The sequence below is a fragment of the Sphingobium xenophagum NBRC 107872 genome (assembly GCF_000367345.1).
GTDB lineage: Bacteria > Pseudomonadota > Alphaproteobacteria > Sphingomonadales > Sphingomonadaceae > Sphingobium > Sphingobium xenophagum.
This window is the reverse complement of sequence record NZ_BARE01000012.1, coordinates 1-113,337: the sequence shown is the minus strand read 5'-3', so window position 1 is coordinate 113,337 and position 113,337 is coordinate 1. Positions and strand designations below refer to the sequence as shown.

At 62.5% G+C, this 113,337-nt stretch carries 111 protein-coding genes and 2 pseudogenes (1 of these 113 only partly in view); 56 read left to right on the top strand and 57 right to left on the bottom strand.

Annotated elements, in window-relative coordinates; all coding sequences use genetic code 11:
- The 7 genes from SX1_RS07325 to SX1_RS07295 form a co-directional block, all read right to left on the bottom strand.
- Positions 1 to 878: the 5' portion of a quinone oxidoreductase family protein gene (locus SX1_RS07325; protein WP_019052450.1), read on the bottom strand. It extends 43 nt beyond the left edge of the window; 878 of the gene's 921 nt are visible here — the first part of the coding sequence; it begins with the start codon at positions 876 to 878; the stop codon falls past the left edge of the window.
- An 88-nt stretch (positions 879 to 966) separates the two neighbouring features.
- Complete coding sequence (locus tag SX1_RS07320) at positions 967 to 2,193, bottom strand: acyl-CoA dehydrogenase family protein (RefSeq protein ID WP_017183018.1); 1,227 nt, start codon at positions 2,191 to 2,193, stop codon at positions 967 to 969.
- 4 nt (positions 2,194 to 2,197) lie between these two features.
- Positions 2,198 to 2,830, bottom strand: coding sequence for a TetR/AcrR family transcriptional regulator (locus SX1_RS07315; RefSeq protein WP_019052448.1), 633 nt, complete (start codon positions 2,828 to 2,830; stop codon positions 2,198 to 2,200).
- Positions 2,827 to 3,639, bottom strand: coding sequence for an SDR family NAD(P)-dependent oxidoreductase (locus SX1_RS07310; protein ID WP_017183016.1), 813 nt, complete (start codon positions 3,637 to 3,639; stop codon positions 2,827 to 2,829). The genes SX1_RS07315 and SX1_RS07310 overlap by 4 nt, the downstream gene beginning before the upstream one ends.
- Positions 3,636 to 4,805 carry an NAD(P)/FAD-dependent oxidoreductase gene (locus tag SX1_RS07305; RefSeq protein WP_019052447.1) on the bottom strand — a complete coding sequence of 390 codons (1,170 nt, stop codon included), beginning with the start codon at positions 4,803 to 4,805 and terminating at the stop codon, positions 3,636 to 3,638. The genes SX1_RS07310 and SX1_RS07305 overlap by 4 nt, the downstream gene beginning before the upstream one ends.
- A gap of 14 nt (positions 4,806 to 4,819) precedes the next feature.
- Complete coding sequence (locus SX1_RS07300; protein ID WP_017180899.1) at positions 4,820 to 5,395, bottom strand: aromatic-ring-hydroxylating dioxygenase subunit beta; 576 nt, start codon at positions 5,393 to 5,395, stop codon at positions 4,820 to 4,822.
- Between the two features lie 28 nt (positions 5,396 to 5,423).
- Positions 5,424 to 6,809, bottom strand: a complete 1,386-nt coding sequence (locus SX1_RS07295; protein ID WP_017180900.1) for an aromatic ring-hydroxylating dioxygenase subunit alpha — start codon at positions 6,807 to 6,809, stop codon at positions 5,424 to 5,426.
- A gap of 96 nt (positions 6,810 to 6,905) precedes the next feature.
- On the opposite strand from SX1_RS07295, the gene SX1_RS07290 reads away from it, so the two are divergent.
- Together SX1_RS07290 and SX1_RS07285 are read left to right on the top strand one after the other, a co-directional pair.
- Positions 6,906 to 7,112, top strand: a complete 207-nt coding sequence (locus SX1_RS07290; RefSeq protein ID WP_019052446.1) for a ferredoxin — start codon at positions 6,906 to 6,908, stop codon at positions 7,110 to 7,112.
- Between the two features lie 113 nt (positions 7,113 to 7,225).
- Positions 7,226 to 8,374, top strand: a complete 1,149-nt coding sequence (locus SX1_RS07285; RefSeq protein WP_081609932.1) for an NADH:flavin oxidoreductase — start codon at positions 7,226 to 7,228, stop codon at positions 8,372 to 8,374.
- Between the two features lie 30 nt (positions 8,375 to 8,404).
- Here the strand turns inward: SX1_RS07285 and SX1_RS07280 are convergent, their stop codons facing one another.
- The 5 genes from SX1_RS07280 to SX1_RS07260 form a co-directional block, all read right to left on the bottom strand.
- The gene (locus SX1_RS07280) at positions 8,405 to 9,130 is read right to left on the bottom strand and encodes an SDR family oxidoreductase (protein WP_017180903.1); all 726 of its coding nucleotides are present in this window, start codon (positions 9,128 to 9,130) and stop codon (positions 8,405 to 8,407) included.
- Positions 9,131 to 9,152: 22 nt separating this feature from the next.
- Complete coding sequence (locus tag SX1_RS07275; protein ID WP_017180904.1) at positions 9,153 to 10,154, bottom strand: NADP-dependent oxidoreductase; 1,002 nt, start codon at positions 10,152 to 10,154, stop codon at positions 9,153 to 9,155.
- On the bottom strand, positions 10,147 to 10,590 hold the full coding sequence (locus tag SX1_RS07270) for a nuclear transport factor 2 family protein (RefSeq protein ID WP_174302225.1): 444 nt from the start codon (positions 10,588 to 10,590) through the stop codon (positions 10,147 to 10,149). Before SX1_RS07270 ends, SX1_RS07275 begins: the two co-directional genes overlap by 8 nt.
- A gap of 141 nt (positions 10,591 to 10,731) precedes the next feature.
- Entirely contained in the window at positions 10,732 to 13,068 is a 2,337-nt protein-coding gene (locus tag SX1_RS07265; RefSeq protein WP_017180906.1) for a membrane-bound PQQ-dependent dehydrogenase, glucose/quinate/shikimate family, read from the bottom strand.
- A gap of 39 nt (positions 13,069 to 13,107) precedes the next feature.
- Positions 13,108 to 13,563, bottom strand: a complete 456-nt coding sequence (locus SX1_RS07260; RefSeq protein WP_017180907.1) for a nuclear transport factor 2 family protein — start codon at positions 13,561 to 13,563, stop codon at positions 13,108 to 13,110.
- A gap of 162 nt (positions 13,564 to 13,725) precedes the next feature.
- Here SX1_RS07260 and SX1_RS07255 point away from each other — a divergent pair, with 162 nt between their 5' ends.
- Complete coding sequence (locus SX1_RS07255; protein ID WP_017180908.1) at positions 13,726 to 14,250, top strand: ester cyclase; 525 nt, start codon at positions 13,726 to 13,728, stop codon at positions 14,248 to 14,250.
- Positions 14,251 to 14,335: 85 nt separating this feature from the next.
- On the top strand, positions 14,336 to 15,394 hold the full coding sequence (locus SX1_RS07250) for an alpha/beta fold hydrolase (RefSeq protein WP_241763551.1): 1,059 nt from the start codon (positions 14,336 to 14,338) through the stop codon (positions 15,392 to 15,394).
- A gap of 15 nt (positions 15,395 to 15,409) precedes the next feature.
- Here the strand turns inward: SX1_RS07250 and SX1_RS07245 are convergent, their stop codons facing one another.
- The 11 genes from SX1_RS07245 to SX1_RS07195 form a co-directional block, all read right to left on the bottom strand.
- Positions 15,410 to 16,165, bottom strand: coding sequence for an SDR family NAD(P)-dependent oxidoreductase (locus SX1_RS07245; RefSeq protein WP_019052444.1), 756 nt, complete (start codon positions 16,163 to 16,165; stop codon positions 15,410 to 15,412).
- Positions 16,162 to 17,016 (bottom strand): alpha/beta fold hydrolase, encoded by an 855-nt coding sequence (locus SX1_RS07240; RefSeq protein ID WP_019052443.1) that lies wholly within the window; start codon positions 17,014 to 17,016, stop codon positions 16,162 to 16,164. Before SX1_RS07240 ends, SX1_RS07245 begins: the two co-directional genes overlap by 4 nt.
- The gene (locus SX1_RS07235; RefSeq protein ID WP_255209715.1) at positions 17,017 to 17,571 is read right to left on the bottom strand and encodes a VOC family protein; all 555 of its coding nucleotides are present in this window, start codon (positions 17,569 to 17,571) and stop codon (positions 17,017 to 17,019) included. It abuts the gene before it with no gap.
- Positions 17,572 to 17,591: 20 nt separating this feature from the next.
- Positions 17,592 to 17,981, bottom strand: coding sequence for a MaoC family dehydratase (locus tag SX1_RS07230; protein ID WP_019052441.1), 390 nt, complete (start codon positions 17,979 to 17,981; stop codon positions 17,592 to 17,594).
- Positions 17,978 to 18,436, bottom strand: a complete 459-nt coding sequence (locus SX1_RS07225) for a hypothetical protein (RefSeq protein WP_019052440.1) — start codon at positions 18,434 to 18,436, stop codon at positions 17,978 to 17,980. The genes SX1_RS07230 and SX1_RS07225 overlap by 4 nt, the downstream gene beginning before the upstream one ends.
- Positions 18,437 to 18,445: 9 nt before the next feature.
- Positions 18,446 to 19,609 carry an acyl-CoA dehydrogenase family protein gene (locus SX1_RS07220; RefSeq protein WP_019052439.1) on the bottom strand — a complete coding sequence of 388 codons (1,164 nt, stop codon included), beginning with the start codon at positions 19,607 to 19,609 and terminating at the stop codon, positions 18,446 to 18,448.
- Positions 19,610 to 19,671: 62 nt separating this feature from the next.
- A complete protein-coding gene (locus tag SX1_RS07215) occupies positions 19,672 to 20,226 on the bottom strand; it encodes an NADPH-dependent FMN reductase (protein WP_019052438.1) in 555 nt (184 codons plus the stop codon).
- 1 nt (position 20,227) lies between these two features.
- Entirely contained in the window at positions 20,228 to 21,004 is a 777-nt protein-coding gene (locus SX1_RS07210) for an SDR family oxidoreductase (RefSeq protein WP_017180917.1), read from the bottom strand.
- On the bottom strand, positions 21,001 to 21,741 hold the full coding sequence (locus tag SX1_RS07205) for an alpha/beta fold hydrolase (protein ID WP_026002031.1): 741 nt from the start codon (positions 21,739 to 21,741) through the stop codon (positions 21,001 to 21,003). The genes SX1_RS07210 and SX1_RS07205 overlap by 4 nt, the downstream gene beginning before the upstream one ends.
- Positions 21,742 to 21,746: 5 nt before the next feature.
- On the bottom strand, positions 21,747 to 22,703 hold the full coding sequence (locus SX1_RS07200) for a VOC family protein (protein ID WP_017180919.1): 957 nt from the start codon (positions 22,701 to 22,703) through the stop codon (positions 21,747 to 21,749).
- Between the two features lie 51 nt (positions 22,704 to 22,754).
- Entirely contained in the window at positions 22,755 to 23,606 is an 852-nt protein-coding gene (locus SX1_RS07195) for a fumarylacetoacetate hydrolase family protein (RefSeq protein ID WP_017180920.1), read from the bottom strand.
- A 128-nt stretch (positions 23,607 to 23,734) separates the two neighbouring features.
- Between SX1_RS07195 and SX1_RS07190 the strand changes: the two genes are divergently transcribed.
- Positions 23,735 to 24,445: a GntR family transcriptional regulator gene (locus tag SX1_RS07190; protein ID WP_241763553.1), complete on the top strand. Its 711-nt coding sequence runs from the start codon at positions 23,735 to 23,737 to the stop codon at positions 24,443 to 24,445.
- 7 nt (positions 24,446 to 24,452) lie between these two features.
- Here SX1_RS07190 and SX1_RS07185 read toward each other — a convergent pair whose 3' ends face one another.
- Positions 24,453 to 25,235, bottom strand: coding sequence for an SDR family NAD(P)-dependent oxidoreductase (locus tag SX1_RS07185; protein WP_019052437.1), 783 nt, complete (start codon positions 25,233 to 25,235; stop codon positions 24,453 to 24,455).
- 41 nt (positions 25,236 to 25,276) lie between these two features.
- On the bottom strand, positions 25,277 to 26,947 hold the full coding sequence (locus SX1_RS07180) for a class I adenylate-forming enzyme family protein (RefSeq protein ID WP_019052436.1): 1,671 nt from the start codon (positions 26,945 to 26,947) through the stop codon (positions 25,277 to 25,279).
- A gap of 152 nt (positions 26,948 to 27,099) precedes the next feature.
- Here SX1_RS07180 and SX1_RS07175 point away from each other — a divergent pair, with 152 nt between their 5' ends.
- Genes SX1_RS07175 through SX1_RS07155 form a run of 5 tightly spaced genes read left to right on the top strand, consistent with a single transcriptional unit; the run spans position 27,100 to position 33,382 of the window.
- On the top strand, positions 27,100 to 28,302 hold the full coding sequence (locus tag SX1_RS07175; RefSeq protein ID WP_017180924.1) for an acetyl-CoA C-acetyltransferase: 1,203 nt from the start codon (positions 27,100 to 27,102) through the stop codon (positions 28,300 to 28,302).
- Positions 28,303 to 28,333: 31 nt separating this feature from the next.
- Entirely contained in the window at positions 28,334 to 30,502 is a 2,169-nt protein-coding gene (locus SX1_RS07170) for a 3-hydroxyacyl-CoA dehydrogenase NAD-binding domain-containing protein (RefSeq protein ID WP_026149564.1), read from the top strand.
- Positions 30,499 to 31,656 carry an acyl-CoA dehydrogenase family protein gene (locus SX1_RS07165; RefSeq protein ID WP_009823744.1) on the top strand — a complete coding sequence of 386 codons (1,158 nt, stop codon included), beginning with the start codon at positions 30,499 to 30,501 and terminating at the stop codon, positions 31,654 to 31,656. Before SX1_RS07170 ends, SX1_RS07165 begins: the two co-directional genes overlap by 4 nt.
- 23 nt (positions 31,657 to 31,679) lie before the next feature.
- Positions 31,680 to 32,558 carry a MaoC/PaaZ C-terminal domain-containing protein gene (locus SX1_RS07160; RefSeq protein ID WP_017180926.1) on the top strand — a complete coding sequence of 293 codons (879 nt, stop codon included), beginning with the start codon at positions 31,680 to 31,682 and terminating at the stop codon, positions 32,556 to 32,558.
- Positions 32,555 to 33,382, top strand: coding sequence for an SDR family NAD(P)-dependent oxidoreductase (locus SX1_RS07155; RefSeq protein WP_019052434.1), 828 nt, complete (start codon positions 32,555 to 32,557; stop codon positions 33,380 to 33,382). Before SX1_RS07160 ends, SX1_RS07155 begins: the two co-directional genes overlap by 4 nt.
- Positions 33,383 to 33,417: 35 nt before the next feature.
- Here SX1_RS07155 and SX1_RS07150 read toward each other — a convergent pair whose 3' ends face one another.
- The 3 genes from SX1_RS07150 to SX1_RS07140 are packed head-to-tail and all read right to left on the bottom strand — an operon-like array spanning position 33,418 to position 35,743.
- A complete protein-coding gene (locus SX1_RS07150) occupies positions 33,418 to 33,924 on the bottom strand; it encodes a nuclear transport factor 2 family protein (RefSeq protein WP_019052433.1) in 507 nt (168 codons plus the stop codon).
- Between the two features lie 44 nt (positions 33,925 to 33,968).
- The gene (locus SX1_RS07145) at positions 33,969 to 34,745 is read right to left on the bottom strand and encodes an SDR family oxidoreductase (protein WP_017180929.1); all 777 of its coding nucleotides are present in this window, start codon (positions 34,743 to 34,745) and stop codon (positions 33,969 to 33,971) included.
- A complete protein-coding gene (locus SX1_RS07140) occupies positions 34,742 to 35,743 on the bottom strand; it encodes a quinone oxidoreductase family protein (protein ID WP_017180930.1) in 1,002 nt (333 codons plus the stop codon). Before SX1_RS07140 ends, SX1_RS07145 begins: the two co-directional genes overlap by 4 nt.
- 216 nt (positions 35,744 to 35,959) lie before the next feature.
- Here SX1_RS07140 and SX1_RS07135 point away from each other — a divergent pair, with 216 nt between their 5' ends.
- The 13 genes from SX1_RS07135 to SX1_RS07075 all read left to right on the top strand — a co-directional run bounded on the left by SX1_RS07135 (position 35,960) and on the right by SX1_RS07075 (position 52,543).
- Positions 35,960 to 38,641, top strand: a complete 2,682-nt coding sequence (locus tag SX1_RS07135) for a winged helix-turn-helix domain-containing protein (RefSeq protein WP_026002033.1) — start codon at positions 35,960 to 35,962, stop codon at positions 38,639 to 38,641.
- A gap of 83 nt (positions 38,642 to 38,724) precedes the next feature.
- Entirely contained in the window at positions 38,725 to 39,654 is a 930-nt protein-coding gene (gene kce, locus SX1_RS07130; RefSeq protein WP_019052432.1) for a 3,5-dioxohexanoate:acetyl-CoA acetone transferase, read from the top strand.
- Entirely contained in the window at positions 39,654 to 40,748 is a 1,095-nt protein-coding gene (locus SX1_RS07125) for a CaiB/BaiF CoA transferase family protein (protein ID WP_017180933.1), read from the top strand. Before kce ends, SX1_RS07125 begins: the two co-directional genes overlap by 1 nt.
- Positions 40,749 to 40,797: 49 nt before the next feature.
- Positions 40,798 to 40,923 carry a hypothetical protein gene (locus tag SX1_RS24785; protein ID WP_017180934.1) on the top strand — a complete coding sequence of 42 codons (126 nt, stop codon included), beginning with the start codon at positions 40,798 to 40,800 and terminating at the stop codon, positions 40,921 to 40,923.
- 113 nt (positions 40,924 to 41,036) lie between these two features.
- Entirely contained in the window at positions 41,037 to 43,418 is a 2,382-nt protein-coding gene (locus SX1_RS07115; protein WP_019052431.1) for a TonB-dependent receptor, read from the top strand.
- A gap of 101 nt (positions 43,419 to 43,519) precedes the next feature.
- Entirely contained in the window at positions 43,520 to 44,527 is a 1,008-nt protein-coding gene (locus SX1_RS07110; protein WP_019052430.1) for an LLM class flavin-dependent oxidoreductase, read from the top strand.
- On the top strand, positions 44,524 to 46,863 hold the full coding sequence (gene cofH, locus SX1_RS07105) for a 5-amino-6-(D-ribitylamino)uracil--L-tyrosine 4-hydroxyphenyl transferase CofH (RefSeq protein ID WP_019052429.1): 2,340 nt from the start codon (positions 44,524 to 44,526) through the stop codon (positions 46,861 to 46,863). Before SX1_RS07110 ends, cofH begins: the two co-directional genes overlap by 4 nt.
- Positions 46,864 to 46,906: 43 nt before the next feature.
- The gene (gene npdG / locus SX1_RS07100; protein ID WP_019052428.1) at positions 46,907 to 47,563 is read left to right on the top strand and encodes an NADPH-dependent F420 reductase; all 657 of its coding nucleotides are present in this window, start codon (positions 46,907 to 46,909) and stop codon (positions 47,561 to 47,563) included.
- Between the two features lie 10 nt (positions 47,564 to 47,573).
- A complete protein-coding gene (gene cofE / locus SX1_RS07095) occupies positions 47,574 to 48,311 on the top strand; it encodes a coenzyme F420-0:L-glutamate ligase (RefSeq protein WP_017180939.1) in 738 nt (245 codons plus the stop codon).
- Positions 48,308 to 49,234, top strand: coding sequence for a 2-phospho-L-lactate transferase (cofD, locus tag SX1_RS07090; protein ID WP_019052427.1), 927 nt, complete (start codon positions 48,308 to 48,310; stop codon positions 49,232 to 49,234). Before cofE ends, cofD begins: the two co-directional genes overlap by 4 nt.
- Positions 49,231 to 49,806: a 2-phospho-L-lactate guanylyltransferase gene (gene cofC / locus SX1_RS07085; protein ID WP_017180941.1), complete on the top strand. Its 576-nt coding sequence runs from the start codon at positions 49,231 to 49,233 to the stop codon at positions 49,804 to 49,806. The genes cofD and cofC overlap by 4 nt, the downstream gene beginning before the upstream one ends.
- Positions 49,807 to 49,893: 87 nt before the next feature.
- Positions 49,894 to 50,814, top strand: coding sequence for a TIGR03619 family F420-dependent LLM class oxidoreductase (locus SX1_RS07080; protein ID WP_026002035.1), 921 nt, complete (start codon positions 49,894 to 49,896; stop codon positions 50,812 to 50,814).
- Positions 50,815 to 50,887: 73 nt separating this feature from the next.
- Positions 50,888 to 52,543, top strand: coding sequence for an FAD-dependent oxidoreductase (locus tag SX1_RS07075; protein WP_019052425.1), 1,656 nt, complete (start codon positions 50,888 to 50,890; stop codon positions 52,541 to 52,543).
- 94 nt (positions 52,544 to 52,637) lie between these two features.
- Here SX1_RS07075 and SX1_RS07070 read toward each other — a convergent pair whose 3' ends face one another.
- From SX1_RS07070 to SX1_RS07060, 3 genes are read right to left on the bottom strand one after another with little or no spacing between them, the layout of a single operon-like run.
- Positions 52,638 to 53,714: an LLM class flavin-dependent oxidoreductase gene (locus SX1_RS07070; protein ID WP_019052424.1), complete on the bottom strand. Its 1,077-nt coding sequence runs from the start codon at positions 53,712 to 53,714 to the stop codon at positions 52,638 to 52,640.
- Positions 53,715 to 53,773: 59 nt separating this feature from the next.
- Entirely contained in the window at positions 53,774 to 54,847 is a 1,074-nt protein-coding gene (locus SX1_RS07065) for an aromatic ring-hydroxylating dioxygenase subunit alpha (protein WP_017180945.1), read from the bottom strand.
- A 14-nt stretch (positions 54,848 to 54,861) separates the two neighbouring features.
- Positions 54,862 to 55,800 carry a Rieske 2Fe-2S domain-containing protein gene (locus SX1_RS07060; protein ID WP_017180946.1) on the bottom strand — a complete coding sequence of 313 codons (939 nt, stop codon included), beginning with the start codon at positions 55,798 to 55,800 and terminating at the stop codon, positions 54,862 to 54,864.
- Between the two features lie 78 nt (positions 55,801 to 55,878).
- On the opposite strand from SX1_RS07060, the gene SX1_RS07055 reads away from it, so the two are divergent.
- Positions 55,879 to 56,532, top strand: coding sequence for a TetR/AcrR family transcriptional regulator (locus SX1_RS07055; RefSeq protein WP_241763555.1), 654 nt, complete (start codon positions 55,879 to 55,881; stop codon positions 56,530 to 56,532).
- A gap of 32 nt (positions 56,533 to 56,564) precedes the next feature.
- Here SX1_RS07055 and SX1_RS07050 read toward each other — a convergent pair whose 3' ends face one another.
- From SX1_RS07050 to SX1_RS07040, 3 genes are all read right to left on the bottom strand, one after another.
- Positions 56,565 to 57,068 (bottom strand): ester cyclase, encoded by a 504-nt coding sequence (locus tag SX1_RS07050; protein WP_017180948.1) that lies wholly within the window; start codon positions 57,066 to 57,068, stop codon positions 56,565 to 56,567.
- Between the two features lie 38 nt (positions 57,069 to 57,106).
- A complete protein-coding gene (locus tag SX1_RS07045; protein WP_017180949.1) occupies positions 57,107 to 57,424 on the bottom strand; it encodes a 2Fe-2S iron-sulfur cluster-binding protein in 318 nt (105 codons plus the stop codon).
- A 90-nt stretch (positions 57,425 to 57,514) separates the two neighbouring features.
- Positions 57,515 to 58,804 (bottom strand): sulfotransferase family protein, encoded by a 1,290-nt coding sequence (locus SX1_RS07040; RefSeq protein WP_019052423.1) that lies wholly within the window; start codon positions 58,802 to 58,804, stop codon positions 57,515 to 57,517.
- A gap of 151 nt (positions 58,805 to 58,955) precedes the next feature.
- Here SX1_RS07040 and SX1_RS07035 point away from each other — a divergent pair, with 151 nt between their 5' ends.
- From SX1_RS07035 to SX1_RS06980, 12 genes are all read left to right on the top strand, one after another.
- On the top strand, positions 58,956 to 59,834 hold the full coding sequence (locus tag SX1_RS07035) for a helix-turn-helix domain-containing protein (RefSeq protein ID WP_019052422.1): 879 nt from the start codon (positions 58,956 to 58,958) through the stop codon (positions 59,832 to 59,834).
- Positions 59,835 to 59,955: 121 nt separating this feature from the next.
- Complete coding sequence (locus tag SX1_RS07030; RefSeq protein WP_019052421.1) at positions 59,956 to 60,747, top strand: SDR family NAD(P)-dependent oxidoreductase; 792 nt, start codon at positions 59,956 to 59,958, stop codon at positions 60,745 to 60,747.
- A gap of 62 nt (positions 60,748 to 60,809) precedes the next feature.
- Positions 60,810 to 61,322, top strand: a complete 513-nt coding sequence (locus SX1_RS07025) for a VOC family protein (RefSeq protein WP_017180953.1) — start codon at positions 60,810 to 60,812, stop codon at positions 61,320 to 61,322.
- A gap of 4 nt (positions 61,323 to 61,326) precedes the next feature.
- Complete coding sequence (locus SX1_RS07020; RefSeq protein ID WP_017180954.1) at positions 61,327 to 62,091, top strand: tyrosine-protein phosphatase; 765 nt, start codon at positions 61,327 to 61,329, stop codon at positions 62,089 to 62,091.
- A 106-nt stretch (positions 62,092 to 62,197) separates the two neighbouring features.
- Positions 62,198 to 63,391 (top strand): DUF1214 domain-containing protein, encoded by a 1,194-nt coding sequence (locus SX1_RS07015; protein WP_026149562.1) that lies wholly within the window; start codon positions 62,198 to 62,200, stop codon positions 63,389 to 63,391.
- Positions 63,392 to 63,402: 11 nt separating this feature from the next.
- Complete coding sequence (locus SX1_RS07010) at positions 63,403 to 63,858, top strand: nuclear transport factor 2 family protein (protein WP_019052419.1); 456 nt, start codon at positions 63,403 to 63,405, stop codon at positions 63,856 to 63,858.
- 60 nt (positions 63,859 to 63,918) lie between these two features.
- A complete protein-coding gene (locus tag SX1_RS07005) occupies positions 63,919 to 65,001 on the top strand; it encodes a TIGR03857 family LLM class F420-dependent oxidoreductase (RefSeq protein ID WP_019052418.1) in 1,083 nt (360 codons plus the stop codon).
- A 2-nt stretch (positions 65,002 to 65,003) separates the two neighbouring features.
- Positions 65,004 to 66,134 carry a phosphotransferase family protein gene (locus SX1_RS07000; RefSeq protein ID WP_019052417.1) on the top strand — a complete coding sequence of 377 codons (1,131 nt, stop codon included), beginning with the start codon at positions 65,004 to 65,006 and terminating at the stop codon, positions 66,132 to 66,134.
- Positions 66,135 to 66,258: 124 nt separating this feature from the next.
- Positions 66,259 to 67,446 carry a sulfotransferase family protein gene (locus SX1_RS06995; protein ID WP_019052416.1) on the top strand — a complete coding sequence of 396 codons (1,188 nt, stop codon included), beginning with the start codon at positions 66,259 to 66,261 and terminating at the stop codon, positions 67,444 to 67,446.
- Between the two features lie 25 nt (positions 67,447 to 67,471).
- Positions 67,472 to 68,248, top strand: coding sequence for an SDR family NAD(P)-dependent oxidoreductase (locus tag SX1_RS06990; protein WP_019052415.1), 777 nt, complete (start codon positions 67,472 to 67,474; stop codon positions 68,246 to 68,248).
- Positions 68,245 to 69,513: a hypothetical protein gene (locus SX1_RS06985; protein WP_017180960.1), complete on the top strand. Its 1,269-nt coding sequence runs from the start codon at positions 68,245 to 68,247 to the stop codon at positions 69,511 to 69,513. Before SX1_RS06990 ends, SX1_RS06985 begins: the two co-directional genes overlap by 4 nt.
- A complete protein-coding gene (locus tag SX1_RS06980; RefSeq protein WP_017180961.1) occupies positions 69,510 to 70,043 on the top strand; it encodes a VOC family protein in 534 nt (177 codons plus the stop codon). The genes SX1_RS06985 and SX1_RS06980 overlap by 4 nt, the downstream gene beginning before the upstream one ends.
- Before the next feature lie 27 nt (positions 70,044 to 70,070).
- On the opposite strand, the gene SX1_RS06975 is transcribed toward SX1_RS06980, so the two are convergent.
- Together SX1_RS06975 and SX1_RS06970 are read right to left on the bottom strand one after the other, a co-directional pair.
- Entirely contained in the window at positions 70,071 to 70,700 is a 630-nt protein-coding gene (locus SX1_RS06975; RefSeq protein WP_019052414.1) for a TetR/AcrR family transcriptional regulator, read from the bottom strand.
- 69 nt (positions 70,701 to 70,769) lie between these two features.
- Positions 70,770 to 71,042: a PRC-barrel domain-containing protein gene (locus tag SX1_RS06970; RefSeq protein ID WP_017180963.1), complete on the bottom strand. Its 273-nt coding sequence runs from the start codon at positions 71,040 to 71,042 to the stop codon at positions 70,770 to 70,772.
- A 143-nt stretch (positions 71,043 to 71,185) separates the two neighbouring features.
- On the opposite strand from SX1_RS06970, the gene SX1_RS06965 reads away from it, so the two are divergent.
- The 3 genes from SX1_RS06965 to SX1_RS06955 all read left to right on the top strand — a co-directional run bounded on the left by SX1_RS06965 (position 71,186) and on the right by SX1_RS06955 (position 73,880).
- Positions 71,186 to 72,514, top strand: coding sequence for a spinster family MFS transporter (locus tag SX1_RS06965; RefSeq protein ID WP_017180964.1), 1,329 nt, complete (start codon positions 71,186 to 71,188; stop codon positions 72,512 to 72,514).
- Positions 72,515 to 72,636: 122 nt separating this feature from the next.
- Positions 72,637 to 73,491 carry an NAD(P)-dependent oxidoreductase gene (locus SX1_RS06960; RefSeq protein WP_241763557.1) on the top strand — a complete coding sequence of 285 codons (855 nt, stop codon included), beginning with the start codon at positions 72,637 to 72,639 and terminating at the stop codon, positions 73,489 to 73,491.
- The gene (locus SX1_RS06955; RefSeq protein WP_026149561.1) at positions 73,488 to 73,880 is read left to right on the top strand and encodes a carboxymuconolactone decarboxylase family protein; all 393 of its coding nucleotides are present in this window, start codon (positions 73,488 to 73,490) and stop codon (positions 73,878 to 73,880) included. The genes SX1_RS06960 and SX1_RS06955 overlap by 4 nt, the downstream gene beginning before the upstream one ends.
- A 53-nt stretch (positions 73,881 to 73,933) precedes the next feature.
- On the opposite strand, the gene SX1_RS06950 is transcribed toward SX1_RS06955, so the two are convergent.
- Entirely contained in the window at positions 73,934 to 75,223 is a 1,290-nt protein-coding gene (locus tag SX1_RS06950) for a spinster family MFS transporter (RefSeq protein ID WP_255209714.1), read from the bottom strand.
- A 231-nt stretch (positions 75,224 to 75,454) separates the two neighbouring features.
- On the opposite strand from SX1_RS06950, the gene SX1_RS06945 reads away from it, so the two are divergent.
- The 3 genes from SX1_RS06945 to SX1_RS06935 all read left to right on the top strand — a co-directional run bounded on the left by SX1_RS06945 (position 75,455) and on the right by SX1_RS06935 (position 79,755).
- On the top strand, positions 75,455 to 76,333 hold the full coding sequence (locus SX1_RS06945; protein WP_019052412.1) for a helix-turn-helix domain-containing protein: 879 nt from the start codon (positions 75,455 to 75,457) through the stop codon (positions 76,331 to 76,333).
- Between the two features lie 146 nt (positions 76,334 to 76,479).
- Complete coding sequence (locus SX1_RS06940; protein ID WP_026149560.1) at positions 76,480 to 78,876, top strand: TonB-dependent receptor; 2,397 nt, start codon at positions 76,480 to 76,482, stop codon at positions 78,874 to 78,876.
- Positions 78,877 to 78,951: 75 nt separating this feature from the next.
- A complete protein-coding gene (locus SX1_RS06935; RefSeq protein WP_081609931.1) occupies positions 78,952 to 79,755 on the top strand; it encodes an SDR family NAD(P)-dependent oxidoreductase in 804 nt (267 codons plus the stop codon).
- A 36-nt stretch (positions 79,756 to 79,791) separates the two neighbouring features.
- On the opposite strand, the gene SX1_RS06930 is transcribed toward SX1_RS06935, so the two are convergent.
- Positions 79,792 to 80,157, bottom strand: a complete 366-nt coding sequence (locus SX1_RS06930) for a nuclear transport factor 2 family protein (RefSeq protein ID WP_017180969.1) — start codon at positions 80,155 to 80,157, stop codon at positions 79,792 to 79,794.
- 116 nt (positions 80,158 to 80,273) lie between these two features.
- Between SX1_RS06930 and SX1_RS06925 the strand changes: the two genes are divergently transcribed.
- The 3 genes and pseudogenes from SX1_RS06925 (at position 80,274) to SX1_RS23735 (ending at position 84,837) form a co-directional block, all read left to right on the top strand.
- Positions 80,274 to 81,497: a cytochrome P450 gene (locus SX1_RS06925; RefSeq protein WP_017180970.1), complete on the top strand. Its 1,224-nt coding sequence runs from the start codon at positions 80,274 to 80,276 to the stop codon at positions 81,495 to 81,497.
- A gap of 250 nt (positions 81,498 to 81,747) precedes the next feature.
- Positions 81,748 to 82,590, top strand: coding sequence for an NAD(P)-dependent oxidoreductase (locus tag SX1_RS06920; protein WP_017180971.1), 843 nt, complete (start codon positions 81,748 to 81,750; stop codon positions 82,588 to 82,590).
- A gap of 1,194 nt (positions 82,591 to 83,784) precedes the next feature.
- Positions 83,785 to 84,837 (top strand): annotated as a pseudogene (locus tag SX1_RS23735) (IS3 family transposase).
- On the opposite strand, the gene SX1_RS06905 reads toward SX1_RS23735, so the two are convergent.
- The 3 genes from SX1_RS06905 to SX1_RS06895 form a co-directional block, all read right to left on the bottom strand.
- A complete protein-coding gene (locus SX1_RS06905; protein ID WP_017180974.1) occupies positions 84,826 to 85,158 on the bottom strand; it encodes an alpha/beta fold hydrolase in 333 nt (110 codons plus the stop codon). The pseudogene SX1_RS23735 and the gene SX1_RS06905 sit on opposite strands and share 12 nt — an antisense overlap.
- 211 nt (positions 85,159 to 85,369) lie before the next feature.
- Positions 85,370 to 86,146: a nuclear transport factor 2 family protein gene (locus SX1_RS24645; RefSeq protein WP_198430252.1), complete on the bottom strand. Its 777-nt coding sequence runs from the start codon at positions 86,144 to 86,146 to the stop codon at positions 85,370 to 85,372.
- A gap of 131 nt (positions 86,147 to 86,277) precedes the next feature.
- A complete protein-coding gene (locus SX1_RS06895; RefSeq protein ID WP_253204306.1) occupies positions 86,278 to 88,422 on the bottom strand; it encodes a DUF3857 domain-containing protein in 2,145 nt (714 codons plus the stop codon).
- A 182-nt stretch (positions 88,423 to 88,604) separates the two neighbouring features.
- Here SX1_RS06895 and SX1_RS06890 point away from each other — a divergent pair, with 182 nt between their 5' ends.
- From SX1_RS06890 to speD, 8 genes are read left to right on the top strand one after another with little or no spacing between them, the layout of a single operon-like run.
- Complete coding sequence (locus SX1_RS06890) at positions 88,605 to 89,594, top strand: SPFH domain-containing protein (protein WP_017180977.1); 990 nt, start codon at positions 88,605 to 88,607, stop codon at positions 89,592 to 89,594.
- A gap of 6 nt (positions 89,595 to 89,600) precedes the next feature.
- On the top strand, positions 89,601 to 90,269 hold the full coding sequence (locus SX1_RS06885) for a DUF4178 domain-containing protein (protein WP_017180978.1): 669 nt from the start codon (positions 89,601 to 89,603) through the stop codon (positions 90,267 to 90,269).
- The gene (locus SX1_RS06880; protein ID WP_017180979.1) at positions 90,262 to 91,602 is read left to right on the top strand and encodes a DUF4178 domain-containing protein; all 1,341 of its coding nucleotides are present in this window, start codon (positions 90,262 to 90,264) and stop codon (positions 91,600 to 91,602) included. The genes SX1_RS06885 and SX1_RS06880 overlap by 8 nt, the downstream gene beginning before the upstream one ends.
- Positions 91,599 to 91,745: a hypothetical protein gene (locus SX1_RS24475; protein WP_017180980.1), complete on the top strand. Its 147-nt coding sequence runs from the start codon at positions 91,599 to 91,601 to the stop codon at positions 91,743 to 91,745. The genes SX1_RS06880 and SX1_RS24475 overlap by 4 nt, the downstream gene beginning before the upstream one ends.
- 9 nt (positions 91,746 to 91,754) lie before the next feature.
- Positions 91,755 to 91,967, top strand: a complete 213-nt coding sequence (locus SX1_RS06870; protein WP_017180981.1) for a DUF350 domain-containing protein — start codon at positions 91,755 to 91,757, stop codon at positions 91,965 to 91,967.
- Positions 91,960 to 93,495 (top strand): polyamine aminopropyltransferase, encoded by a 1,536-nt coding sequence (locus tag SX1_RS06865; protein WP_017180982.1) that lies wholly within the window; start codon positions 91,960 to 91,962, stop codon positions 93,493 to 93,495. The genes SX1_RS06870 and SX1_RS06865 overlap by 8 nt, the downstream gene beginning before the upstream one ends.
- Positions 93,485 to 95,095, top strand: a complete 1,611-nt coding sequence (locus SX1_RS06860) for an NAD(P)-binding protein (RefSeq protein ID WP_017180983.1) — start codon at positions 93,485 to 93,487, stop codon at positions 95,093 to 95,095. Before SX1_RS06865 ends, SX1_RS06860 begins: the two co-directional genes overlap by 11 nt.
- Positions 95,092 to 95,490 (top strand): adenosylmethionine decarboxylase, encoded by a 399-nt coding sequence (gene speD, locus SX1_RS06855; RefSeq protein WP_019052409.1) that lies wholly within the window; start codon positions 95,092 to 95,094, stop codon positions 95,488 to 95,490. The genes SX1_RS06860 and speD overlap by 4 nt, the downstream gene beginning before the upstream one ends.
- Before the next feature lie 186 nt (positions 95,491 to 95,676).
- On the opposite strand, the gene SX1_RS06850 is transcribed toward speD, so the two are convergent.
- Both SX1_RS06850 and SX1_RS24175 read right to left on the bottom strand, forming a co-directional pair.
- The gene (locus SX1_RS06850; protein WP_017183446.1) at positions 95,677 to 96,909 is read right to left on the bottom strand and encodes an FAD-dependent oxidoreductase; all 1,233 of its coding nucleotides are present in this window, start codon (positions 96,907 to 96,909) and stop codon (positions 95,677 to 95,679) included.
- 159 nt (positions 96,910 to 97,068) lie between these two features.
- A complete protein-coding gene (locus SX1_RS24175; RefSeq protein ID WP_017183445.1) occupies positions 97,069 to 97,242 on the bottom strand; it encodes a hypothetical protein in 174 nt (57 codons plus the stop codon).
- Between the two features lie 112 nt (positions 97,243 to 97,354).
- Between SX1_RS24175 and SX1_RS06840 the strand changes: the two genes are divergently transcribed.
- Positions 97,355 to 98,194, top strand: coding sequence for a phosphotransferase family protein (locus SX1_RS06840; RefSeq protein WP_100215222.1), 840 nt, complete (start codon positions 97,355 to 97,357; stop codon positions 98,192 to 98,194).
- A gap of 241 nt (positions 98,195 to 98,435) precedes the next feature.
- Here the strand turns inward: SX1_RS06840 and SX1_RS06835 are convergent, their stop codons facing one another.
- The 10 genes from SX1_RS06835 to katE all read right to left on the bottom strand — a co-directional run bounded on the left by SX1_RS06835 (position 98,436) and on the right by katE (position 108,634).
- Entirely contained in the window at positions 98,436 to 99,332 is an 897-nt protein-coding gene (locus tag SX1_RS06835; RefSeq protein WP_017183443.1) for an HpcH/HpaI aldolase/citrate lyase family protein, read from the bottom strand.
- Positions 99,329 to 99,784 (bottom strand): MaoC family dehydratase, encoded by a 456-nt coding sequence (locus SX1_RS06830; protein WP_017183442.1) that lies wholly within the window; start codon positions 99,782 to 99,784, stop codon positions 99,329 to 99,331. Before SX1_RS06830 ends, SX1_RS06835 begins: the two co-directional genes overlap by 4 nt.
- Before the next feature lie 338 nt (positions 99,785 to 100,122).
- Positions 100,123 to 100,989: a glycosyltransferase family 2 protein gene (locus SX1_RS06825; protein ID WP_017183441.1), complete on the bottom strand. Its 867-nt coding sequence runs from the start codon at positions 100,987 to 100,989 to the stop codon at positions 100,123 to 100,125.
- Complete coding sequence (locus SX1_RS06820; protein ID WP_017183440.1) at positions 100,971 to 101,561, bottom strand: SAM-dependent methyltransferase; 591 nt, start codon at positions 101,559 to 101,561, stop codon at positions 100,971 to 100,973. The genes SX1_RS06825 and SX1_RS06820 overlap by 19 nt, the downstream gene beginning before the upstream one ends.
- Positions 101,558 to 102,238 carry a PIG-L deacetylase family protein gene (locus SX1_RS22430; RefSeq protein ID WP_026002438.1) on the bottom strand — a complete coding sequence of 227 codons (681 nt, stop codon included), beginning with the start codon at positions 102,236 to 102,238 and terminating at the stop codon, positions 101,558 to 101,560. Before SX1_RS22430 ends, SX1_RS06820 begins: the two co-directional genes overlap by 4 nt.
- A complete protein-coding gene (locus SX1_RS06810; RefSeq protein ID WP_017183438.1) occupies positions 102,232 to 103,347 on the bottom strand; it encodes an acyl-CoA dehydrogenase family protein in 1,116 nt (371 codons plus the stop codon). Before SX1_RS06810 ends, SX1_RS22430 begins: the two co-directional genes overlap by 7 nt.
- Positions 103,344 to 104,141, bottom strand: coding sequence for a glycosyltransferase (locus SX1_RS06805; RefSeq protein ID WP_241763652.1), 798 nt, complete (start codon positions 104,139 to 104,141; stop codon positions 103,344 to 103,346). Before SX1_RS06805 ends, SX1_RS06810 begins: the two co-directional genes overlap by 4 nt.
- A 242-nt stretch (positions 104,142 to 104,383) precedes the next feature.
- Positions 104,384 to 105,319: a glycosyltransferase family 2 protein gene (locus SX1_RS06800; RefSeq protein ID WP_017183436.1), complete on the bottom strand. Its 936-nt coding sequence runs from the start codon at positions 105,317 to 105,319 to the stop codon at positions 104,384 to 104,386.
- The gene (locus SX1_RS06795; RefSeq protein ID WP_017183435.1) at positions 105,312 to 106,466 is read right to left on the bottom strand and encodes a glycosyltransferase family 4 protein; all 1,155 of its coding nucleotides are present in this window, start codon (positions 106,464 to 106,466) and stop codon (positions 105,312 to 105,314) included. The genes SX1_RS06800 and SX1_RS06795 overlap by 8 nt, the downstream gene beginning before the upstream one ends.
- 77 nt (positions 106,467 to 106,543) lie before the next feature.
- On the bottom strand, positions 106,544 to 108,634 hold the full coding sequence (katE, locus tag SX1_RS06790; RefSeq protein ID WP_017183434.1) for a catalase: 2,091 nt from the start codon (positions 108,632 to 108,634) through the stop codon (positions 106,544 to 106,546).
- 346 nt (positions 108,635 to 108,980) lie between these two features.
- On the opposite strand from katE, the gene SX1_RS06785 reads away from it, so the two are divergent.
- Positions 108,981 to 109,727: a Crp/Fnr family transcriptional regulator gene (locus SX1_RS06785; protein ID WP_019052406.1), complete on the top strand. Its 747-nt coding sequence runs from the start codon at positions 108,981 to 108,983 to the stop codon at positions 109,725 to 109,727.
- Positions 109,724 to 109,912 (top strand): hypothetical protein, encoded by a 189-nt coding sequence (locus SX1_RS23730; protein ID WP_081609930.1) that lies wholly within the window; start codon positions 109,724 to 109,726, stop codon positions 109,910 to 109,912. Before SX1_RS06785 ends, SX1_RS23730 begins: the two co-directional genes overlap by 4 nt.
- A gap of 41 nt (positions 109,913 to 109,953) precedes the next feature.
- Here SX1_RS23730 and SX1_RS25115 read toward each other — a convergent pair whose 3' ends face one another.
- The 4 genes and pseudogenes from SX1_RS25115 to istA form a co-directional block, all read right to left on the bottom strand.
- Complete coding sequence (locus tag SX1_RS25115; protein WP_019052405.1) at positions 109,954 to 110,082, bottom strand: hypothetical protein; 129 nt, start codon at positions 110,080 to 110,082, stop codon at positions 109,954 to 109,956.
- Positions 110,083 to 110,541: 459 nt separating this feature from the next.
- A pseudogene (locus SX1_RS23725) lies at positions 110,542 to 110,697 on the bottom strand (ATP-binding protein); the annotation flags it as partial.
- A gap of 101 nt (positions 110,698 to 110,798) precedes the next feature.
- The gene (gene istB, locus SX1_RS06770; RefSeq protein ID WP_019052403.1) at positions 110,799 to 111,635 is read right to left on the bottom strand and encodes an IS21-like element helper ATPase IstB; all 837 of its coding nucleotides are present in this window, start codon (positions 111,633 to 111,635) and stop codon (positions 110,799 to 110,801) included.
- The gene (gene istA / locus SX1_RS06765) at positions 111,632 to 113,146 is read right to left on the bottom strand and encodes an IS21 family transposase (protein WP_026149559.1); all 1,515 of its coding nucleotides are present in this window, start codon (positions 113,144 to 113,146) and stop codon (positions 111,632 to 111,634) included. The genes istB and istA overlap by 4 nt, the downstream gene beginning before the upstream one ends.
- Positions 113,147 to 113,337: the final 191 nt, after the last annotated feature.

Here is a 113,337-nt window from a genome sequence, read left to right as displayed (position 1 = left end):
GCCGCCCAGGCCTCGGCGGCATCGGCAAAGGCGTAGCGGGTTGTGTCGACGGTCAGGCTCCGCGTCATCGCCATGGCGATCAGCCGGTCATAGGCGGCGCGGCGCTCGCTGGCGGGGCGTTGCCCGGTGCCGACGCCGATATGGCTGCGGAAGACGAGATCGCGTAGGGACAGCGTGACCGTCGGTCCGGCCTGCACGCCAATGCTCATCATGCGCGCGCCGGGCCGCGTGGCGCGCATCGCCGCTTCAGCCGGCGGACCATAGATGATGTCGAGCACGACGTCATAGCCACCTTCCGAGACCGCTTTCAGCGCCGCCTCGTCATCGCCCTCGCCCAACAGGGCGATCGCATCGGCATGACCGGCGGCCTGCATGGCCTCCAGCCGTTCGCGGCCGCGCGCCGCCGCCACGACGCGGCCCGCGCCCAGCAGCCGGGCGACCTGCGCGCCGATCTGCCCGACAGGGCCGGTCGCGCCGAGAATGAGGACGGACTCGCCCTTCGCGATCCGCGCCTCTTCCAGAGGGATCAGCGCGCCGGTGCCGGAGATGGCGAGGGCGATCAGCTGGTCGTCGGAAAGGCCGTCTGGAGCAGGCCAGATTTCCTCCTCGGCCACAAGCGTGCGTTCCGCGATCGCGCCGAAGGGCGGCCTGCTATGGCCGAAGTAGACGCGGCTTCCATCATCCAGATGCCCGACACCCTCGCCGCCGGGCACATAGGGCGCATCGACGGGACCGAAAAAGCCCTTCGCGCGCATGAGGTCCGTGGGCCCGATTCCGGCGGCCGCAACGTCGATGACGCGATGGCCGGGCTGCGCGGTCGGTTCGGGATGATCGGCCAGCGCGAAGCCGCCATCGCTGTCGATCAGGGCGGCCCGCATGGCATTCCCCTATGGTAGTGATGGATGCGGCCTGGCCGCGGAGAAGAGAAGGTCGCCCGTTGGGAAAGGGGCGACCCTTCTTTCGACCTCAATAGGCGCCCGGGGGAGAGATCGGATCGGCGCCGGTCAGGTTCCGGCCATAGATTTCATAGCCGATGGTCGGGATATTCTGGATGTGCCGCAGCGCCATCGAAATGTCCCGCCAGTAGCGGTTGATCGGCTTGTCCAGCGCAAAGCCGGAGGAGCCGGCCTGGAACATCAGCGACTCGCTGGCGCCATGAACCAGTTCGATCATCTGCGCGCCGCCTGCGCGCTGTTTCGCCTTTTCCGCCAGAGTGAATTCTTCGCCCAGACCGACGCGATCCAGCTTGGCAGTCAGGTCGAACAGGATCAGCTTTGCGGTGTCGATCATCGCCGCCGCTTCGCCCAGATCGCGCATATAGGCACCTGACTTGGTGCGCGGGCCGATAATCGTCGTCAGCACCGGCTTTTTGGGAGCCTCGGCGGTGACGATCTCCAACATGGCCTCGACCGCGCCGATCAACTGAGCGATGCCCGTGGTGCGGACGACCGGGACGGCGGGCAGCAGATCGGAGGGCGCGCCGAAATGGCGCTTGGTCCGGTCGATCTGGCCGGCGCGTTCATCCATCAGCACCATCTGGGCTTCGGGAATGAATACATCCTTGGCGACCGCCGTGTCGGAGCCGGTCCCCTGCATGCCCGAAACGAACCATGTGTCCTGGATGGTCATGCTGTCCATCGGCAGATAGCACATGCTGATGCCCGGAACGACCGGGCCGTCATACCCCTCCAGCACGACGCCCTGCTGCGCCCATTTCGACTGCCGCGACCCGGACATATAGGGCCATGAGCCGTTGATGATCCAGCCGCCGTCAACCTTGCGGGCCTTGCCCGGCGGGTTGTAGGCGCCACAGACCGGCTGGGGACCGTCGCCGAACACAGCGTCCTGCACGCCGTCGGGCGCAAGGCTGGTGATCCAGCTTGTGCCGTTGATGATCTGGATCACCCAGCTGATCGCCGGATCGCCCTTGGCGATTTCCATCTGCACCCGGCAGAAATCTGTCGGGGAAAGGCCCATGCCGCCCAGCCGTTGCGGCAGCAGCATGCGCAGGAATCCCTCTTCCTTGAGCATCTTGTCGACGGCGGGCGTGGGGCTGCGCCGCTTTTCGCCCTCGGGCGCTTCGCCCTGCAGGAAAGCGCGCAAGCTGCGCGCCTTTTCCACCATCGCGTCAGCGACAGCCTTTTCGGCAAAACCGCACTGGATCTCATTATCCACCTTGGGGGCAGTAGCCATCAGTTCATCCTTTCTCATGTTCGCTATGGTGTCCGGCGATCTGCAATGCCCAGTCGCACAATCGATCGGGGGCGCTGTTCCAGATGGCCAGCCAATCCGGGGTGGCGGGAATGATGAGCGTGCTCAGTTGCAGGCGGACCATGGTGTCGCAGAAGGCGTCCCGGTTGACCCGCTGGCCGATCAGGCTGTCGAAATGGTCGAAGACGGGCGCTAGCGCACGCTGGACGGCGGCCTTGTGGCGGCCGAAATGACTGCGCAGGAAATTGAGATGGAAGGCAGGTTCGACCTCGAAAATGCCTTCGGGCGAACGCTCGATCGTAAAGCGGCCGTAAAAGCGCATCACCGCGCGAAAGCGCTCGATCGGTTCGGCGATGCCTTCCCCCGATTCCACAATGCCTTTTTCAAAGCTGCTGCAAACATATTCGCTAAAGGCCGCCAGCACTTCTTCCTTGGATGCGAAATAACGGTAGAGCGTGCCGCGCGAAACGCCGCTGCTTTCGCTGATGTCGCTCATCGACAGGCGCCGCGCGCCGATGGAGTTGATCGCGCGCAACGTGCCGTCCATGATCTTCTGGACGCTGCCGGACTGATCCGTCGCGACGATTTCACTCCAGTCGTTGTGCGGCATCAATTTCATGTTTGTGCTTCCATCTCGGCGAGGTTGTGCGGAACGCTGACATAGCCCGGCAGATGCTGGCCGCCATCCACATTGATCAGCTCGCCATTGACGAAGCGCGACATCTCGGACGCCAGGAACAGGACGACGGGGCCGATGTCCTTTTCGGGATCGCCCGCGCGTTTGAGCGGGTTGCTGGCGGTCGCCATCTCAAGGAAGCCGGGGACGTTTTGCGCCAGGTCTGCGAACACCTGCCCCATGCCGGTCGGCGCGATGGCGTTGGTGCGGATGTTGAAGCGGCCCCATTCGACCGCGGCGGTCCGGGTAAGCCCCAGGATCGCACCCTTGTTCATATTATAGTCGGCGTGGAGCCAGGCGCCGGTCTGGGCGTCGATCGAATAGAAGTTGATGATTGAACCGCCGCCGCGCGCTTTCATATGCGGGAAGGCGGCGCGCATGGCCCACCAACTGCCCCAGGTGCCGATCTCCAGCGTCCGCTGGAGCATCTCGTCCGTCTTCTGTTCGAGGAGGACGTTCGGCGAAAGCTGCGACGCATTGTTGACCAATATGTCCAGCCCGCCAAATTCGCCGACGGCGCGCTCGATCATCGCTTCTACTTCGGTCTTGACGCCCATGTCGGCGGACATGCCGACGGCGCGGACGCCGAAGCTTTGCGTGATGTCCGCGGCGACCGTTTCAGCGGCGGCGCCATCCCGGCCGGTGATCAGGAGATGCGCGCCCGCCTGTGCAAGGCAGCGGGAAATCCCGTAGCCCAGCCCCTTCGCGCCGCCCGTGACGATTGCGACCTTGTCCTTCACCAATCCCGTCACGCTGCCGCTCCTGTCATCTGCTCGCTCAGGGCACGGTCCATGTCCATGCGGTCCTGGCAATAATCTTTCGTGAAAACATAGCCGCGGATCGCTCCCTCCGCGTCGATATAATGATATTTCAGCCCGCGCTCGTCATTGGCGACTTCCTGCCATTGCCCGTCCACGCCGACAGGCGCGGGCAGCAGGACGACAGGATAGGCGGTGGTCTTGACCTGGACCGACAGCGGCGGAAAGCGGATCTCCGTCGGCGTGCCCAACGCACTGGGTGCGATGGCGCGGGCCGCCGCCATGATCGGGGTGACATAGGCCGCCAGTCCCTGCGGATATTCGGCGCAATCGCCGATGGCATAGATGGCAGGATCGCTGGTGCGGCCGGTCTGATCGACCTTGATGCCGCGCGCGACCTCCAGCCCGGCCTCCTGCGCAAGCGCGATATGTGGGCGCAACCCGACGGCGGACAGGACCGCCGCCGCCTCGATCACCAGGCCGTCGTCCAGTTCAGCCCTGATCCCCTTTTCGCCCTTGTGGATGGCCAGAACCTTGCGGCCCAGATGCCATTCCACGCCCTTTTCGGACAGGGCGTCGCGGATCATCTGACCAACCCCCGGCGGCACGAGTTGGGCGAGAGGATGGCCGAGCATGTCGACGACCACCGGCTGATAGCCGCTCGCGGAAAGGTCGTTGGCAAATTCGGTGCCGACGAGGCCACCGCCCATCACCAGCACGCGCGCGCCGTCCGGCAATCTTTCGCGAAATTCGCGATAATTGTCGAGATTGTTGACCGCAAGCGCGCGGTGCGCGGCGTCCCCGTCGATCGGCGGGCGAACCGGATCGGCGCCCAGCGCCAGCACCAGCCGATCGTAGAAGATCGGCCCGCCGGTCGTCAGGACGGCCTTGTCCTGCCGGTCGATCGCTTCAACGATACGGCCGGCCCGAAGGTCGAGCTTCAACTGCGCGACCATCTTTTCCGCCGGCGTGGTGATCAGCGTATCGGCGACCTTGCACTTGGCGAATGCGGTCGACAAAGCGGGCTTGGAGTAGAAATGCCCGTCATCCTGCGTGACCAGCGTCAGCCGGGCGTCCGGCGCGAGCTTACGAAGCTCACGCAGAACGCCATAACCGGCAAGGCCGCTGCCGACGACCACGATATGCGGGGTTCCCGTCACCTAAGCCGCTCCGGTCAAAGGAAGATGGCGAAGTTGGACATGCCCAGCGTCGACTGGTCGACGATGATTTCACGGCTGGCCAGCTTGTAAGCACCGTCGACCAGCCGCCAGATGTCGCGGCGTTCGGCGCTGATCGTCTCGTTATCCGGATTGTCCAGGCGGCTGCGCTCGACATAGAGGTAGCTCACCACCTCGTACTCGCCAGCCGTTTCGCTCTCGGCGACGCGGACATTGGTGACGAAGCGGCGCGTGCGCGATGGTGGATCTTCGGCCCAGGCGCTCTTCGCCAGGCGACCGGTCCGCATCAGGATGGAGCCGTAATTCTCGTCGAAATGCTTCATCGTGCGCACCACGTCGCGGTCCTTGTTCGGGCCGTTGCGGGTGAGGCGAAGGGGCGCGGTATAGCTCAGATCCTGCTCGAGATACGCCACCCAGTCGTCGAACCGGCGTTCGTCGAGCGCGGCGGCTTCGTCATAGAGGGTTTCGAGCAGGCGGTTATAGACTTCCGACCCGAGCGGCACCCGCTTGGTGGAGACAAGACCGCGCAGCACGCTGGTCTTGTCGATGGCGGCGGTCGCGTAGTTCACCATGATATCTGTCCTCTCTCGTCGCGACGGCTCACGCTTCGGCCATCAGATTATAATAGGCCATCCACCAAGCCCACTGCGTGTCGTCCTTGGTGAAGCCGGGATAGAGATCGCCGCCGCCGACCCAGCCTTCGGGACGCTCATGGCCGTGCAACGCCTGATATTTGAGCGTGACGGTCTTGCTCATATGACCACGCGAGTTGCGCATGATCTGCGGCCAGGTGTCGGCATCGTCCTGCTCGATCGTGCCCGATGTGCCGGTCGACCAGATGGCGTTCTGGAGCATGTCGCGCTTCACGTCTTCCGGTGCGTCCTTTTCCGCGAAGATGAAATTCACGAACTCCACCTTGTCCGGCCCCTTGGGCACATAGGTGTGCAGCGACAGGGCGCCCGACGCGCCGCCATCCGTGCGGGGGGCGAAGATGAAGGCGATCAGAATGTTCGGGAACATGCCGCCCACCTGGGGTGGGATGTTGGCCAACTGCTTGACCTGATCCTCCGACAGATTCTTGAACAGCTGCGGGATCAATTCCTTGGTGATGCCCGGCGGCGGCAGCAGGTGGAGCCGCTCCTCGGTCGACTTGCCTTCGAAGCTGACGTCGGCGAACATCTTGAAGGTCTGGGCCGCCTCCAGGCAACGCAGCGTATGGCCCTGCGGCACCGAAAGGTCGACGCCATACATGCCCGGCGCGGTGTCATAGATCGACTCGGCCGTGCCGCCCATGATGCCGCCTTCCATCAGCGAACGATGCAGGGTCAGGGTATGGAAGCCGTCCGATCCGGACTGTTCGCCGGGAATCTTCCAGTTGCACGGCAGCACGAAACGCTGCGGCGGGCCAAGCATCTCAAGGCCGTTGTCCGTACGGCAGAAAAGCTGATCAAGGTAGAATTTGGCGTCGCCCAGATAATCCTCGAACGACAGATCCTTGTTCCAGGTGGCGAAGATCAGGCCGCCATAGAGATGGACGCGGGCCTTCTTCAGTCCCAGTTCGTCCTTGGACCGCTTGTTGCCGTGCATCTGCTCCTTTTCGATCGGCGCGCCGATGAAGCTGCCGTCCGCGCGGAAGGCCCAGCCATGGTAAATGCAGCGATGGGCGTGGGCATTGCCCGCTTCGGCCGTGCAGACCTTCATGCCGCGATGGGGGCAGACGTTCAGCATGACGTGGATTTCGCCACTGCGGTCGCGCGAGACGATCACATTGTCTTCGGCCATGTCGCGCATGACATAGTCGCCGGCCTTGGGAATTTCCGACTCATGGCCAAGGAGCAGCCAGGTGCGGGCGAAAACCCGCTCCATCTCCAGCTCGTACAGCTCCTTGTCATTCATCACCCTTAGCGACACCTCGTTCATGTCGCGGTTGATGAGATCGTCAAGCGTTGTTCCGTCGCTCAGCGTCAGCCCGGCATTGTGCAGCATGTTGCTCTCCTGGAGGATTTCCTTGATTGAGTCGTGTTATACATATTGAACTAAATCTGTTCAAGGTGTAATGTTCGGCCAAGAAGGAGAGGCAGGATGAGCCAGAAACTGAAAGTGGTAATCGATAAGGCGGCATGCTGCGGTTATGGCGTGTGCGCCGAAATTTGCCCCCAAGTGTACAAGCTTGACGCCAATGGCATCGTGTATGTCGACGACGAAATCGTTCCTGAAGGACTAGAGGAGCAGGCCCGGGAAGGCGCCGAGGCCTGTCCGCAGTCCGCCCTTGCCGTCAAAGCCGCCTGAGTCGACCCGAGCATGCTCGGGTATTGGGCGCGGATGTCCTGTCAGAGGATAGGTTTTCGGGGCCCATCCGCGGATGCACGGTCTTTTGACAGGCAGAGGAGAGGATCGCTTTGATGGGGCAGGCCGAGATTTTATACACACCGTTCACGATGGGCTCGCTGCACCTGCGCAACCGGTTCGTGATGGCGCCGATGACGCGCAATTTCTCGCCGGGCGGCATCCCCTCGGACGGCGTGGCGGGCTATTATCGACGACGGGCCGAAGCCGATGTAGGCCTGATCATTACCGAAGGGGTGGGCGTGGATCATCCCGCCGCCGTGGGACGTGAAACCATGGGGGGTGGCGCTTCGCCCGTCCTGCATGGCGACGAAGCGCTCGCGCGCTGGCGCACCATCGTGGACGGCGTGCATGCGGCGGGCGGCCTCATCATCCCTCAGTTGTGGCATCAGGGCGTCATACGCGTGCCGGGCACAGGCTATCATCCCGACGCGCCCTCGGCGCGCCCCTCGGGTATTTGGGGGCCGACCGACAAGGCGATGGTCTCTCCCGACTATCTGGAACAGGTGCGCGTGCCCACCGCCCCGCTGACCGACAGCGAGATCGGCGACCTGATCGCCGCCTTCGCCCGCAGTGCGGCCAACGCGAAGGCGGTGGGTTTCGACGGCGCGGCCCTGCATGGCGCGCATGGCTATCTGATCGACAGTTTCCTGTGGCGCCATACCAATGTGCGGGAAGACCGCTGGGGCGGCGGGATCGCTGAGCGCGCGCGCTTTGCGGTCGAACTGGTGCGGGCGATCCGGGCCGTGACCGCCCCGGACTTTCCGGTCATCTTCCGCTTTTCCCAGTGGAAGCTCCAGGATTATGACGCCCGAAATGCTGAGACGCCTGCGGAACTGGAAGCGATGCTCGCCCCGCTCGTCGAGGCGGGGGTGGATATTTTCGACGCCAGCACCCGCATTTTAACGGCGCCGGCCTTCGAGGGTTCCGACATGGGGCTGGCGGGTTGGATCAGGAAGCTGACTGGCAAGCCGACTATCGCGGTCGGCGGCGTGGGCCTCAGCAAGGATCTTCAATCCTCCTTCGCGCAGCCGACCGTCATGACCGACAATCTGGCGCTGGTGGCCGACAGGATGGCGCGCGGCGAATTCGACCTGATTGCGGTCGGCCGCGCCCTCCTGATGGACGCGCAATGGGTGGCGAAAATGCGCGATGGCGGCGCGGTCAATCCGTTCCGGCTGGACGCCTACGCCACGCTTGACTGATGGCAGGACGCTCCGGCACGGGCCGGGGCGTCAATGGCTGTCCGCTGCGGCATAGACCTGAATGCGCGCGATGTTGGTGCGTTCGGACTGTTGCGCAATGACGGCGACGGCTTCGGCAATGTCGCGGGGTTGCATCGGCGGGATGAAGCTGTCCCAGGACGGCTGCCCCCTGGCCTTCATATCCTCGAAAATCTCGGTGCTGGTCGTGCCCGGCGCGACGATCCCTACCTTGACGCCCGATCCGGCAAGCTCGACGCGAAGACAGTCGGTAAAGGCCTCCAGCGCGCGCTTGAGGCCGCCATAGACGCCCACGCCGGGTGCGGTGATGTTCGCCCCGATGCTGGATATGTTGATGATCTGGCCTTTGCCGGCCGCCTTCATTGTCCGCGCGAAAAGGGTGCTGGCGCGCACCACTGCCTCATAGTTGATCGCGATCATGGGGCGGAGCTGGTCGAGGTCGAATGCGTCGATCGGCGCGGCATGCAGCATACCGGCATTGTTGACCAATATGTCGGCCCGGCTGAATCGACCCAAGACGAAATCGTGCAGCCTTTGCGGCGCGTCCGGATCCGCCATATCGGCTGCGTACGCCGTGCTGCCACGGCCCAGTTCATCGGCCAGTGCGGTGAGGCGATCGGCGCGGCGTGCGACCAGCACCAGGGTTGCGCCCGCTTCAGCAAGCGCACGGGCGCTGGCCGCGCCGATGCCCGACGATGCGCCGGTGACGATGGCGATTTGCCCTTCCAGATTCTCCATGACGTGGTGTCCTCTTCCCAGATCAGACGAGACGGACGAGCCGCTTGCCGTCGTTTTCGCCGCGATAAAGACCGGCCAGCGCGGCCGGGCAGGCCTCGATCCCCTCCAATATGTCCTCGCGCCATGTGAGGCGGCCCTGCGAGATCCATGTCCGCAATTGGGCCGTCGCTTCGGCATAACGATCGAGATGGTCGAAGATGACGAAGCCCTCCATGCGGGCGCGCTTGACCAGCAGATGCCGTTCGACGCGCGGCCCCATCGGCCATGGATCCCAGCGGTCGATCGATGCCGTTCCGCACACTATGACGCGCGCGCGTTGGGCCAGATGCGGCAGAACCGAATCGCTGATCGCCCCTGCGACATTGTCGAAATAGATGTCGATGCCCTCCGGCGCGTGCTCGGCGATCGCTGCCTCCACATTCCCGGCATGATAATCGACGGCGTGGTCATAGCCATATTCCTCCACGCAGCGCCGCACCTTGGTCGGCCCGCCCGCGATTCCGATCGTGCGGCAACCCAGGATGCGGGCGATCTGGCCGACGGCCGAACCGACGGCGCCGGCCGCCGTCGATACCGCGATGGTCTCGCCCGCGCGGGGCTGGCCGACGAGTGTGAGCGCGAGATAGGCCGTCATGCCGTTGATGCCCAGAATGCCGAGCGATGCCCGCATCTCGGCCGCGGTGGTGCGCTGCACGACCTGATCGGCTGCGACGCAGGCATAGTCCTGCCAGCCGAACCAGCCGGATACATGCTCACCGACAGTATAGTCGGGATGTGCGGAGGCCACGACCTCGCCCGAGGCGAGGCTGCGCATGACCGACCCGATGGCGACGGGCGCGGCGTAATTGCCTGCATCGGCGATCCAGCCGCGCATGGCGGGTTCGATCGAGAGATAATGATTGCGCACCAGGATCTGGCCCGGCGCGGGCTGTTGGATCGGCGCATGCCCGATCGCGAAATTTTCGGCCTGCGCGATTCCCGCCGGACGCGACGTCAGCAGAACCTGACGGTTGAGTTCAGTCATCCAGCCCTGCCTTGACCATGGTGAATTTCCGACGGGAAATCTTCCAGCCGTCCGATGTGCGGACCAGGCAATCGTCATAATAGCCGGCCGCGCGATGGGTGACGCCGCCTTGGGCCGCCTCCGGCAGGATTGCGTCGACATAGCTGCGCGCGTGCACCTGGTCGTCGCGCTTCTCTATCACGATATTGGTGATGCGGTGCAGCGTCGGCCCCATGTGGCGGTGCGCTTCGGCCATATATTCGGCGATTTCGCGCGGCCCGCGCCAATGTCCGAAGCTGCCGTAATCGGTCTCGCAATCCTGGGCGAAGCAGGTCCGGAAAAGCGGCCAGTCCCGCGTGTCGATGCCGGTGGCGTAACGCAGCAGCACATGTTTGATCGCGCGTTCATCGTCGGCGCCGACGGGCAAGCGTCTCACCAGACTGCCATGTGCAGACATGTTTTTCTCCCCTTGTTTCTCGAAGAAACATAAATCCCCCTTGGCCAATCTTGCCCGCCAAAGGATAGGATTGGGCGGCATCTACCCGCGACTCGTCGCGTTTGCTTGGCTGGTGCCGGGGCGCCCGTTTCTCGCTCCCCGCTATGGCTTAGGCAGGGCATAGGCGATCAACGCGTCGCTCGCACCTGACAGCATGGCGCCGTGTCCGCCCGCTGCGATGACCACGAACTGTCGCCCGCTGGCATTTGACCAGTAGGTGGTGGGGGAGGCGTTGCCACCCGCCGGCAAGCGCGCCTTCCACAGCAGCCGCCCGGTGGTGGTTTCATAGGCGCGGAACATATGCTCCTGGGTCGCGCCGATGAAGGTGAGGCCGCTCGCGGTCGCGACCGATCCGCCGATATTGGGCACGCCCATGGGGATGGGCACGAAGGTCGGCAGGGCCAGCGGGCCACTGTCGCGCGAGGTGCCGAACAGTCGGCTCCACACCAGCTTCCCTGTTTTCAGGTCGACCGCGTTGATGCGGCCATAGGGGGGCTGCTGGCACGGAATGGCGAGCGGCGAGAGGAACGGCGCGATATGGGCGGCATAGGCGACGCCCATCTGGGCGACGGGGCCGCCGACATCGCTCATATGGGCGGCGGTCATCGGCCTGATGCCCTGCCGGTCCGCAACGGCGCGAGGGATCAGGCGGTTATAATTGCCGACCTGATTGTTGTTGACGATCATCAGGCCGCGCCCGGGATCGACCGATACGCCTCCCCAGTCGATGCCGCCCAGATAGCCGGGCCAGGTGAGGGTTGGATGTTCGGTCGACAGCGGGGTCATGTCCCCGTCGAAACGGGCCTGGCGGAAGCGGATGCGGCACATCGCCTGGTCGATCGGCGTCAGGCCCCACATTCCCTTTTCCGTAGGGCGCGGACCGCCGAAACTGGGCATGCCAACCGAATAGGGCTGGGTTTTGGAAAGGCGTTCGCCCGGAACGGCGCCCTGCGGGACGGGGCGTTCCTCCACCGGCAGAATGGGCTTGCCAGTCGCCCGGTCGAGGAAGAAAATTTCTCCACGCTTGGTCGGCTGGAGCAGGCCGCGCACGCCGCCGGGCAGGTCGACCAGCGTGGGCTGGGCGGGCACGTCATAGTCCCACAGGTCATGATGGGTCGTCTGGAAGGACCAGCGCACCGACCCGTTCTCCGCATCGAGCGCCAGCACGGCGCTGGAATAGCGATCGTCGTTCGCGGTCCGATGTCCGCCGAAATAATCCGGCGTAGCGTTTCCTGTCGGCACATAGACGAGGCCCAGCCTGTCGTCCGAACTCATCGGCGCCCAGCTATTGGGGGTGCCCGGCGTAAAGACGCCGCCGGGCGGCGGCAGGCCGTGATCGTCGGGCCGACCGATGTCGAAGGCCCAGGAAAATTTACCCGTGACGGCATCGAACGCCCGGATCACGCCGGAAGGCTCCCTGATTTTCTGACCGTCCATCACCCAGCCGCCCAGAACCAGGCGGCCGCGAACGAGGGTGGGGGGCGAGGTCACGAAATAATAGCCCTTGTCGACCGTGCCCAGTCCCGCTTTCAGATCGACCTGGCCGCTCTTACCGAAGCTGGGGCATAGCCCGCCGGAGGCGGCGTCGAGCGCGATCAGCCGCGCGTCGAGCGTCGCGGTGTAGATGCGTTCAGCGCAATAGCCATGGGCTTGCGGGACGCGGTAATAGGTGACGCCGCGGCAGACGAGACCATAGACGCCGGCGAGATCGGTCTTGGGTTGGTGCCGCCATAATTGCCGGCCCGTTTCGGGATCGAGCGCGATCACATCATTATTGCCCGCGCACAGGAAAAGGCGGTTGCCCACCTTCAGGGGGTTGACCTGAAAGGCAGTGCCCTGCTTGCCGTCTGTCAGCTTGCCGGTGTGGTAGGTCCATGCCCTTTCGAGATTGCCGACATTCGCGGGCGTGATCTGGGCCAATGGCGAGTAGCGCGACCCGCCCCGGTCGTTGCCATAGGCGACCCAGTCGCCGTCGGCCGGGCTTGCCGGTCCCGCTCCCCAGCGCGCGCTGGCAGCTGGGGACGAACGATCCGCCCAGAAAGCGCTGCCGATCCCACCCATGAAGAGCAGGAGAAGAGCCGGCCACAGGACGCGGCCGCCGGGCAGGGGGCGGCCAAGACCGACATGCTGCCGATAAAAGGGCGTGAGCATGTACAGGCCCATGGCGACGGGCATGGCCAAGCGAGGCGCCAGCGCCCAGCCGTCCAGTCCGACTTCCCAGAGCGACCAACCCAGATTGGCGACGAGAAAGGCCCAATAGAGGGTGATCGAGAGCGGCGAACGGCGCCAGCCGAGAAACGCGGTGACCGTCATGACGAGGCCGGACACGCAATACCAGATCGACCCGCCGAGCAGCGCGAGCTGGCCGCCCAGCCAGAGCAGCGACAGACCTGCGAGTAGCAGAAGCAGAACGAACAGCATGTTCAGAAAGCGGCGCATCGAGCTCCCCCTCGAAATCCGGAAAGGCGTGGCAGGAATTCAGGCGGGCAATTGGGCCGCCAGCCAGTCCGGCACATTCATCCGATAGCATTTCTGTTCGTAGAGGCGGCTGATCTTCCAGCCCTGCGCGGTGCGGACGAAGTCGTGATGATACCAAAGGCCGAAGACTAAAGTATCGGTCGTTTCGCCATTGCTGACCGTCATCGGATTGTAGCAGGCGGTTTTGGTCTGCGCCCGGTCGCCCGCGATTTGATATTGGGTGGTGGACACAGCATGTTGAAAGGCGAGAATTGGCGTCAGACTTGCCGAGAGAAATGCCTTGATGTCCGCAAGGCTTCCGACGACGCCCACCATTTCGGAATAGTCGATCACCGCGTCATCGGTAAAATAGCGGTCCAGCGTGTCCCAGTCGCGCGTATCCACCGCATAGCAATAGCCTACGATCAGGTCCTGAATTTCGAACCGGTCCGACATCTCCTGCAGGGTCAGTGTCATGGCCTCTCCTCCGTCTCACGTCATTCTATAGAATCGCTGCTTGCACAGGGGAGGAGGTTCGCCGCCTTCCATTAGGTAGGTGCCGAGTGCGGTGGCTAAGGGGAAGAAACCACAGCCCTCGGGATCGATCCCGCGGACCGTTTTTTGATCAAGGAGACTATTATGGGCCTCGCCCCCTTCACGGAAGCCGATTTCGTCCTGTCCAAGGAGAAGCGGGCAGACATCACAGCCGGGCTGACCGAGCGGCAGGCGTTCATGGTCAATCACTGGATGGACCTGCATGAGGTCATCAATCGCGGCGATTGGGATGGAATGGACGCATTTTTCAATACCGACACGATGACCTACGACAACCCGAACCGACCCGACCTTGGCACCTATCATGTGTGGAAGACCTCGCCGCAGGGTCTCTACAAGACCTTCCCGCCCAGCATCTATCGCACGCTGAAGGCGTGGGGACGCGGCGAGGACGAGATCTGCGTGCTGTGCCATCATCATGGCAAGCATACCGGCGGCCCCTATATGGGCGTCCAGCCCACCGGGAACGACCTCAACGTCCTGTGGTTCTCGTGGCTGCGTTTCCGGGGCGACAAGATCGATCACATCTATTCGATCTCCGACGTGCTGACGATGCTGAAGGATCTGGAAGTCATCGACGTTCCCCAGCCCGTCGACCCCTATAAGTGATCGACAGGCCGAACCGGCGCGGCGAGGGCGCGCCGGTTCGGCAAAGGAGGACGTCGGTGTTTGGCATGCAAGGATGAGCAAGGGCATGAAGCGCTCGGTCGAACTGAAGATCGATGTCAGCGAGGCGGCAGCCCTGGGCATGACCGCCCATGTGGCGATCACGGTTCATCTTCCGGATATGACGGCACTGGCCAATCCCACGACCGTCTGCTTCGCTTTCCCCGGCGGTGGCTATTGCCGGCGCTATTACAGCTTCGACATGCCGGATGGATCGGGCGGCGGGGAGGCGGGTTTCCATTGCGATCGCGGGTGGATTTTCATCGCCTGCGATCATCTGGGATTTGGCGAGTCCACTATCCCGGAAGGCAATGCCCTCAATCTCGATAATGTGGCGGCGGCCAATGACGCGATGGTGCGCCAGGTCATGGCCCGGCTGGAAGCGGGCACGCTCGTCGATGGACTGGACCCGATCGTCGACGCCACATGCCTTGGCATCGGCCAGTCGATGGGCGGATGCTTCACGGTTGTCGCGCAGGGCAATCACCAGACATTCCACGGCATCGGCGTGCTGGGCTATAGCGGCGTCCATACTGTCGTGCCGACCCGGCCGGGCCAGCCGCCGGCCTCGTGGCCGTGGATTTCGCGCCGTTCATCGCTCGATGCGCCGCATGTCCTGAACGCGGCCGCGCTGGCGCAAGCGCCGGGCGTGAAGCTGGGCGACGCCGAAGCGCTCCAGGCGGCGGCAAGGGCAGGCGAGCATCCCTTCCAATGGTCCTTCCATCATAATGATGAGCCTGCGGACATCGTCACGCTCGACATGATGGCGTCCGCCGGGCTGGTCGATCCGTTGCCCGAATGGCGTTCGGCGACCACGCCGCCTTGTGGCGTCTACATGGTCGCGCCGGGCGCGGTGGCGCTCGAAGCAGCGGTCGTACGCGTCCCCGTGCTGATCGCGATGGGCGAGCGCGACGTTGTCCCCGATCCCTTGGGCGAACCCCGGGCCTATAAGAGCGCGGAAGACATCCAGCTCTTCATATGCCCCCAAATGGCGCACATGCATAATTTCGCACCGACCCGCGTCCGCTTCTGGGAGCGCATTCACAATTGGGGCGATGGCGTCGCGGCGCAGCGGCGGCTGGGTTGAGCGCGGCCGCCGATATCAGAGGCTGAAGCCGCCATCGACGATCAGGGTCTGGCCAGTGATATATTGCGCCTTGGCCGAAGCCAGGAAGGCTACGGCCTCGGCAATATCCTCGCCGCTGCCGAAGCGTTGCAGGGCAATGCGTTTGCGCTGCGTTTCCCAGATTTCCGGCGAATAGAGCGACGTGAGGAACTCTGCGCCAAGCCCGGCGTCGATGATTCCCGGAGCGACCATGTTCGCCCTGATGCCGTAGCGGCCTTCCTCCTTGGCGATGGCGCGGCCCAGCGCTTCCATTCCGGCCTTGGGCACGGAGGACAGGGCGTCGCCGGGGGGAAAGCAGTAGTTTGCGACCGACACGACGGTGACGAAATTGCCGAAGCCCTGGGCGCGGAAATAGGGCAGGGTGGCGGACACGATACGGGTGAAGCCGACCAGTTCGATCTCGATGACTTCACGCCATTGCTCCTCGCTGATCTGGCTGACGAAGGGCTGGGCTATGTCGACCCCGCTGGCGAAGACCATCGTGCCGATGGCGCCGAATTGCTCGACCGTTTCGCGGATGCCGGTCTCTATCGAGGCGCGATCGGAAAGATCGCAGGCGACAGGCAGCGTCTCGCATGAACTGTTGGGCAGGGAAGCCGCAACCGCCGAGGCCTTTTCATGGCTGGACCGATAGCCGATGGCGAGCTGATTCCATTCGGTCGACAGGCGTCGGCAGATCGCGCTGCCAAGGCCGCCGGTTCCGCCGACGACGAATGCCGCGCCTTTCGTCATAACGGCAGATGACGTGCGAGGTGGTGGAGCAGGCGATCGGCAAAGGTGTCATTGCGGTCGCCGGTGAACATATGGCCAACGCCGTGGGCGATCTCAACCTCCAGTTGCGGGGCGAGCGCCCGAAATTGCCGGACGCTTTCATCCGACACGATCTCGCTCAGCTCTGCTTTCACAAGCACGAGAGGCGATTGCGCGCGGCGCGCTGCGGCGATGAGCGCTTCCCCTTCCGACGGGGGATGCAGAAATTCCGGCGCGGTCGTGCGGGGATCCCAGTGCCAGAACAGCCTCCCATCCGTTTTGCGCATCGATTTGGCCAGGCCCGACACGTCAAGCAGGCGGGGCTGCCCGAGATGGGCGTGGAGGGCGTCGGCAGCTTCCTCCAGCGACGCGAAACCGGAGTCGCTGGCGCGGAAAAAGCCACGAATGTCATCAACGCCGTTATCCACCATATAGGGCGCGACGTCGGCGAGCATGATAAGGCGCACCAGATCGGAACGGCGCGACCCGCCGACCAGCGCGGATTGACCGCCGCGCGAGGCTCCCACCAGCGCGATCGGCCTGTCGAATGCCTGGATGATGGACTCGACATCGCGACCATAGGCTTCCAGCAGATAGTCGCCGTCGGCGGCCCATCCGCTGTCGCCATGGCCGCGCAGATCGAAAGTCAGCCCGTAATAGCCCGCCTGCGCCACCCGCCTGGCAGACCCGGCCCAGGATCGGCGGCTCTGGCCGCCGCCATGGAAGAAGCAGACGGGCGGGGAGGCTGGATCGCCATAGGCGTCCGCAACCATCTCCAGCCCGTCACCCGGCACGCTAATCCGCATGGGCGCAGTGATGCCGGAAGCCTGCATTTATTCGGCGGCGACCGGCGGGACCATTTCCGCGAAGGACGGGTGCTCGCCCGGCCCCTTATAGGCGAATTTGCCGGGCGCATGATGCCACTTGCCATCGTTACGGCTCTCATAGGGCGAGGCGACTTCGATCAGCGCGCCGTGCGTGCTCTTGTGGCCGACCCAGCTCCATTTCTGCCAGGTCATGTCCGGATCGTTGAAGGTCTGACCGCCACCGGGCAGGTGCAGCCCTTCGGCCCGCAGCTTTTCCATCGCGCCCGGCACATCGTCGGTCGCGTAGCAGAGGTGATGGACATGCTCTCCCACCTTCTCAAGGCGATCGCCCATGGGGGTGCCAGGGGCTGGTTGAATGAACTGGATTTCCGTGCCGCCATTGTTGACGAAGGTTGCCCACTTCATGCCGGCGTCGTCGCCGCTGGAAAATTCGTCATATTTGACGATACGCTCTTCCAGCGATGCAGGATCAAGGACACGCAGAATCCGAGTCCAATCCTCGATAGCCTTGTCCAGATCGCGTACGACCATGCACACATGGGCAAAAGGTCCGCTCGGCATTGATATTCTCCTCTGATCTTTTAGATTTCAACCGTCGCCGTGCCGGAATTGACCGTGCCGCGGCCATCGACATCCAGCGAGAATTCGCAGGTCACGATATTGCCTTCGATCATGGTGATCCTGCCCGTCACCACCGCACGGTCCCCGCCATAGACATTGTCCAGAAAGCGTGAATCCATCGTCTTGATCCGTCCGCCGGGAAAGGCGCGCATGAGCATGTTCATCATATATGCAACGTTGACTGGGCCCTGGTTGATGACCCGGTCGCCCAGCCCTTTCGCCTTCACCACCTCGACATCGAGATGGATGGGATTGGGGTCAGCCAGGAAAACCGCCCACTGCTTCATAGCTTCCGGGCTGACGCTCTCGATCGTGAAAGGCGGCAGCGCGTCTCCGATGGCATGGCTCATGCGGCGAACTCCTTGCGGGGCAATACCCACACATTGTCTGTTTCCAGCACCTGCATTCCGTCGAGCAGGTGCAGGCGCAGACGGTAGGTCAGCACGTCCATGACGCCCAGCTTACGACTGCGTTTGCGGACCAGGCTGAGTATCTCGCCCGTTACCTTGTAGCTTTCGCCGACTCTCAGCGGTGCGTCCAACCGTACGCCGCTGCTGCCCATCATCGGGCCATCCTCGACATCGAATTCACATGCTTCGCAGACGCCCGCCACCGTCTTGCCCATCGCGACCTGGGTGGCGATATAATAATAGATGGGATGAGCGCTGCCGTCGGCGGCTGGTTCGACGCCGGTCGACCGGCACAGGGCGGCATTCTCTTCCGCCGTGATGGTGAAGACCTTGTCGCCATCGAGCGATGTGCCGGCGGCGTCGGGGGCAGGGGGGAGATCGTCAAGATCGCTCATGGTCTGTCCTTAGAAAGAACGCGGCAGGCCGAGGCTCTCGGCAATTGTGTTGCGCACCATTTCGTTGCTGATCGGCGTCATCCGCAGGATGCGATGGTCGCGCCAGTAACGCTGCATGTCGGTTTCCGCCGAATAGCCCATGCCCCCCAATATCTGGATGCCAAGGTCTGCGGCTTTCACGGCATTTTCCGTGGCGACCATCTTGAGCATATTGGCCTCGGTTCCGCACTTCATGCCGTTGCTCTGCATCCAAGCGACATTGTAAAGCAACAGCTCGGTCAGCTTCTGCGAGGTCGCAATGTCCGCGACATAATGCTGCAAAATCTGGAAGCGGCCGATAATGCCGCCGAACGCCTTGCGTTGCAGCATATATTCCAGCGCGTCTTCCAGCACCCCGTCGATCGCGCCCAGACATTGGGCGCCCACCATGATCCGCTCATTATTGAGCGTGGGCAACATCGCATACCAGGCCTGTCCAGGCTCACCCAGTACGTCCTCGTCGGGAACGAAGACATCCTCATAGTGAACCTCGCACGATCCCATGGCGCGCATGCCCAGCTTGGGCAGGAGCGAGGCGGTGATCCCGGGCGATTTGGCATCGACGAAGAACATTGTGAGGCCATGATGCTTCTTTTCGGCGTTTTTATCGGTGCGGGCGAGGACGAGCAGCCTGTCGGCCGCCTTTGCCCCCGTGGTCCACATCTTGGCGCCGTTCAGCTTCCAACCGCCGTCGACCTTTTCGGCATGGGTCTTCATCGCGCCCAGAACGTCGGTGCCGCCGTCGGGTTCGGTCATCGACAGCGAGACGCGCAGCTTGCCCTGCGCCATGGGGCGCAGCCAGCGATTCTTCTGCTCCTCCGTGCCGACCGCGCCGATCGTCTTCGCCCCGCCGAAGGAGGTCAGGCCCCAGACCCATAGCAGGCCGCCGGCCGTCCGCGCGAATTCGCGGGCGAAGATCATTTGCATCATGACGTCGCCGCCCAGGCCGTCATATTCCTCGGGAATCCCGATGCCGAAAAATCCCTGCTCGGCGATCTTGTCCCACAGCGCATAGGGATAATTTTCTTCGTCGGCTTCCAGCGCGCGCATCCAGTCCTTGGGCGCTTCCGCATCGACCCAGCGGCGGACAATGTCCCTGAACGCCTGCTGTTCCTCGGTGAGTGAAAAATCCATCGTCGTTCCCGTTAGTGGTACTGCGATTAAGCGCCCGACAGGTTCATTGCGAACCTATCCAACTATAGGGCAGGCCGTCGGCAGAAACTGAACAATTGGTCCACCATCATCCCCAACTGGTCGGGGATGGGCGCGTTTTCGATCGGGTCGCCTTCGCCGCCGATGGTGTTGATGGCGATGCCCAGCGGCGTCGGCCATCCCCGCAGCGCGTGGGTGATCACCCGCAGTTGCTGGAGCGTGGCGACCGCGGCCTGCCAGCCGGCCGCGGTCGCCACGCAGCCGACGGGAAGACCATCGAAATAGCAACGCTCGTCGCGGCTCATATCCTCGACATAATCGAGCGCATTCTTCACGAAGCCAGAGATCGCACCATGATAGCCTGGTGAGCCGATGATCACGGCATCCGCCGACCGCAGGATGTCGACATAGTGTCGTGCCGCATCCGGACGATCCGGATTTTCGGGCGCGTAAGACGGGAAGTCGATGTCCGCTCCTGCAAGCAGCGTCGTGCGTGCGCCGCGTTCCTCCGCGATGGCGAGCGCCTTGCGAAGCGCCCGCTCGGTGGAGGAATAGGCGCGCATTGTGCCGCCAACGGCGACGAAATGAAGTTGGGTCATATCAGATCGACAATCCTCCCTCGACAGGGATGACCGATCCGGTGACATAGGCGCCCGCCCGCGAGGCGAGATAGATGGCTGCGCCCGCCAGATCCTCTGGCGTACCGACGCGGCCGCGGGGCACCATCGATTCCACCATCGTGCGCATCTCGCTGGAGGTAATGACGGTCATCTCCGATTCGAAGAATCCGGGTGCGATGACGTTGACGGTGATGTTGTCGCGGCCCAGCCGCTTGGCGAGGCCTTTCGCCATCCAGTGGATGGCGCTCTTCGAAGCCTGATAGGCGTAATTTTCCTTGGGGCCGACCTTGAGCGCGCCGACCGACCCGATGTTGATGATCGATGCAGGGCGCTCCGCCGTGCCGCCTGCGCGAAGCAGGGGCAGGAATTTTCGAAGCGTGAAGAAAGGAGCCTTCAGGTTCAGGTCGATCACCGGATCCCATTCATCCTCGCCATAATCGTCGATGGGCGCGTCGGCCATGGTCCCGGCGTTGTTCACCAGGACATGCACGGCCTGTTCTTGGGTGGACACCGCCGCGACCAGAGCCTCGATCCCAGCAAGTGTCGAAAGATCTGCGACCAGGCCGGTACAGCGGCCGCCAGTCGTAGCGGAAATTTCCGCCGCGGCCGCCGTCACCTTGGCCTGCGTCCGGGCACAGATATAGACTGTGGCGCCCGCCGCAGCCAGGCCGGTCGCGATATGGCGGCCGATGCCGGTCGACCCGCCGGTAACGACGGCGACGCGGTCCTGTACCGAGAACAGCTCGGCGGCATTCATGCCGGAGCTCCCGCGCCGGAAATCTTCAGAATGAGGTCGGTCGTTCCCTCCGGATCGCCCACCAGCAGGGCGTGATCGCCCGGATGGTCATGGATGGTCCAGCCCAGTTCGCGCGCCCGGTCGTGCATCGCCGTCATCACCGTGACGGCCGCCGCGATATAGTCGACGGGCCGGTCGATCGCCTCGGCGCCAACGGGAATGACGCAGGCGGTCGCCTTCATCGGCTGGTCCGACAAATTGTCGAGCAGCCATTTCTCCCGCGCCGGGTCCATGAGATGGGGATGCTCCTTGGCCGCCGCCCGCTGCATTTCATGCACGCCCGATCCTACCGGGCCTTCGCCTGCTTCGAGCATCGCATCCAGCGCGGCGAGCTGGTCTTCCGGGACATAGCCCATGAGGGATCCGATCCGTTCCCCCGACCGGGGCACGATGGCGTCAAGATAGATTATGGATGCGATGCGGTCGCCCACCTCCGCGATCACGCCGGGCGCGACCGTGCCCGCATAGCTGTGCGCGACCAGCACGACGTCGCGCAGATCCTCATATTTGAAGACATTCACGATATCGCGCACATGAGTCGCATTGCCCACATCGCGGCCGATCAGATGCTCGCGCTCGCCAAAGCCGGTGAAGGTCGGCGTGTAGACCTTGTGGCCCCCGGCCTCCAGAATTTCACGGACATATTTCCATGTCCAGCCGCCCATGCCGCCGCCGTGAAGAAGTACGAATGTGGTCATGACGATCAGGCCTCCGCCGGTTCAGTGTTCTGGATGAATTCGGGGAATGGATCGGGTCCCCACAGGAACATGCTGTCCTCTGGCGCATGGTTGGCGGCCGGCCAGTCGACGTCATGCGGGATGAAGTCAATATCGGCCGAATATTCGCTGAAACTGCCCCAAGGATCGCGCACATAATAGAAATAATTGGCGCCCAATACGTGCTGGCCCACGCCCCAGTTGGGGCCATAGCCGGCCCGGGCCATGGTCGCGCCGCCCAGGCCCACTTCCATCACCGACCCGACGTCCCAGCTATTGTGATGCATGCCCCGCCGATCGGACAGGACGAGGGCCAGCAGGTGATGATCGCTGCCATGGGGGCCGTGCAGGAAGGCGACGGCCGGCTCGCTCTTGTCGGACAGGCGCAGGCCGAGCGTCTTCTCATAGAAGTCGATCGCGGCATTCACGTCGGTCGCGAAGATGGCGAAATGCGAAAGGCGGCGGGGGTGAACCTTGGGCGCTTTGCTGTTAGGGATCGCGCCGGATTGGCCCGGCGCCGCGCTGACGAAAGTGAAATGGCTCTTTTCCGATGGCGTCGCCTTGTCTGCGACGCGGACGTTGATCGGCAGGCCATCGAAGCCTGCGAACCAGATGCCGTCGGCTTCCGCGCCTTCGGGCGGATCGATCCGTGTGACGCCGCAGCCGTCGAGATGAGCGGCAAAGGCGTCCGCTTCGTCCGGATAGATGCCGAAGCTCAGATAGCGCAGCCGCTTGGCGTCGCCGCCCTGGCTCAGCACGGCCCAGCGATGCGGATTGCCGAACGCATATAATTCCAGCGTGTCATCCCGCTCGCGGACGTCAAGTCCGAAGAGCGTGTAGAATGTCCGCGCGGCTTCCAGATCGGGCACTTCGACCGCGAAATGATCGATGGAATGGACGCCCAAACTATTGGCGCGGCGTCCCGACGGGCTGTTCTGGTTCATCCTTCGCTCCTTGGCTGGCCGGGCGCCGACAGGACGGCGCCGGCCTTTCGATCATGCTGCCTTGATGGGGTTCACCAACAGGCCGATCTTTTCGATTTCCACTTCGCACACATCGCCATCCTTCATGAACAGCGGAGGCTTGCGGGCAAGGCCGATGCCCGACGGGGTTCCCATGACCAGAACGTCGCCCGCTTCCAGCGTGAAGCAGGTGGACAGGAGGGCGACCGTGTCGACGACATCGAACACCATGTCGGATGTGTTCGCGCTCTGCACTACCTGGCCGTTGAGGCGGGTTTCGATCTTGAGCCCGGCGCCGCCCGCAGGCAGCTCGTCGGCCGTTACCAGCCAGGGACCGAAGGCGCCGGTATCGTCGAAATTCTTGCCGACCGTCCACTGCGGCGTCTTGAGCTGATAGTCGCGGATCGAACCGTCGTTGAACACCGAATAGGCGACGATATGCGACAGCGCGTCGTCCTTGCTGATATCCTTGCCGCCCTTGCCGACGACCGCGACCATTTCCGCCTCATAATCGAGTTGATCGGAACAGGGCGGTTTGATGATCGGTGCGCCATGGCCGATCAGGCTCGAATTGAAACGGCCGAATACCGTCGGGAATTCGGGCACGGTGAATCCGCCTTCGGCCGCGTGATCCTTGTAGTTGAGACCCAGGCAAAGGATCTTGGGCGCCTTGACGAGGGGCGGCAGGAAAGTGAGGTCTTCAACCTGAACTTCCTCGCCCTCTGCGCTGACTTTCGCGCCGGCATCCGTCAGGGCGCTGCCGCCGCTGGCGATCAGCGCATCCAGATCATAGAGTGCAGCGTCGCCGAACAGCGCCTTGACGCCCGCGCCCGTGTCCACTGCCAGACCGACCGCGCCGTTCTGTGTCACCTTGGCCAACCGCATATGCAAACCTCCTGAGAATCTGTCCAACCCACCGAACCGCAGGCATGGAATTGAATGAAATATATTTCAAGCTATAAAATACATCCTGTCGAATTGCCATGGGTGACGAAGCTGATATAGCTCTTGCGATGACCAAAAAGCTGAGCCTGACCGAACGCGCCTACCGGCAATTGCGCGACGATCTCCTGACCTGTCGGCTGGTGCCCGGCGCCAAAATCAACATCAAGGATATCACCGAAACGCAGGGCTTCAGTCTCGGGGCGGTGCGCGAAGCCCTGTCGCGGCTCACGTCCGAGGGCTTTGTGACGCAGGACGATGCGCGGGGATTTCGGGTGACGCCGATATCGATCGGCGATCTGACGGATCTGGTCAGGGTCCGCAGCGATATTGAGGGGCAATGCCTCCGGCGCGCCATCGAGAAGGGAAGCCTGGACTGGGAAGCCTCGATCGTCAGCGCAGCCCATAGGTTGAGCAAGACCCCGACCCGCGACCCGCGAGAGGCGGCCCGTCTGAACGAGGATTATGCCGACGCCCATGCGGCCTTCCACCACGCCCTGGTCGCCGCGTGCGACAGTCCATGGTTGCTCAAGATGCGCGACTGGCTCTATGCCCAGTCGGAACGCTATCGCTATCTCACCGTGCCTTTGGCCCATGGCGACCGGGATTTGGTTCATGAACATGCGCAGATCGTCGACGCGGCGCTCGCGCGGGACGCCGACCGCGCCGAGGCGCTGCTGACGGACCATTTGATGGCGACGGCGCGGCTGCTGATCGACCCGCAGAATGCGCGGGGCGGGACCGATATCGAATGGGCGGCTGGCGCGGATCGGGCCCTCTGATCCCATATCAGCTCTGCCGGCTCTGACCGGTGCCACCGCCGCTGGCGGGCATCAGCATGTTGCTCATACCGCCATCAACCAGCAGGTCGACACCGCTGATGTGGCTTGCATGAGGGCCGATCAGAAACAGGATCGCCTGCGCGACATCCTCGGCCACGCCGAGTTTGCGCAGGGGAATATTGGCTTCCCGCTGGTCGCGCCGCGACAGATCTTCATATCCCGCAGCGGTCATCGGCGTGTAGGTGGGGCCGGGCGACACCGTATTGCATCGGATACCGTCCGGACCCCATTCGATGCTGAGCTGGCGTATCATCATCAGCAAGGCGGCCTTGCTGGAGGAATAAAAGCCAAGCGCGGGCGTAGGCTGGGTGGCCGACATGGACGCGGTCGCGACGAAGGCGCCCTTGCTCTCTTTCAGGTGAGGATGGGCCGCCTTGCCCAACAGCCAGGACGAGCGGGTGTTGATGGCGAAGATGCGATCGAAATCGCTGATCGGCAGTTCAACCAGCGCGCCGCCCATGATGATGCCGGCATTGCTGATGACGGCGTCGATCCCATCCATATGCGCGAGCGCCGCCGCGACAATCCGGTCGCCGCAATCCGGTTCGGCCAGATCAACCACGCAGGTCGCGGCGGCGGGGCCGACCGCATCGGCCACCACCTGCAGATTGGCGGCATCGCGATCCGCGAGCAGCATCCGGTGTTCACCCGGAATCATCGACCCGGCCGCCAGCAGTTCGGCGCATGCTCTGCCGATGCCGCTTGCAGCACCCGTGATGATCACCCGCATGTCACTCTCCCTACACTTTCATGGCGTCGATGCGCCGTGTTTCAGTCCTTCAGGCCCAGTTCGTCCATCAACGCGCCGCGCAGCTTGAACTTCTGGATTTTCGATGCCGACATCGGCCATTCGTCGATGAAGCGGATATGCCGCGGAACCTTGAAGGAAGCGAGGCGCTGCCGGGTATAGGCGATGATTTCCTCCGCCTTGACCTCCACATCGCCTTCGCGTTCGATGTAGGCCGCGGGGATTTCCGCCAGCCGCTCGTCAGGCAGCCCGACGACCTGCGCGAGACGAACCGCCGGATGGGTGGCCAGCACCGCTTCGACCTCGGCCGCCGCGACATTTTCCCCGCCCACTTTCAGCATATCCTTGAACCGGCCGTGGAACATGACGTGGCCATGTTCGTCGATCGAGCCGATATCGGCGCTATGATACCAGCCATCGGCATCGAGCGCCTCTGCGGTCTTCTGCGGGTCCTTGTAATAGCCGTCGAACAGATTGTAGCCGCGAATGAGGATTTCGCCGCGTTCGTCCACGCCCTTTTCCTCGCCGGTTTCGGGATCGACGATCTTCATCTCTATGCCCGCAAGGGGGAAACCGAGTTTCTTGAAGCCCATTTCCGGGTCCATCGCATAGCCGCCCGTGGTGACGATGCCGGTCGCCTCGGTCATGCCCATGGTGCCCACTTGGAGCATGTTTGGGGCTTTCTCCCGATAGGCCTGGCCTACGCGATCAGGCATGAAGGCGAAGCAGCTATTTTGCAGGCGCACCGACGACATGTCGGTCTTGGCCCAGTCGGGATGGGTGATCATGGCCTGATGGAAAGTGACGAAGGGCAGGAACATCATCGTCACCCGTTCATCCTCGATCTGCCGCAGACTCTCCCCGGCATCGAAATGCGGCTGGCCGATGAAGGTGCCGCCCACGTCGATCGCGCCCAGCATGCAGAGCATCGCAGCGATATGGAATAAAGGCAGCGGCGACCAGGCGCGCTCGTCGGGCTGGAAGGACCAGCGATAGCGAGCGAGATTCGATGCCTCCCGAGTGACGGCCTCATGGCTGAGCAGGCACCCCTTCGGGTTGGCCGACGTCCCTGACGTATACAGGATCATCGCGGTGTCGCGGACTCTGACGGTCAGACGGGATGCATGTACCTCTGCTTCCTCCACTTCCTGCACCGCCGAATCGAAGGTTGCCTGATCGACGAAACCGGGGACCGAACGGCCACCCAGCATCACGATCCGCTTGAGCAGCGGCGCGCCCGCAAGCGTGAGTGAGGAGGAGTCGGCGGCATCGGGCAGGTCGGGGAAAGCCTCAACCAGCCGCCGACCGAAATCGATATGCTCGCTGATCATATCATTGGTGATGATCGCCGCCAGATCGGCATTGTGCGCGACATAGGCCATCTCGGGCGCCTTGTACCGTGCGTTCATCAGCACTGACACGGCGCCGCACATCGCGTTGGCGAACAGGGTTTCGACAAATTCGATGCTGGACGGCAACAGGATGCCGACATGGTCGCCGCGCCGGATGCCCAGCGCCTTCAGGCCGCGTGCGCGCTTCAGGACGCTCTGCACGACATCATCATATGTCTTGCGTTCTCCCGGAAATACCAATGCTTCCTTGTCGGATGCCTTGTCCCACCCTTTGAGAAGCAGATCGCCCAGAGTGGTTGCAGAAATACGGAATGGGGCGCAATCTTCGCCTTGTGTGACCACGGATGTCCGCTCCTAAAATGCCGGTCAGCTATCGATGATGATCAGATTGCAGCCATCGCCTCTGCCTGCGCCTTTCGTTGGATAGGTGCAGCTTTGCCTTCCGGGTCCAAGAGCAAGGGCAGAGATTTTGTATCACTGTGCGGGAATTCACGATGGAAGCCTATGTCTACGATCATGTCCGGACGCCGCGCGGGAAGGGCCGCCCCGATGGCGCGCTGCACGAGATCACCTCTGTCGAAATGGCGACGCAGCTGTTGAAGGCGCTCCAGAGCCGCAATGATCTCGACACTGGACTGCTCGACGATGTGATCATCGGCATGGCCCAGCCCGTCGGTGAACAGGGCGGCGTGCTGGCGCGCGCGGCGGTGTTGCAGGCCGGCTATGCCCAGACGGTCGCGGGCCAGCAAATCCATCGCTTCTGCGCCACCGGCCTGGACGCCGTCAGCCTGATCGCGGCGCAGGTTCATTCGGGCATGATCCAGGCCGGCATCGGCGGTGGCGTCGAGTCGATGAGCCGCACGGTCATGGGGTATGACTCGGGCGCGTGGACGTCGGATCCGTCGGTCGCCTTCAGCAATTATTACGCCCCGCAGGGCATCGGCGCCGACCTGATCGCTACCCTGGACGGCTACACGCGCGAGGATGTCGACAATTTCGCCGTCGAGAGCCAGCGCAAGGCTGCCCATGCCTGGGAAAACGGCTATTTCAAAAACTCGATCGTGCCGATCAAGGATGTCCTGGGCGACGTGGTGCTCGATCATGATGAGCATATGCGGCCCGGCACCACGCTGGAAAGCCTCGCCAAGCTCAAGCCCGCTTTCGAAGGGTTCGGCAAGGCCGGGTTCGAGGCAGTGGTGAAGGCTAAATATCCCGAAATTGAAGAGCTGAACTATGTCCATCATGGCGGCAACAGCTCCGGTATCGTCGACGGCGCCGGACTGGTTCTTGTCGGGTCGAAGGAATTTGGGGAAAAGGCAGGCCTCAAGCCGCGCGGTCGCATCCGGTCCTACGCCAATATCGGGTCTGAGCCGACGATCATGTTGACGGCGCCGGCGGCGGTCTCTCGCAAGGCGCTCAAGGCGGCCGGCATGACCGAGAAGGATATTGATCTCTGGGAACTGAACGAAGCCTTCGCCAGCGTGGTGATGCGCTTCCAGCGGGAGCTGAATGTCCCCGACGACAAGATCAACGTCAATGGCGGGGCGATCGCGATGGGTCATCCGCTGGGCGCGACCGGCGCGATGATCCTGGGCACCGTGCTGGACGAGCTGGAGCGGCGCGACGCGGAGACCGGCCTTATCACCCTGTGCGCGGCCAACGGCCTGGGCACGGCTGCCATCATCGAGCGCGTTTGAGCGCGCACAGAACTTTAGAGCGGGACATCCCATGAAGACTATGCGACTGGAAAAGGCCGAGGACGGCTTTGCGATCCTGACCCTCGACGCCGAAGGCTCGATGAACGTCGTCAACGACGCTTTCATCGCCGACATGGAAGCGGCGACGAAGCAGATTGTCGCGGACGAAAGCATCAAGGGCGTCATCCTGACGTCGGCCAAGAAGACGTTCATGGCCGGTGCGGACCTCAAGCAGCTGGTGAACGGGTTCGGCACGCTGACGCCGCAGGAAGCCTATGCCTTTTCGAAGCGCGCCACCGACATGCATCGTGCCATCGAACAATCGGGCAAGCCCTGGGTGGCGGCGATCAACGGCCTGGCGCTGGGCGGGGGTTTCGAGCTGGCGCTGGCGTGCCACCGGCGCATCCTGGCGGATGATGCCAAGGCGCAGGTCGGTTTGCCCGAAGTCAATGTCGGTCTGCTGCCCGGATCGGGCGGCACCGTGCGGTTGGGCATTATCGCAGGCATGAAGATCGCGCTGGACCTGCTGCTGTCGGGCCGCTCGGTGGGGCCGCAGGAAGCGCTCAAGCTCAAGATCGTGGACGAGGTCGTCCCGGCGGACAAGCTGATCGACGCGGCCAAGGCGTGGCTTGCGACCGGGCCGGATCCGGTCAAGCCCTGGGATGTCAAGGGTTGGACGCCGCCGCAGAAGAAGGGCATGACCGTCCCTGAGGATTCGGCCGCCTACATGATGTATACAGGTGGCCTGGCCAAGGGGGGTTACAATCAACCTGCGCCCGCCGCGATCCTGAACTCGGTGTTCCACGGCTTGCAGTTGCCCTTTGACAAGGCGCTGGCGGTGGAGGGGAAATATTTCGCCAAGCTGCTGACCGATCCGGTCGCGCGCAACATCATCCGCACCACCTTCATTTCGAAGCAGGCGGCCGAAAAGGGCGCGCGTCGTCCCGAAGGCTTCCCGAAGTTTGAAGCGAAGAAAGTGGGCGTGCTGGGCGCGGGCATGATGGGCGCGGGCATTGCGTTCGTGTCCGCCAATGCGGGTATCGACGTCGTTCTGATCGACCGCGACACCGCGACCGCGCAGAAGGGCAAGGACTATTCGGCCAAGGTGCTGGGCAAGCTGGTCGAAAAGGGCAAGCTGACGCAGGACAAGGCGGACGCCGTGCTCGCCCGCATCACCCCGACCGACGACTTTGCGCTGCTCGATGGCTGCGACATGGTGGTCGAAGCGGTGTTCGAGGATACGGCGATCAAGGCCGAAACCACGAAGAAGGCCGAAGCGGTGCTGCCGGCACAGGCCATTTTCGCGTCCAACACCTCGACCCTGCCGATCTCGCAGCTCGCCCAGGCGTCGCGGAGCCCGGACCAGTTCATCGGCCTGCACTTCTTTTCGCCGGTCGACCGCATGGGGCTGGTCGAGGTCATCATGGGCAAGCAGACCAGCAAGGAGACGCTGGCCAAGGGCCTCGACTTCATCGCGCAGTTGCGCAAGACGCCGATCGTCGTCAACGACAGCCGTGGCTTCTACACCAGCCGCGTGTTCCAGATGCTGATCCACGAAGGCGCGGCGATGCTGGCGGAGGGCGTTCCCCCCGCGGTGATCGAAAACGCGGCCAAGGCCGTCGGCATGCCGGTCGGGCCGCTGGCGCTGCTGGACGAACTGACGCTCGACCTGCCGCTCAAGATCGTCGACCAGGCGATCGCCGAGGAAGGCGATAAATATACGCCACCCGCAGGCACTGCCGTCATGCGGCGGATGAAGGACGAGATCGGCCGGTCCGGCCGGAAGACCGGCGGGGCGTTCTATGATTATCCCGAAGGCGGCAAGAAGCATCTGTGGAAGGGCCTGGCCGATCATTTCCCGGTCAAGCAGGACTGGGATGTCGAGGAACTGAAGAAGCGCTATCTCTATGCGCAGGCGATGGAAACCGCCCGCTGCCTGGAGGAAAATGTGCTGGAAACTCCGCAGGACGCCGATCTGGGTGCGATCTACGGCTGGGGTTTCCCGGCCTGGACCGGCGGGACGATCAGCTACATTGACACGATCGGCATTAAGAAGTTCGTTGAGGAATCCGATAGGCTCGCCCAGCTTTATGGCCCGCGCTTCCTGCCGTCCGCATGGCTGCGCGACAAGGCGGCAAAGGGTGAGGATTTCTACACGCCCGCGAGCGAAACCAGGGTCAAGGAGCCAATGCCGGCATGAAGCGCCTGATTTTCGAGCAGGAGCATGAGCAGTTCCGCGACTCCGTCGTCAAGTTCATGACGACGGAGGTGGGCGCTCACGCCGAACGTTTTCGCGAGCAGGGCATGGTCGACCGTGAGCTGTTCCTGAAGGCGGGCGAGCAGGGCTTGCTGTGCACCTGGGCGGACGAGAAATATGGCGGGGCGGGGATTGACGATTTCCGCTTCGAGCAGATCATCATCGAGGAGAATATGCGCCACGGCGACATAGGCTTCTACATCAACCTGCATAATGATCTGGTCGCGCCCTATATCGCCAAGCTCGGCACCGACGAACAGAAGGACCGCTGGATGCCAGGCATCGTCAGCGGCGAGAAGATTCTGGCCGTCGCGATGACGGAACCGTCCACCGGCAGCGACCTGGCGGGTATGCGCACCAGCGCGGTGGACAAGGGCGACCATTGGCTGTTGAACGGCGCCAAGACCTATATTTCCAATGGCATTTTGGCCGATCTGGTCGTCGTGGCCGCGCGGACCGACCCCAATAGCCGCCACGGTCTGGGCCTTATGGTCGTCGAACGCGGCATGGAAGGGTTTGAACGCGGGCGCAAGCTGGCGAAGATGGGGCTCAAGGCGCAGGACACGGCCGAGCTCTTCTTCAACGATGTCAGGGTGCCGAAGGGGAATGTGCTGGGCGATCCGGCCCAAGGCTTCAAATATCTCGCCCGCTTCCTGGCGCAGGAGCGGCTGGTCGCGGCCATCGGCTTCATGGCGACGGCGCAGACCGCATTCGACATCACGCTCGACTATGTGAAGGAACGCCGGGCCTTCGGAAAGCCGATTGGCGCGTTCCAGAATACGCGGTTCAAGATGGCTTCGATGCGGGCCGAACTGGACGCGCTTCAGACCTATGTCGACCAGTGCGTGATGCTGCTCAACGCGGGCGAGTTGACCGCAGAAGACGCGTCGGCGGCCAAACTGCTGACCAGCGAACTGGAAGGCCGGGTGATGGACGAATGCGTCCAGCTTCATGGCGGGGCGGGCTATATGGAAGAATATCGCATCAGCCGCATGTATACTGACGCCCGCATCAGCCGCATCTTCGCCGGAACCTCGGAAATCATGCGCGAAATCATCGGTCGCGGACTGGGCCTGGACGAGCGTAAGCTGTCCTGACCGCAAAACCGGGGGTGGGTCGAATGCTTGATGTCGAACGATTGCGCGGCTTCCGGGTGCCGGAAGCACAGGATGTTTGCGATCCGCGATCCGCTATTCTCTACGCGCTGGGTGTCGGCGCTGGGCTGGGCGCGATCGATGAACGGCATCTGGTCTTCGAACGCGATCAGGCCGTGTTGCCGACCATGGCGCTGGTTCTGGGAACACCTGGCTTCTGGCCGATGGCGCCGGAACTGGGCTGGGACTGGCCGCGCATCCTGCATGGCGAACAGACGCTGAAACTGTTCCGGCCGCTCGAACTGGGTCAACTGGTGAACGGCCGGATCGAGATTGTCGGTCTCGCCGATAAGGGGGTAGGCAAGCCCGCCCTTGTGCGGGCAAAACGCGTGATCACCACGCCGACGGACCGGCTGATCGCCGAGATGGAGGAAGTGTGGGTCTTGCGAGGAGCGGGTGGTTTTGGCGGGCCGCGTGATCTGGACGGACCGGCGCCGGTCGTCATGCCGGATGCGCCCGCGGACGCCTGTCTTGACCTTCCGACGGCTTCCAATCAGGCGATGCTCTATCGCCTGACCGGCGACCGCAACCCCCTGCATATCGATCAAGGCACGGCGCAGGCGGCGGGTTTCGATCGGCCGATACTGCATGGCCTTGCCACCATGGGTCTGGTTGGGCGCGCGTTGATCCATCTGTGCTGCGGCGGCGATCCGGGTTTGTTGACCGACATGCGGGTGCGTTTCACCGCGCCGGTCTGGCCGGGTGAAACGGTTCGGACGGAAATCTGGCGCCGGGGCGACGCCGTATCGTTTCGGGCTAGCGTGCCTGACAGGAATAGCATCGTCATCGATGGCGGCGAGGCCCGCATCGGTGGTTTCAAGGAAGAACGGGACGTATTGAAGTGAATATATTGGATGGCAAGATCGCACTGGTGTCCGGCTCCGGACGGGGCATTGGGAAGGCTATCGCGCTGAAACTGGCAAGCGCCGGCGCCCATGTCGTGGTGAACGACCTGGACGAGGATGTGGCAAAGGCGACGGCGAGTGAAATCGAAAGCCTTGGCGTCCGCGCCGTGGTGTGCGTGGGCGACGTGACGGATGCCGATTTCGGCGACAAATTTGTAGGAGCGGCGGTCGCGCATTTCGGCACGATCGACATCATCGTGAACAATGCGGGCTATGCCTGGGACTCGGTTCTTCAAAAGACGAGCGACGAGCAGTGGATGGCCATGCTCGACGTTCATCTCAATGCCCCTTTCCGTATATTGCGCGCCGCGCAACCGGTAATCGCCGCCACGGCGAAGAAGGAGGCCGCCGAACATGGTCGTCCCACACGCCGCACGGTCATCAATATATCGTCCGTGGCGGGTCTTGGCGGCAATGCCGGTCAGTCGGGCTATGCGGCGGGCAAGGCGGGGATCGTCGGTCTCACCAAGACGGTGATGAAGGAATGGGGGCGACATAATGTCACCGTCAACGCGGTGGCTTTCGGCGCCATCATGACGCGCATGACCGCGGGCGAGGCGGGCAGCACGACCATCAGCGTCAAGGGTCGGGACATCAAGGCCGGCGTCAGCGACGAAATATTGGAAGCCATGGAAAAGGGCATTCCGCTGGGCCGTGCCGGCACGCCGGAAGAAGCCGCCGGCGCCGTCTACCTGCTCTGCCTGCCCGAAGCCGATTATATCACCGGCGAGGTGATCGTCGCGGGCGGGGGCTGGAAACTCTGACGATATGATGGGCGGGCCTTGGCGCCCGCCCTCGGTCAGGCGGGCCAGCCAGGCGTGCGGCCCTGCATCGCCTGAAAGATGGCACGCATGGGATCGGGTACGGATCCGGCGCCGATGCCAGTGCCGAAATTGATCCCCCGCCGCTCATATATCCGCCATCCCTGGGCCGTGCGCCGCAGCCTGTCCTCATAGCCGCCCACGGCCAGAAGGTCCGTCGGGCGCAGCGGATCGGCACCGGGGATATCGAACCACTGCCAGGCCATGACTCGGCTGGCTGCGCGCGCTTCGTCGCCATTCACCTCTATCACCACATTGGTGATGTTGTGCGAACAGCCCATTAGAGCGCCCTGATAACCCATGCACTGGGCATGGATGGCTTCCCGTCCCACGGAACGCGCGCTGCCAAAGTCGATCGATCCATCCTCCGTGAATACTTCCTCAGCAATACGGTGAAACTGCATCGAATCTACCAGATGGGCGTAACGATAGAGGCATTCCTCGATCGCGAGGCGGTCCGCCAGCATGGCGAGGTCGATCATCATGGCGAATAGCTTTCTTTACCTGACGTGAGCGTGGGGGGCTTATTTCAGCCGCAGCCAACGACCCCGCCGTCGACCGGAATCTGGGCGCCGGTGACATATGCGCCCGCGCGCGAGCACAGGAAAATGACGATGCCGGCGATATCGTCCGGTGAACCCAGGCGTTGGAGCGGAATATGCGCCAGCAGGGCAGGATCGACCTGATCCTCATCCCGCATATGCGCCGTCATTTTGGTTGGGAAGAAGCCGGGAATGACCGCATTGACGGTGATGTTGCGCGCCGCCAAATCGCCGGCCAGATCGCGCGTCATCATATGGACCGCAGCCTTGCTCGCAGCATAGCTGTACGCGCTGAGCCGCTCTGTCTTCATCCCCGCGACCGAACCGATGTTGATCACCCGCGCCGGATCGCCAGCCTTTCCGGACGCGCCGAGTTCGGGCAGGAGTTCCCGGACCATGGTGAACGGCGTCTGGACGTTGACGGCCATCACGCCCGGCCAAGCCTTGTCGGGGAAGCTGTCGATCGGCCCGCCCCAGGTCTTGCCCGCATTGTTGACCAATATATGGCATTCGCCGACCGCTTCGCGATAACGGGCGACGAGGTCGACCGCCGCCTCGGGCGTTGACAGGTCGGCGGGGAGGGGGATGCACGATCCCAGCGCCGCCATTTCCCGTGCCGCCTCTTGGCAGATGTCGACCTTGCGGGATGTGATCGCCACTGTCGCGCCAGCCCGCAGCAGACCTTCGGCGATCATGCGGCCCAGACCTTGCGCGCCGCCGGTAACCAGCGCCTTTTTGCCAGTCAGGCTGAACAGATCGCTCACATCGTCACCACGACTTTGCCGAACTTGTGCTGGTCGCGCAGATGCAGAAGCGCCTCTTTGGCCTGGGCAAGCGGATAGGTCGCCTCGATCACCGGCTTGATGGCATGTTGCTCGGCAAAAGCGAGCATTTCCTTGAAGTCCTGAGGATCGCCGACCTGGCTGCCGACGATGCTGGCGCTCTTGAGGAAGATGTCGGTGGCGTTGAACTTGATCTCATTGCCGGCGGTGGACCCGTAGATGACGATCCGCGCGCCCGGATTGATCGCGCGGACATAATTGGCGAAGCTCGGCGATGGCGCGCCGTCCAGCACCACGTCGATGCCGCCGGTGAGTTTGCCGACCTGCTTGCGCCAGTCGGGATCGGTGTACAGCAGGCCGCCCTTCGCCCCCATGGCCACGGCACGATCGATCACGTCCTGGTTTTCGCCGGTGACATAGACATTGGCGCCCTTGGCCACGGCGAAGGCTAGGCCGAATGTGGCCACGCCGCCGCCTACGCCGCTGATGAGCAGCGTCTCTCCCGCTTCCAGCCGTCCCTTGAACATCAGCGCGCGCCACGAGGTCAGCGCCGTCAGCGGCATGGCCCCGGCTTCCTCGAAACTCATGAAGGCCGGCTTGGGCGCCAGATTGTCGACCGGAACGCAGATATATTCGGCGATCGTCCCAGCGAAGGGCATACCGAGCAGGCCGAAATCGGCGGCCGGCGCGTGGCGGTTCGGCCCCCAGTTGCGTGCAGGATAGAGCACAACCTCATCGCCCTCGCGGACGCCGGTGACGCCTTCGCCGATCATGTCGACCACGCCCGCACCATCACAGCCCAGCGTGATCGGAACCGTCATCCCGGGATATTGCCCGTGGGTGATGAACAGTTCACGATGGTTTACGGATGCGGCCCGCACCGCGACACGCACCTCTCCCGGACCGGGCACTGGCGTGACGACTTCCGCCACCACGACGGATTCAGGGCCGTCGATCCGTTCGAGATAAAGGGCCTTCATGGTCAACCTTTCCTAATATCCTGCTCGGCGCCGCGGTCTGTATGGCAACACCGGCTGCATAACGACCTCAGCTTCCTGGGCGGAAAGCTGGACATTTTTCCATGTCATTGGGAACCTATCTGCCGATAGGAAAAAGGGATTGCGTTATAGATTCATCGCGCAGAATATATTTCGCATAACAAACGAATCGCGCCAAGGGCGTTAGGAGAGAAGAGCATGACCGTCGTGCCCACAGCTATCTTGCCACCGCGTTCGACTCATATGCCGATCCGGCGGGCCGCATTGGTAGCGCTGACGGAGAGAGTGGGGCAGTCGCGCATGACCGCAGTGTCTGCACCAGCTGGGAGCGGAAAAACGACCGCAATGCTGTTCTGGGCGGATGAACTCAGAGCGCAGGGGCGCCCCGTTTTGTGGCTCGCGGCCAGGGCAGGCATAAAAAATAAGCGGTCCTTTCTCCAGGCGCTCAAGGCCGCAGGTATTGCGGCCGGCATGCCGTGGGACGCACTGGACAGTGACGCCTCCGACGAAAGCTGGCTATCCGCCCTCGCGACGATGGGCAGTGCAAAGCCGGTCATCATCGTGGATGACGCGCAGTTTCTGGCCAAGCCCATTCTGGAATTTTTGGCGCAACTATCGTCGAGCGCGCGCGACGCATTGACCATCATCATCGCCGCGCGCGGTACTGTCGGCCTGTCGTTGGCGCGAATGCGTGCGCTCGGATTCCTGGTCGAAGTGGGCGTCGCCGATCTGTCCTTCACCTTGGCGGAAGCGACGGAACTGGTCACGCGGTCAATCGGGTCGCCGGTGGATTCGCGCGACCTTCAGGACATTGTGGGCGATACCCAGGGCTGGGTTTCCGGCATCGTTATTGCCTGCGATCTCTATCGCCGCACCAGCGACAGCGCGGTCAAGCTCCGGCTGACTGGTCTGCGTCCCGAATTTGCCGAATATTTCCATGATGAAGTGTTAAGTTTGCAGCCCGACGACGTCCGCCGCTTCCTCGTCGACACCTCGATCCTTGATGAATTGACGCCCTCCGCTTGCGCCGCGGTCACCGGCGACGAAAATGCGCGCGCGATGCTGGACCATGTCTTTCGTGAAGGCCTGTTTCTGAACGCGATTGATCAGGAACATAGCCGCTATGCCTATCACCGGCTGTTCCGCGAAATGGTGCTGGGCCGGCTGATCGATCGGGCGCCGGACCGCGCTGCCGTCATGCATCGACGGGCGAGCGAATATTTTGCCGAAGCCGGCCAGCTTGCCCTGGCGATCGAACATGCGCGGCTGAGCGGGGACAAGGCGTTTCTGGCCGACCAGTTGGATCGCTTGGCCGAGGGGCTGACCTATTCGGGCTATCTCTACCGCATCGACGAACTGGGCGCGGAACTGCCCTGGCCGATCCTCGCCGAACGGCCTAACCTGCTCCTGGCTCTGGCCTGGAGACGCATCCGCCAACTGGCCTTTTCATCGGCCGACAGGCTGATTTCCGCTGCGCGGCTGGCCTGTGAAGCGAAGCGCGAGGCGCAGTCCCTGCCCGCGCACGAAATCGAGCAACTGGACCTGTTGATCCGCCATCGTTTCGTCATGCTTGCGGCGGCGCGAGACGACATGGTCAGGGTCGAGGCTGATTCGGAGCCGCTGCTCGCCGAACTGGCCGATAGCCATGCCTATCTCAGCTGCACCTTGCTGGCGCAGCTCATGTCGGCGCGGCGCGAACTCTATCATTTTCAGGACATGCTCAAGCTGGAGGCGGAAACCAGCCGCGCTCTGTCGCGTCCCGGCTCGGCCTTCGCATCCATCGCCCTGAAGGCCTCGGTCGCGCCGACCATGATGGCGCAGGGCAAGATTCCCTTGGCGCAACGCTTTCTGGAAGAGGCCTTTGCGTTAGCTGTCGAAATCCATGGCGCAGGTTCCGGTCTGGCCGCGCTTCCTGCGTTGCCGTTGGCCGAACTGCTCTATGATGCAGGCGACCTGGAGCAGGCGGCGGAGCTGGCGGACCAATATCTGCCAGTGGTGCGGCAATGGGGATTTTCCGATCAGATGGCGTCGGGCTATCTGGTCAGCGCGCGCCTGCGGGCGGCAAGGGGCGATCTGTCCAGCGCACTTTCGACGCTTAACGATGCCCATCTCGTGGCGATCGAATGCGGGCTTGATCGTCTGCGCTCCTTCGTCGTGGCCGAAGAGGTGCGGCTTTTGATCAAGGCGGGGCAGATCGACGAGGCGGAGCAGCATTTCCTGGCGGGCGATCCGCAACTGGACGGCGAACCCATTCCCACCCTGCACCCGACGCGGCGCAATGAAAATATCGCGATCGCCTGGCTCAGGATCGAGATGCAGCGTCATCGGCTGGGCCGAGCGCGCAAGGTCGCCTATCGGTGGCTGGAATTCGTCAAGCGCGCGGGAGCGGTCCGATCCGCCGTAATCTTCGAATTGCTGCTGGCGGAAATCGCGGTGCTTCAGGGCAACCGCTCCGAGGCGCGCAGGGCCGTTCGCGCTGCCGTAGAGATGGCCGAACCGGCCGGCTGGGTGCGGGTCTTCGTCGATGAAGGAGAAGTGATCGCGTCTCTCATCATCGAAGCCTATTCGCAGGGGCCGGAACTGGAAACGCCGGCTGATCGCTTCGCCGTCCGCCTTGTGTCGATGTTGAGGCGGGGACCGCAGATCGAAGCGGATGAAGAAGAGGAGGATGATTTCGGCCTGACCGGGCGCCTCGCCAACCGGGAAGTGGACATTTTAACGATGGTGAGCGGAGGACTGCGCAACAGGGAAATCGGCGACCGTCTCGGCCTGACCGAAGGCACCGTCAAATGGTATATGCAGCAAATCTACGACAAGCTGGGCGTGCGCCGTCGGCCACAGGCGGTTCTGCGGGCGCGGCAGCTCGGCATCCTGCCCTGAAGCGCCCGCCGCTTCCTATCGAAGGATAGATTGCGCGGTTCGCGCAACCTGCGACCGGCGCAATCTGCGCGAAAGGAAATATCATGGCAAAACGCAAGGTCATCATCAGCTGCGCGATTACTGGCGCAATCCACACGCCCTCCATGTCGCCCTATCTGCCCGTGACGGCGGAGGAGATCGCGGAATCGGCGGTCGGCGCGGCGGAGGCGGGCGCGGCCATCATCCACCTGCATGCGCGCAATCCCGTCGATGGGCGGCCGGACCAGAATCCCGAGCTGTTCGAACCCTTCCTCAAGGTCATCAAGCAGCGCAGCGACGCCGTCTTGAACCTGACCACGGGCGGGCACCCCTCCATGACGGTGCAGGAACGGATCCGTCCCGCCCAGACTTTCGCCCCGGAAGTGGCCAGCCTCAATATGGGGACCATGGGCTTTGGTCTGTTCCCGATGCTGGATCGCTACAAGTCGTTCAAGCATGACTGGGAACCCGCCGCGCTCGAAGCATCGCGCGACCTGGTGTTCAAGAACACCTATGCCGACATCGAACATCTACTGACGACCTTGTCGCCGCTGGGCACGCGCTTCGAATTCGAATGCTATGACACCAGCCATCTCTATAACCTGAAATATTTTCTCGATCGCGGCCTCGTCAAGGCGCCGCTGTTCATCCAGACCTGCTTCGGCATATTGGGCGGCATCGGCAGCCACCCCGACGATATCATGCATATGAAGCGGACCGCCGACCGGCTGTTCGGCGACCAATATGAATGGTCCGTGCTGGGGGCCGGTGCGCGTCAGATGAGCATCGTCGCCATGGCGGCATCCATGGGTGGCAATGTCCGTATCGGTCTGGAGGATTCGCTGTGGGGCGGCCCGGGCCGGCTCGCCGAGACCAATGCAGAGCAGGTGAAGACTGCGCGGCAGATCGTCGAAGGCATGGGTCTTGAAATCGCCACGCCCGATGAGGCGCGCGCCATGCTGGACCTCAAGGGCGCAGACCGGACGAATATCTGATGACGGAAAAAAGCGGGCCGCTGGCCGGTATTCGCCTGCTGGAGATCGACGCGATCGGTCCCGTACCGCTCGCGGCGATGCTGCTCGCCGATATGGGCGCCGAGATCGTCCGCATCGCCCGGCCGCCATCGGCCGCGGCGGGGGACTGGGATGACGTCGGCGGCGACATCCTGCACCGCAGCCGGGTCGTGACCCATCTCGATCTCAAGCAGGACGCCGATCGCGAACAGTTGCTCGCGTTGATCGAGCGGGCGGACGGACTGATTGAGGGATACAGGCCCGGCGTCATGGAACGCCTCGGCGTCGGTCCCGATGTCTGCCTCGCGCGCAATCCGCGGTTCGTGTTCGGCCGAATGACAGGCTGGGGCCAGTCCGGGCCGCTTGCCCTGCGAGCGGGCCATGACATCAATTATCTGTCAATCACCGGCGCGCTCCACGCGATGGGAGAGCGACAGGGTACGCCGCCAGTGCCGCTCAATCTGGTAGGCGATTATGGCGGCGGCGCCATGTTCTTGATCTTTGGTCTGTTGAGCGCACTGCTGGCGGCGCAACGGACGGGCCGGGGGCAGGTCGTCGACGCCTGTATCACGGACGGCGTCGCGTCGTTGATGAGCCTATTCTACGCATGGCAGCCCAAGGGTTTGTGGGAAGATGCGCCCGGCTCCAATCTGCTGGACGGTGCGGCGCCCTTCTACCGCTGTTACGAATGCGCCGACGGTCGGCATGTCGCGGTGGGATGTCTGGAACCGAAATTCTTTGCCCAGATGGTGGACGGATTAGGTCTCTCCGACAGATGTTATGACCAGAATGATCGTGAAGGCTGGCCTGCGATGCAGGTTGAATTGGCCGCGGCATTTCTGACCAAGAGCCGGGATGAGTGGGCCGCTCTGTTTGCTGCGAGCGATGCTTGCGTGACGCCGGTTCTGTCGATGGAGGAAGCGCCCCGGCACGCGCATAATGAAGCGCGGGCGACTTTCGTACAGCGTCATGGAGTGGTCCAGCCATCGCCGGCACCCCGCTTGTCCCTCGATGCGGGCGCCATTGGCGAGCCGTCCGTCGCGTCGGCGGCGGACCTGATCGCGGCTTGGTCTTAAGGCGCGGATCGCGCCAGGACAGCGGCATTCACCTTCGTAGAAAACTTGCTTGGATCAGGACGGGGCGTTCGTCAGGACGCTGGCTGTATCGAACGGCAAGACCGCAGCGCGGCAGCCTGTCGCGCCGCTGCGGCGCAAATGCCACATCGAGATCAATTATTTCTGGTCGATATGAATCCTGTCCAGCGATAGGTGGTAAATCGCGACTAATGTCGATTTTGCCACAGGCGATCAGGCCTGCGTCGCACGCAGGTCACACGGAAAAACTGATTAACTGGGAGGATATTTATGCGATTGGCCGCACTGAAACTGGCATTGGTTGCGAGCGCCGCAGCGGTGGCATTTCCCTCATGGGCGCAGTTCGTCGCTTCGGCCGCGCCGCAGGCGGATAGTGCGAATGCCGGTGACATAGTTGTCACGGCTCGCCGCCGGGAAGAACGACTGCAGGACGTTTCGGTTTCCATTTCCGCCTTTTCATCAGAGGCGCTGGAACGCAGCACCGTCCAGACGGTAAGCGATGTTAAAACGATCGCCCCCGGCTTCACCTTCTCCTCCGAAGGGGGCAAGGACAATGTCGCGCTGACCCTGCGCGGCATTGGCCAGTTGCCCCTGGGCGAGGTGACTCCCGGCGTTGTCATCTATCTCAACGACACCCCTTTGCCCTCGGTCGGATCGAACGTCCCGACTTATGACATTGGCAGCATTCAGGTGCTAAAGGGGCCGCAGGGGACGCTGTTCGGCCGCAACACTTTGGGCGGCGCGGTCGTGATCGGCAGCCAGAAGCCGAGCTACGCCTTCGAAGGCTATGTCGAGGGCACCTATGGACGCTTCGATTATCGCGAACTGGAAGGCGCGGTGAATATTCCGATTATCGAGGATAAGGTCGCTTTCCGCGCTGCAGGCCAGATCCGCCGTCAGGATCCCCGGACGATCGCCTTTGACGGCGGCCCGGGATTCGATAATATCCATCAGGACGCCTACCGTCTCTCGCTGCTGGTCGAGCCGTTCGAGGGCCTCAAGAGCACCACCATCTATGAATATTTCAAAGGCGACGAACTCGCCGGCGGCCTCTATCTGCTGCGCGAGAATTTCCCCTTTGCCGCGCTGGGCCTGGGGGTTGTCGAGCCACAGGTGCAGGCCGCTTTGCAGGCACAGAAAGCCAATCGTCGCGGGTCGTTCGACGGCGGCATCAACGGCGGCGCGGCCTATCGCAAGACCACGGCGATCACCAATGACACGTCCTTCAGCTTCGGCGATCTGACGCTACGCAACATTTTTGGCTATCGAAAGAATTACAGCTATCAGTTGATCAACACCGGCGGGCTGCCGCAACTGCAAATCCCCACGGGTCTGCCGTCTCCCGCGCCCTCGGCCGTGCCGTTTACCCTTTTCACGGCGTCTTCCGTGCTGGATCGGCAATATCTGACAAATGAAACCCAGTTGCTGGGCGATTTTGGGTCGTTCAACTTCATCGTCGGCGCCTTCTATAATAATGATAAGCCTCACGGCCCCAGTGGATCGCAGTTCACGGCATTTTCGTTGGGCGGAGTTCCGGCGCCTGCGGTGTCAGCCCATGTCCGCAACAAGAACTGGGCGGTCTACGGTCAGATCGGTTATGAATTCACCGACAAGCTGAAGCTCAATCTCGGCGCGCGCTACAGCTGGGACAAAGTGTCGGCTTGCGGCGGCACCATCGGCACGGCCTATGTCGACGAATCCACCTGCCTCAGCACGGCAGCCCTGGGTCTGGCCGACGGCGTCGGCACCGTATCCAACAAGGGCGAGGAGCCGAGCTGGACCATCGGCCTTGATTATAAGGCGACCCCGGACTGGCTGCTCTATATCGTGTCGCGACGGGGCTATCGGGGCGTCAATGTGAACACGCCGCTCTTCGAAACGCCCTTTACCACAGGCGGCACGAACCCGGCCTGCGTGGCGACCGGGGGCGTCTGCGCAGACCTTCGTCCCTTCCAGAAGACGGGGGAGGAAACAATCACGGACGTCGAGATCGGCTCCAAATATGACTATCATGTCGGGTCCGCGCGCGGGCGTCTCAATCTGGCCGCCTATTACAGCAAATATAAGAATGCGCTTCAGTTCCTGAACACGCAGACGACCGTCCCGAACGGCACGCCGGATTCGCCGACCAACGGCTCCCTGGCCGCCAACGTCGCCGATCTGCGGATCTGGGGCGTCGAACTGGAGGCGTCCATCAGCCCCGTGCGCAGCCTCACCGTCGGTTTCAATGCCGCCTATACCAATGTGAAGGTGGAAAGCCTGACCATTCCTGCGGGACTGCCATCGACCATCGTGCTGGGCGAGGGCCAGATCAACAAATATTCGCCCAGTTTCTCCGGCACGGCCAGCGTGAGCTGGACCCTGCCGGTCCGCCCGGCTGACGGCGATGTGGTGGTCAACGCCGACCTGTTCATGACCGACGATTTTGGCGGCCAGAATGGCGAAAAGCTGCCGGGTTACCAACTGGCCAACGCGCGTCTGGATTGGCGCGGGATAGGCGGCACGGGCCTAGATCTGGGCATTTATGTGAAGAACCTCTTCAACGAGAAATATTTCTCGGCTTCCAGCGTTCTTCTGCCGTCCTTCCCCACCAGTTCGGTCTATGCCGGCGATCCGCGGACGTGGGGCGTCACGGCCAAATATACGTTCTGACGCACCCGTGAGAGGGGAGGGGTGAGCGACCTGCCCGCCTCCCCCCCTCTACAAGGACAGGTTTGCAGCGGGACGGCAGGGCGTAGGTAGTTCTGGAGAGGATGACCATGAAGCTCGGCATATGCAGCATGTGGGGGGATCGGCTGGACGGATTTCGCGAAGAGGTCCGTCTTGCCGCCGATCTTGGCTTTGAGCTTATCAGCGTGGGCGATTCGCCGGCGGGTTGGCACGAACTTTACGTGTCGCTGACCCTCGCCGCGCTTGACGCGCCGAAAGCGACTTTGACGCCACTGGTCACCTCGCCTTTCATGCGACATCCGCTGGTGACGGCCTCCGCCCTCAGCACCATCGACGATCTCTCCGGCGGGCGCGTGGCGCTGGGCCTGGCGACGGGCGGGAGCACGGTCATGGCGATCGGCCGCCCGCCCGCCACGCAGCGGGAAATCCGCGCCGAGCTGGCGGTTCTGCGGGACCTGTTCGCCGGACGGCCAACGCAGATGAACGGCGCGCAGATCACACCGCTCCGTTTCGCGCGCCCGATTCCGATCTATTATTCCGCTTTCGGTCCCAAAGCGCTGGCGCTGGCGGGTGAGCAGGCCGACGGCGTCATATTGTTCGCGGGCGAACGCCATCTCGATGCACTGAAGGACCGGATCGACGCCGTCCGGGCCGCGGCGCAGGCGGCGGGCCGCGATCCCCTGTCGATTGATATCTGGGTCGTTTCCTACGCCTCGATCCGTCCCACCCGGGCCGAGGCCGTTGACGATCTCAAGGCGTTCATCGTCGTCAATGGCATGGCCTTCCGCACGCCCGAAACCTTGGCGCTTGTCCCGACGCAGTTTCGCGGCAAGATCGACGCCTTGCACGCGCGCTATGATCCGACCGAGCATGTGGTCGTGGGCGGCAGGAATGTGGCCCTGATGGAGGAATTGGGCTTGACCGAGTTTCTGGCGGACTTCGATACGCTGGCGGGACCGGTCGATGCGGCCGTGGACATGCTGCGGCGCCTGGAGGCGATGGGAGTCTCCACCTTCATCGCGGCCTTGCCTGGGCACGCCGCGCCGCTAGAAACCATTCGCGGGCTTGCCCAAGCGCGGAGTATGATGTGACACTGGATCTACTGCATCTCAGCGAAGACGAAGCAGCGGGCATCGCGACGGTGCTGCGATCCCGGTCGCTCGGCGACATGATGGAGGCGGCGGAGGCGATGACGGTGGCGGCACATGGCCGTCGCGTGACCTATTCGCGCAAGGTCTTCATTCCCCTGACCAAATTGTGCCGCGACGTGTGCCACTATTGCACTTTCGCCACCACCCCGGCCCGCGCAGGCGAAGCCTATCTTGGCAGGGAAGAGGTTCTGGCTATCGCCCGCGCCGGCGCGGCGGCCGGTTGCCGGGAAGCCCTCTTCACGCTCGGCGATCGGCCTGAGGCCCGCTATGCCGCCGCGCGAGAGGCTCTCAGCGGGCTTGGGCATGACTCGACCCTGTCCTATCTGGCCGAAATGGCAGAACTGGTGTTCCGCGAGACGGGCTTGCTGCCGCATCTCAATCCCGGTCTGATGAACGGCGAGGATTATGCGCGGTTGCGGCCTCATGCCGCCTCCATGGGCATCATGCTGGAAAGCAGCTCTGATCGCCTGTGCGCGCGCGGCGGCCCGCATTTCGGATCGCCCGACAAGACGCCCGCCCTGCGCCTGGCCGCCATTGAGGAGGCCGGACGGGCGCGCGTGCCGTTCACGACGGGCCTGCTGATCGGCATCGGCGAAACCCGCGACGAACAGGTGGAGGCGCTGGTCGCCATTCGCGATCTGCATCGCCGCTACGGGCATATTCAGGAAGTCATCATCCAGAATTTCCGGGCAAAGCCGGGGACGCGCATGGCGGATCATGCCGAACCGTCGCTCGACGATCATCTCTGGGCCATCGCCGCCGCCCGGATCATCTTGGGGCCGCAGATGACGATCCAGGCGCCACCCAATCTCCACGACCGGGTCGATCTGGCGCCGCTGATCCGGGCCGGCGTCAATGACTGGGGCGGGGTGTCGCCCGTGACGCCCGACCATGTGAATCCGGAGGCGCCCTGGCCGCATCTGGAGATATTGGAGGACGCCACCAAAGCCGCAGGCCGCATATTGATGCAGCGGCTCGCGATCGGCCCGCGTCATGCGCTTGCTGCGCGGGATTGGGCTGCGCCAGCCATCGCCGCCCAGATCCTGCGCGCCATCGACGGCCGGGGCTTGCCCAAGGTGGATGAATGGTCCGCGGGACATGGCGATCCAGCACCCGACACCATGGTGTTGGAGCCGGTTCTCGCCTCCCGATCGATCCTGTCCATCCTTGACGCTGCGGAGGAGGGTGAACGGCTGAGCGAAGCGGACATCGTAACCCTGTTCGATGCCGACCAGGATGATTTCGCCGCCATCGTCGACCGGGCCGACCGGTTGCGACGACAGGCCGTGGGCGACACGCTGACCTATGCGGTCAACCGCAACATCAACTATACCAACATCTGCCTCTATAAATGCGGCTTCTGCGCCTTTTCCAAGGGGAGCACTAAGGCCATGCGCGGCCCGGCCTACAGGCTCGACATGGAAGAGGTCGGACGCCGCGCGGCCGAAGCCTGGGATCGCGGTGCGACCGAAGTCTGCCTGCAGGGCGGGATCCATCCCGATTATGACGGGCATACCTATCTCAATGTCCTCAAGACGGTGCGCGAGGCCGCGCCGGATATCCATATCCATGCCTTTTCGCCGCTCGAAGTGACGCATGGCGCCCGCACGCTCGGCCTGCCGCTGGAGGATTATCTGGCGCGGCTGAAGGAAGCGGGGCTGTCCACGCTGCCCGGGACGGCGGCGGAGATACTGGACCCTGAGGTTCGCGATATCATCTGCCCGGACAAGGTGACCGCGGACGAATGGATCGAGGTGATGCGCGTGGCCCACGGGGTGGGCCTGCGCAGCACGGCCACGATCATGTTCGGCCATGTCGAGGAATATAAGCATTGGGCGCGCCATCTGCTGCGCATTCGCGGATTGCAGGAGGAGACGGGCGGCTTCACCGAATTCGTCCCGCTGCCCTTCGTCCATATGGAATCACCGATATGGCGCAAAGGGCTGGCGCGATCAGGCCCCAGCTATCGAGAAGCGGTGTTGATGCACGCCGTGGCGCGCATCGCGTTGCATCCGGTGATCCCCAATATCCAGGTGTCCTGGGTGAAGATGGGGCCGGAGGGAGCCGCGGCAATTCTGAAGGCAGGCGCCAATGACATGGGCGGTACGCTGATGGATGAATCGATCACCAGGGCTGCCGGCGGCGTCAACGGGCAGGAATTTGGCCCCAGGGAGATGCATGCCCTGGCGGCATCCGTCGGTCGACCTGTGCGCCAACGCACCACGCTTTACGAGCCGGCGCGCCCGCGTCGCGTCGTCTTGGCTGAACCATCGTGAACGATCTGCAACATCCATCGCCCGCTCAATTGAAGGACAATCTATGACTCTTCCCGCCATTGCCGTCGTCGGCGGCACCGGTAATCTGGGCGCTGCGATCGCCTGGCGGCTGGCGCGTGCCGGCTATCCCGTGACGATCGGATCGCGCAACGCCGAAAGTGCGGAAAAGGCCGCCGCGGAATTGGGCCATGGACTGCGTGCCGGCGCCAATGTGGATGTCGTCGCGAATGCGGACATCATCATCGTAACGGTGCCCTTTGCCGCGCAGGAGGCGACGCTTCGCGACATCGCGCCGCATGTCGTTGGCAAGTTGGTCGTGGATACGACCGTTCCCCTCGTCCCGCCCAAGGTGATGCGGGTCCAGTTGCCCGATGAAGGCTCGGCAGCCCAAAAGGCGCAGGCGGTTCTGGGAGAAGGCGTGACGCTCGTGTCCGCGTTCCACAATGTCGCCGCGCATAAACTGGCCAAGGACATCGATGTCGGCTGCGACGTGCTGGTCTTCGGCGACGACAAGGATGCGCGTGGTCGCATCGTGGCGCTGGCTGATGCCATGGGATTGCGGGGGCTTCACGGCGGCGCGCTGGTCAACTCGGCGGCCGCCGAAGCGCTCACGTCGATTCTCATTTTCATGAACAAGACCTATAAGGTTGACGGCGCGGGCATTCGTATCACAGGAGATTTGATCCCGCCCGAGGCTTGAGGTGTAGTCGATGATCGAAATCGTACCGTTGACCGGAATTGGGGAGGTCAGACCGGGCGATGATCTGGCGGACATTCTGCATGTGGCGCTTGATCGGTGCGGCATTGAACTCCGCGCCGGCGACCTTCTGGTTGTGACGCAAAAGATCGTGTCCAAGGCCGAGGGGCGTTTCGTGTCGCTGGCTGATGTGGAGCCGGGGGAAGAGGCGCGGCGGCTGGCCGATGTCACGCGCAAGGACGCGCGGCTGGTGCAACTGGTGCTGGATGAATCCAGCGCCATCCTGCGCGCCGTGCCCCACGTCCTGATCGCGCGGCACCGGCTGGGCCATGTGATGGCCAATGCCGGAATCGATCGTTCCAACATCGGGGCGGGGGAGGGCGATCGCGCCCTGCTCCTGCCGGTCGATCCCGATGCAACGGCATCGCAACTGCACGCCCGACTGGGACTGCCCGTCGTCATCTCGGACAGTTTTGGCCGACCCTGGCGGATGGGCGTGGTGGCGGTCGCCATCGGCGCTGCCGGATTGCCGGCGTTGCAGGATCGCCGGGGCGAACTGGATCGCGACGGTCGGACGCTGGAAGTCACCCAGGTCGCCTTGGCCGATATCGTCGCGACGGCCGCCTGCCTCGCCACCGGGGAAGGCGCGGAAGGCATACCAGCGGCTCTGGTGCGGGGTTGCCCGCTGACCGGCCCGGCTCGCCCAGCCGCCGATTTGGTGCGTCCCGTTCATGAAGATCTGTTCGCATGAAGCGCGTCGTTGTTCTGACCGGCGGCGTGGGCGGCGCGAAGCTGGTCCTGGGTCTGTCGCGCATCATGGCGGGCGACGGGTTGACGGCGATCGTCAATACCGGGGATGACTTCCGGCATCTGGGGCTGCATATATCGCCCGACATCGACACACTGCTCTATACGCTGTCCGGCACGGCGAACGGCGCGCAGGGATGGGGTCGGGAAGGCGAAAGCTGGAGCTTCATGGCGGCCCTTCGCGAATTGGGCGGGGAGGACTGGTTTCAGCTGGGCGACGGCGACTTGGCGCTTCATGTGGCGCGGACCCATGCCTTGGCGCAGGGGCGAAGCCTGTCGCAGATCACGGCGCGATTTGCCGACCAGTGGGGCATCGCCACCCGGATACTGCCCATGAGCGACCAGGCGGTAGCCACGATATTGGATACGGACCAGGGGCGGCTGGAATTTCAACGCTATTTCGTCGAACAGCGATGCGCGCCGGCCGTGCGACGCATCATGTTCGAAGGTGCGACGCATGCCGTCCCGGCCCCCGGCGTCGTCGAGGCGATCCAGTCGGCCGACGCGGTGTTGATCGCCCCATCCAATCCATTTCTCAGTGTCGATCCGTTGCTGGCCGTGCCCGGCATAGGCTCGGCGATCGAACAGACAAAGGCGCCCGTCATCGCCGTGTCTCCGCTCGTCGGCGGCACGGCGGTCAAGGGTCCGACCGCCAAGCTGATGCAGGAATTGGGCATGGCGGTCGATAATGACAGCATCGCCCGGCATTATGCCGGGCTGATCGACGCCATCTTGATCGATAACGGAGACCGTTGCGATGCGCCGGACGTCGTCGTTGGGCGTTGTGCGACCCTGATGACGACTCTGGATGACAAGATTCGCGTGGCGCAGGCGGCGCTGGATCTTGCGATCAGCTTTCGTTCGTGACGGACTGGGCCGCCCTTGTCCCCTTGAAACAGGGCGTCGACAGTAAGTCGCGACTTCGGGAAGCGCTGGAACCGGCCGAACGCATGGCGCTGGCGTCGGCGATGGCCGCGCGGGTTATGACCTGCCTGTCCAATGTGAATGCGATCGGTTCCCTATATCTTCTTGCGCCGACAGAAGTATCCGAATGGCCATCGCGTTGGTTGCCCGACAATGGTGGCGGCCTCAATCCAGAGTTGGCGCGCGCGCGGGCGCAATTGGGCAATCGTCCCTTGCTCGTGATCCATGCCGATTTGCCGCATCTGACGGTGCAGGACGTCCACACCCTGCTGGCTGCCGCTGACGATCGCGGCTGCGCCTTTGCGCCGGATCGGCACGGCCGCGGCACAAATGCGGTGGCGCTCCGGGACGCCAATCCGTTCCGCTTCGCTTTCGGACGGGATAGCCTTATGCTCCACAGGCAGCAGCGCCCGAGAGCGGCGATTGTGGATCGGGCCGCTCTCGGCTTCGACATCGACACGCCCGCAGATTTGGCTGAACTGCATGATATCGGCCCAGCAAGACTGAAATCTTGACTGGTGCTATCCTTCCCAAGGGAAGGTGTTGTCGAACCGATCCCGGCCATTCTGCCCGCCTATCTGGAAATCAGGGAGGATCGGTCGATGAAACTGAACGTGGGCGTGCCCAACAGCATGCATGTTGCGGCAATGACGCAAGCTTGGGAATATAGCCTGACCGGGGACGACATCGGACAGGCGATGGCGACGGCCGATCGACTGGGCTTCAACAAGTGCATGTTGGGCGAACATTTCATCATTCCGCAAGAGCATATTGGCCTGTCAGGCGACCATTATGTCCATGGCACGGTCGCCCTCTCGTTCCTGGCGGGCCGCACCAAGACGATGAAATTAAGCTCCTCGGTGTCGATCCTGCCGCTGCAGAGTCCGATCGTCCAGGCCAAGGCCTGGTCGACCCTCGATTGGCTGAGCGGCGGGCGAGCCACAGCCCTGTTCGGGGTCGGCTGGCTGAAGGAAGAGTTCGACATGCTGAATGTCGATTTCCACCAGCGCGGACGCATGGCCGATGAATATATCGCCGCGATCATCGAATTGTGGACGTCGGACAAGCCCGAATTTGAAGGCGAATTCGTTCGTTTCAACAATGTCGGTTTCGCACCCAAGCCTGTGCAGCAGCCGCGGCTGCCGATCTGGCTCGGGGGCGACGCCGAACCGGTGCTCAGGCGGGTGGCGAAATTCGGCGACGGCTGGTCGCCCTTCCGCACGCCGCCGGAAAAATTCCCCGAATGCCTCGATTTCATACGTTCACAGCCGGAATATGACGGGCGGCCGATCGATCTGTTCTTTGCACTGGAAATGCTCAACGTCGGCGCCCATCACGAAATCATGGACGACCCGCGCGCGCCCGGAACGCGGGATGCGCAAAAGGTTATCGATCAGGTGGGCTGGTTGAAGGAATTGGGGGTCAATGAAACCATCGTTCCTCTGCCGCCGGGGATATCCGGGCTCACCGAATATCTCGATCGGCTCCAGTGGGTCGCCGAGGAAATCATGCCCAAAATCTGAAACCTGCCGGGGGAAAGGCGCGGAAGGCCGTGCCTTTCCTCAGAGATATCGAAAGAAGGATCGGGAGGACTTGATGGCCCAATATGATGTTGTTGTGGTAGGATCGGGCGCGGCCGGCATGACGGCCGCGATCAGGGCCGCGTCTGCCGGGCTGTCGGTCCTCGTGCTGGAAAAGGCCGCGCATTTCGGCGGCACGACATCGGTTTCGGGCGGCGGTATCTGGATTCCCGACAGTCCGCAGGCCAGAGCGGCCGGTGTCGAGGACAGCCGCGCCGTGGCGCGCCAATATGTGCTGGACGTCATCGGACCGACGGCAGATCCCGCGCTGATCGACGCCTATCTCGATGCCGGTCCGGAAATGGTGGAATGGCTGGAACAGAATAGCCAGGTGCGTTTCCTGCTCTCGCCGCCGAGCAGCGACTGGTATCCGGAAGTCCCCGGCGCGGCTGATCATGGCCGCCTGTTGTCGCCGCAGGAATATGACGGCAAGAAGTTGGGCGATCACTTCGCCGATCTTCGTCCAGCGCGAGAGGAGTTCAACGCGCCCGGCGGCTTCATGATCGATCTGTTCGATCTCCCCTATCTGGCCGAAATGCCCTCGCCCAAGTCGCTGTTCCACTTTGGCAAGCTGGCCGCGAAGTTCGGCCTGGACAAGGTTCGTCGCTATCCGCGCGGCACGCGCCTGACCATGGGTAATGCGCTGGCGGCGCGCCTGATGCGGTCGGCGCTGGATGCCGGTGTCACGCTGCGCAAGGATGCGGCCGTCGATCGGTTGCTGGTGAAGGCCGGCCGCGTGACCGGCGTGCGCGTTAAGGGCGAGGATATCGCGGCGCGGGTCGGCGTGCTTCTGGCGTCGGGCGGCTTTTCCGCCAGCGAGCAGCTTCGCAAGGCCTACATCCCCTATGCCGAGGAGCATGTCTCGATCCTGCCCTATGAAAACACTGGCGACGGGATGAACATGGGGCTGGAAGCCGGGGCATCGCTGGACGGCGACAATCTGGTCAACGCGGTCTGGGCCGTCGTGTCCAAGATGACGCGGTCGGACGGCTATGTCGCGCGCTACGCCCATCTGATTGATATGTCGAAGCCCGGCTGCATCGCGGTCGATGCCAAGGGCGAGCGGTTCGGGAATGAGGCTTCGGTCCATTTCGTGGAAGCCATGCACAAGAGCGGCACCGTGCCCGCCCACATCATCGGCGACGCCGCCTTCATCAAGAAATATGGCATGGGCATGGTCTATCCCGGCGGTGGCGGCCTGAAGAAGCTGATCGCGGCGGGCTATGTCATAGAGGCGCCCAGCCTGCGTGAACTGGCCGCGAAGATCGGGGTCGACGCCGATGGCCTGATGGCGACCGTCGCGAAGATGAACCGCTATGCCGAGACGGGCAAGGATCCGGATTTCGGCAAGGGCGACACGCAGATCGACATCGAGATCGGCGATCCCAAGCACAAGCCCAACCCGTGCCTGGGCCGGGTGGAAACCGCGCCCTTCTATGCCATCAAAATCTATCCGGGCGACGGATCGACGACTGTGGGCCTCAAGATCGACGCGCAGTGCCGCGTGATCGGAACCGATGGCGCGCCGGTGGAGGGATTGTTCGCCGCAGGACTCGATGCCAATTCCATTTGGCGCGGCAAGTCGCCGGCCCATGGCTGCAATGTCGGCCCGGCCATGGTGACCGGCTTCATCGCGGGCAAAGCCATGGCCGACACACTGGTGCCGGCCTGATCCTTTTTACGGTGGTGTGAACGGCAGAAGGCGGGATCAGGAATATCCCGATCCCGGCTTCTGCCGTTTCAATTCCTGAGAGCGCCGCAGGCTGCTACGCCGGTTCGGCAACCATGCCTGCGCGCGCCCGGGCGGTCGCCACCAGCTTGAACAGGCCCGCATTATAGTCGGTCAACTGCTCCATGGTGAGATCCCGATAGGGCGTCATCGGGCAGAGTGAATCCACCACGTCCCAGAACGGCTCGATCTTTTCGAGCACTTCGTCCACCGGCCCGCAGGTTACGAAGGCTTCGACCATCTCGTCGGATACATTGCCGATGACCTTTGCGATGTCGCCATGCTCGCCCAGGCTGAGCTGGCAAGCGCGGGCCTGATCGCCAAAGCCGATCGCCTCGAAGAAGGGTTCATATTCCTTGTAGCCGGAATAAGCCGCAACGGTGGCGCGACTATCGTCGATCGCCTTCTGCTTGTCGTCGTTGACCGCGATCCACGGCCACGCGTTGATTTCGATATCCTCGCGCTTGCGGCCATATTTCGCTAGCGTATCGGTGATGAAGGGCAGTCGGCTCCTGGTATAGGCGGCCGACCAGAGCGCGTGGACCATCAGGCCATCGCCAACCTCCAGCGCAAGCGCGGTCATCTTTTCCTGCAGCGCTGCGATCCAGATCGGGATTTCCTCCCGCACCGGCGGGGCGGTCAGCATCATCTCTTCGAAATCGGCGGAGAAATATTCCCCCGCGATCGGATCGAGACCCTTATGCGCATTGGCGATGACATAGCGGATCACCTTGATGCTTTCGCGCAGGTGCGACAGCAGCTTGCGTTCCGGCTCCCCATACATGCCCGTAACGCAGCTCTTGATGCTGGAGCCCAGGCCCAGCACGAAACGGCCATTGGAAATGCGATCGACATCCATCGCCGCATAAGCGGTCTCCACCGGACTGCGTGTTCCCGCGATGGCGACGCCCGTGCCAACCTTCAGGCTGTTCGTCAGTGCGGCGGTGGCGGCCATCGGCACGAAGGGCGGCCCGTAAATCTGAAGCGAGAAGCAGCCCTCGAAACCCGCCTGTTCCATCTGCTGGCCGATCCCCGCCATGGCGGAGGCGGGCAGGGTAGGCATGACGGCCCACCAGCGGCGTTCGCCGCCGACGGCATTGACGAGCGTGGACATGGCGTCTCCAAAAAAGAAAAAAGAGCGGACGCTGCCGTCCGCCCATGGGGGAGATCAGATCAGAACTGGAACAGTTCCTTGCGCAGGCCGATGATGTCGCTGCAATCAGCGCTGACATTGTCACGATAGTCGAAATCGCCCTTCGCCTGCCGGTCCGCCAACTCCATCATCGCCATGCGATAGCGCTGCCCGGCCTGGTCGAACTTGCTGTGCAAATCCTTGCGGTCGGTGTGGCGCATGTAGCGCGGGCTTTGCGGGGACGTCATATAGCTGTCCTGCCGCGACACCTTGTAGCCCGCCTTGGGCATGACATGGCGGAACATCAACCCCGCATTGGACGTGTTCATGACCATTTCCATCCGCGTACGATCCCGCGTTTCGGGCGTGCAGGGGTGGAACAGAGGCACATCGTCGCCGGGGCTGAACCGGCCATAGGCGATGGCGCAGTGCGAACGCAGATAGATGCGGATCACCTGCCGCACATTCTGGGTCGGCTGCTTGATGCCGCTGAAGAACTTCATCACCGGCGCGACCGACTTGTTGACGCAGGTGCGGACCATCGTGACGGTCTCGCTGTCGTAGAAGGTTTCCACCGTCTCGCTGTCCGACCGTTCGTCCCCAACGACGTCGGCGTGCAGGAAATCGGCATGGGTCAGGTCGATCAGGTTTTCCAAGCTGATTGGCGCTGAGCTTTCAAAGCGGACGGTCGCGGTCATGTGGCGCGGCAGGCCGCCCTTGGGCGGGAGGAAGGGCAGGCTGGGCAAATGGCGGGGATCGGCGGCCAGCGGATTGCCGAACCATACCCAGACGACGCCATAATGCTCCATCACCGGATAGCGGCCCTGGGCGTTGGTGAATTCGCTCTTGTCGCGGGTGATCCGCTCATTGGGATGGAACTCGCTCGCCACGGCGACGCCATTGTCGCGCCACAGGAAGATGGGGTGCGAATAGACGGCGCGACGGACGGGCTTGCCAGTCACGGAATAATCATGCGCTACCGGAAACCAGCTGTCGCGCATCACCAGATTATGCGGCACCCAGCGGTTGATGGCGTTCAGCGCGATCGGGCTGCCACCCGATGGCGCGGCGGAATTATCGTCGTGCGAAACGGGACGATCGGCGGTTTCGAGCATCTTCAATTCCTCCTTCAGGCCGCTACGGTCTGATCATGGGTCGCTGGCTTGGTTTCCAGCATCGCCTTGCGCAAATCCTCGCCGTGCAGCGAAACGGTGGGCTTGGTGGCGCGCAATTTCGATCCGTCGATCGACGCGTGCACCGACAGCGGGTTGATCCCGCGCAGCACGGCGCCGCGCACGCCCGGATGGCGCACGCCCAGTTCGGCCCGCCAGCGGACGGCGGTCACCCCCCGCGCCGAAGGCACGGGCGAGAGGACGGCGTGGAGCAGATCGTTGAACTGGTCGTCTCGCAACGTCAGTTGCGTTTCGCCGGTCAGCGGATGGGTTCGCGTCAGCAGGGTGAGCGGAAATTCAGCCACGAAATGCGACGGCCAATGCAGCGGATGCCACTGACAGTTGCGCTCCATCACCAGCAGGCCGTTTTCCTCGTGCAGTTCCGACATCAGATAGGGGCTGAAGCGGACACCGCGGACCGACAGGATCAGGCTGGGGTCATCATAGAGAGCGTTCAAATATTCCTGATGGCTGCAACTGACGTTGACCGTGCCGACATAGGTATATTTCGGGTCGGCGCTGAGCGGCGCCTGCGCCTTGGGATTGAGGCAGACCCGCACGAAGCCGGCCTGTTCGGTTACCGCAAAGGCATTGGCCTTGTAGATCGGCGGAAATTTCTGCTGATCCTTCATGTTCGGAATTTCTTTGAGCCGTCCGGTTTCACCGTCATAGCTCCAGCCATGATAGCCGCACTGGATCTGGCCGTTGTCGCGGATGCAGCCGAGCGACAGAGGCGCGCGACGATGCGGGCAGCGATCCTCCAGCGCGCGGGCGATACCCTGATTGTCGCGCCACAGCACCACCGGCTGATCGCCGATATCGACGGAAAGCGGCTTTTGGGAGGTCACTTCCTCGGACCGGGCGACAGCCCACCAAAGATCAGAATCGAGACTCATAGCGCTATCCACTCTCCTTTCTATTAAATTGACGGATGACAATTTATATGTCAACGTCTTTTCACTATGGACATGCTGATGCTCGACCGTCCCCAGCGCACTCGTGGCCGTCCCGCCCTCAATGCCGCCCATGCCTTAGACGAGGACAAGCTGCTGGCCCTTGCATTCGCGACCTTCGCTGAGCGCGGCTACGAAGCTACGACATTGCGCGACCTGTCCAAGCGGCTCGGGGTTAGCCACAATCTGCTGAATGTCCGGTTTGGCCGGAAGGAGGATCTGTGGATACGCGCGGTCGACTGGCGTATGGCGCAGGCCTCGCCCTTCGTCGAAGCCGCCTTTGACGAACCGGCCGATCCCGAGGTTCGGCTGCGCCACCTGATCCAGCGTTTCTGCCTGTGGGCGACGGACAACGGCGACATCGTGGCGCTGACCAATGTGGAAGGTTGCCGTTCGACCTGGCGGCTGGACCATATCGTCGAACAATTCGTGCTGCCGTTCCAGCGACGGCTCGACGGCCTGCTCGACGCGGTGCGGCTCCAGCGGCCGGTTCATGGGTTATCGACGGCCGCGTTGATGGCGCTGCTGGTGCAGGGGGTCGGCTATTATTTCTGCGCCGTGCCGATGCAGGAAAGGCTGGGGGCCGGGCGGGAAGTGGATGATGTCCATGCCGCCGAACATGCGGACAGGCTGGCCGCCTTCCTGCTCGCTGCCCTCCTTCCGCCGGTCGCCTGACCGGAGCGGAAGAAGAACAGTAGAGTATCTGCTTATTTGTAGGGATCGACCGGCTGGGGGACTTCCACCACGCCGATGTCCTTCAGCATGGTCAGCACGTCGGAAATGCTGAAGATGCTGACGATCTTGTCGTCCTTGAACTTGACGATCGAGAACCAGTTGACCTGAAACTCGTTGCCGGTCGGCTGCACGCCCATATAGGGGCCGCCGACATGCTTGCAGTAGTGGGTGGCGTAGATCCAGATTTCGTCGTCGCCCTTGCCGACCGCGTCGATGGTCTTGTAGGCCGCGGGGAAGAAGGTCTTGTAGAGCGCGACCGGCGACGTCTTCCACTGTTCATAGGTGCCCAGATCCGGCCGGTTGGGGTTGCCGTACCGGAAATCGGGATGGAAAAACCGATCCATGCCGTCAAAATCGCCGGCGTTCAGGGTTTCCTGAAGGTCGGTCCAATGCTTGACCATCTGCTTCTGCTTGTCGGTCAGTACGGTCGAATCCGACACGTCGAGCTGTTCACGAATATCTTCTTTCCAGGCCACGATAGTCCTCTCTCATGCATTCAGGATGGGCATTATGCTCAGTCTTCAGGAGCGATGGTGACCGTGAGGCCCGAGAGGGCTTCCGTCATCATGACCTGACAGGACAGGCGCGAATAGTCGTTGCGGTGCGGCGATCCATCCAGCAGATCGCTTTCGTCGTCCGTTACCGGGGGCAGGGACTGAGCGAAGGCCGGGTCGACATAGACATGGCATGTCGCGCAGGAACAGCAGCCGCCGCACAGCGCCAGCAACTCGTCGAAACCGGAATCTCGTATGGCCTCCATTACCGAGGTTTCGGCGGATGCATTGATCGTCTGCTGTGCGCCGTCACGGGTAATGACATTCAATTCGGGCATGGCGTTCCTCTGGTGGAATCGAAAGCAATGCCCCCTCCTAATCAGGGGTCGTTGATTTCCATCCTGTCGAAAGGCAGGTCGTGAACTCTCCTATTTTACCTCAACCTGCACCGGGAAACGCTCGAAATAAAAAGCGAACGGGCGGCGTAATTCCTCGCCGGTCACATGGAAATCGCGTTCCAGATCATAGACGATCTTGCCCTTGGACTGCTCGCCATGCTCGGCCAGATAGTCGTGCAGATCGGCCAGAGCCTCATCGGTCAGCGGGATGTCGGCAAGGCGATAAATCTCTTTCAGGATCGGATCGGGATTTCTGATCCAGTCATGAAAATAGACGTCGATCGTCTGGTCCGGGGGCAGGATGTCGCGATCCCGCACGCAGGCGCGGAGCAGCTTTTCATAGCGGTCGGGCCAGTAGCCGAGCGGCTCCTGAATATCGATTGTCTTGCGGAACATGCGCGCCGCATAGCTATACATGGTGAGCTGGGACCGGATCGACCCGACCGGATCGCGATGGGTCAGGACGAAGGTGGCGTCGGGAAAGGTCTTATAGAGAGCGGGCAACTGCTCCATATGCTGCGGGCACTTGATCACCCAGCGGTTCGGACCCTTCAGGAAGGTCAGAACCTGGAGACCCTTCTTCAGATAGGCATAGGTGCCCGACTGGTCGTGGCTCAGATAATAGTCGCGCCAGCGCGGCACATGCGCCAGCCATTCGATCAGATAGGAGGAGAAATCGACGGCCTGAAGCTCGATATCCTCGCTGATATGATCGGGCGAAAACTCGTGCATGATCGCCATATAGGGCAGGATGGATTCCATCATCCGCCAGCCCTGTTCCGCTTTGGTCCAGCGCGGATTGCTGTCCTCGTCCGTCGGGGTTTCGTCCGGGGCGGGAACCGGCGCGATCGCTTCCCACCAGGGCAGCGAGCGGAAGCGGCGATCGGCCGACAGCAGGCCGAGCAGATGCGTCGTGCCCGAGCGGGGAAGGCCCGCGACGATGATCGGGCGGTCGATCTGAATGTCCAATATCTCCGGGTGGCGCTTCACCATGTCCTCGATCCGCAGGCGCGTTGCGGCAAAGCGGATCATCATCTGGAACAGATTGGCGCGCGTGACCGCAGAGGCGTTGGCATCCTCGTCCACCGCCTGGCACCAGACGGCCAGCCGTTCGCGAAAATCATCTGCGCCAAAATCCGACAGCCCGGTCTGCGCCTGCGCGGCGGCCAGAATGACCTCCGGCTTCAGGACGATCTGGTCCGCCGCCGCCTCGGCCCCGGCGATCACCTGCTTCTGGACATCGGTCAGCACGGGGTGATGCAGGTCGGTAATGTCGATGATGTTACGGCGCGCGGCCTCTTCCTGCACGGCACTGCCCATGGTTCTCTCCTCTTTTCGATACGCCATCTAAAAGCGTGGACCCTTTCTTCGGCAAGGTGCGCAGCCATCGCCGCTGCGCCAAATGCTCCGCAAAAGCGCCATGCCATGCAGCCATGGCGTCGCGGCAGGCGAAACTGTTCGGAGAGGTCGGATGAACGCTGTTTCCCAGGTCTATGATCTGCCCGTCACACCGACGATGGAATGCACGGTCCGGGGACGGATCGCGCTGCCCGGCGTCGTGATGGAATTGCATCATTATCGCTTCCGCGGCGAGCAGGGTGGGGTCTTTTCGTCGCCACGCAGCTTTCTCGATCTAGCGCTGTCTCCTCGCCCGGGGCGTCCCTGCGGCGGTTATGGCGGGATGGAGAAGGGCGGGGCCAGTGCCCTGGGCGACGTGCTGTTCGTTCCGGCGCGAAGCGAACTGCATACACAATGGGGCGAGGGCGAGCAGACATCCATATGTTGCGGCTTCGACGGAATGGGCTTCGATCATGACGGGCCGGACCTGTCGAGCGACGCGTTGCAGGCTTCGCTCGACGTGCGCAGTCCGACTGTGCGCGAGGCGCTGCGGCGCATCGCCGGGGAGATTGCGCAACCCGGCTTTTGCAGCGAGATGCTGACGCAGGCGATATGGCTTCAGGCCGCGATCGAATTGCAGCGCTATCTGCGCGGTTCGGCGCGCGCTGGCGACAGGGGCGGAGGGGGCATGTCCCGTACCCAGCTTCAACGCATCGACGATCGCGTCCAACAGCCGGGCAAACCCCCGTCCGTCGCCGAGCTGGCGGCGGAATGCGGCCTTTCCACCCGCCATTTCTTCCGACAGTTCAAGATAGCCACGGGACAGACGCTCACCCGCTACGTCGCCGACCGCAAGATCGACCGGGCGAAGCAGTTGCTGCGTCAGGCCAGTCCGGCGATCAAGGTCATCGCCTGGGATTGCGGTTTCGACAGCGCGGCCGCCTTTTCGGCCGCCTTCCGCAAGGCGACCGGACTGACCCCGCGGCAATTCCGAGAGGGCGTGATGCATTGAAGCCGGGGCCGTTTCGCGATGACATTGGCACGATCGCGAAACTTGTGCCGCTTGTTCATCGGTCCGGTCGCCAGCAATGTCGGGCCAAAGCGCCGCCGCCGTTCGAGCGGCCATCGGGAGAATGGACATGCCGGAAAATCTGTTCGATCTGAGCGGCAAGGTGGCGCTGGTCACGGGGGCCAACTCGGGGCTGGGTTTCGGCTTTGCTCGCGGTCTTGCCCGTGCCGGCAGCGACGTCATTCTCTGGGGGCGGCGCGCCGACAAGAATGAAGAGGCGGCCGCCGCATTGCGCGCGCATGGGGTGCGGGTCTTCGCCGATGTCGTCGATGTGTCCAGCGAGCCCGCGATCGTCGCCGGCTTCGCCCGCGCGCTCGATGCCATGGGCCGGGTCGACACGGTGGTCGCCAATGCCGGCATTGCCAGCCGGGTGCCGTTCACCGACATGGACGTCGCCACCTATCGCAAGCTGATCGACGTGAATCTCGACGGCGCCGTCTTCACACTGCGGGAGGGCGCGCGGCACATGAAGGCGCGCGCGGAAGCCGGCGACCCTGGCGGTTCGCTGATCATCTGCGGCAGCGGCTCGATCTTCCAGGGCGTGCCGACCATGGCCCATTACGGCATCGCCAAGGGCGCGCTGAATGCGCTGGCCAAGGCGCTGGCGACCGAACTTGGTCCGATCGGGGTGCGCTGCAACGTCATCGCGCCGGGCTTCATCGAAACCGAAATGACGTTCGCCGATCCGGAGGTCGGCAGGATGATCGCGGATGTCGTGGCCGCCAAGGCCCCGCTCGGGCGGGCGGGCAAGCCGGCCGATCTGGAAGGCGCGGTCGTCTATCTGGCGAGCGACATGGCGGCTTACCACACCGGCGACACGCTGGTTGTGGACGGCGGCAAGATGTCCGCCAACTGACCGAGCGGCAGGTGCCGCGCCGGGCCTTTACGGCCTGACTGTCGATATTACAGGAGATATGCATGTTCGCCCGGCCCAACAGCCAGCACTGCCAGGTGGCCTATGTCACCAACAATCTTGACGCGGCGATGGCCACGCTCAAGGATGCTTATGGCACGCCGGCCTTCTTCGAATTTTCGAACGTTCAGCCGGGTGAAGACCCCGTCGGCAAGCCAGTGCTGAATATCGCGCTGGCGAACGTCAATGGCGTGGAGATCGAACTGATCGAGCCGGTGGGCGACACGGCCCCCCTGTTCAGCGATTTTCTGCCGGAGGGAGACGATCTGGCCATCCGCTTCCATCATGTCGCGACCCGGATCGACGGACCGCTGGAGCATTGGGACGCCCATGTCGCTTCCCTCGACCTGACGCGGCACCCGGTCGTGTTCGAAGGCGCGCTGGGCGACTCGCTGCGCTATATCTACACCGACGAGCGCGCGACGCTGGGCCATTATGTCGAGCATGTCTGGATGGCGCCCGACCTGCTGGCGCAGATGCGTGCCGTCGTCCCTGCCTATCCGCCCGTGAAGGACTGACTGCATGACCATCGCCCTGTCCCGCCTCAATTTCCGCGACATAGGCGGCCTGCCGACCGCGGGGGGAGGGCAGGTCCGGTCCGGCATCCTGTTCCGCTCCGAAGGGCCGGCGAGTTTCTTCGAGGATCATCATGCAGAGCTGTCGGATCTGGGCTTTCGCTCGGTGGCGGACCTCCGATCCACGATCGAGAGGGACGCCGCGCCCCATGGCTGGTGCGGCCCGGATTGCCATATGCTCGACCTCGACATGAATACCGACCTGCGCGCGCAGGGCGAGGACATGTGGCTGTCGCTCGGTCGCGAGCCGACCGCCGCGCGCGCCGTCGAGGTGATGACGCACAATTACGGCCTCATGCCGCAGGCCTTTCTGCCGCATCTGTCGCGGATGGTCGATGCGTTGCTGGCGCAGGACACGCCGATGCTGGTGCATTGCACGGCAGGCAAGGATCGGACCGGCGTCGTCATCGCCTTGTTCCTCGACCTGCTCGCCGTGCCGCGTCCCGTGATCATGGAGGATTATCGCAAGTCCGACATATTCGGCCAGAATCTGCGCGTGTCGGGTCATCTCAAGCGCGATCTGGAAAAGACCTTCGGTTTCGTGCCGCCCGACGACATGGTGGCCATCCTGATCGGCGTGCAGGATGATTTCCTCCTGAGCGCACTCGATATGGTCGCGACGCGATGGGGCGGTATTGAAGGCTATTTCGAGGCGGCCGGCGTCGACGCGCAGCGGCGTGCTGCGCTGAGGCAATTGCTTGCCACAGACTAGGCGGGAAATCTGCACGGGACTGCCAGCCGTCCTCGCCGGGCTTTTGCTGTCGGGCGGGATCGCCGGGGCGTCCGCCGTCAACCGGAAGAATAGGGTGGAGAATGAGATGAGCAACAACGGCATTTTCGAATGGGAAGATCTGCTCGACCAGCTTCGTCCGCTGGGCCAGTTGATGCGTGATCGTATCCCGGAAAGGCTGCGCAGCGATCCCCGCGTCATGCAGGAATCGATGCGGCTGCTGCTGTCGGGCGTGTTGCGCACGACCAACGACGCGATCATGCATGATCGCAGTCACCCGATCTTCGTGCCCGAACTCAACATCTGCCAAAATATCTTTCAGCCCAATGCGGACACCATCTACAAGGCGGCGCTGATCGAAAAGGGCGGCACCTATCGCATCCGGGGGGATCGCGGCACGACGCGGATGGTGATCCTGGCGCAGCTCGGCCCGGACACGCTGCGCACCGGGCAGCATCATCCCGCGCAGGATGCGAATGATTTCAACGACCTGCATATCGGTGCCGACGGAAGTTTCGATGTCATCCTCTCGCCGACCCGGCCTACCGGCTATGAGGGCGACTGGTGGGAGCTGAAACCCGCGACCGAGAAGCTGATGGTCCGGATCGTCGCCTGCGACTGGGGCGTCGAGCGCGAGCCGCGCTTCGGCATCGTGCGCCTGGACGCCGATCATGCCGCCAAGGGACGCCCCACGCTGGCGCAACTGTCGCACGGTTTCGCCGAGATCCCGGCCACTGCGGCGGTCTGCGCGCTGGCCTTTCCCGACAAGGTGCAGAAACTGCGCGACGAAGGACTGATCAATACGCTGAAAGTTGTCGACTTTTCGCAGATGACCGGTCTTGCCCGGCAGTCCTATTATGAGGGCGCCTACGAACTGGCCGATGACGAGGCGCTGATTACCGAGGTGCAGATTCCCAAGGAGGTCGACTACTGGTCGCTGATCCTGACAAACGAACTTTATGAGACGACCGACTGGTATCATAACCAGTCCAGTCTCAACGCGGCGCAGGCCGTGCTCGATGGCGACGGCTATTTCCGCGCCGTGATTTCCGCGCGCGACCCGGGCGTCCACAACTGGCTCGACACGTCGGGCTATGCCAGCGGCGCGGTGCAGGGGCGCTGGTTCAACACCGACGAGCGGCCCACGCCGACGATGAAGAAGGTCAAGCTGGCCGACGTGCGCAGCCATCTGCCCGCCGATACCGTGCTGGTGACGCCGGACGCACGCGCGAAAGCGATCCGCGAACGCACCCTGCGCGCGCACACGCGCATCATCTGGTGATGGAGGACTAAATGAGCGACGATCTGGCCCGGCTGCTCGATTATGAGGCGATCCGCAACGTGAAGGCGCGCTATTGCCGCTTTCTCGACACGAAGGACTGGGACGGCTTTCTTTCCCTGTTCACGCCCGATGCGGTGCTGGACGTCGAGGAGGATACCGGCAATCCGCCGATGAGTGGGCATGCTGCCATATTGGAGCAGGTGCGCTCCGCGGTCATCGATGCGCGGTCGGCGCATCAGATCCATTCGTCGGAGATCGACCTGCGCGGCGACGAGGCGGACATGATCACGGCGATGCAGGATCGGGTGGTCTGGGCGCCGGGCAAATGCCCCATTCCGGGCGGCCAGTCGATCACGGGTTTCGGCCATTATAGGGAACGCTATGTGCGTCGGGACGGACAGTGGAAAATCGCTGCGCTCAAGCTCACCCGCCTCTATGTCGAGGTGCACCCCAGACCTGTCGTTTGACAGGTTCCCAATGCTCCTCCCGACGGCATTGCAGCGGCATATATTTGAGAGGACATGGGAATGACGGAAGCGGTGGAACCGGGCGCACGGGCGCTTTTCGACAAGTTCGGCACCTATATCCTGCCCGGCCGCGTGAACGATCCGCGTCGCGGCATTGATGAAGCGAAGGAGGCGGAGCGCATCGGCCTTGGCTGCGTGTGGATTTCCGAACGCTATGCGCTCAAGGAACCGGCGGTGCTGGCGGGCGCGGTGGCCGAGGCTACGTCGAAGATCCGCATCACCGGCACCATGTATGCGACGATGCGCCATCCGCTCGTCACCGCCAGCGTCGCCGACATGATGCAGGCGATGAGCGGCGAACGCTTCCGCCTCATGTTCGCTCGGGCGGTGCCCGCCTATATGAAAATGCTGGGGTCGCCGCCGATCACCATGGAACGGCTGGCTGACCTGATCTCCATCTGCCGCCGCCTCTGGGCCGGCGAGAAGATCGACTATGAGGGCGTGCTGGGCAAATTCCCCGCCATTAGCCTCACCGATCGCCATGGCGGCACGCCGCCGCCGATCATCTTTACCGCGATCGGGCCCAAGAGCCTGGAATTTGCGGGCGAACATTGCGACGGTGTGCTGTTGCATCCCTTCGTGTCGGCGCAGGGGGTGAAGAACAGCGCGAAGATCGTCCGCGACGCGGCCGAAAAGGCCGGGCGCGATCCCATGTCCGTGCGTATCTATCACAATATCATCGTCGCCCCGGACCTGCCCAAGGATGAAGAGGAGGCCGTCGTCGGCGGCCGCGCGATCACCTATTTCGAATTGCCCGGCTTCGGCGACCTGATCGTCGACATCAATGGTTGGGACAAGAAGGTGCTGGAAGATATCCGCGCCCATCCCAAGATCGCAAGCCTCAACGGCAAGCCTGCGGATCAGGCCTATACCCGGCAGGAATTGGTGGATGTCAGCCGCCTCATTCCGCAGGAGTGGCTGGATCAAGGCGCTGCAGTAGGGACTGCCGCCCAATGTGCCGACCAACTGATGGACTTCCTGGACGCCGGCGCTGATGAAATCCTGCTCCATGGTTCGTCGCCTAAGGATATGGGGCCGCTCGTCACTGAGTTGAAGCGCGCTCTGGCGGCGAAGGGGTTGTAATCATGGAATTGCTGACCCCGAAACGCATCACCGGGCCGCTGCAGGGCTGGCTGGCGGGCGAGAAGCCCGAATGGCGCGACATTCGCGTGCGTCCGCTCAACGTGACGCTGGGTGCGGGATTTTCGGCCGACATCTTTTTCGTCGACGTCGATTATGTCGATCCGGCTGGCCCGCAGAGCCAGACGCTCGTGGTTCGCCGTCAGCCGATGGATCTGGAAGTGGTGTTCGGCAGCAGCCTGGCGCTGCAGGGCAAGATGATGGCGGCGCTCGACGCGCGCGGCGACCTGCCCGTGCCACCGTGGATCGGCATGCATCTGGAACCCGATATTCTCGGCCTGCCATTCCTCGTCATGGGCAAGGTGGAAGGGGAATGCGCCAAGCAGAAGCCCAACTATAATCTGGAAGGCTGGCTGGTCGAGATGACTCCGGCGCAGCGGCGGCAAACATTCACCAATGCCATCAACGCCTTTGCCAGCCTGGCGACGATCGACTGGCGCGATGGCTTTGAATTTCTCGCACAGCCGGAAAATGGGCAGCCCGGGCTTGATCAATATGTCGGCGCCCTCGAAGCGTGGCACAAGGCGGCCGGACGGGGGCGCGCCATGCCCATCGTGGATGCAGCCATGGCCTATGTGCGCGCCAACATGCCAAACGATGCGGGGGTGAATGTGCTGTGGGGCGATCCCACGCCGTCGAACGTGATGTTTTCCGCCGACGGCCAAGTCAACGCGCTGATCGACTGGGAGCTTGCGGCGCTGGGACCGGCCGAGCTTGACCTCGCCTGGTGGCTCTATTTCGACGATCTGTTCGGCCGCCGCTTCGGCATTACCCGGCTGGAGGGACTGCCGACCAAGGACGAGACGATCGCCATCTGGGAAGCGGCGAGCGGCCAGAAGGCCGGGCATCTCGATTATTATGACATCGTTGCGGCGCTCCGTATGGCGCTGGTCGCCGTGGGCGCCTTCGACCGGCAGGTCGGCATCGGCAATATCCCCGCGACCAACAAATCGCTCAACGACAATTTCATGACCCTGTATCTGGCTGAAAAGCTGGGGCTGCCTATCCCCGAACTCGGACCGGATTTCGTAGCCTTCATGAAGAATCTAACGCCGGTGGAAGACAAGGCGGCCTGAAAACGGGCCGCTGCGTGTAAAAGCGAATTGCCCGCTTGACAGATGCCCCAATCAATAAATATACAGTGTGGAATAATAAAATGGAGAGGTGAGTCATGCGGCAGCGGCCGGTCGAAGGGCATTCATGAAAAGCGCTGTCGCAGAGCGCGCGCCGCTTTCCGCCGATGCACTGATCGCGGAAGCGCGCGCCGTGACCGGACTGTCGGACTTTGGATCGGACCTGTCCTTCATGACCGGCTTTCGTCGGCTGGTCGATGCAGTCGAGGCGATGGACCCGTCCGCCCAGTTACGCGAGACCGCGCATCACAAAATCGTCGGCCTGCTCGCGACCCGGCTGCGCTTCGCCGAAGACGAACGGCTGCATCCTGACATCGTGGCGCAGGATGTGGGCGACCCGCTGATCGTCTGCGGCCTGCCGCGCACCGGGACGACGATCACATACGACCTGCTTTGCCTCGATCCGGCGGCCCGGGCGCCGCGCGAATGGGAATGGTATATCCCCTGGCCGGCGCCGGAAATATCCAGTTTCGACAGCGATCCGCGCATCGCGCAGGTGCAGGCCATCTATGAAAACTGGCTGAAGCACGCGCCGCAACTGGCCGACATCCAGCGGATGGATTGCACCCAGCCGGGCGAGTGCAACCATGGCATGATGCTGCATTTCGCCAGCACCAATTTCCCGGCCGAACTGGGCGTGCCCGCCTTTGCCCGATGGCTGCAGGACGTCGTGCCAGAAGGGCAATATCGCACCCACAAGCGGATGCTCCAGCACTTCCAGTGGAAAGGGCCAAGGGGCCGTTGGACGCTGAAATCGCCGCAGCATCTCATGGACCTGCCGGGCCTGGTGGAAACCTATCCGGGCGCGATGCTGGTGTGGACGCATCGCGATCCGGTGCTGACCCTTTCTTCGCTGTCGAGCATGATCGCCGGCTTCCTGGCGGCGGTGGGCGGCGCCAATGATCTTCAGGCGATCGGCCGCTCGGTCGTCGATACCTGGTGCGCGGGGTTGGCGCGAGCGACGCAGGCCCGTGCCAACGATACGGCGATCGAGGGCCGCATCCTGGACCTCGCCCATCGCGATATCGTCGCTGACCCGATGACGACGATTGAGCGCATCTATGACCGGTTCGGCCTGCCCTTCACCGACCCCCATCGTGACCGCATCGTGGAGTTCCTGACGAACAATCCCGCCGCCAGCCGCCTCGGCAAGCACAGGCACAGCCCCGACCAGTTCGGCGTCGATCCGGGCGAGGTGCATGAACGGCTCGCCGACTATTATGCGCGCTACGGCCATCTGTTCGACCGCGCCTGACCCCCGATCTTCTGGAGTATCCAGCATGAGTGTTCTCGACCGTTTCCGCCTCGACGGGCGCACCGCCATTCTGACCGGGGTCGGGCCGGGCGTCGGCGAACATGTCGCCAAGGCCTATGCCGAATTGGGCGCCAACGTGGTTCTCTCGGCCCGCTCGCAGGACCGGCTCGACCGGATCGCGGCAGAGATCAACGCTCGCGACGGCGGCCGGGCGATCGCCATCGCCGCCGACGCGGGCGAGAAGGGCGATCTTGAACGGCTGGTGGCGGGGGCGCGCGCCGCCTTCGGTCCCATCCACATCGTGTTCAACAATGCGGCGGCGGGCGTCGTCTATGCCGCAGATGGCGGGCTCTGGGCGAACACGGATGAAGTCTGGAAGACGGCGATGGACGTCAACGTCATGGCGACCTGGCGTCTGACCGAACTGACGGAGGCCGATATGAAGGCGCATGGCAAGGGCAGCGTCATTTCGGTCCAGAGCTGCGGCGGCTTCACGCCGATCCCGCCCGCCGTCGCCTATGGCGTGTCGAAGGCGGCGCTTCTTTTCCTGGTGCGCGAGTTGGCCAAGACGCAGGCGCCGCACACCAGGATCAACTGCCTGTGCGTCGGATCGATGAGCCCGGACGGGCAGGAGGCCGCGATCCACAAAGGGCTGGGCCTTGCCGAGCGCAACGCGATCAAGCGTTTCGGCGCGGCGGACGAGGCGGTCGGCGCAGCGATCTTGCTGGCGGGGGATGGTTCCAGCTACACGACCGGCAGCACCATCTTCACCGAAGGCGGCCGGGTGGGGACCATTTCATGACCGCGAACCCCCTCTGGACCGACGATCAGGCAGCGGCGGAAAAGCTGGCGCTGCGCCTCATCGAACGGCCTGACATCCGTGCCGCGCGCGAAGAAGCGCGCCTCATGCTGCTCGCGGACCCGCTCGCAGGCGCGCTCGACGGACGGTTGGGGCTGGATCGGGCGCTTGATCAGTGGGTGCTGGGACTGGCCATGCGCGAAGCCAATGGCGATCCCGCCGATCCCCGGGTCGTGTGGAATATCAGCAACGCCCCGCGGCGCTGGTTCGGCCATATCTATCCGGGCGCGGCGGTGGCGATCGACAATCCCGACAATTTCAACCGCGAAATTCCAATCGACGGCGACGGGCGCTATGCCGTCGACATCCGCTTTTCCGCCGATCCGCCGCAGTTCAGCATCGTGGCCGAGGTCGAGCCCGCGCATCATGCGGGACTGGGACGCAATCTGGGCGCGCTGACGCTCCAGCAACTGAAGCCCTTTTGCGACGCCGAAAGTAGGGTGACGGTGACGGTCAGCCAGCAGGAGGGCGGCGCAACCCATTTACGGACCGAGCCGGGCGCACGGATTCAGGTCTATACCCGCGACAGTCAGCGCGACTGGCGGCAGGTGCCGGCGCAGGTCAGCGTCCGTCGCCTGGATCCGCCCTCCGGCCACCGCCCGCGCGACGAGGAGGAGATCGCCCGGACCATCGTCGCCGACCTGCCAGCCTGGGTCGCCTTCTGGTCGGGGTTCAAGAATGATTTTCTCGGTCATCCCGAACCCAACCGGCTGATCGGACCCAATGGCCGCGACGGGGGCTGGGGCTATCTGGCTGGCGGGCGTTTCGCCCTGGGGGAAGGGCAGGGGTTGCTGGTGACGATCGATCCGGCGGGCAGCTATTATACCGGTATCCAGATCGCCGATCCGTGGACCATCTCGCCCGATCCGATGCTGCGCCTTGTCAGCCTCAACAGCGCTCAGGTTACGCCGGGGGCCGATGGCACGATCAGCTATGTGTTGGCCGGCGTTGATCCGGGCATCGCCAACTGGGTCGATACGGCAGGCCTTGAACAAGGGTGGATGCTGCTGCGCTGGCAGGGCGTACCCGACGGCGCCGATCCCGCCTGCTTCATCCGCGACGTGCGCGTCATCGATCTTGCGGCCATTGATCGCGACTTGGACGCAAGGGTGCTCCGGGTCGACATCGCCGCGCGGGGGCGGCAATTGCGGGACCGCGCGCGCCAGCATGGCCTGCGGACTCACGCCGAGACCTGGGGAGACGCATGATGCAGCCCAAGGGCTCTATACTGGAACTGTGCCAGGTGGTGCGCGACATGGAGCGTGCCTTGGATCACTGGACGCGGGTCATGGGCGCGGGGCCGTTTTTCGTGTTCGACGTGCCCGTGCTGCCGGGCCAGATCTATCGCGGCGCGCCAACGCAGGTGGCGATGAAGGTGGCGTTCGGCTTTTCCGGCGGATTGCTGATCGAACTGCTCCAGCAGACCAATGACGGACCTTCGGTCTTCACCGAAATGCTCGACCGTCATGGCGAGGGGTATCACCATGTCATGCTGCGCATTCCCTATGACGACGGCGTTGAGCGACTGACGGGCGAAGGCTATGCCATGGCCTTCAGCGGCCAGATGCCGTCGGGCGAGCGTTTCGCGTTGTTCGATACCCGCGGAGGCAATGGCGGCTATGTCGAACTGATGGAAATTTCTACCGCAATGGAGGCATCGCTCGACCGGATGCACGCCGCTCATTGCGCGTGGGACGGGATCGATCGCCCCGTCCGGTCCATCGCCGACCTCGGCTGAATCTGGGGCTGAATCTGAGGCTGGAGCTCAGGCTGCTCCCGCGACGGTACGGATTGCGGTGAGCAGCATGTCGGTCGCGCGGGTGAGGGCGGCTTCCACGACATTGCGCTGCATCGCCAGCCGGTTGTCATTGTCGTCCAGGCTTTCCGACACGACGACGTTCCCCAGCACGATGACGGAGAAGATCACCAGCATCTCGTCGCTTTGCTGTTGCGTCAGCCCGGCCTCGGCCAGCGCCTCGAATATGGCGCGGCGGATCGTCAGCGCATTGGGCTGCTCCAGCCGGTTCGCGCTGCGCGACAGGATGAAGGCGGCGGAGCCCGGAAAATCCCGATAGGCCATGTGCACCGCACGGGCGATGCTGCGCAGGCGGCTTTCCCAGTCGGGCGCCGACAGGTCAGGCATCCGGCCGCGCAATATCTCGTCCGTCAGCAGGGCGAGCATCGCCTCCTTGTCGCGGACATGATGGTAGAGCAGGCGCGGGGACACACCCAGCCGCTGCGCGACAGGTCGGATGTTGAGCGCCTCGATCCCGTCGGATCGCGCCATATCCAGCAGCGTTGCGATCAGCCGCGCGCGGTCGAGCGCGGGGCCTTCGGACCGTGGCGGCCGACCCCGCCGTGAAGTCCGTGCGGGCTGTTGCTGGTCTGCGCTCATGCCTCCGCTTTAAGCGGAGGCGCGTCTTGGGTCCATGCCCCGCGGCCCGTCAAAACGCGGGGAAAGGAGTCACAGCTTCTTCAGCTCGGCATTCGACAGGCTGGTCGTCACGCCCTTCTCGCCTGCGGTCAGTGTGGTGGCGGGGATCGAGATGAACTTGCCACGATAGATGACGCGAATGGCGGATACGGCGCCGTCGGCAGCCGTCAGCACGCGATCGACCTTGCCGATCTTGGTGCCGTCTGCGGAGTAGATCGTCTCGTTGCGATCCACCGCAGGCGCCTGGGCAAAAGCAGGTGCGGTCAGGCCCAGAGCGGCGAGCGCAATGATGATCGTCTTCATATGCTGAGATTCCTTTGTCGAAAGATGACGATCTGTTGGCGCAGTCCCAGGATGGTTTCAAGAGAAAACCAATACACATAGAAAAGAATCTGTTCTATCTGTCCCACCCACAATGAATGCCGCCGGACGGCAGGAGAGAAGGAATGAAGGACGCGGGCAGGTTTCGGCCACAGGACAGATGGTTCCTGCTGCTGCTGGGTGCGATCTACATGTTCAATTTCATCGATCGCACGATCATCGCCGTGGTCGGCGAATCGATTCGCCACGACCTGCGCCTGAGCGATCTTCAGCTTGGCATGCTGGGTGGACTGGCCTTCTCCATCTTCTATGCCGTGCTCGGCATCCCGCTGGCGCGGCTGGCCGAACGCTACAGCCGGGTTCGGATCATCGCCGTGGTGACCATGCTCTGGTCGCTGATGACCGCGTTGTCCGGCGCGGCGGGGAGTTACGTTCAGCTGCTGCTTTGCCGCATGGGTGTCGGCATCGGCGAAGCGGGCTTCACGCCAGCGCTCGTGTCGATGATTTCCGACCGGTTCGATGCCGGGCGGCGCGCGGTCGTCTTTTCGCTGATCGCGATAGGCGTACCGCTGGGCGGCGCCATCGCCGCAATTGCAGGCGGCGCTGTGGCGCAGGCGTTCGGCTGGCGGCTTGCGCTCGTGGCTGTTGGCGCGCCCGGCCTGTTGCTGGCGCTGCTGCTGGTTACGACCATTCCCGAACCTGAACGGAAGGATGCCGGGCAGAGTGCGGATACGCCCCCCTTCGCCATGGTGCTTCGGCGGCTCGCCCGTTCGCCTGCCTTCCTGCACCTGACCTTTGGCAGCGGCTTCGTCGGGCTGGTGGGGTTCGGCACCAACCTGTTCCTCATTCCCTTGCTGGTTCGCCGGTTCGATCTCCCGCTGGCGCATGCGGGCCTTGTGTTCGCGCTGTCGTTCAGTTTGGCGACGATGGTCGGACAGGTCAGCGGCGGCTATCTGATCGCGCGGCTGATCCGGCGGGACATACGCTGGGGCGGCTGGGCGCCCGCGACCGCGGTGGGGCTGGCTCTGCCCTTCTATCTGCTGGCGATCCATCAATCGGACTGGCGGTGGCTGGTCGCCTTTCTCTTTGTCGCCACCACCCTGCTTTATGCCTTCACGCCTGCGATCATGACCATCACCCAATCGCTGGTCGAACCGCGCATGCGGGCGTCGGCCGCGGCGCTTCATGCTTTCGGCCAGACCGTCGCCGGGCTGGGGCTGGGATCGGTGGTGTTGGGCTATCTCAGCGATCGCCTCGCTGTCTTTCTCTATAAGGGCAATTATGCCGCCGACTGCCTGGTCTCGGCCAAGGCATCGCTGCCAGCCGCCTGTCTCTCGGCATCGGCAAGCGGCCTGCAACTGAGCATGCAATTGTCGGCATCCGTGCTCCTGATCGCGGTTCTCCATTATTGCCTTGCTGCGAAAAATCTGCCGCTGGAAACAAATGCGTCGTGAAATACGGTAAATCTGTCGAGGTTCGGCCACGCGGTAGCTGACGGGATGACGGCGCATCCCCGGCTATGCCACCCTTGCGGCCTGGATATGACAGGACCGCGAACCAAGCGGCGGAAAGGATCATGAGGATGGAAAGAGCAGGCGTTATCGGCTTGGGGCAGATCGGCGCGGGCGTCGCCATATGTCTCGCGCGGACACAGCAATTGGCTGCGGTCTATGACATTCGCGCCGATGCTGCCGACGCGCTGGAGGGCGTGCCGCCCGTCGTCGCCAGCCCGGCGGAGCTGGCCGCGCAGTCCGACGTCGTCATCATCGCCGTCGTCAACGCGAAGCAGACGATCGATGTGCTGTCAGGCTCCGAAGGCGTGCTGGCGCGAGCGCGGCCGGGCATGACCGTGGTGCTGGTCGCGACCGTCTCCATGGAGGATCTGGACGCCATTCGCGCCCTGACCGACGCGGCGGGCGTGGAGCTGGTCGATTGCGGCGTGACGGGTGGCCCCAAATCCCGCGAACATGGCCTCGTCTGCCTCGTCGGCGGTACGGATGAAACCATTGCGAAGGTGCGTCCGGTGCTGGACGGCTTTGCCAAGCTGGTGGCGCACATGGGCGGCCCCGGCGCGGGCATGGCCGCGAAGATCGCCCGCAACGTCATCGTCTTCGGCTGCCTTCGCGCCGGTTATGAAGCGTCCGTCCTGTGTCGCAATGCCGGTGTGGATATCCGCCAGCTCGCAGAAGTGATCGACGCCAGTTCGGACAGCGTCGGCGGACCGTTGATGTTGGCGGTGCGCGACGATCCGTCGTCCAGCGAGCAGGAAGCGGCAGTGCGCGAATATACCCGCGGCCTGATGGTCAAGGATCTGGATGCGGCCATCGATCTGGGGCGCAGCTACGGCATCGCGCTGCCCTTGGTCGAATTGACGCGCCGAACCGATCGGACGGTCGTCGGGCTGGAGAATGCGATGGGAGAAAAATCATGAGTATCGGTGAAGAACAGTGGCAGAAGGGACTGGAAGTCTTCGATAAGGTCTACGGGCCGGGATCGTCGGAAATGACGCTCCCCTATCGGGAATCGTCCTTCAACCAGGAAATCGTCGGTAGCCAGTTCGCCAATCTGTGGGCGAGCGACATCTTCTCGATGCGGGAGAAGCGCTTGCTGGTGCTGGGCGCGACGGCCATGCTGGGCCGCGCCGATCTGGTCGAGATCCAGATGAACGGCGCCCTCATCAACGAAGAATTCACCGATGAGGAGCTGGATTTCCTGCCGCTGTTCCTGCTGTTCTATGCCGGGGCGGGCAATACGACCACCGTATTCCGGGGAATCGAGGCCGCCAAGGCACGGCGCAAGGAACGCAACGCCGCGAAGTGAGGGGACGTGCAGGATGAAGGGCGGCCTGGTGGAAACACCGGGCCGCCCTTTTCTTATGCTTCGCCGCTCGCCTTGGCGCGGCGGATCGCGCGCGCCGCCAGCAGAAGCAATATGCCCCCGGCGAATGTGAACAGCATGGCGGTGCCAATTCCCCAGGCGACACCGGCCGTTCCCCCGACAAAGTCGCTGACCGCGCCGATCAGATAGGTGCCCGCGCCCACGCCGATCAGGTTCGCGCCCAACTGCACCAGCGATACCGCAAGACCCCGCAGGCGCGGCCCGGCGATCGTCACGATGACGGCGTAGATCGGGCCATTATAGGACGCGCTGAGGAAGCCGCAGGCCATCAGCAGCGCCAGCATTAGATCGACGTCGTGGAACAGGACCGTCCCGACGCCGGTCACCGCCGTGAGCAACGGGATCACCGCGCCGAACAGGGATGTCCTAGCCGGATCGAAGCCACCTCGCCGGCGATTGACGAGGTCGATCACCCAGCCCGCGAGGAATCCGCCCAGCGAGCCGAGGCCGCCATAGGCGATGGCGATCAGGATGCCCGCCTTCGCAATGGGCATGCCGTGGACCCGGATCAGGAAGGTGGTGAGCCATGTGCTCATGCCGTAAATGCCCGCCGCGATCAGGACGATGGCGAAGATGCAATATAGTAGTCCGGGCCGCGCCGCGAGCAGACGGATACGTTGCCCCAGCCTTAACGTTTCTTCCTGCTGCGGCGCCGGCCCGTCATGCGCGCCACGCACGGGTTCCCTGACCGTGAACAGCAGCAGCGGCGCCAGCACCAGTCCCGGCACGCCGGCGGCCACGAACGCCCAGCGCCATCCGGCGCTCTGCACGATCGCGCCGCCCACTATGAACGCGATGGCGAGGCCGATTCCCGAACTCAGATACCAGATGCCGATGGCTGTCGCGCGCCGGTCTTCGCCGAAATAATCGCTCAGCAGCGACATGCCGGTCGGCGATCCCCCCGCTTCGGCGGTCCCTACCGCGGCCCGGCCGATGAGCAACGTCCAGAATCCTGTCGCGAGGCTGCACAAGGCGGTCGCGCCGCTCCACAATGTCAGCGCCGCGGTCATCAGGTTGCGCCGGTTCCAGCTATCCACGGCCACGCCGAAGGGCAGGGCGGCGAGCGCGAAGAATATGCCATAGGCGAAACCCGCCAATATCCCCAACTGTCCGTCGGAGAGCGCAAATTCATGTCCGACCGGCGCCAACACCAGCCCGATGATGGCGCGGTCTATGCCATGGCAGGTCTGTGCCAGCGTCAATATGCCCAGTACATACCAGGGATAATGGCTGGCGGCGGCAGGTTTGTCCGATGGCGCTCTCATGGCGTCCGCTGCTGCAAGAGCGGTGCGATGGACATTGAGCGCCTCCTGTTTGAACATAGAAACGGGGGCACGACAAATATATCGCCCATGCTCCCATGCCGCGCCTCGATCGGGCACGCGCCATGGATGTGCCTGTAGGCGGGGTCTTGACCACCTATCCGAAGATAGAGGTAAAAAGCGGGTGGCGCGCCTATCTGGCTCGCAGACAAATATAAAATGGCAGAGGTAGAGATGTTTCGTCCGGAGAGCGATTGGACCGGCCAAGGAAGGCTTGGCGTCCAGAATTTCTACATCGAAGCGGCGGCCACCGTTCGCGACGCACATGTGGACGTGCGGCATTTCGACTGGGTCCAGCCCAGCAGCGGCGTTTTCAGTCCCGAGAAACACTATCTCGACTATTCGCTCGATGGTCAGCCGCGGCGCAGCATGGTCAGCATGGGCCGCCCGGACCGGCGCGCAGCGTCGGGGGACATCCTCTACATGCCGCCGCATCGCCAATATTTCGGAGAGCCAGCGCTTCAGGAGCGCCATCTCGTCTGCGTCGCGCTGGGAGAAGAATTTCTGGACGAACTGTTCGACGGCGAGCAGCCGCTGAACAAGGTTGAGCCTTGCGCCGACGTCCAGAATATTTCCATGCGTCGGCTCTTTGCTGGGCTGGCTGCGGAATTGCGGACGCCCGGCTTTGCCAGCCAGACGCTTGTCGAATCAATGCTGATGGGCTTGGCGGTCGAACTGGCTCGGCACATGGGCAGGCCCGAACGGGGCGGGCTGCATTCGCGCAGCACGCGACAGGTCCAGAACGTCATCGACTATGTGATGGAAAATCTCTCCGCGCCTCTTGGCGTCGCCGACATTGCGCGCGACTGCAACATGAGCGTGCGTCATGTCGCCCGCATTTTCAAGGAAGGGACGGGCGTCAGCCTGGGTGAATTTGTCGCCCGCAGCCGGATTGCTTTGGCGAAGGAGCTGCTGCGAAGCGATGGCGCCCGCATCAAGGAAATCAGCTGGCGATGCGGCTTCAACAGCACGTCCGCCTTTTCTGCCGCTTTCCGATCCGCGACGGGTCAAACGCCCAAGGCTTTTCGGTCGGCATCAGCGCAGGTCCACTGATCGGGCGAGCAGGAAAATATCGATGAGCGGCCAAATTCTATCGCCGCACAGTCAACCGTGGACCGGCCACTATGGAGCAGATCGGCTCCAAGTTAGACGGCTCCACATTGGAATTCGAGGCAACATACAATGATGGGGAGGAAGATATGAGCAGGAAGGCCGTCACTCTGGGCGCGATCGGCATGGGCGCGCTCGTCGCCGCCATGGCGCAGCCCGTTTATGCGCAGCAGCCGCAATCGGGCGCTAGCGAAGGCATTCAGGATATCGTCGTCACGGCGCGCCGCACTGAAGAAAGCCTCCAGACGACCCCGATCGCCGTCACGGCGCTAACCCCCGAAGCCTTGACGACGGCCAAGGTGGAAAATGTCGTCGACCTTCAGCGCACCGCGCCGGGCTTGGTCATCGGCCGCGGTTCCGCCGGCGGCGACGGCATCGTCTTCGTTGCCATCCGCGGTCAGGGCAATCTCCAGCCTATTCTCGCCAACGATCCGGCGGTCGCCACTTATATTGACGGGATCTACATCCCTCGGCCCTCGACGGGCATGACCGACATTCAGGACGTGCAACGGCTGGAAGTTCTGCGCGGGCCGCAGGGCACGCTCTTTGGCCGCAATACGACCGGCGGCGCGATCAACATCGTTACCAATGATCCCAACGACCAGCTCAGCGGCGCCTTCAAGGCGGAGTTTGGCAATTACAGCACGCTGGGTGCGCAGGCCAATATCAATGTGCCGCTGGCAGAGGGGCTCGCAATTCGCCTGAGCGGCGCAATCAGTGACCGGGACGGCTATGGCGACAACTTCGCCACCCACCGCGACTTTTCCGATAACAACAGCAAGTTCTTGCGCGGCAAGCTGAAATATGAAGGCAATGGCTGGGATCTGACCCTTTCGGGCGACTGGAACCGTCAGTACAACCATGGTCAGCAGATCGCACTTTGGGCCTTCAATCCGGCGATCGTCCCCGCCGCCTTCCAGCCGGGCCTGACGGCGGGCCTGCTGACCAAGGACCATTGGTGGGGCAACACCGCGACCGGGACATCGGTCCCGGCCACTATCGGCACGCTCACCCCTGAAGCGCGGGCTCTCTATGGCGTGCAGCCATTCAATACGCTCGAAGTATATGGGTTTTCCGGTACGCTCAACGTCGAACTGGGTGGCCTGAACTTCAAGTCGATCACCGGCTATCGCCATTCGATGAACTATGGCCAGAATGATACGGACGGTACGGCCGTGCCGTTGCTGGCGACCTTTGCGGGGTCTGGATCCTATTATGTTTCTCAGGAATTCCAGCTTTCCGGCAATATCACCGACAGCCTCAGCTTCATCACGGGCGCCTATGCCGGCAAGGAAAGCGGCTATGAATTCAGCCGCTCGCAGATTTTCGGCGGACTCATCCGCGATTCCAATGCCGACGTCACCAACAAGACCTTCGGTCTGTTCGCGCAGGCCTATTATGAACTGACGCCGAAGCTGCGTGCGGTCGGCGGCTTCCGTTATACATGGGACACCCGCGACAGCGTGCTGCACAATGCACAGGTATATGGTTTGCCCTATAACGTCGCCGTGGCGGGTACGCCGACCGGCATCAACTGCACCGTGACGCCAACGAGCCCCGTGACGGCCACCAGCTGCAATCAGGAGCAGAATGCCAAATTCAACTATCCGGCCTGGAACCTGGGCATCGACTGGCAGGCTAGCGACAATATCTTCCTCTATGCTGCGACCCGCGGCGCGGCGAAGGCCGGCGGCTGGAACCTGCGTGCAGGCGGCCTGCCTGCCTTCTCTCCTGAAAAGGTGAAGGATGTGGAGGCCGGTCTGAAGGTCGATCTCTTCGACCGACGCCTGCGCTTCAACTCGGCGGTCTTCCATACCTGGAAGGATGACAATCAGGCGATCGTCAACAGCTTCGTGACCGGTATCGGTGTTACCCAATATATCCAGAATAATGGCAAGGTCCGCATCTGGGGCATAGAAAATGAAATCACCGCCGTGCCCTGGGAAGGCATGACGCTCAGCGTCAACGGCTCGCTGCAGGATGGCAAATATGCGAAGGGCAGCTTCAGCGAAATCCAGGTGGTGGCCGGCAGCGGCTGCACCAATAGCGCCGGGGTCGCCAACGGCTGCGTCGTCGATCTGAGCGGCTTGCCGCTGCTGCAATTGCCCAAGAAGCAGCTTAACGTCAGCGCCACGCAGAAGATTCCTGTCGGCGGCGGCACGCTCGCCGTCACTGGCGCCTATTCCTATGTCGGGGGTCAGCATTTCGATGCGGTCCGGGCGGCAGATCAAGCGTCGGCGGCGACAAAGGCGGCCTACGAGACGGAAAACCGCCTCGGCTTCGTACCTGGCTATGGCATCTTCAACGGGCGTATCGCGTTCCAGCTTGAAAATCCCAATGTCGAAGTGGCGGTCTATGGCCGCAACATCACGAACAAGAAATATCTGCTGCGCCGCTTCCCCGATCTCTATCGGACATTGGGCATTGCAGCCGCCTATGTTGGCCAGCCGGTCACCTATGGCGTTGAAACAACGTTTAAATTCTAATCGGATAAGCGGCTGGCGGGACAAGCTGCGATCGATGCAGCCTTCTCTCGCCAGCCCACCACCGGGGATGCGCGCATGATGACGAGGTTGGTAGACAGGGTGGCGATCGTCACAGGCGGCGGCGGCGGTATCGGCGCCGCGGTCGCGCGACGCCTGGTCGCGGAGGGCGCGCGCGTCGTGATCGCCGACCTGTTCGAGGCCGCCGCCGTTCGCGCGGCGGAACCGCTGGGCGACAAGGCGCTGCCGGTCCAGTTCGATGCCGCCGACCCGCAGTCGGTGAAGGCGATGGTGGATCGCGCCGTCGACCATTTCGGCAGGCTGGACATATTGCACAACAATGCGGCGATGACCGATCCGGACAAGAGCCCGCAGGACACCACCGCCGTCGATATTCCGATCGGCATCTGGCGCGAAATTCTCGACGTCAATCTCACCGGCTATCTGCTCGGATGCAAATATGCCATCCCGCATATGGTCGCGGGCGGGGGCGGTTCGATCATCAACACCGCATCCAATTCGGGCAGTGCGGGCGATCTGGCGCGCATCGCTTATGGTTCCTCGAAGGCCGCGATCATCGGGCTCACCAAATATGTAGCGACCCAGCATGGGCGGCAGAATATCCGCTGCAACAGCATCGCGCCGGGTGTGGTGCTGACCGAAGCCCTGGAAAAGACCGTGCCAGGGCTGAAGGAAATCATCCAGCGGCACATATTGACGCCGGAATTCGGAACGCCGGATGATATCGCGGCGTTGGTCGCCTTCCTCGCTTCGGACGAAGCGCGCTACATCACGGGTGAGAACATCTCGATTTCGGGCGGCGGTCTCGTCCACCAACCCCATTATGCCGACCTGCTGGCCTTCATGCAGGCGAAGGACTGAGCCGTGTCCAGCGCCTGCACGTCGGAGCATGGGAGGTTAGTGAGCGGTCCGATGAAAATAGCGGATCGTCAGCCGGCCATCGGCGACCTTGTAGGTTTCGAGGCTTGGCAGCGTAACGACGCCATCCTTGGTTTGCAGGTGGTTGGCGACATAGGCGGCGCCTTCAGCGCCGTTGACGATCACCTCCAGCGGTTCGGTCGTGCATTTTCCTCCATATTCCGCCCACATCTCCGTCATCGCGGCGTTGCCGTCCACGGCGGGCGAACCGACATATTCGATCGTGAACCCCTCTGGCCCCAACGCCCGGAAAAGACGATCGAGTTCTTCGCGCTTCCCTTCGTTCCACAGCCGGTAATTGTCCCGGATCGCCTGTTCCAGATCCAGCACGTCTGCCTCACTCATGTGCATCGCCTCCTGTCATTGCGGCTCGTCCGCATGCTCACCAGTCTCAGACGGACGGCCACGATCGCACCTGTCTTTGGCAGGGGTGGAATTTATCTCTTTTTGCTTCGGAGACTATGATGACCCAAGTCGCACAACAGCCCCTGCCGGATCACGTGCCGCCCGAACTGGCGATGGCGCTGCCGCTCTTTTCGCGGACGGTGATCTATGACAATCCACAGGAAGTGCTGATCCCCGCGATGCATGCGGAGCTGCCGCCGATCACCTATGTCACCAACATCTTCCCGGGCGATCAACCTGGCTGGCTGCTCAAAAATGCCGAGGATGTACAGGCAATGCTGCGCGATGCCGACAATTTCACCAAGAACGGCATGGGCAAATGGGCGCAGAATATCGGCGAAAACTGGCTGGTCATTCCGACCGAGGCCGACCCGCCAGTCCACACCGGCTATCGCAAGGCGCTGAACAGTCATTTCTCACCGCAGAAGATGTTCGCGATGAAGGAGCAGGTGCGCGAGCGAGCGCAGGCCTTGATCGACGCCTTCAAGGATCGCGGGCAATGCGATTTCATCGATGAATTTTCGGAAAAATTCCCGATCTACATCGTCCTCGATCTGCTGGGCCTGCCGCAGGAAAGAATGACGCAATTCCTTAAATGGGAAAAGGAAATGCTCCATTCCAACGACTGGCAAGTGCGCGGTAACGCTGTACGCTGCGTAAAGGACTATCTGCTGGAAGAGATTGAGGCACGCCGCCAGCAGCCGCGCGACGACTATATCAGCAAGGTGCTGACCTTCGAGGTCGATGGCCGTTTGTGGAATGATGACGAGGTGTTCGGCCATTGCTTCAATCTGTACATTGGCGGCCTCGACACGGTTACGTCCCTGCTCGGCAACATCTTCAACTATCTGGCGTCGCATCCGGACAAACAGAACGCGCTGCGCGTTGATCCATCGCTGATCGTCCTGGCAGTCGAAGAATTCCTGCGCGCTTTCGCGCCGGTTACGGCCTTCCGTATCGCAACCAAGGTCATCGAGATTCATGGGCAGAAAATAATGCCCGGCGATTATGTGGCGTTTAGTTCCCCCGTGGTGGGACGCGATCCGGCTTTCTATGAAGATCCCCAGGCGATCCGCTTCGATCGCAAGGCGCCGCACATGTCGCTGGGCAGTGGCATCCACAAATGCCTGGGGATGCACCTGGCACGGCTGGAACTGCAGATCGCGGTCGAGGAATTCGTCAAGGCCATACCGGAATTCCGGATCAAGGACGGTTTCCGGGTGCCATATTATGTGGGCAATATCCTGCATGTGCCAGACCTCCATTTGCAATGGAGCTGAACAGGATCGGCGGCTGAATTGCCGCGACATCGGGGCTGACGCCTGAAACTCGGATCTGGAGCGGGTGTCTGATGACGCCGGCCATCTGCTCTGGCGCCACATTCGCTTCGGATGAAAAGCTACGGGTCGAGCCGTTAGCCATGGCACTCCTGCAATAGTTTGGCAGTCAGGCAGACCCAGTTGGGGATTTACGAAGGACGTTCACAGTGATTAGCTCGCTTGCGAACTTGGAAAAGGCCAGGGATATTTCATGACGGATAATATCAGGAAAATTGGCTTCATCGGCCTTGGCAGCATGGGTGGCGATCAGGCGCGGGAATTGGCCAAATTGCCGCTCGAACTTACTGTGTACGACCTGTTTCCCGAGGCATTGGCGAAGTTCGAGGGCCGCGCCACGCTCGCCGCATCCATCGCGGATGTCGGCGTCGATGCCGACGCTGTCGGCATTTGCGTGCGGGACGATACGCAGGTACTGGAATGCGTCGATGCGCTGTTGCCCGTAATGAAGCGGGGCGCGACCCTGCTCATCCACAGCACGATCAAGCCTAAGACCGCGCAGCAGATTGCCAAGCGCGCCGCTTCTGTGGGCGTCGACGTCCTCGACGCGCCGGTTACACGCACCGAAATGACCAAGGATGGTCCGTTCGTCTTCTGCATGACCGGCGGCGATGAATCCGTCGCCGAGCGCGTCCGGATTATCCTCGACGCCTTTTCGACGAACAGGATGCACATCGGCCCGCTCGGATCGGCCATGGCGCTCAAGATTTGCAACAATCTCGTATCCTGGTGCGGCATCATGCTGGGTGTCGAGGTCGCCAATGTGGCGGAGGCGTCCGGCGTGCCGATGGATAAGCTGCTGAACGTGATGAAGCGCAACGGCAATCTCACCCCGCCGATGGCGGGTTTCATCGATTTCCGCAACAATCCGGGAGACGCCGCCCGACGCGCCTTCTTTGCCAGCCAAGCGGGCATCGGCGAAAAGGACCTTGCACTGGCCGAGGAGCTGGCGGCTAATGCCGATGCCCCGTCGCCGATCACCAGCCATACCAAGACGCTGCTCAAGAAAACGCTGCTTGCGATCTGTGAAAGCTAGATTGTCACAATCCGCAGGAATCAGGTTTCGCGGACAAAGCTCGACGTGCTCGATTTTGTATCGATTCCCGCTACTTGCGACCTATCCTTTCTAATTCCTCGGCGAACTTATAATTGTGGTTATTTCGTCCAAGATTAAGGGGCGCTTTCTCGAAGGGAAGAGCGTCAATTCGATCAACGGCAGTTCATCATTGCCGTAGCTCGACGATCTTTTTTGCAGGATGGCTATCCCCAGACAACCATGTGAGGAATAGCTGCAACGGTTGGTGGCTCGAAGAGCCCCTGGGGGCGTTATTTTCCTTCGAAAGGTGAGATGTTTACGGCCGTCCTTGAGCACGTAAACTCGGAGTGCCACAGACGGCTTTGCTCGATACTTGATTCCTTTGAATATTTCGCCACGGCGGTCGAACGCTTCGGTCTTAATTTTCTGAAAACGGTGACCTGCTCCCCTGATTGTTACCATTCAGAGGTAGGGTCCCGCTCCTTTGATCCGACACCATTCTCTGGTCCACCCCGGGTTAGAGTTTCGCGGCCGGTCTCACGCAGAATGTAACTGACACAATCGCACTCATTGGGCCACCGACCATAAAAATTAACATAATACGTATTCACAATCTGTTGAACCGCCGAGGTGCTCCCCGTGGGTATCTGGCTGGCACAATTTTGAATTTTTAGCACGTCGGATGGGGCCGCAAAAGCGGAGGCTTTACCCGCTCCGGAGAACGGATTTTGATGATTATCATCGACAAGGCGCGAAGATGTTCGTGCCGCAGGGATCCTATTCAAAATTCAAAATCAATCCTCGTGGGTCTGTGCGGCCATCAAATTGACAATGGAACTACAAAGGTTTATATTGTCTCAAGAAGTTCAATATTGTTGTTGATTAAATTGTTGAATTTCTAAAATCGAACAGAAATTTGTCGCTATATAAATCAATTCCGTGCGTGTTTATTTGTAATCCTACTCCCGCAACCAAACACACACACACAACATACGCCGCCCAGGGAAATCCGCGGGCGGCGTTCCTCGTTCAGCAACACAGGCCGCGTGACGTACTCCCCTGAAATGTGATCGATTTTGAGTATAGTCCGACGTGAAAGAGTGATCTGCCTCCCGCTGAGTGGCCCAGAGACTATGATAGTCTGGACCACGAAAGGGACGACAGACGCCAAGCAAGAAGCACAAGTCGGAAGAGATCATCGGCAAGCTGCGTGAAGTTGAGATCGTGCTGGCGCAGGGGGCCTCGACTGCCGAGGCATGCCGGCGGATCGCAGTCAGCGAGCAAACATATTATCGTTGGCGCAAGGAGTATGGCGGCCTCAAGACCGATCAGGCTCAGCGAATGAAAGATCTGGAGAAGGAGAACCAGCGGCTGCGCCGGGCGATCTCGGACCTGACACTGGATAAACTGATCCTTCAGGAAGCCGCACGGGGAGCCGAAGGCCAGCTCAGCTAAACTTCTAAGCCCCTCGCGACGACGACGCTGCATCGATCATGTGCGACGAGAGCTTCCGGTGCCGGTGTCCGAACGACGGATCTGCCGGGTGCTGGGCCAGCATCGATCGACACAGGGCAAATGGAAAGTGAACCATAAACGAGTTGAGCGGATCTGGCGGCGTGAGGGGCTAAAGGTTCCGCTGCGCCAGCCAAAACGTGGACGCATGTGGCTTAACGACGGGTCCTGCATCCGCCTGCAGCCCCAATATCCGGGGCATTATGGGCTTACGACTTCGTCGCAGGGCGCACGCATGAGGGTGGCAAGTTCCGTATCTTGACCATCATCGACGAGGCCAGCAGGGAATGCCTCGCGCCCATCGTTGCACGGCAGCTCCGCCATGAAGACGTGCTGGCGGCCCTGGCCGACTTGTTCATCTCCCGCGACCCGCGCGCACATATACGGTCGGACAACGGCAGCGAATTTATCGCAACTGCCGTCCAGAAATGGCTGGGGCAGATCGGCGTGAAGACGCTCTACATCGCACCGGGATCACCATGGGAGAATGGATATAACGAAAGCTTCGATGGGTCGCTTCGCAACGAACTGCTTAATGGCAAGATCTTCTATAGTCTCGCCGAGGCCAAAGTGCTGATCGAATCATGGCGGCGGCATTACAACACTGTCCGCCCGCACGGCAGCCTGGGCTACCGACCACCGGCCCGGAAACGGCGACACCGCCATATCTCGGCCTCCGGTTCCGCTTCGCTCCACCTCCGTCTGGATATGGCGGCAATAACCTTAATTCACTAACAAACCAATCGGTCCATTCGGCGGGGGCAGATCAGGAGCAATTTGCAGTTTCCCAACGAAAAGGTTCCGCTTGCTCACTCCACGCGCGTGCCTCGTTGGGTGAATGACGACGTGCGGCGCACCTTCGTGAACCACAAGCCGAGACTGCGGGATCAGTTCGGCATAGCGCCCGCCGGTGGGATAGATCGGGACCGACGCATCGCGATCACCGTAAATGATCGTCATCCGCAACCGAAGCGCCTCCGCTTTCGCCCGGAAATCCGTGTGCATGAAGGCACGTTGGAGATCGATGGAGGTCCATCGTGAGCAGTCGAGGATCATGCTACCGAGCCATTCGCTGACTGCTGGATTGGTCCCCGGCGCAAACGCATCCTTGGTGGCCTCGATTCAGCCCCCAGAATCGCTCCCATCTGTGTCATGAGCATATCGAGCATTTCTGCCGACGCGCCGGGCGGGGCTTCTCTTCCGAGGCGACCAGAAGCGGCCCCATCGCTCCAACGATGACCATCCTCGCTTTCGACAAAAGGCACTGTCATGCCGCACCTCCATCTAGAAAGCCTACGACCTCTGCGATGCGCCCTTGCGCGTCGACCCGCACGAAATCGGTTCCTCGCACCACAGGCTCCCCGCTATCGATCGAAAGCGCCCAAGAGAAACGGATATTGCCGCCATGCTCGTCGACCGGGCCGGTGAGTGCGAAGTCATGTCCAGGAAATTGCGATCGCGCCGCGGCGATCATGGCCGAAATGCCTTCTCGTCCTTCTCCCTGCATCAAAGGATCTACGTAAAGGGCATCGACCAGCTGCTTGCGGCCCATGCCGATGGCGGCGGCGACATGCCCGAGGCCGTCGACCGTGCCCTGATCGCAGCCGACGATATGCAATGGCGCCCGGAGGCCGCCAAGGCGGTGCTGCTGATCTCGGACGCACCACCCCATCGCGACGCGTTCGGCGCGACGCTCGATGCGGTCGCGCATTTGCGCGAGCAGGGCGTCAGAATTGTCCCGATCGCGGCGAGCGGCGTCGAGGATAGCGCCCAATATGTCATGCGGGCGATGGCAGCGCTCACCGGAGGGCGCTATATCTTCCTTACCGACGATAGTGGTATCGGCAACGGACATGCCGAGCCGAATATCGACTGCTATGTCGTGACCCGGCTCAACCAACTGATTGCGCGGGTGCTCGCGGGAATTGTGGGAGGCCATCGCGTCGAACCGGAGCAGGGCGAGATTATCCGGACAGTCGGCAGCTATGATCGAGGTCGATGTAAGACAACGCAAATACAGCGTACTGATGCACAGGTCGAGCATGAGGGCTAATATTCTGTCGCCTGGGATCGCTAGCGGACCGTCTGATCCCGATATGAAAGGAATTTGCCGCTGAACGCCTCCAGAGGGTCGGGTCCGCACGGCCCGCAGCCGCTGCTGACCCTACGCCGCTTTCACCGATCCGGGCCAGATGCCAGGCAGGGCACATTGTCACCAGTCCAATCGATCTCGGTCGTTGTAGGCACTCTACTGCGTGCCTGAGCATCCGTGTTTTTGCCGCTCGGATTGTAGGTTATCCATGCCATGCTGTTATCAAACGCAGCGATGCGACCATTGTCATGCTGCGCTTTGGAAGCATCGACTTCCGTTTGTTCGGTTCTCGATCCACGGATCATGCGCAACGAGCCGTCATATATGTCGAATGCACGGTAATATGCGCGCCCAAACATCCGGTTATTAATATCATCCTTGTGCGACCACTGCTCCGCCCTTGTCGTGGATGGCAGGCGGACCGTGGTGACGTGACAGCTAAAATCCGGCTTGTTGTAGAATGGCAGCGCCTGATCCTGCTCTTTCGCGCGTATTCGCTTTTCTGGCGGGTTGAAGCCACCACCCGGCAGCGCCAGCGATTTTACTCCATCGCCGTCATCGTCCCAGTCGACGGCGCCTGTGCCGACGACGGTCAATATGCTGGCCTGCGCCTTCGCATCATAGCGCCACTGAACATCCTCGATGGTCTGCCATGTATTTCCGATCGCATTCTGACGAAACGCGCTGAGCAGTTGCGTGGGCGTCGCTACAGAAAATTGCACCTCCTGCTGCAAGCCTTCGATTCCGCGCTTGATGGTTGTATTGGTAATGCGTGCGGGCTTGTCGAAGCCAGCACGCGCATCGATTTCGAATAGCGTGATCTCATTCGGTCGCGAAGCAGGTGCCCAGCCAAGCCGCTCAAGACCGCCTCCCTGCCTGGTCAACGGCAAAACCCATCGATAGGAAATGACCGGCTCTTGTGTAGGTGGGACAACGGCAGGCATCGTGCCATCAAGCCAATAGATCTTTCCATCGATGCTCGCCCGTACCAGCACGTGATCGAACATGCGTGGGCTGGGCAGCCGCTGATCCATGCCATCATCAGTACCACTATTATTGACGAGGACCGGCTCGGCTTCGACGCCTAGCTCACGCAGCAATGCCAACAGCAGAGCGGTCTTGGCCTTGCAATCGCCGTAACGGCGTTGCCATGTCTCATCGGCTCCTGCCGGTGTCAGATTGCCGCCATTCAGCCCGACATAAATATAGCGGACATCCTGCTGCACCATTTTCAGGGCGGCGGCAGCGCGGTCGAGCGGCTTCGCATGGGCCGCGGCGATGCGGGCGGCCTCCTGCTTGAGTGAGGAGTTGGCGTTCAGACTCGACGCATTGGCAAATAGCGGCGCAAAAAGGCGCGATATGCCCTGCCAGTCGCTGAAACTGCTATACTCGACGACCCGCTGCCATTGATAACGAGGGGGCGCATCCTTGGGCGGCGCCAGGACGCCAGGGTTGTCGAACCGATAGTCGATGGCATTCGGGCTCTGTTCAGCCACCGTCATCATATCGTTGGTCATCTTGATGGCGGGCTTGTTTTTTTCCTCCCAACTTAGACGAAGATGGTATCGGCCCGGCGCCGGATCGGCGGCAAGGAGAAGCAGGCCGGCATCGTCCTTCCCCAACGTGGGATCACTCGCAGGGAGCGTTGCGCCAAACTCGATTTCATCCCCGACCCTGAGATCGGGCACACGCAAAACGGCGGTCAGATTGCCATCCAGCCTTGCCGCTTCAAGCTGGTCTTCTCGACGCAGAATCTCGAACGAAGCCGTCTTCAATAAGTCGATGACCTGACCTTCGCGATGGATCTTCATTGCGTGGACGACAGGCGAACCAGCCGCTGGATTCCATGCCAGCGACAGATTGCCAAGCTGAAGCGCGTTGGGATGTAGGATCTTTATGCGATAGCCGTTGTAGAGCAGTTGCCCTTTGTCATCGAGATGAACCTCAGTGTCCTGACGGCGGATGAAAACCGCGCCTGCAGCGTCGGCAGGAACAGGCATAGGCTCCGACTGGACGGCCCATTTGGGCGCAGGCCCAGTTTGAATCTTACTGTTCGCTGCATAAGCGGTGGATCCGGCAAGCAGGCTCGCCAAGCAAGCAGAAATCGTGAACCGCACAACATCCCCCTGAGATTTGCGCCATAATGTCTGCGGCTGCGGTTTAAGCAAGTGTTTGATGGCTCTTGCAATCGCGGGTGAATATCCAAGGCTCTTCGGCAACGGGGGCATCGACCTCTCGTCCGCCGTTGAGAGCAGGACGTAAGGCGTCAAACGGCGCCAAAGGGGTTGCAAGCGGAACCGGATCGCGACCTCGGACAAGATCAGAAAAGGGTCATAAGTCTCGCATGCTGCAATTTCGCTTGTCCCGTGGGCCTGCTATTCTAAGCTGGCGACCAGCGTGGGGGAGCGACATGGGTATATTGGATTTTCTGTCGAAACAGTTTGTGGATGTCATCGACTGGGTGGAAGAGCCGGGTCAGCTCGGCTGGCGCGTTCCGCTCGCCGACCGGGAAATCCAGAATGGCGCGCAACTGACGGTGCGGGAGGGGCAGATCGCCGCCTTCTTCAACGAAGGGCGGATCGCGGATATGTTCGGTCCCGGCCTTTACACGCTCGACACATCTACCCTGCCACTGATGACGGCCATCATGAACTGGGACAAGGGTTTCAAGTCGCCCTTCAAGTCGGACGTCTATTTCTTCTCCGAAAAGGAGCAGATCGGCCTGAAATGGGGCACGGCGCAGCCGGTGACGCTACGCGATCCCGAACTGGGGCCGCTGCGCGTCCGCGCCTTTGGCAGTTACAGCTTCCGTATCAAAGAGGTAGCACCCTTTGCCTCGCGCATCATGGGCACGCTGGGCGAGGTGAAGGTGGCGGATATCGAGCCGCAACTGCGTGCCGCGATCCAGACTGCGCTTGCGACGGGGGTGGCCGGCGGCGGCACCGCTTTCCTGGATCTGGCAGCCAGCCAGACCGCTTTGTCCGAAGCGCTCAAGGCCGCGGTCACGCCGACCTTCGCCCAATGGGGGCTGTCGGTCGAAAGCTTCTTTGTAGAGAGCCTGTCCCTTCCCGAAGAGGTACAGAAACATCTCGACAAGGCCAGTTCGATGCGCGTGCTGGGCGATCTTGACCGCTACGCCAAATTCCAGGCAGCCGAAGCAATCGAGACGGCCGCCGCTCAGTCTGGTGGCGTTGCCGGGGTCGGTGCCGGCGCTGCGGCCGGGCTGGCCATCGGCCAGGCGATGACCGGCGCCTTGGGCGGCACAGCGAGCGCGCCCTCCGCCCCGGCCGAAGACCCGTTCGCGCTGATCGAAAAGCTGCACAAGCTGCTGGATATGGGCGCGCTGACCCAAGCCGAATTCGATACGAAGAAGGCGGAACTGCTGGGCCGTATTCGATAGCACCGTATGCAGTTGGTCACCTGTCCCACTTGCGGCGCGGAGGTTGCCTTCCGCTCGTCGGCGCTGCCCGTTCGGGTGTGCGACTATTGTCGCACGCTCGTGGTGCGTTACAATCAGGGCGCGCAGGGGATGGGGGAGGCTGGCGTCCTGCCGTTCGATATCAGCCCGATCCAGATCGGGACGGAAGGGCGCTGTTTCGATCAGAATTTCCAGATCATCGGTCGGGTGCGCTGGGCCTGGGACGATGGCGCCTGGAACGAATGGCTGATGCTTCTGGCTGACGGCAGTCACGCCTGGCTTGGGGAGGCTATGGGCCAATTTATGGCGCTGCGCGAGGTAGAACTGACGGGATCGCTGGCGCAGGTCATCCGCCGCCTGATGAACGATACCCCTGTCAAACCGGGCGAAAGCGGCAATATCGCCGGACAATCCTATGAGGTCGCCGATATCCGCACCGTATGCTGCATCGGCTGCGAAGGCGAACTGCCCTTCACCGCGCCCATCGGCTGGGAAGCGCTAAGCGTCGATTTTCGCAATCGCGACGGGCGCTGCGCCTCCTTCCAGAAAGATCGGCATGGACCGTCCCTCTATGTCGGCCATCATGTGAACCTGGCCTCGCTGCAACCGCGTAACCTGCGTCCGCTTCCCGGCTGGAGCCTGCCCGCTTATGGCTGAGGAGGACAGCGTCCGCGCCCTGTCATGCCCGGCCTGCGGCGGGACGATCGCCCTTCGCGCGGCCGGCTATACGGTCACGCTGGCCTGCGAATATTGCGGCACGCTGATCGACGCGACCGATCCGGCGGCGCGGATCATCACCCGCTACAATGAAATGCAGGCTTCGCTTGCGATCCCGCTCGGCACGCGCGGCACGTTGCGCGGCGTGGAATGGGAAGCGATCGGCTGGCTGCAACGGTCGGACGGCTGGGCGATCTGGGACGAATATCTGCTGTTCAATCCCTATGTCGGCTATCGTTGGCTGATCGCGCAGAATGGCCAGTGGAGTCTGGGCACGATGCTGACCGCCGCGCCGCAGCGCGACGGGCCGGACCGGGTCGTCGCTGGTCGACGCTTCACCCCCTTTTACAGCGTCACAACTGCGCGCGTGACGCGGGTGGCGGGCGAATTCTACTGGCGGGTGAAGCCGGGCGAGGAAGTGCGCGCGAGCGACTATGTACGCCCCGGCTTCATGCTCAGCCTGGAACAGGATGATCGGGAGAATAGCTGGACGATCAGCGAACTGTTGACCGGGCGGGAGATACGGGCGGCATTCGATGTCGATCCGCCGCCCGTCTGGATACCCGGTATGACGCCGCTGGCGCACCAGCCTTCGCCCTATGCCCGGCGGATCAAGGGCTGGTGGCCGATCGCTGCCCTGTCCTTCGTGGCGCTGCTGGTTTTGCTGACCCTGTTCGGCAGGACCATGCAACCGCAAATGTTCAGCCTGTCGGTGACGCCCGACGGCCCCACAGTGTCGCAGACATTCGGCCCAATCGTGCTGCCGCTCGGCAAACAGGCGATGACGGTCGAGGCGATGACACCCGGTGTGGAGCAAGGCTGGGTCGATATCGACGTCGCCTTCGTCAATCGTAAGACGCAGGACAGCTATGACGCCTATGCCCTGAACGAACATTATTCGGGCCGGGACTCGGACGGCTATTGGTCCGAAGGGGCGCGGTCGCAGACCTTGAAGGTTGCGAGTCTGCCTGCCGGAACTTACGATCTCGTCGTCGATGCGCAGGCGCATCATTGGGGCAGTTCTGGCAATTGGACCTTTGACGCGTCGAGCAGTACCTACAAGACCGAAGGCCAGCCCCCGATCGAGGTCAACCTGACGGTGGCGCGCGGCGCTCGCTTCACGTCCAATTTCTGGCTGGCGGTGCTGATGATCCTGTTACCACCATTGTTCATGCTGGTCCTTCACATCTTGTTCGAAAATGCCCGGCTGGCGCAGAAGGACGGTTCACCCGCCGATGCCGACGACTGGTTGCGGGGGATGGAAGCGCCATGAGCCGCAGCAGCTTCCTCTACGCCCTTTGGTGCCTGGGCGTATTGGGTCTTTATCTGACTGCCGCGGCGCAGGGCTATTCGCCCTTCGCCGACGGCGGACGCACTGCCGGCGCCGCCCGCGCCTACGGCCCCACCCATAAATAGGAGACGTCGATGATCATCGCTCTGCCGACCTTGCTCAATTCGTTGGTCTATGCCGGGATCGGCATGCTCGTTTTCGTCGCCGGCTTCGTTCTTTTGGACCTGCTGACGCCGGGCAAGCTGTGGGAGGAGATAAGGGACAAGCAGAATGTCGCCGTTGCCCAGTTCGCTGGCGCCATCGCCATTGCCCTGGGTATCATCGTAGCTGCCGCTATTCATGGCTGACGCATCGGCGCCGACCGAGCGCAGGCGCACCGCGCTGGTCGGGTTGCTGCTGGCCAGCGTGTTCGCTGTCGCGACCTGCGGCCTCATCTACGAACTGCTTGCCGGGACGATCGCCAGCTATCTGCTGGGCGACAGCGTCACGCAATTTTCGATCATCATAGGCACCTATCTGTTCGCCATGGGAGTGGGCAGTTGGTGCTCACGCTATGTCAAGCGCGACGAGCTGCGCCTGTTCATCCGGGTCGAGATATTGGTGGCGCTGGTGGGTGGCTGGTCGGCAGCGGGGTTGTTCCTGCTTTTCCCGCTGGTGGAGCAGTTTCGCCCGATCCTCTATGGCCTTGTCTTTGTCATCGGCTTTCTGGTGGGTCTGGAGATTCCGCTGCTGATGCGCATCCTGCGCGACCGGTTCGATTTCAGCGAGACGGTGTCGAACGTGCTGACCTTCGACTATGTCGGCGCACTGGCTGCTTCATTGCTGTTTCCGCTCCTGCTGGTGCCACATCTGGGACTGATCCGAACCGGGCTCATGTTCGGCCTGCTCAATGTCGGTGTCGCGCTGCTCCTGTTGCTTCTAGTACCATCACGCGCCAGCCTGATGCGGGAACGCATTCTGGCGTTGGTCGTGATGATGAGCCTGATCGCAGGCTTGCTGACGGCCGAGCGAATCCAGCGCTGGTCGGAAATCGCCGCTTATGGGGAGCGCGTGATTTACGCGACGTCCAGCCCCTATCAGCGGCTGGTGCTGACCCGACACGACGATGACATCCGCCTATACCTCAACGGCAACCTCCAATTTTCCTCACGCGACGAATATCGCTATCATGAAGCGCTGGTGCATCCGGCAATGGGCCGTGTAGCACGCCCGGCCAATGTACTGATCCTGGGCGGGGGCGACGGGCTGGCCGCGCGCGAGGTGTTCCGCCATCCCGGCGTGCGGCATGTCACATTGGTCGACCTTGATCCCGCCATGACCCGCCTGTTCAGTCAGACCGGCCTGCTGCGCGCGCTGAACGGCGATGCGCTGACCGACAAGCGTATGCATGTCGTCAACGCTGATGCTTTCCGGTGGGTACGCGAGACGAAGGCGCGCTTCGATGTCATCATCGTCGACTTTCCCGATCCGGTCGATTTCTCGGTGGGCAAGCTCTATACCGAAACCTTCTACCGCATGTTGCGCCCGCATCTGGCGCCCGGCGGCATGGCAGTGGTCCAGAGCACGTCGCCGCTGGTCGCGCCCGCCGCTTTCTGGACGGTGGCGCAGACGCTGGAGACGGCCGGTTTTCAGACCAGACCCTATCATGTCTATGTGCCGAGCTTCGGCGAATGGGGCTTCATCCTGGCCGGGCTGGTCGATCCTGGCACGACGACGCGCCTGCTGCCTGGCAATCGATTTTTGTCGGATGCGACCGCCCGGCAGGCATTGGTCTTTCCGCTCGACATGGCACGCCGCCGGGTGCCGGTAAACCGTCTGGACAATCAGGCGCTGGTGCGCAGCTTCGCCGAGGAATGGGCGCGCTATGAAGGCTGACGCGGGCGGCCCAAGCAGGCGCGCCATCCTCAAGGGCGGGATGGCGGCTGCCACTGTGCTTGCGCTGCCAGCCTGTGAAACGCCGACTTCGGGCAGCAGCGGGGGAGCGGACATGGCGCTTGGCCACCGCCTGCGCGATGGCGCCTTCCCCGAACCGGTGCGCGAAGAGCGCGTGCCGCTCCTGATCGCTGGCGGTGGCGTGGCGGGGCTGTCGGCGGGCTGGCGATTGCGTGAGGCCGGCTTCGACGATTTCCGCCTGATCGAACTCGAAGACCAGCCTGGCGGCAATGCCCGTGGCGGTCGCAATGCCGTGTCAGCCTATCCCTTGGGCGCGCATTACCTACCCATTCCCAACGAGGAAGCGCGCGGGCTGCGCCATATGCTGCGACAAATGGGGGTGATCGTGGGCGAGCGGGATGGCAAGCCGGTCTATGACCCGCTGCAACTCTGCGCCGATTTGCAGGAGCGGCTGCTCTGGCAGGGGAAATGGCAGGAGGGGCTGGTACCCCGAACCGGCCTGTCTTCCAAGGACGAAGCCGACCTTGCCGCCTTCAACCGCACCATGGCCGACTTTTCCCGTCGCCGCGATACGGAAGGGCGGCCTGCCTTCGCCATTCCCATCGCCTATAGCGCAAGGGATGCCGATCTGCTTGCGCTCGATCGGATGAGCTTCGCGCAGTGGCTCGACCAGCAGGGCTGGACCTCCTCTGTGCTGCGCGCGCATGTTCGTTACGCCTGCCGTGACGATTACGGCACTGAACCAGCCGACGTCTCCGCCTGGGCCGGCATTCATTATTTTGCGAGCCGGCGTGGCTTCACTGCGGATGGTTCGGGCGACAATGAACTGACCTGGCCTGAAGGCAATAGCCGCCTGACGAGCTTGATCGCTGATCGATTGGGGGATCGCATCACGACGGGGCAGGTCGCCTTTCGTGCCCGGCCTGACGAGAAGGGAGCGATGGTTGATGTGTTCGATGCGCAGCAGGGCAGCAGCATCCGTTATCGTGCTGACGCCGTGATCCTTGCCATGCCGCATTTCATCGCCACCCGCCTGCTGGGCGAGAAGCCCGATGCAGCCTACAGCTATGCCCCCTGGCTGATTGCCAACGTCACCGTCGATCGCGCGCCGGAGGGGAAGGGCAGCGCGCTTGCCTGGGATAATGTATCGGCCAGCAGCGCTTCGCTCGGCTATGTCGTCGCCACCCACCAGAGCGACTCGCACACGGGGCCTACGGTGCTGACTTGGTATATGGCCCTGTCCGACATGCCGCCCGCGTCCGCCCGCCGCTTGCTGGTCGACCGGTCCGATGTGGATTGGCGGCGGCTGGTGCGTGACGATTTGCTTGGGATGAATCCGGACCTGAACGGCGCGATCCGGTCGATCGACCTCTGGAAGTGGGGTCACGCCATGGTCCGGCCGACGCCAGGTTTCCTGTGGGATGTCGCGCCGCGGCAACGCGCGGCTATCCTGCCGCCCTTCTTCCGTGCCCATTCGGACCTGAGCGGGCTGTCGCTGTTCGAGGAAGCCCATTATCGTGGCATGGCCGCGGCGGAAGCGGCGCTATCCTCGATCGGCCATCCGCATGAGACGCTACTATGATTCCGCCCATTACCTATGATGGCCGACACCTGTTGGCGGACCTTTACGGATGTCCCGTGCTGGACGATGTCGCTCTGATCGACGCCGCCCTGCGCGGCGCGGCGGACAGCGCCGGGGCGACAGTGATCGGCCTTCACCTCCATCATTTCGGTGAAGGACAGGGCGTCACCGGCGTCGCCCTGCTCGCAGAATCCCACATGTCGATCCACACCTGGCCGGAACATGGCTATGCAGCCGTCGACATTTTCCTGTGCGGCGCGCGCCATGATCCGGCAGCGGCACTTCATGTGCTATGTCGATATCTGTCGCCTGCCCGCATAAGCCAGAATCTAGTACGCCGGGGTGATGTTTCCGAGTTGGCGCGAGAAGCGGACGGTCAGAAACTGGAACGCTGAAGTTGATTTTCGAGCGGCCACTATATCTGGTCCATGCTTGTTCAGCGCGGTTGCGATTTGGCTGCGATCCAGGGCCAGCGACGTGAGCCCGGTCGTGCCGCAGCACGAAGGCGGCATTGGCGGAGCATAGCACGCACATGGCGTCGAAGGCGATGATCGGGCCGTGCTCGCTGGCAGGATTGGTACTCACGCGGCCACCGATTCTGGCGCGGGCCTATGAAGCGCACTTTCCAGCCCCAGCGGCCCAAGCGGATCGGCGACCAGTCCACTCACCATCGCCGCCTGTATGCTGGTAGCGGGCCAAAATTTGGACAGCGGGCCGACAAAACGATCGCGGATCAAGGGCAGCAAACGACTGTCCGATTGATAGACCGGCGTGAACAAGGCGGTGAGCCACTGGTAGGTCAGGACATGGCGTCGCCGCAGCTTGATGCCGAGACGAACCCCCTCATCCACCCCGTTCGCGTCCGCCAGACCTTTGGCTAGCGCCCAGGCATCGAGCAGGGCCATGTTGGCGCCCTGGCCCAGTTGGGGACTGGCGGAATGCCAGGCGTCGCCGATATGGACCAATGCCCGCTCAGCCGGTGACCGCAGGGTACGGTGCGCGTAGCGGGCGAAGGTCAACTGGTCGGGATCATCAATCTGGTCGAGCAACGGCGCACATGCGGGCCAGAGCGCGGTAACGCGAGCCTTCCACGGCCCCAATCCGGCCCGATGCCAGTCGCCCAGCCGATCGGCGCGCAACGACCAGAAGAAGGCGGCCTTTGGCGTCATAGCGCCAGGCGGGATGCCGATCGGCAAGACGCCCGCCATGATGCTGGCGCGGTCATAGCGCTGTGCAAGGGCATGAGGATCGAAGCGCGCGTCCTGCGGCAGGTCGAGGCTGGCCCAGAGTGCGCCATAGGCGAGTTCCCGGCCGGTCGGCGGCGCCAGTGGCGTGCGCGTGCCCAGCGCATCGACCACAAGATCATAGGGGATGCTGGTTTCGCCATCGGCAAAGCGCAACGTACGTTGCGCACCGACCGGTTCGCTGTCCACGAGCGTGCGCCCGGTATGGACGGTGATCCCCGCTCGCAGGACCGCCTCATGCAATATCGCAAACAGGCTGGCGCGATGGATGCCGATGCCAAACATAGCGCGGTGGCGCAGCGCGGCATAATGAACGTCAAGGACGACCCGGTCCCCCGCCTTGCCGAACAGCCGGTCGATGCGCGATCCGCGCCGCAACACGTCGTCCAGCAACCCCAATCGGCCAAGGACCGCCATGCCTGTGGGCTGGATCATCAGGCCCGAACCGATCGGGCGAGGCGTATCGAAACGCTCGAAAAGGGTGACCTGATGGCCCGCCCGATGCAGCAGCAGCGCCGCCGCCAGTCCACACGGCCCGCAGCCTGCGATCGCGATGTTCAGACCCCGCATGACCAACGTCTAGACGAGCAGGCAGGCCGTTCCAAGAGGATGGCCGGGAATCTATATTGGGGAGCGAGGGAGCGCGCTCGGAATATTCGGCGAAACTGAACCGGCATCCAGCGATACATGCCGAATTTCACCACCTGCCAACGAGCAAGATGACGCGCGTCATGCCGCTGCCAATCCCCCCATCGTTACATAATCCAGCTTGCCTGTGCCGAGCACCGGGAGCGCGTCCACTTCGCGAATGTCACGGGGAATGGCCAGTTCGGTGATGCCATTTGAGCGCCCCCATGACTGAAGATCGCTCGCCTTCGCGCCCTTGCGCGTCGTGAACAACACCAGTTGTTCGCCTTTGAATCACGCCCGCTCGTTAGCGCGTTCGACTTTGCTCCAACGCACCATCGCCATTTCTGGTAGAATAGCGGGCGGTTTACCGTAAGGAATAGGGGATATGGATGGTCCAACAAGCATGTCTGCGCCGTTTGGCGAACCGCAACGATTGATTGCCGGAGGCGAGAGTGCGCAACTGCTCGACCTTGGAAATGGCCATGTACTCAAATTGTTTCGTGAAGGCGTATCGGATGAGATGATTGCGCGGGAATCCGGTGCATCCTCCTATGCAGAGGGTTGCGGCGTGCCTACTGCGGCAGCGATCGGGCAGTGGGTTTGGGACGGGCGGCGCGGCATCGTTTATCCACGGCTTGAAGGCGGGACATTGATGGACTGGATTCGCCGCAAGCCATTTCGGGCAGGGTGGGCACTGGATCGGATGGGGGCCATGCATGCCGCCATGCATCAGAAGAGTGGAGGGGCGTTGCGCCCACTCAAACAAGTATTGGCTACAGACATCTCGCATGGCCCTGCGCCCGTCGCGCTGCAACGGGCTGCCATTGCCTATCTGAATACTCTACCTGAAGGACACGCGCTAATCCATGGCGACTTTCACCTTAGTAATGTCATGATGACGCCACAGGGCATGAGGGTGATTGACTGGTCGAAGGCAGCGTCGGGCCATCCGGCGGCCGATGCGGTGCGATCCGAGATGCTGATGCGGTTCGGCATCGGGCCTACCGATTGGGTGACTAATCTGTGGCGGGACTGGGCAGCGAGGCGATTGCGCAAAAGTTACATGGCAATGGGGGCTGTTTCACCCCCTGACTTGGCGCTTTGGCGACCCGTCGTGGCGCTGGCGTGGTTGCGGTCCCGCGACGCGGGAAGAACGCCAGCATTTCATCACTATCTGGATGTCGCGCTGCGAAATAATGGAATTGGCCGACTGCACCAATTGTGACTATGAAATCAAACGCCGTTCTTTGGGCTCAATCCGAACGGGACGGTCAGAAATATCCTGTGCAGCGAGGCATAATGGGCAACAAGGGGAGGCCGGTATGTCACGACGCAAAGTGCCTTGGATACCGAGCGACATTCTCGATCACGAGGCCCTTACCGTCACTGGCGGTCTATCCTACGATATGCCGCTATCGGGAGGCTTGAAGATCGAAGCGCCCGGTGATCCCTCTATGCCAGACGGATCAGCGGCGCACGTAGGCGGCAATCTGAGCCAGCACGTTGTTGGCCTGCTTGAGATGGGGGATGTCGAGCATCTTGCCATCCAGGCCGACCGTCCCCGCGCCATCGGCCGCCTCAAAGGCCGCGACGACCCGGCGGGCATGCTCAACCTCGGCAACCGTTGGCATGAAGCTTTCGTTGATCGGCGCGACCTGTGCGGGATGAATGGCGATACGGCCGCTCCATCCTTCCGCGCGGGCTGCGCGGCATGATGCGCGCAAGCCTTCCTCGTCGCGGAAATCGACGAACAAGGTATCGATCGCCGCCACGCCTGCTGCATGTGCACCGAGCAATGTCAGCGAACGGACCAGCTTATATGTCAGTGTCCATTCGCCGCTTGCGTCCAGATTGGTGCTTGCGCCCACGGCGGCGCTCAGATCTTCAGCCCCCCAAGTGAGACCGGCCAGCCGCGCCAGATTGGCTGCAGCATAGTCGCCAAGACGGAACGGTGCGATCGCGGTCTCGGTGGCGACCGGCAAAATCTTGATGCTGGTAGCGTCGATGCCCGCCTGGACTTCCAGCGCATCAAGGAAAAGCGAAACCGTGCGCACATCGTCCGGCCCATTAGCCTTTGGCAGCATGATCCCGTCCGGCGCGCCAGCGACGACTGCCGCCAGATCACCCAGCAGCAGGTCGGTGTCGAGCGGGTTGACCCGGACCCACAATTGCGACGTTCGCTGCTCGCGCGGGCGTGCCATGAGAAAGGCAGTCACCATCTCTCTCGCGCGCGCTTTGTTGGGCGGAGCAACGGAATCCTCCAGATCAAGGATCAGCGCATCGGCGCCTGTGCTATCGGCCTTTCCCAGCTTCTTTTCGCTGTCGCCGGGAATGAACAGAAAGGAACGGATCGGTGCGGTCATCCCTGTGGCCTTTTCAACTGGAGGCCGGAGCGCTTGCAACTCGCGACCAACTCACCATGCTGATTGAAGGCCTGATGCAGGAAGGTGACGATGCCTGCATTGGGCCGCGACTTGCTTTCACGCAGTTCGATGACTTCGCTGACGACATGGATGGTATCGCCGTGAAACAGCGGCTTGGGAAAGCGAACCTCGTCCCAGCCCAGATTGGCGACCGCTGTGCCCAGCGTCGTGTCGCCGACGGAAATGCCGACCATCAAGCCCAGCGTGAACGCACTGTTGACGATGCGCTGACCAAAATCGGTCCCGCGCATATATTCTTCGTCCAGATGGAGCAGGGCCGGGTTGTGCGTCATCGCGGTGAACAGCACATTGTCCGTTTCCGTCACGGTGCGCCGGATGGGATGCTCGAATATTTGCCCAACCGTCATTTCGTCAAACCACACGCCAGCCATCAGCTACACTCTCCGCTATCTCAGTCTGAACTACCCGCCCAACGCCTGGCTGTCATGCCCCGATGACCGGAGTTCGCGACATTTTGCCCCCCGCCCGGCGTTGATTGGCCACAAGGGGGCGCATTGTTGACTATGAGTGAGCGGGTCCAGTCGGCTACCGTTGGCAGCGACCTTTGGCTCGGTGGACATTTGCGATCGTCAGATTCGGAAATACAAATCGAAGCAAGTTGACGCTGAAGCGCACAAATCCGAGTCCCCTCGCTGTCATGTTGCGCCGATAGACTGGCGCGGCAACATGATCCGCGCCACGCCTGCGCACATGTTGCTGTCCCTCTCTGTCAGGGCGAAACGGGCTGCAACATTCGCGCATGCTCAATTTCGACGTCGCTTGGTTGACGAAGCACATGAATTCCGTGCCCGGACCGTAAAATCAAACCGGCTGTCTCGAAGGCGTCGAGCCATCCTTCCATCGGCCATATATTCCAGCGCTTCCGAAAGAGGTTCGCGTTGCGGACAATGTCGTTCAGATGCTGAAGCGGGGGTTCGAAAACGTCGTGATATTGGTGAAAGGCACCAGCACCGCCCATGAACAGCAGGGGCAGGCCTGCCTCCCGCGCGCGGAAGCCGAAGTCGGTATCCTCGCCGCCATAGCCGGTAAACGCTTCATCAAACCCGCCCAGATCAAAAAATCTCTGGCGATGCAGGCCGAATGCCAACGACCAGAAAAGACCGGCATTGTCCTCCTGACGCAGACCGTTTGCAGGAAAGTGTCGAACAGGATGTCCATGCGCCCGCGAAAGAAGATCCGCTTCCTCCCATTCGCCACGGGCATCGTCAGGGCCAAGATAGCGTATGTCGGCGCAGATCAGCGCGTCATGGTCTTTCAGGCATTGCGTGATGGCCCCTGTTAGTGCGCGCATCGGGATGCAGTCGACGTCCAGGAACAACAGCTTGTCCCCTTTGGCCGCCCGCGCGGCCGCGTTCCGCGCTGCCGCGAGTGGCAGTCCTGGGCCATCAAGACGTAGGACATGAATTGGAAATCGCGCTTGTTGGGCATGGATCGGCCGATTGCTGGCCATGTCGACGATGATGAGTTCGTCGGGACAATGCGTGCTGCGGCGCAGACCTTCGATCAGTTGCGCCAGATGCGCCGATCGGTTCTTGACGATCGTGAGTACGCTCAAGGTCATGCGCAGACGCGCCATAGATCAAGGCGATACTTGGCCGTCCGCTGCGCCGTGATCTCGGTGATGGCTGGGGCAAGTGCGGCCTGCATTTTATGCACCGCATCATCGCCGCTCTGGGGGTAATCGGTGTCTCCAGTCCAGTGGACCAGCAATATGTCGCCGCCGGGCGCCATATGGCCGGTGATCCACTGGGCGGCGCGGCCGATGTCGTGATCATCCCAATAATAGGCGACTTCGGACAGGATGATGAGGTCGAAGATGCCGCCCACCGGTGCCTGTCCCGGAAAAGCCATTTGGCCAAAGGAGACATGGTCAAACGCGGCACAGCGCTCGCGGGCGGCCTTGAGCGCGGTTTCGCTGATGTCGATCGCCAACAATGCGTGGCAATGGGGCGCCAATGACTGCGTCAGTACGCCCTTTGCGCAGCCAATCTCGAAACCCAATCCATAGGTGCGCCCGCCCAGCGAACGGATGCTGTGGGCATATTTATCCCGCTCATAAGCGCTGCTTTCCAGATCCCAGGGATCGTCGGTCGAACGAAACATCGTCTCGAAATAAGCCCGATCCAGGCTGGCCTTGCGCCGCGTCATGAGGCTCTCCGCAGGTAGAGGATGTCGCTGGCGGGCATCGCACGACGCGTAGCAGGCAGCCGAAATCCGGGACCGTGGGACACGGTAAGCTGGCTGCGGTGCGCGGCCAGGGCAAGGCGGCGCTGTCCGCGCAGCATGGGCGCGGTGCGCAATTCGCGATGGCTGGAGGAGGTCGGCGGCAGAGCCCAGACGACATATTCGGCAATTACCAGCCTGCCCTTGCTCCGCTTTCCCACTGCATAGGCCAGTTGTGCAGCGGCTTCATGGTCGCAATGGGGTTCGTGATGGGCAGTGACGGCCAGAGCATCGACCTGCCAGCGTCGGCACAGTGCGGTCAGCCGTCGCGCGGCGCGATCGAAAGCAGGATGTCCCGGCGGGACGGGGGAGGCGTCCTGCCAGTCAAGATGCACCGGCGGTTGATTGCGGTTGCCCGTCAGGCGGTGAAAGGCGGTGGCGGCTTCGCGCTTTCGGCTGCTTACCAATGTCCCCGACCTGCCCGGCATTGTCTCATGCGAACCAGACCCGTCGGTGAGATAGACAAGGCCCGCCAGCCGCCCCGACTTCGCCGTCTGAGCAATAAGCGCGCCAGCCCCCAGCGTCTCATCATCGGGATGGGGCGCAAGAACCAGCCAACGCAGCGTTCGCCACGGCTTCGCAGATAGAGAGAGACCTACCACAAGGCGTCCTCCGCGCCCCATGCGTCATGGTCCAGCCAGGCGAGCGCGGCCTGATCGCGGGCATAGTCAGGTCCGCCCTGTCGCAGATAGAGGCTGAGGTCGCGGATGATTTTATCGATCCTTTCGCCGTCCATCGCGCTGCGCGTGCCGATGATGCGCGTCGCCAACTCCATCACGTCCAGACCTGCACGCTCAACAATGCCGCGCGTCATGCGGGCGAAAGCGGGACCATCGGGATCGTCGTGCGCAGCGCGGAGTGCGCATTCGCGGATCCAAAGATAGGCGGTGCGGGCCGCAGCAACAGCGTCGGCGAATTTGGCGCGTTGCAGCGGATCGGCGCGCGCTGCATCAGACATGGCGAGCCGCGTTTGCGTCAGCAGCGCCTCGATTCCACCCAGTTGCACGGCAGTAAAGCGCCAGGCGCCGGTGGTGAAGCGCGGTTCGCGGTCATAGTCGCCGGGCCGGCCCAGCAGGTGAGATGGATCGATCGCCATGCCCGTCAGGTCATAGAGGCCGCTGCCCGTTGCCCGCATACCCCTGACCCGCCATTGCGACAGGTCTGTCCGGGCGGGTTCGTCGGCACGAACGACGACCAGTTGCCGCTCGCCCTGTTCGGGCTGCGCGGTGATGATGGCATAGGCAAGTCCCCCTGCGCCTGTCGCGAAAGACTTGCCGCTCCGCAGTATGGATTGGCATAGCTGCACGCCCGGCGGCGGCTCGGTGGCCCACACACCGTAAAAGGCGCCCTGATCAAGTTTTCGGCCCAATTCGGCCTTTTGAGCAGCAGAGCCAAACCAGTCGAACAATGCGAGTGCGTTGACATGGCCTTCATAGAGCCGTCCGACGCTAAGGTCTGCGCGACCGACGATCCGCAGGATGCGCATCAAACACTGGTTGCGGGCGGCGGCGTCCTCAAAGGCTTCGCCGCCGCTTTCGATGGGAGCGAACGTGCGATGGATGTCGGCTGCGACCAGCGCCTTCAGGCTCTCGACCGGAAAGACTGGTGCGGCATCATAGCGGCTGCCAAGCGCGACAAGGGTGGGGGTGATCGCCTCCGCGCGCGCGATCGGGCTGTCGATGCTGGAACGGGTATGGTGGGATAGGGTCATGCGACAGGGTCCAGTTCTTGAACAGCAGCCGCGGCCATTCCCGCAAGCCAGCGAGCGGCCGTATCTACGCCATCGCGATCGTGCAGACGCTTGCGGCATTGCGACGGGAGCATTTTTGCTTGGCGGATCAAGCCTGGCCAATGGTCGGGAGACGGCCATGTTTCCAGAACGACTGCAGCGTTCAGCCGACCCAGCCCGAGCGCTGTAGCCAACTGCTCGTTAAAAGGGCGGTCCTCGGGGATACAGAGGAAAGGACGGTTGGCAGCAAGAACCGCACTCACCAAACCGTCTCCTGCAGCGCCAATTATCAGCCCAGCGCGGGCGATTTCTTGAACCGGATCGTTGACCCATCCAGCCAGATCGAGATTTGCGGGTCGATCGGTCGTTGAGGTTACCGGCCCGATCACCCGCCATTGCATATTTGGGCAGGCACGGGCCGCTTGCGCGATCGCTGAGCCATCGCCCGGCGGGCCGCCCCGTCCGATCACCACGAGTATCCTGTTATCTTCGGCAAGATGATCCGGTGTGGCTGGCGTAATGCCGGGAAGATAACGGCTCTTGTTCCTGATCCACGGCGGCGTCGATGCCATTTCCAAGTCGCGATGAAACGGCGCAAGCAGCGCTGTCGCGCCCCTGAAAGCGTCAAGATGGGCTAAGTCGCTGCGATCGCCGTTAAGCCGCACATAGATGGTGGGGACCGATGCGAGGCGGGCCAGCATCGCCACTTCAACCGAAACATCGACCACCAGCAATGCAGGCCGCGCGGTTGCGATCCACTGGGCGATCTGGGCCACGCGGGACCGTACGCCTTCATGGTCCAGAGGCGCGTAGTGCAAGGCAGCGGGGCGTGAAGCCGTCTCATCCACACCGTCGAAGCTGCCAGAAAGGGGGCGGTCATCGCACAGGTCAATCCCTGTCGTGCCCAGCCCCGTGCCCAGTAGGACGACAGGCCAGTCGATGGCGGCGGCGATCGCCTCCGCCCGCGCGCGATGGCCGGCGCCATGATGATGAACATAGTAGCCGATAGGGCGACGGGTCATGGCTGGAGTTCCAGCACCATGTCATGCGGCATCGGGGGCAGCAGGGGTTCTTGCAAAGCGATCAAAGCAGCGCCATCGGGCTGCATACGCAATTGCCTGCGCCAGTGCGCGCGTTCGTGCCAATGGGTGAAGGCTGGCGCCATGGGTGAGATGTTTTTTTGGGCGCTCGCGAACAATGTCTGCATCCCGGCCGCCATGCCGCCGTCCGCGCGTCCATCCAGCCGTGGCGAGACCCGTGTGGAGACCATGACGGGATGGACAAGCCGCCCGCCCTGGGCGAGTGCTGCCGTTACGAGCGCGCGGTCCTCTCCGCTCGCGATTGCGGGAACACCGCCGCAGGCGAGATAAAGCGCAGCGCGAATGGCGAGCGAAGCGCCGGTATGATCACCATGGCGGGGCGCGGGGTCCCAGGGCAGAGGATCGATCATATCCTCGATGGTACGGACGTTCACCCAATACCGGTCCCATGCCATGCGCAAGCGCTGCACTTGAGGTGGCAGGGGTTCTGCGCCATCTATGTCAATCCGGCCGCCCACCAAGTCGGCGCCACGCGAAAAGGCAGCGGCGATATTGCGCAGCCAGTCGGTCGGAGGGCGGCTGTCGGCGTCCGTACTGACGAGAGCAGCCTTGTCCAGTGCAGGCAGAAGCTCGAGGCCCTTGTCCATTGCCAGCCGCCGGGCTGATCCGGCGTGCGCAAGGTCCGGCGCGAAGATATGTTCGGTTATGCCTATATTGAGCCGCCCGGCGTGACGCTGGCGGGCGGCCTCGACAACAGCGCGGCTATTGTCGCCACTGTTGTTGATGGCTATCGAAACCGGGATCGGATCGGGCCAGTCCTGCATCGCAAGCGCATCGAGCAATATCGGCAGGCGTGCCGACTCATTCCGCGCAGGCACGCAGACGCACAGCGTCATGGCGCGCTCGTCAGCCAAGCGAGGCCGATCTAGGGCTTGATGCCGAATGGGGCAGGCGTGTCGAGGGCATCAGATGGATGGATGCTGTTTTTTCGCTGCAGACAGTTGAAGCCGCCTTGGCAATCTGACGCAGATATAGCGCCTCATAATTATCGACCATGCGGTCGGCATCGCACATCTGTTCCGCTCTGGTCCGACACGCGCTGCGGTCCAGCGCCAACGCGGCCAGCACAGCGTTGGCCAGCGAGGTCACGTCATCCGGAACTGCAAGGACCCCGCATTTGGAATCCAATATTTCAGGGATCGCCCCGCGCGCAAAGGCCGCGACCGGCACGCCGCAGGCGAGCGCTTCGGCAACGACCAAGCCATAAGGTTCATCCCACATGGGTGTGCAGAGGAAGGCGCGCGCGCCGCCAACGAGGTGGGCGAGTTGCTCGTGAGTCAGATGTCCGACATGAGCGACATCCTGACTCAGCGCCGGTGCAATCTGTGTCCGGTAATAATCATCGTCGAGGATTGGCCCTGCAATCTTCAGCGAAAGGCCAATGCGCCGGGCAGCTTCGATCGCCAGATGCAATCCCTTCTCCGGGACGATGCGGCCATACCAGACCAGATAGGGATCGGCGGCGGGCTGAGGATGGAAAGCAAATTTTTGCAGGTCGATGCCGTTCCATATCACTGCGTCGCTATGTGTGACGTGGTTCCAGAGAGCGGCAACCGAGCGCGACACGGCGACGAAACTGTGGCTGCGCGCTGTACATAGGCGGATACCACTTTCCAGCCAGCAGAAGGGCGGCGTGTGCAACGTCGTCACCATCGGCATGGGCAGGCTGTCGGCCATAGCTACAGGCAGATAATGGAGCGAATTGTTATGGATGATGTCGAAGTCGCGATGGCGTAAATCGGTCATGAGACTGAGATAGGCATGATGCTCGCGAAAGAAGGGCACGTCGCTGGCTTCGGTCGTACCCACAGTCTGTATCGCGGTTTCGGCGCAGATCGCTTCCAGATTGATCCCCGGCTGCGATCGAGATGAAGCGAACAGAGTCACTGCATGGCCTCGATCCCTCAGCGACCTTGCCAGCAGATGCGTGTGCATTTCCAATCCACCGGCAAAGGGCTCGGCTATCGGATGTTTGAGATGGGCGATGATGCCGATCCGCATAGAGTGTCATCCTCTCGCGCGCGTGGTTGGGGATGGCGTGAAGCCATCTCCCCGTTGATTTTCGTAGAGATCCGCGATCAGGCGTCGGGCTGGGCGTCCAGATCGACCGTCAGTTCGCGCGACCAGTAGCGCAACGCCCGGCAAGCGGTCAGGAATGACCGGGCATCCTTTGCTGTCGCCAGCGGCAGGCAGGCTTCGTCCAGATCATCGGCTATCCCTGCCTTTTCAAACAAGGCCTGCGCCTCGGCTGTCAAACCGATATATTTGCAATGCGCAAAGGCATCCGTGACGAAATCCTTGGCGGCCGCGTCCATGGCTAGCAGCGCAGCGCCTTCCTCTGACGCCACCACGGCAATGGCGTCGAACAGAACGGAGGGCCCCCCGTCTATCTTCTGTTTGGCCGGAACCGCTGTGCCATCCGACAGGGTCACGCCGCCGATCTTGGGCGCGACAACCTCGTAAACCGCACCCTCCTTGTCGACCGCCTTTACCAGCGCATTAAAGACGACAGCATCAGCGCCGTCGGTCATGAGGATGCCCAGCTTGCGCCCCTTGAAACTGTCCGGCCCGTTTTTGAGGATGCTCAGTGCATCAGACGTCGGCAGGTCCATCATGGTGGGTCGCGCAGCCTTTGCCGGGTCGGGCAAGGCAAGACCAAGCCCGTCAGCAACAGTTTGCGCCAGAGTAGCGTCGATGTTGATCAGGTGCGAGACGGTTCGTGAGCGAATGTCGGGACGTTCGACCTTGCTCAGTTCAAACACGATAGCGTCGCCGATATGCTTCTGCTCGATCGGCGTCTGGCTGGTAAAGAATTGTCGCGCCTGGCTGTAATGATCGGCGAAGCTTTCTGAACGGACCCGCTGTTTGGAGCCATCGGCCTCCTGCGTGAAACTGTTAAAGCCACGCACCGGGTCTTCGCGCGGACCGCCCTGCGCCGCCCCCCAGCTATTGGGCTCATAATTGGCGCGCCCCTTGGGATTGCGCATCGCCATATGCCCATCCTGCTGGAAATGGGCCATCGGGCATTTGGGTGCGTTGATCGGCAAATGGGTGAAGTTGGTGCTGCCCAGACGCTTGATCTGAGTATCAAGATAGGAAAAATTGCGGCCCTGGAGCAGCGGGTCGTTACTGAAATCGATGCCCGGCGGTACATTCTGGGTCATGAAGGCGACCTGTTCCGTTTCGGCAAAGAAATTGTCGACGACCCGGTCCAGAACCAAACGCCCAACGATGCGGACAGGCACCAATTCTTCCGGAATCAGCTTGGTTGCATCCAGCACGTCGAAGTCGAAGCTGTCGGCAAACGCATCGTCAAACAGTTGAACGCCTAGCTCCCATTCGGGAAAGTCCCCGGCGTTGATCGCGTCCCACAGGTCGCGACGATGGAAGTCAGGATCAGCGCCGTTAATCTTGACCGCCTCGTTCCACATGACCGATTGCAGGCCCTGCTTGGGCTTCCAGTGGAATTTGACGAAGGTCGATTTGCCATCCGCATTGACGAGGCGGAAGGTGTGGACGCCAAAGCCCTCCATTGTGCGCAGCGAACGCGGAATAGCGCGGTCCGACATCGTCCACATCACCATATGGAAGCTTTCGGGCGTCAGGCTGATAAAGTCCCAGAAATTGTCATGTGCAGTCTGCGCCTGCGGAAAGTCTCGGTCCGGCTCCGGCTTGGCGGCGTGGATCAAATCGGGGAATTTGATCGCGTCCTGTATGAAGAAGACAGGGATATTATTGCCGACAATGTCCCAATTGCCTTCCTGCGTGTAGAGCTTCACGGCAAAGCCGCGCACGTCGCGGGCCAGATCGGCGGAGCCTTTGGACCCTGCGACCGTGGAGAAGCGCACGAAAGCGGGAACGCGTTCGCCGACCCGCTGGAGGACATCCGCGCGGGTGACGTCGCTTAAGGATTCCGTCAGTTCGAAATAGCCGTGCGCACCGTAGCCGCGAGCATGGACAACGCGCTCGGGGATTCTTTCATGGTCAAAATGAAACAGTTTTTCGCGGAAATGCGCGTCCTCCAGCAAGGTTGGGCCACGCGCACCCTGTTTCAGGCTGTTCTGATCATCGGCAACCTGGATGCCATGTGCCGTCGTCAAGACCGCGACGTCTCCTCCGGCAACCTGATGCGTTTCGCCACCTTCTGCCTGCGGTTCTGCAAAGTTCATTGAGAGAGTTTCGGCAGGTGCAGGTCGAGAAGCCTTTTTGGGCGCACCGCCGGGAACTTTACCGGCGGCGGGAGGGGACTGAGGCATGGGGCATCCTTATGCACGAGAGAGGCGCCGGAGGCGTTTCCAGCACGTTTGAGGGCCATCCGAGATAAATGCGAATTCCCGCATGGTCGGGAACCCGTGGCACTTGCGGAGAGATAACCCGGCGCTCTTCAGCAAGTTGCGCCGACGGATCCAAAACTAATGTACGTTATAGCGATTTATTTCCGGCGGCTGGATACGGCGTCGCCACGGACCGTTGCTATTGTCCAAACCCAGGTTTTTTCGCCGTGAAGGACCAATCTTGTTTACCGACAAATTTCTAAGGGATCGTCGCGGCGTCGAACTGGATGTTCATGAACGCGCCATTCTGGAAAAAGCGGTTTTCGAAATACGAACGATCGATGCGCGCAAGACTGTGGTGCAGGCTGGTGACACGCTGTCCGTGAGCATGTTGCTGCTGGAGGGCTTCATGTGCCGTTACCTGGACGATCGCGAAGGGATGCGCCAGCTCGTCGCTGTCCAAGTGCCAGGGGATTTTCTGGACCTGCACGGCTATCCGCTCAAGATATTGGATCATGATGTCGCAAGCCTGACAGCGGCGACGATTGCAGTCATTCCGCACAAGGCTTTGGACGACATCAACGCGACAATGCCCGAGCTCACGCGCAAGCTATGGTTTTCCACCCTGCTCGATGCTGCCATGCACCGGGCGTGGCTCTTCCGCCTGGGACGGCTGGACGCAGTTGGGCGTGTGGCGCATTTTCTGTCTGAAACCAACGCCCGCCTGGTGCCGGTCGGCTTGAGCGACGGAAAACGCTTTGCCCTGGGGCTAACCCAGGCGGATATTTCGGAAATCTGCGGCATAACAAGTGTTCACACCAATCGCGTGCTGCGGCAGTTGCGGGAAGAGCGATTGTGCATCTTTCGCTCATCGCTCGTGGAAATTCTCGACGTCGAAGGTCTGGCCCGCAGAGGTCAGTTTAATCCCGCCTATCTCTACATTGAAACTATATCGGATCGCTCAGGCGTCGAAAGGCTAACATCATGATACCGCCAGAAGATACCAGTGTTCACTCGCTGCCCGGAAAAGCGAGCGTGGCAGAAGGGTTTGTCCTGCTTGATGGGCCTAATGGGGTCGCGGTGACCATGACTGCCTATGCTGCATCAGAAACCGGCAAAAGTTTGATTGAAGCCGCCAGAATGATCGAGGAAAAGACAGAAAGTGATAAATAGTAAAACAGATTTTTGTTCAACAATTTGAAGTGCTACTTAGTTTAATATAAGTTTGCCTGGCCTATATTATCCCTTTTATTCTGTCTTTTCGTTAAATGACTCTCCAGCATTTCGCGCTCATGATCGATGGCACGCCAGATCGACATCTCTCTGTTGATCTTGACGTACATTTCGTTGAGGTGTCAGCTACAGCGGGCATGCATAAAACACTGACACGCATACCCCTCGCGCGATGGGTTGAAACACCAAACAAGCTATCGGCAAGGTTGGCCATACCCGTACGTTAGCGTGTTCGCGCTTTTTGACAGCGCTCTATTGCGACATCGGCAAATCACCAACGGGCATTTATGGCTTTGCGGACCATGGCTTGGAGCTATCTGCGCCGTCATCCGCTGGCAAATCATCGCCCGATCACTAGGCGAGGGCGTCAATGCGAGCGAGTTGCGCGCCAAGGTGGTCGATGATCGCCTGGAATTGTCAAACGGCGTTCAAAAGGGACCCCCTTTTCAGATAATATGATGCTGGTTTGTTGAAGATGGCCTTGCGCTGCGTGCGGCGGAGGGCGGGCGTAGCCCGACCGGAGGCGCGCGCAGCGCAAGATAGATTTTTGAAGGCGCCGAAGGTGGCTGTCAGCTGCGGTTTTTGAAGCGCCAGCTGTCGTTGCCCGTCTCGACGATATCGCAGTGGTGGGTGACGCGGTCGAGCAGCGCCGTGGTCATCTTGGGATCGCCGAACACGGTCGGCCATTCGCCGAAGGCGAGGTTCGTGGTGATGATGACGCTGGTCTGTAGCGCGACGATCTGGATGAGAAGTTAGCGACGATCAGGATGAGAAGCGCTGATCGCGACGAGGTCGTTTTGGTGTGTTTGATTGCCGCTGGCAAGACCTATGTCTCAGGTTGATTGTCGGGGAGCGACACATCGGTATTTTTGGCTGTGGCGACCTTGGCGGGGCGACCTGCCCCCTGCTGTTTTCGCTCGATAGCCGTGCGCCGCCGATAGCTTTCGACATTCATCTCGAAGATGGTGGCGTGGTGCACGAGGCGGTCGACGGCGGCCAGCGTCATTGCGGGATCGGGGAAGACCCGGTTCCATTCGCCGAACGGCTGGTTGGCGGTTATCATCAGCGAACGCCGCTCGTATCGCGCGCTGATCAGCTCGAACAGAACCGAGGTTTCAGCCTGATCCTTGGCGACATAGGCAAGGTCGTCGAGGATCAGAAGGTCGAAGCGATCAAGCCGATTGATCGCGTTCTCGAGCGCGAGCTCGCGGCGCGCGACCTGTAGTTTCTGGACGAGGTCGGAGGTGCGGACGAACAGCACCCGCCAACCCTTTTCGATCAGCGCGAGCCCGATGCCCGACGACAGATGCGATTTTCCTCCGCCGGGCGGGCCGAACAGGATCAGGTTTGCGCCATTTTCGAGCCAGCTGTCTCCGGCACAGATCGCCATCACCTGCGCCTTCGATATCATCGGAACCGCGTCGAAGTCGAACGTATCGAGCGTTTTTCCCGGCAGCAGTTTCGCCTCCGCCAGATGCCGCTCCATGCGGCGGCGACCGCGTTCGGCGATCTCATGCTCGGTGATCGCGCTGAGGAACCGCGCCGCCGGCCAGCCCTCCTTGTCGGAACGCTCGGCGAACGTCGGCCAGAGCTGTTTGATTGTCGGCAGTCGCAGCTCGTTGAGCATCAGCGTGAGCTTTGTGACATCAATACCCTGGGTCATGCCATTTCCTCCGCGCGAGGAGCCAGGAGCGCTTCATAGGCGCTCAGCGGGACGAGCTCGACGATGACCTCGGGCAGCGCCGCGGGGTCGGGCGCGAACCGCGCCCTAAGCATTGCCATGTCCGGCATACCCTGCGGCGTCGCTAGCAGGGTTTCCAACACAGCGGCGAGTTCGGCCTCGCAGGCCCGCTCATGCGCGAGGCTAAGAAGCTCGACCATTGTCCGGCACGCGACCCGTTCGGCGAGCCGCTCCAGCAGCCGATCGAACATGCGCCGGTAGGCCTCGCGCGGGAAGAGCTGGTGGCGATAGACAAGATTCAGCAGCGCCATCGGTTTGCGCCGAAGCGCATGGATGACATGGCGATAATCGACGACATGGCCATGTTTGCCGCTGCGCTCGGCGCGGCCGCGCGGAAGCGTAAAGAGCGGTGTGCCGCCGAGGAACAGCTCAAGCCGATCGTCGTAAAGTCGCACTCGCAGTCGATGGCCGATCAGCCGCGACGGCACGGTATAGAACACCTTGCGCAGCGTGAACCCGCCCGAGGAGGTCACCATGACAAGCACCTCTTCATAATCGCTGGTGCGCATGCTCGGTAGCGACTGAAGCGCCGCCCGTTCGGCGTCGATCCGCTTCGCGCACCGCGCATTCTTGCGCGCGACGATCTCGTCGACGAAGCAGCGATATTCCGCAAGGTCGTCGAAGTCGGCCGATCCGCGCATCAACAGCGCGTCGCGCACCGCCGCCTTCAGATGCCCGTGCGCGCTCTCGATCGCGCCATTTTCATGCGCAACACCGCGGTTATTGCGGGTCGGCTCCATCCGGTAATGGCGACACAGCGCGTCATATCTGTGCGTCAGATCCTCGCGCGCCGATGCATCCAGATTCCGGAACGCCGCCGACAGACTGTCGCTGCGATGCTCGCGCGGCGCGCCGCCCAGCGCCCACAGGGCATTCTGCAGCCCCTCCGCCAACGCGACATAACTCTCGCCGCCCAGGATCACATGGGCATGCTCGAAGCCAGAACAGGCGAGCCGGAAGTGGTACAGCCGGTGATCGAGCCCGACCCCGGCGATGTGTACGCCCAGATCGGCCATGTCGGTAAAATCCGACAGCCCCATCCGACCCGGCTCGTGCACCTGGCGGAAGATCACGTCGCGATCCGGGCCTTGCAGCGCCCGCCAGCTTCGAACCCGACGCTCCATCGTCCGCCGCACCCCATCGGGAAGCTCAGGATGACGACGCTGCATTTCTTCGAACACCGTCACGGCCCGGAGTCCCGGCGCCGCCTCCAGCAGCGGTACAACTTCGCTATCGAAGATATCCACCAGCGGATCGGGGCGTCGGCGACCGCGCGGCTCTTTCTTCTGCGAGGGCAACTGCGCATCCCGCTCCAGCCGATACGCCGTTGCCGTGCTGAACGCCGCGCACGCCGCCGCCGAGCGCGGCGACACTGTCTGTCTCATCTTCATATATAATCTCACCTGATGATCGTTGATATGTCTCCCGGGCACCGCATCTCCCCTTCCAAAGGAGGCGCCACCTGGCAGGTCACGATCACCAAAAGCGCCATTCCAAAAGAAAAGACGCTTGCGGGGGTGTGTCTGTCGCTCCTCGGGGCTTCGCCCCTCGTCCCGACAGACACACCCCCGCCATTCTCATCTAGATTGTCGCGCTGTTCTCACCTTGATTGTCGCGCAGCACT

Coding starts and splice junctions, on each gene's coding strand:
- SX1_RS07115 (WP_019052431.1), top strand. CDS start 41,037: ATGCGATTGGCCGCACTGAAACTGGCATTGGTTGCGAGCGCCGCAGCG.
- SX1_RS24645 (WP_198430252.1), bottom strand. CDS start 86,146: ATGCTCGACCTGTGCATCAGTACGCTGTATTTGCGTTGTCTTACATCG.
- SX1_RS07150 (WP_019052433.1), bottom strand. CDS start 33,924: ATGATGATCGACCTCGCCATGCTGGCGGACCGCCTCGCGATCGAGGAA.
- katE (WP_017183434.1), bottom strand. CDS start 108,634: ATGAACTTTGCAGAACCGCAGGCAGAAGGTGGCGAAACGCATCAGGTT.
- SX1_RS07020 (WP_017180954.1), top strand. CDS start 61,327: ATGACCATCGCCCTGTCCCGCCTCAATTTCCGCGACATAGGCGGCCTG.
- SX1_RS07005 (WP_019052418.1), top strand. CDS start 63,919: ATGACGGAAGCGGTGGAACCGGGCGCACGGGCGCTTTTCGACAAGTTC.
- SX1_RS07175 (WP_017180924.1), top strand. CDS start 27,100: ATGGAAGCCTATGTCTACGATCATGTCCGGACGCCGCGCGGGAAGGGC.
- SX1_RS06795 (WP_017183435.1), bottom strand. CDS start 106,466: ATGCGGATCGGCATCATCGCCCATCTCAAACATCCGATAGCCGAGCCC.
- SX1_RS07205 (WP_026002031.1), bottom strand. CDS start 21,741: ATGACCACATTCGTACTTCTTCACGGCGGCGGCATGGGCGGCTGGACA.
- SX1_RS06895 (WP_253204306.1), bottom strand. CDS start 88,422: ATGCCCCCGTTGCCGAAGAGCCTTGGATATTCACCCGCGATTGCAAGA.
- SX1_RS07165 (WP_009823744.1), top strand. CDS start 30,499: ATGAAGCGCCTGATTTTCGAGCAGGAGCATGAGCAGTTCCGCGACTCC.
- SX1_RS24475 (WP_017180980.1), top strand. CDS start 91,599: ATGAGCCGCAGCAGCTTCCTCTACGCCCTTTGGTGCCTGGGCGTATTG.
- SX1_RS06975 (WP_019052414.1), bottom strand. CDS start 70,700: ATGAGCGCAGACCAGCAACAGCCCGCACGGACTTCACGGCGGGGTCGG.
- SX1_RS07285 (WP_081609932.1), top strand. CDS start 7,226: ATGGGGCAGGCCGAGATTTTATACACACCGTTCACGATGGGCTCGCTG.
- SX1_RS07235 (WP_255209715.1), bottom strand. CDS start 17,571: ATGCCGAGCGGACCTTTTGCCCATGTGTGCATGGTCGTACGCGATCTG.
- SX1_RS07040 (WP_019052423.1), bottom strand. CDS start 58,804: ATGGGCAGTGCCGTGCAGGAAGAGGCCGCGCGCCGTAACATCATCGAC.
- SX1_RS06880 (WP_017180979.1), top strand. CDS start 90,262: ATGGCTGAGGAGGACAGCGTCCGCGCCCTGTCATGCCCGGCCTGCGGC.
- SX1_RS07055 (WP_241763555.1), top strand. CDS start 55,879: ATGCTCGACCGTCCCCAGCGCACTCGTGGCCGTCCCGCCCTCAATGCC.
- SX1_RS06870 (WP_017180981.1), top strand. CDS start 91,755: ATGATCATCGCTCTGCCGACCTTGCTCAATTCGTTGGTCTATGCCGGG.
- SX1_RS07195 (WP_017180920.1), bottom strand. CDS start 23,606: ATGCGGTTGGCCAAGGTGACACAGAACGGCGCGGTCGGTCTGGCAGTG.
- SX1_RS06950 (WP_255209714.1), bottom strand. CDS start 75,223: ATGAGAGCGCCATCGGACAAACCTGCCGCCGCCAGCCATTATCCCTGG.
- SX1_RS07185 (WP_019052437.1), bottom strand. CDS start 25,235: ATGCGGGTGATCATCACGGGTGCTGCAAGCGGCATCGGCAGAGCATGC.
- SX1_RS23730 (WP_081609930.1), top strand. CDS start 109,724: ATGATACCGCCAGAAGATACCAGTGTTCACTCGCTGCCCGGAAAAGCG.
- SX1_RS06890 (WP_017180977.1), top strand. CDS start 88,605: ATGGGTATATTGGATTTTCTGTCGAAACAGTTTGTGGATGTCATCGAC.
- SX1_RS07035 (WP_019052422.1), top strand. CDS start 58,956: ATGAACGCTGTTTCCCAGGTCTATGATCTGCCCGTCACACCGACGATG.
- SX1_RS07060 (WP_017180946.1), bottom strand. CDS start 55,800: ATGAGTCTCGATTCTGATCTTTGGTGGGCTGTCGCCCGGTCCGAGGAA.
- SX1_RS07245 (WP_019052444.1), bottom strand. CDS start 16,165: ATGACGAAAGGCGCGGCATTCGTCGTCGGCGGAACCGGCGGCCTTGGC.
- kce (WP_019052432.1), top strand. CDS start 38,725: ATGGCAAAACGCAAGGTCATCATCAGCTGCGCGATTACTGGCGCAATC.
- SX1_RS07065 (WP_017180945.1), bottom strand. CDS start 54,847: ATGCTCGAAACCGCCGATCGTCCCGTTTCGCACGACGATAATTCCGCC.
- SX1_RS06840 (WP_100215222.1), top strand. CDS start 97,355: ATGGATGGTCCAACAAGCATGTCTGCGCCGTTTGGCGAACCGCAACGA.
- speD (WP_019052409.1), top strand. CDS start 95,092: ATGATTCCGCCCATTACCTATGATGGCCGACACCTGTTGGCGGACCTT.
- SX1_RS06810 (WP_017183438.1), bottom strand. CDS start 103,347: ATGACCCTATCCCACCATACCCGTTCCAGCATCGACAGCCCGATCGCG.
- SX1_RS07000 (WP_019052417.1), top strand. CDS start 65,004: ATGGAATTGCTGACCCCGAAACGCATCACCGGGCCGCTGCAGGGCTGG.
- SX1_RS07080 (WP_026002035.1), top strand. CDS start 49,894: ATGAAACTGAACGTGGGCGTGCCCAACAGCATGCATGTTGCGGCAATG.
- SX1_RS06920 (WP_017180971.1), top strand. CDS start 81,748: ATGACGGATAATATCAGGAAAATTGGCTTCATCGGCCTTGGCAGCATG.
- SX1_RS07270 (WP_174302225.1), bottom strand. CDS start 10,590: ATGTCTGCACATGGCAGTCTGGTGAGACGCTTGCCCGTCGGCGCCGAC.
- SX1_RS07075 (WP_019052425.1), top strand. CDS start 50,888: ATGGCCCAATATGATGTTGTTGTGGTAGGATCGGGCGCGGCCGGCATG.
- SX1_RS07275 (WP_017180904.1), bottom strand. CDS start 10,154: ATGACTGAACTCAACCGTCAGGTTCTGCTGACGTCGCGTCCGGCGGGA.
- SX1_RS06985 (WP_017180960.1), top strand. CDS start 68,245: ATGACCGCGAACCCCCTCTGGACCGACGATCAGGCAGCGGCGGAAAAG.
- SX1_RS06865 (WP_017180982.1), top strand. CDS start 91,960: ATGGCTGACGCATCGGCGCCGACCGAGCGCAGGCGCACCGCGCTGGTC.
- SX1_RS07315 (WP_019052448.1), bottom strand. CDS start 2,830: ATGAAATTGATGCCGCACAACGACTGGAGTGAAATCGTCGCGACGGAT.
- SX1_RS07295 (WP_017180900.1), bottom strand. CDS start 6,809: ATGCTGCACAATGCCGGGCTGACGCTGAGCGACGGAACAACGCTTGAC.
- SX1_RS06945 (WP_019052412.1), top strand. CDS start 75,455: ATGTTTCGTCCGGAGAGCGATTGGACCGGCCAAGGAAGGCTTGGCGTC.
- SX1_RS07160 (WP_017180926.1), top strand. CDS start 31,680: ATGCTTGATGTCGAACGATTGCGCGGCTTCCGGGTGCCGGAAGCACAG.
- istB (WP_019052403.1), bottom strand. CDS start 111,635: ATGACCCAGGGTATTGATGTCACAAAGCTCACGCTGATGCTCAACGAG.
- SX1_RS07110 (WP_019052430.1), top strand. CDS start 43,520: ATGACCATGAAGCTCGGCATATGCAGCATGTGGGGGGATCGGCTGGAC.
- cofD (WP_019052427.1), top strand. CDS start 48,308: ATGAAGCGCGTCGTTGTTCTGACCGGCGGCGTGGGCGGCGCGAAGCTG.
- SX1_RS07135 (WP_026002033.1), top strand. CDS start 35,960: ATGACCGTCGTGCCCACAGCTATCTTGCCACCGCGTTCGACTCATATG.
- SX1_RS06990 (WP_019052415.1), top strand. CDS start 67,472: ATGAGTGTTCTCGACCGTTTCCGCCTCGACGGGCGCACCGCCATTCTG.
- npdG (WP_019052428.1), top strand. CDS start 46,907: ATGACTCTTCCCGCCATTGCCGTCGTCGGCGGCACCGGTAATCTGGGC.
- SX1_RS06980 (WP_017180961.1), top strand. CDS start 69,510: ATGATGCAGCCCAAGGGCTCTATACTGGAACTGTGCCAGGTGGTGCGC.
- SX1_RS07300 (WP_017180899.1), bottom strand. CDS start 5,395: ATGGTGAACTACGCGACCGCCGCCATCGACAAGACCAGCGTGCTGCGC.
- SX1_RS06925 (WP_017180970.1), top strand. CDS start 80,274: ATGATGACCCAAGTCGCACAACAGCCCCTGCCGGATCACGTGCCGCCC.
- SX1_RS06850 (WP_017183446.1), bottom strand. CDS start 96,909: ATGCGGGGTCTGAACATCGCGATCGCAGGCTGCGGGCCGTGTGGACTG.
- SX1_RS07010 (WP_019052419.1), top strand. CDS start 63,403: ATGAGCGACGATCTGGCCCGGCTGCTCGATTATGAGGCGATCCGCAAC.
- SX1_RS07200 (WP_017180919.1), bottom strand. CDS start 22,703: ATGAACCAGAACAGCCCGTCGGGACGCCGCGCCAATAGTTTGGGCGTC.
- SX1_RS06820 (WP_017183440.1), bottom strand. CDS start 101,561: ATGACGCGGCGCAAGGCCAGCCTGGATCGGGCTTATTTCGAGACGATG.
- SX1_RS07230 (WP_019052441.1), bottom strand. CDS start 17,981: ATGAGCCATGCCATCGGAGACGCGCTGCCGCCTTTCACGATCGAGAGC.
- SX1_RS25115 (WP_019052405.1), bottom strand. CDS start 110,082: ATGTACGTCAAGATCAACAGAGAGATGTCGATCTGGCGTGCCATCGAT.
- SX1_RS07070 (WP_019052424.1), bottom strand. CDS start 53,714: ATGTCCACGCTCGTCAATGCCGTCGGCGGCGAACGCCGCTGGTGGGCC.
- SX1_RS06965 (WP_017180964.1), top strand. CDS start 71,186: ATGAAGGACGCGGGCAGGTTTCGGCCACAGGACAGATGGTTCCTGCTG.
- SX1_RS07190 (WP_241763553.1), top strand. CDS start 23,735: ATGACCAAAAAGCTGAGCCTGACCGAACGCGCCTACCGGCAATTGCGC.
- SX1_RS06885 (WP_017180978.1), top strand. CDS start 89,601: ATGCAGTTGGTCACCTGTCCCACTTGCGGCGCGGAGGTTGCCTTCCGC.
- cofE (WP_017180939.1), top strand. CDS start 47,574: ATGATCGAAATCGTACCGTTGACCGGAATTGGGGAGGTCAGACCGGGC.
- SX1_RS07210 (WP_017180917.1), bottom strand. CDS start 21,004: ATGAATGCCGCCGAGCTGTTCTCGGTACAGGACCGCGTCGCCGTCGTT.
- SX1_RS06825 (WP_017183441.1), bottom strand. CDS start 100,989: ATGGCGCGTCTGCGCATGACCTTGAGCGTACTCACGATCGTCAAGAAC.
- SX1_RS07015 (WP_026149562.1), top strand. CDS start 62,198: ATGAGCAACAACGGCATTTTCGAATGGGAAGATCTGCTCGACCAGCTT.
- SX1_RS07240 (WP_019052443.1), bottom strand. CDS start 17,016: ATGCAGGCTTCCGGCATCACTGCGCCCATGCGGATTAGCGTGCCGGGT.
- SX1_RS06860 (WP_017180983.1), top strand. CDS start 93,485: ATGAAGGCTGACGCGGGCGGCCCAAGCAGGCGCGCCATCCTCAAGGGC.
- SX1_RS06905 (WP_017180974.1), bottom strand. CDS start 85,158: ATGATCCTCGACTGCTCACGATGGACCTCCATCGATCTCCAACGTGCC.
- SX1_RS07045 (WP_017180949.1), bottom strand. CDS start 57,424: ATGCCCGAATTGAATGTCATTACCCGTGACGGCGCACAGCAGACGATC.
- SX1_RS07025 (WP_017180953.1), top strand. CDS start 60,810: ATGTTCGCCCGGCCCAACAGCCAGCACTGCCAGGTGGCCTATGTCACC.
- SX1_RS06955 (WP_026149561.1), top strand. CDS start 73,488: ATGAGTATCGGTGAAGAACAGTGGCAGAAGGGACTGGAAGTCTTCGAT.
- SX1_RS06830 (WP_017183442.1), bottom strand. CDS start 99,784: ATGGCTGGCGTGTGGTTTGACGAAATGACGGTTGGGCAAATATTCGAG.
- SX1_RS07030 (WP_019052421.1), top strand. CDS start 59,956: ATGGACATGCCGGAAAATCTGTTCGATCTGAGCGGCAAGGTGGCGCTG.
- SX1_RS07260 (WP_017180907.1), bottom strand. CDS start 13,563: ATGACACTGACCCTGCAGGAGATGTCGGACCGGTTCGAAATTCAGGAC.
- SX1_RS07280 (WP_017180903.1), bottom strand. CDS start 9,130: ATGGAGAATCTGGAAGGGCAAATCGCCATCGTCACCGGCGCATCGTCG.
- SX1_RS07170 (WP_026149564.1), top strand. CDS start 28,334: ATGAAGACTATGCGACTGGAAAAGGCCGAGGACGGCTTTGCGATCCTG.
- SX1_RS07220 (WP_019052439.1), bottom strand. CDS start 19,609: ATGGATTTTTCACTCACCGAGGAACAGCAGGCGTTCAGGGACATTGTC.
- SX1_RS07225 (WP_019052440.1), bottom strand. CDS start 18,436: ATGAGCGATCTTGACGATCTCCCCCCTGCCCCCGACGCCGCCGGCACA.
- SX1_RS06940 (WP_026149560.1), top strand. CDS start 76,480: ATGAGCAGGAAGGCCGTCACTCTGGGCGCGATCGGCATGGGCGCGCTC.
- SX1_RS06960 (WP_241763557.1), top strand. CDS start 72,637: ATGAGGATGGAAAGAGCAGGCGTTATCGGCTTGGGGCAGATCGGCGCG.
- SX1_RS06935 (WP_081609931.1), top strand. CDS start 78,952: ATGATGACGAGGTTGGTAGACAGGGTGGCGATCGTCACAGGCGGCGGC.
- SX1_RS07215 (WP_019052438.1), bottom strand. CDS start 20,226: ATGACCCAACTTCATTTCGTCGCCGTTGGCGGCACAATGCGCGCCTAT.
- SX1_RS07290 (WP_019052446.1), top strand. CDS start 6,906: ATGAGCCAGAAACTGAAAGTGGTAATCGATAAGGCGGCATGCTGCGGT.
- SX1_RS07125 (WP_017180933.1), top strand. CDS start 39,654: ATGACGGAAAAAAGCGGGCCGCTGGCCGGTATTCGCCTGCTGGAGATC.
- SX1_RS06835 (WP_017183443.1), bottom strand. CDS start 99,332: ATGACCGCACCGATCCGTTCCTTTCTGTTCATTCCCGGCGACAGCGAA.
- SX1_RS07320 (WP_017183018.1), bottom strand. CDS start 2,193: ATGGCTACTGCCCCCAAGGTGGATAATGAGATCCAGTGCGGTTTTGCC.
- SX1_RS07250 (WP_241763551.1), top strand. CDS start 14,336: ATGAAGCGCTCGGTCGAACTGAAGATCGATGTCAGCGAGGCGGCAGCC.
- SX1_RS07265 (WP_017180906.1), bottom strand. CDS start 13,068: ATGCGCCGCTTTCTGAACATGCTGTTCGTTCTGCTTCTGCTACTCGCA.
- SX1_RS06970 (WP_017180963.1), bottom strand. CDS start 71,042: ATGAAGACGATCATCATTGCGCTCGCCGCTCTGGGCCTGACCGCACCT.
- SX1_RS07140 (WP_017180930.1), bottom strand. CDS start 35,743: ATGAAGGCCCTTTATCTCGAACGGATCGACGGCCCTGAATCCGTCGTG.
- SX1_RS06930 (WP_017180969.1), bottom strand. CDS start 80,157: ATGAGTGAGGCAGACGTGCTGGATCTGGAACAGGCGATCCGGGACAAT.
- SX1_RS06995 (WP_019052416.1), top strand. CDS start 66,259: ATGAAAAGCGCTGTCGCAGAGCGCGCGCCGCTTTCCGCCGATGCACTG.
- SX1_RS07255 (WP_017180908.1), top strand. CDS start 13,726: ATGGGCCTCGCCCCCTTCACGGAAGCCGATTTCGTCCTGTCCAAGGAG.